This window comes from Brevundimonas sp. KH_025 (assembly GCF_057839885.1).
This window is the reverse complement of the sequence record NZ_CM174501.1, coordinates 1,943,059-2,057,188: the sequence shown is the minus strand read 5'-3', so window position 1 is coordinate 2,057,188 and position 114,130 is coordinate 1,943,059. Positions and strand designations below refer to the sequence as shown.

The window sequence follows — 114,130 nt, the reverse complement described above, 5'->3', positions numbered from 1 at the left end:
GAGGTCAAGATCGAGCTGGGCTACGCCCTGCTGTCGCTGATCAATGATCTGGAGGGCCGTCGCCTGACCGATCAGATCCGCGCCCTGCGCCGCTCGCTGGCCCAGGAATACGGCTTCGTCATGCCCAGCGTGCGCATCCTCGACAACATGCGCCTGCCTAACCAGGGCTACGCCATCCGCATCAAGGAGATGGAGGCCGGAGCCGGCGAGGTGCGTCTGGCCCAACTGATGGCCATGGACCCGGCGGGCCGTCAGGTCGAACTGCCCGGCGAACATACGCGCGAGCCGGCCTTTGGCCTGCCCGCCACCTGGATCGACGAAGCCTTGCGCGAAGAAGCCACCTTCCGCGGCTATACTCTGGTCGACCCGTCGACGGTGCTGACGACGCACCTGACCGAGATCCTCAAGGAGAACATGGCGGATCTGCTGTCCTACGCCGAGGTGCAGAAGCTGCTGAAGGAGCTGCAGGGCGAAGAGAAGAAGCTGGTCGACGAACTGATCCCTACAGTCGTCACCGTCACCACCCTGCAGCGCGTGCTGCAGACGCTGTTGCGGGAAAAGGTCTCGATCCGCGACCTGCCGGCCATCCTCGAAGGTCTGGCCGAGGCGGCACCCCACACCACCAGCGTCACAACCCTGGTCGAGCACGTCCGTACCCGCCTGGCGCGTCAGCTGTGCTGGGCGAACCGGGGCGACGACGGCGCCCTGCCGATCGTCAGCCTGTCGCCGGACTGGGAACAGGCCTTCGCCGAGGCCCTGATCGGTCCGGGCGAGGACAAGCAGTTGGCCATGGCGCCCAGCCGGCTTCAGGACTTCATCCGCGCGGTTCGCGACGTGTTCGAGCGCGCCGCCATGTCGGGCGAGAATCCCGTCCTGCTGACCGGCCCGCAGGTCCGCCCCTATGTCCGTTCGATCATCGAGCGTTTCCGCGGGCAGACCGTGGTGATGAGCCAGAACGAGGTCCACCCCAAGGCCCGTCTGCGGACCATCGGCACCGTCTGAGCTGCAGCGAGGTAACGACTGGACTCAAGGGGTGCGGTCGCGGATGCTCGAATCATGAATCGCATCCGGCCGGCCCTTCGGACCTTTGGCGCCTTCCTGCGCACGCCGACGCTCAGCCGTTCCATCATCGCCTTGCTGGCGCTGGCCATTCTGCTGCTGCTGGCGGTGAACGCCGCCACCTTCGTCATGATCCAGCGGACCTCGGCCTATAACGATACGGTCGATCACAGCCAGCAGGTGCGGCTGGCGGCCAAGGACGTGCTGACCCTGCTGGCCGACGCCGAGACGGGGCAGCGCGGTTTCATGCTGACGGCGCGGCCGGAATATCTGGCGGTGCATGACCGGGCGATCGCCGCGCTTCCTGCCGTGTTCAATCGCCTCGACAGCCTGATCGGAAGCGATGACGAACTGAAACCGCGCCTGGCCCGCGTCCGCTCGCTCTATCAGGAACGCCTGAGCCTGCTCGAGCGGACGATCGAGATGACCCGAACGGGCCGCATCGGCGAGGCCGTGTCCGTCATCCGCAGCGGCCAGGGCAAGGTGCTGATGGATCAGATGCGGGTGGAACTGACCGCCATCGACGCGGTCGAGGCCCGGCGCCTGGCCGAGCGCACCCGTCAGTCCGAGCGCGCCTCGGCGGTGACGGTCTCGGTCAACGCCCTGGCGGCGCTGCTGATCCTGATCCTGGCCGGGATCAGCACCTGGCTGGTGCGGCGCTATGTCGAGGAGATCGAGGAGGCGCATCTGGAACTGGACCGCGTCAACGCCGGGCTGGAGAACCAGGTCCGCGACCGCACCGCCGAGCTGACCCGCGCCAACGAGGAGATCCAGCGGTTCGCCTATATCGTCAGCCACGACCTGCGCGCCCCTCTGGTCAATGTCATGGGCTACACCTCCGAACTGGAGCAGGTCGGCAAGGTTTTCGACCACCAGCTGAGCACCCTGGCCCTGACCCATCCCGAGGCGATCGAGCCCGAGGCGATCCGCGCCGTGCGCGAAGACGTGCCCGAGGCGGTCGGCTTCATCCGCGCCTCGACGGCCAAGATGGACCGGCTGATCAACGCCATCCTGAAGCTGTCGCGCGACGGTCGCCGCGCCCTGGTCCCCGAGACCCTGGACATGACCGCGGTGGTCCAGGCCATCGCCGACAGCGTCCACCATCAGGCCATCGAGTCAGGCGGCGAGATCATCGTGCGCGACCTGCCGGTGCTGGAAAGCGACCGGCTGTCGATCGAGCAGATCTTCGGCAACCTGCTCGACAACGCCGTCAAGTATCAGCAGCCCGGCCGCCCCATCCGCATCGTCGTCGAGGGTGAGGCGGACGACGACGGGCGCGCCCACTACCGCATCATCGACAATGGACGCGGCGTGTCAGAGCGCGACCACGAACGCATCTTCGAACTGTTCCGTCGCGCCGGGAAACAGGACCTGCCGGGCGAGGGCCTGGGCCTGGCCTTCGTGCGCAACAGCGTGCGCCGCCTGGGCGGGACCATCGCCCTGGAGTCCGAGCCGGGGCAAGGCTCGACATTCCATCTGAAATTCCCCACACGATTGATCGTGCCGGGTGACGCAGGAGACCGCCTATGAGCCACTCCGTGAAGATCGTCATGGTCGAGGACGACTACGGTCACGCCAAGCTCATCGAAAAGAACATCCGCCGCGCCAATATCGCCAACGACATCGTCCACTTCGCCGAGGGCGGGGCGGCGCTGGACTATCTGTTCAGCGACGAGGTGCGCGCCCACGGGCCGCTGCTGATCCTGCTGGACCTGAACCTGCCTGACATGTCGGGCACCGACATCCTGGAGAAGGTCAAGTCGGACGAGCGCCTGCGCCGCGCCCCTGTGGTGATCCTGACCACCACCGACGACAAGGTCGAGATCCAGCGCTGCTACGACCTGGGCTGCAACGTCTACATCACCAAGCCGGTGGACTATGAAGCCTTCGCCGGAGCGATCCAGCAGCTGGGTCTGTTCCTGTCCGTCATGCAGGCGCCCGAGATTTGAGCGACATGGGGGCCGCTATCCGCCTGCTCTACATCGACGACGACCGCGCCTTGTCGCGGTTGGTCCAGAAGGAACTGTCGCGTCACGGCTACGACGTGACCTGCGCGCCCGAAGGCGAGGCGGGGCTGGAGGCCCTGCGCGCCGGGACGTTTGATGTCTGTGCGCTCGATCACCATATGCCGGGCCGCGAGGGGCTGGACGTCCTGCCCGACATCCTGGCTCTGCCGGCCCCTCCGCCGGTGGTCTATGTCACCGGGGCTCAGGACGGGCGGATCGCCGTGGCCGCCCTGCGCGCCGGGGCCGCCGACTACGTCATCAAGGACGTGTCCGAGGACTTCACCGCCCTGCTGCGCTCGGCCATCGAGGACGCCCTGCTGCGCCGCCGTCTGGAGCGCGAGAACGAAGCGGCCCAGGAAGAGGTCCGCCTGGCGAGAGACCGCGCCGAGGCCATGCTGCGCGAGGTCAATCATCGCGTCGGCAACTCGCTGCAACTGGTGTCCAGCTTCATCTCCCTGCAACTGCGCCAGCTGGCCGACGAGGGCGCGCGCTCGGCTCTGCGCGAGGCCCAGGTGCGGATCGAGGCCGTGGCTCACGTTCACCGGCGCCTCTACACCTCGTCGGACCTGGCCACAGTGGCGATGGACGAATACCTGGCGGGTCTGGTCGAGGAACTGGGCAAGTCGGTCGGCCCTGACGTGGGGGGTGGCGACGGCTCGCCCCGCCTGACCCTGCGCGCCGAACCGATGCGCGTGTCCACGGACCAAGCGGTGTCGTTGGGCGTCATCGTCACTGAACTGGTCACTAACGCCGTCAAATACGCCTATGCGCCGGGCGAGGGCGGCGAGATCCGCGTGGTGCTGGAGGCCGCGGCCGAAGGGCGCGCGATCCTGACCGTCGAGGACGATGGCCCGGGTCTGGGCGACGGGACCGCCAAGGGCACAGGCCTGGGCGCCAAGATCGTCTCGGCCATGGCCAGCGGTCTGCGTTCGGCGGTCGAGTTCGACGCCGATCACCCTGGGGTGCGGGCGCAACTGATCTTTGATCTTTAGGCCCTTTCGCATCGGCTTCGGCGCGCGTTAGTCTGCCGTCATGAAGCTTCAGTTTGGAACGGCCCGTCCGGGTCTCGACTACATCCACCGCCCCGCCGCCTTCGGTCTGGTCGAGCAGGACGGCAAGCTGGCCTGCGTGCGGGTGGACCGGGGCGAGGGCAGCTATTTCGACCTGCCCGGCGGCGCCGTCGACGGTGAGGAAAGCGAACAGCAGGCGATCATCCGCGAGTTCGCCGAGGAAACCGGCCTGATCGTTCAGCCCGAGGACCGCCTTGTCGAGGCCGCCCAGTACTTCCGTCGCACTGACGGCTCGCCGGTCAATAACGCGGGCGGTTTCTGGACCGTGCGCGTCACCGGCTTCGACGCCTCGACCCAGTGCGAGGCCGACCATGAACTGGTCTGGCTGGAGCCGCTGGAGGCGATCTCCCGCCTGCGCCACGAGGCTCACGCCTGGGCCGTTGCCAAATGGCTGCGGTCGCGCGGCTGAAACCGGCGCGAGGCTGGCTCAGTCGCCGCCGAGGCGGATGCGCAGCCCCTCCGGTTCGCGCGCCTCGCCCGCCGCCGGGCGGCACTCGCTGTTGAAGGCCAGGGCGCCGCTGGACGTGCGCTGGGGACGGTTGTCGCAGACCTTTTCCAGCGGCGTCGGTGCGCTCAGGGCCGCGACCGGACGGGGGCCGCACTGCATGGCGTAGCCGTTCGCCGCCGTGCCGGGGGTGCAGTTCTCCAGCGCTTTCGACGGGCGCAGACCCTCGGGCAGGCGGTCGCCCATCACGGCGGCCAGCGTCACCCGCACCCGCGCCTGACAATGCTCCAGCGGTTCGTCCTTGCGGATGAAGGGGCTGCACTGCGAGCGCTCCCAGCCATAGGGATCGGCCAGGGCGTGGGCGGGCAAGTCGGGAATGGGCGTCGCGACGGCGACCTCCTCGACGGTGGCGGGCGGATCGTCGGACCAGACGACGCCGGGCGCGGCCTGTTGCAGCATCAGGGCGAAAAGCAGAGCCGTCGTCGTCATCGCGTCCCTCCTCGATCAGACCTCTACCGTGTCAGCGCCCGCATGGCCTTGTCCAGTCCGTCCAGCGTCAGGGAGTACATCCGCTGGTCCATGACTTCGCGGATCAGGCCGACCGACTGGGTGTAGCTCCAGTAGCGTTCGGTCACGGGGTTCAGCCAGACCGACTTGTCCCACTGCTGGCGCGCGCGTTTCAGCCAGACGGCGCCGGCCTCCTCGTTCCAGTGCTCAACCGAGCCGCCGGGCATGGTGATCTCATAGGGGGACATGGTGGCGTCGCCGACGAAGATGGCGCGCCAGTCGCCGAGGTATTTGTTCAGCACGTCCCAGGTCGGAATCTTCTCGTTGTGACGACGCCGGTTGTCCTTCCACACGCCCTCGTAAAGGCAGTTGTGGAAGTAGAAGAACTCCAGGTTCTTGAACTCGGTCTTGGCCGCCGAGAACAGCTCCTCGCACAGCTTGATATGGCCATCCATCGAGCCGCCGATGTCGAGGAACAGCAGGACCTTGATCGTGTTGCGCCGCTCGGGCCTCATGCGGATGTCCAGCCAGCCCTGACGCGCCGTGCCGTCGATGGTGCCGTCCATGTCCAGTTCTTCGGCCGCGCCTTCACGCGCGAAGCGACGCAGGCGGCGCAGGGCCACCTTGATGTTGCGGGTGCCCAGTTCGACGCTGTCGTCCAGATTCCTGTATTCGCGCTTTTCCCAGACCTTGACCGCGCGGCCCTGCTTGCCCGGCCCGCCGATGCGCACGCCCTCGGGGTTGTAGCCGCCGTGACCGAAGGGGCTGGTTCCACCCGTGCCGATCCACTTGGAGCCGCCTTGATGCCGCTCCTTCTGCTCCTCCAGACGCTGCTTCAGCGTCTCCATCAGCTTGTCGAACCCGCCCAGGGCCTCGATCTGGGCCTTTTCCTCGTCGGTCAGGAACTTCTCGGTCAGCAGCCGCAGCCAGTCCTCGGGGATGTCGGTGGTCAGGTCCTCGCCCGCGCCGACCGTCTCCAGCCCCTTGAACACCTTGCCGAACACCTGATCGAAGCGGTCATAGTGTTTCTCGTCCTTGACCAGCACCGCCCGCGACAGGTGATAGAAGGCCTCGACCTCCCGCCCCGCCACGTCCTTGTCCATGGCCTCCATCAAATGAAGCCATTCCTTCAGCGAAACCGGAACACGGGCTTCGCGCAGGGCGGTGAAGAAGGGCAGGAGCATTTCGCGACTATAGCCGCGAAGGGAGGGACCCGAAACGGCTGAGAGGGGCGATCAGTCGCGCGGAGGAAGGCTGGCGACAGAGAAAAGGCTGGCGGCGGTGGCTATGAGTTCAGCCTGCTCCAGCGGACCGGACGTTTCAGTCTTGAACGACCATCCATCAACATGGGTGATGATGACGAAGACGGCGGCCTCGGTCCCGTTGGGGGACCGTCCCTGAAGGGCTGTGAACAGCGGTTCGGGGCGTCCTGCCCCGGTCGCGACGCCGAACTCGCCATCAAGCGGCTCGATGTCGCTCCAGGTATTGCGGATTTCGGCGACAGATGACGCCATATCCTGCGCTTCGCTGGGCATCGGTTGGTAGCGGGTCGCCTGGTACGTGATCAAGCCGCTGCAACTGACGTTGTCGCCCCGATTGGGCGTCAGGGCGGCGGGCGGATAGATACGCACATTGTTGCCTGCCGCGACGGGATCGAAGCTGCAGGTCATTCCACTCGCCTTGTGGCGAATGCGTGTGCCACTGTTGTTCCCGGTGATGTTCTCGAACAGGTCGCCGGCGTGGGCGGCGGCGATGATGCGGTCGCCTTCGGCCTTGGCCGCGGCCGGACTCACTTGGGCTTGCTCGGCATCCTGCGCCAACGTCGGATAGGCGGTCGCCAGGGCGGTCAGGCCTGTTAAGGTCAGAAGCCACACGCGTATCATCAGCCATCCCCCGAGATCATTCTGATAGTAGCGTTATTCGAGCGTTACGCTCGCCGCAAGATGAACTCGTGGTCGTTCCAGGCGCCGACCGGGTAGTCGTATTCGCCGGCCTTCTCGAAGCCGTAGGCGGCGTAGAGCTTTTGCGCCTTCTCGTTGCCGCTCCAGACGCCGACCCACAGGGGGCCGTCGGTGTTGGCCTCCATCCAGTCCAGGGCGAGCTTCAGCAACTGGGTGCCGAGACCGAGGCCCTGAGCGTCGCGGCTGATGTAGAGGCGGCGCAGTTCGGCGTGGCTGGAACGGGCGTCGGGATGGGGCAGGGTGTTCGGCCCCGTGTTGGCGAAGCCCAGGATGTCGCCGTCGCGGTCGGCCACCCACCAGGCGGCGCCGGGCTCGGCCAGCTTGGTCAGGATGGTCTCGACGCTGAAGCTCTTGTCGAGGAAGGCGGCCAGGTCGTCGGCCGGATAGGGGATGCCGAATCCGTCGACAAAGGTGTCCACGAAGGTCTGGCGACCCAGGACGGCCAGAGCGGCGGCGTCGTCGGGGCGGGCGGGGCGGATCACGGGCGCGGTCATGACTTCGGCCATAGCGCCGCAAGGGGCGGCGGTCGAGGGCGCAAGGGGCGCTCGCGAGGCTGTCATCGCTTGGTGGTTGCAGGGGCGCGCCCCTAGGGCTACCACCATCTTCCAAGGGGTGGCGATGCGCCTGCCCCGTCAACCGCATTCGGGGGGATTGAGGGACGCCAAAGCCTTGATTTCACAGGCTGCTCCCCGTGCTATGACGTCTCCCGCACTCATGACCCACACCGAATCCGCCGCATCGACGCCTTCAGAGGCGCCCCGCGCCGCCCAGGCGACGTCAGCTGTCGGCGCGATCATTCTGGCTCGACACGGCGAACCGGCCCTGTCGCGCAAATGTCTGATCACCTCGGACGAATACCGCGACTGGTGGGGCCGATACGAGGTCGGCGGTCTGCGCGCCGGCCAGACGCCGCCGCAGGCCCTGCTGACCGCCGCCGAGGGGGCAGGCGCCATCTACGCCTCGACCCGGCCGCGCGCCCAGGAAACGGCCCGCGCCGTGGCCCGCGACCGCGAGGTCCTGGTCGACGCCCTGTTCATCGAGGCGCCCCTGCCGCCGCCGCGTTTCCCGTCGTGGATCAAGCTGTCGCCGCGCTACTGGGGCGTGATCTCGCGCTTCTGGTGGCACGTCTTCAACCACCACGAAGGCCAGGAAACCCGCGCCGAGGCCGAGGTCCGCGCCGACCAGGCCGCCCGCATCCTGATCGCCCGCGCCGGCGAAGGCCGCGACGTTCTGGTCCTGGCCCACGGCTATTTCAACCACATGGTCGGCCAGAAGCTGAAGGTGCACGGCTGGCGTCTGGCCGAGAACCAGGGCTTCAAATACTGGTCGCAGCGTCGTTACGAAAAACGCTGAGCGGTCCTCCTGCGCTCATCCCAGCGAAGGCCGGGATCCAGATCGCATGACGACGTTGTTGGCTACAAATGGCGCTATTGCGCTGCTTCTGGATAGAAGCGCGCCTTTCAATCTGGATCCCGGCCTTCGCCGGGATGAGCGAACGGGGTTGATCGCGGAGACTACAAGCGCCGGGTGACGGATATGACGCCTTTCGTCGTTGATGCGTCGCGCGGGCGTCTCTAGGTTGCCCGCATCATGACCGACGCCCCTGTTTCCCCCGCCGTTTCCGCCGATCTCAGCTTCGAGGACGCCCTGTCGCGTCTGGAGGGCATCGTCTCGCGCCTGGAGTCCGGTCAGGCCCCGCTGGAAGAGTCCATCGCCCTGTATGAGGAAGGCGCGCGCCTGAAGGCCCACTGCGAGGCCCGGCTGAAAGCCGCCCAGCTGCGGGTCGAGAAGATCGTCGTCGGCGCCGACGGCCAGGCCAAGGGCGTCGAACCGGCCGAGTTCGGCTGACGGGCTGTGACCATGCTCGCCGCCAACTCTCCGGAACAGGCCGTTATCGACCGGGTGGCCGAGATCGCCGATCTGGTCACCGTCGCCCTGGACGAACTGCTGCCCCGCGCTGACGGTCCCGAATCGCGTCTGACCGAGGCCATGCGTTATGCCGCGCTCGGCCCGGGCAAGCGGCTGCGGCCCTTCTTCGCCATCGAGGCGGGGCGGATGCTGGAGGTCGAGGAATGCGCCGTGCTGCGCGCCGCCTGCGCCCTGGAATGCGTCCACGCCTATTCGCTGGTGCATGACGACCTGCCGGCGATGGACGACGACGACGTGCGGCGCGGTCGGCCGACCCTGCACATCGCCTATGACGAAGCGACCGCCATCCTGGCCGGCGACGCGCTTCAGACCGCCGCCTTCGACATCATCCTGGACGAAGACACCCACGACGACGCGGCTGTGCGCTGCGAACTGGCGCGGCGGCTGTCCTATGCGTCGGGCGCGCGCGGCATGGCGGGCGGCCAGATGATCGACCTCTTGGGGGTGCGCGACGACCTGGGCGGCGTCGCTCGGATGCAGCGTCTGAAGACCGGCGCCCTGTTCGCCTACGCCTTCGAGATTCCGCTGATCATCTCGCGGGCCGACGACGCCGCATGGCACGCCCTGACCAGCTTCGCCCACGACGTGGGTCTGGCCTATCAGATCATCGACGATGTTCTGGACGCGGAAGGCTCCGCCGAGGAGATGGGCAAGGCCGCCGGCGGCAAGGACGCAGCGCTCGGCAAGACCAATTTCGTCACCCTGCTGGGCGTCGACGCGGCGCGACAGAGGGTCGCGCACCTGGCTGATCAGGCCCGTTCGCACCTTGACCTGTTCGGCCACGAGGCCGAAATCCTCAAGGCCAGCGTGGACTTTGTGCTCAAACGCCGGTCCTGATAGGAAACGCGCCCGCCTCCCGCGGGTTACTGAATGACGTCCTGCGTCAAAGGCCCCCGATCTCCATGCCCGACACCCCCGTTCTCGACACCGTCACTGTTCCCGCCGACATGCGCGGGTTCGACATCGCGCGGCTGAAGCAGTTGGCCGACGACGTGCGGACCGAGACCATCGACGCGGTTTCCGTCACCGGCGGCCATCTGGGCTCGGCGCTGGGCGTGGTCGAGCTGACCGTGGCCCTGCACCATGTGTTCGAGACGCCCAAGGACATCCTGATCTGGGACGTCGGCCATCAGTGCTATCCGCACAAGATCCTGACCGGGCGGCGCAACCGCATTCGCACCCTGCGTCAGGGCGGCGGCCTGTCGGGCTTCACCAAGCGCAGCGAGAGCGAATACGACCCCTTCGGCGCGGCCCACGCCTCGACCTCGATCAGCGCCGCGCTCGGCTTCGCCGCCGCCCGCGACGCCAAGGGCGAGAAGAACCGCGTCGTGGCCGTGATCGGCGACGGCTCCATGTCGGCGGGCATGGCCTATGAGGCGATGAACAACGCCGCCGAGGCCACCCACGGCCAGCTGATGGTGGTGCTGAACGACAACGACATGTCGATCGCCCCGCCCGTCGGCGGCATGAGCGCCTATCTGGCCAAGCAGGTCTCGGGCGGCGCCTATCAGAACATTCGCAAGGTCGGGAAGAAGTTCGTCGACCACATGCCGCGCCCCTTCCGCGACGCGGCGCGCAAGGCCGAGGAATACGCCCGCGGCATGATCGTGGGCGGCACCTTCTTCGAGGAGCTGGGCTTCTACTACATCGGGCCGATCGACGGTCACGACATGGAGAACCTGGTCCCCATCCTGAAGAACGCCGCCGCCATCACCGACCGACCGGTGCTGGTCCACGTCGTGACGCAGAAGGGCAAGGGCTACGCCCCCGCAGAGAACAGCGCCGACAAGTATCACGGCGTGGTCAAGTTCGACGTGGTCTCGGGCAAGCAGGCCAAGGCCGTCTCCAACGCCCCCAGCTACACCAAGGTCTTCGGCACCGAACTGATCAAGCACGCCCGGATCGACCCCTCGATCGTGGCCATCACCGCCGCCATGCCGACCGGCACGGGGCTGGACCTGTTCGGTCAGGCCTTCCCCGACCGCACCTTCGACGTCGGCATCGCCGAGCAGCACGCCGTGACCTTCGCCGCCGGTCTGGCCGCCGACGGGATCAAGCCGGTCTGCGCCATCTATTCGACCTTCCTCCAGCGCGGCTATGACCAGGTCGTCCACGACGTGGCCATCCAGTCCCTGCCGGTGCGCTTCGCCATGGACCGCGCCGGTCTGGTCGGCGCTGACGGCGCCACCCACGCCGGATCGTTCGACATCGGCTTCATGGGCGCTCTGCCCGGCATGGTGCTGATGGCCGCCGCCGACGAGGCGGAACTGGCCGCCATGATCTCGACCTCCCTGGCCATCGACGACCGCCCCAGCGCCTTCCGCTATCCGCGCGGCGACGGCGTCGGCGTCGAGATTCCCGAACTGGCCGCCCCGCTGGAGATCGGCAAGGGCCGCATCGTCCGCGAAGGCACCTCCGTCGCCATCCTGTCGCTGGGCACCCGTCTGCAGGAATCGCTCAAGGCCGCTGATATGCTGGCCGCGCGCGGCGTCTCGGCCACCGTCGCCGACGCCCGTTTCGCCAAGCCGCTGGACGCCGACATGATCCTGCGTCTGGCGCGCGAGCATGAATGCCTGATCACGGTGGAGGAGGGCGCCATGGGCGGCTTCGGCGCCTTCGTCCTGCAACTGCTGGCCGAGAAGGGCGCGCTGGACGGCGGCCTCAAGATCCGCACCCTGACCCTGCCCGACGTCTTCCAGGATCAGGACAAGCCCGAGGTCATGTACGCCCAGGCCGGCCTCGACGCCGACCATATCGCGGCGACTGCCCTGACCGCTCTGGGCGTCGACGCCAGCCGGGCCGTGCGGGCCTAGGCTTGCCTTCTCCCGCTACCTTTTCTCACTCATCCCGGCGAAGGCCGGGATCCAGATGACATGACGAAGCGGCTGGCGACAAAGGGCTCGATCACGCCATCTGACCTAAGCGTCGCATCTTACGATCTGGATCCCGGCCTTCGCCGGGATGAGCGGTTCTAAGGCTTTCGTTCCGCGACCCGTCGTCGCGCACGCAACTTTGACTGTTTCCAATCGGTTTCATCCCGGTAAAATGGGGGTGAAAGCCTTGCCGTGGCGGCCTAGCGTCCCCAAATTGAGGCTTCCAGCCCCAAGGAAACCTTCACCGACGCAGGAGCGCCGATGCCGCATGCCGACAGCCTGATCATCACCCTGGTTGGAGGCTTCGTCCTCGCCTTCGTGTTCGGCATGTTGGCCAATCGGCTGAAGCTGTCGCCTCTGGTCGGCTATCTGGTGGCGGGGATCGCGGTCGGGCCCTACACGGGCGGCTTCGTCGCGGACACGGAACTGGCGCCCCAGTTGGCCGAGATCGGCGTCATCCTGCTGATGTTCGGGGTCGGGCTTCACTTCTCGCTGGCGGACCTGATGAAGGTGCGCAAGGTCGCCATCCCCGGCGCCCTGGTCCAGATCGCCGCCGCCACCGTGCTCGGCTGGGTTCTCGGACGTTTCCTGCTGGGTCTCGGCGACGTTGAGGCCCTGCTGCTGGGCTTCTCGCTGTCGGTGGCCTCGACCGTAGTGCTGCTGCGGGCGCTGGAAGAGCGCAAGCAGCTCAAGAGCGACGCCGGCCGCATCGCCATGGGCTGGCTGATCGTCGAAGACCTGGTGATCGTCATCGCCCTGGTCATGCTGCCCCTGCTGATCATCCAACCCGGCGAGACGCTGAGCGGCGCCGCCTTGGCCAAGTCCATCGGCTGGACCCTGATCAAGGTCGCGGGCTTCGTCAGCGTCATGCTGGTGGTGGGCGCCAAGGTCCTGCCCTGGGTTCTGGTGCGGATCGCCCACACCAAGTCGCGGGAGCTGTTCACCTTGGGGGTGCTGGCCATCGCCCTGGGGATCGCCTGGGTAGCCTATTATCTGTTCCACTCCTTCGCCCTGGGCGCCTTCCTGGCGGGGCTGGTGCTGAACAGCTCGCCGCTGGGGCACAATGCGGCCGAGCGGTCGCTGCCGCTGCGCGACGCCTTCGCCGTGCTGTTCTTCGTCTCGGTCGGGATGCTGTTCGATCCGACCATCCTGGTGCGCGAGCCGCTGGCGGTGCTGGGTGTGCTGGGCATCGTCATCATCGGCAAGTCGCTGGCGGCCCTGGCCATCACCACGGCCTTCAAGCTGGACCGGGCGACCAGCCTGACCGTCGCCGCCAGCCTGGCCCAGATCGGCGAGTTCTCCTTCATCCTGGCCGCCACCTCGGTAGCGCTGGGCGCCATGAGCCGCGAGACCCACGACCTGATCCTGGCCGCGGCCCTGCTGTCGATCTCGCTGAACCCCTTCGTCTTCGCCCTGATCGACCGGATCGGCGGGCGCGTCGCGGCGCCGCCCAGGAAGGACGAGCCCAAGGCGAGCCTGGCCGACGTCATGTAATGAAAAAAGAGGCCCGAAGATCGCTCTTCGGGCCTCTTCCGCATCCGCGTCCTGACAGGGGGGCTTACAGGACGCCGATCATGCTCGCGACCAGGGGGTGGCGCACGATGTCGCGTTCGGCCAGACGCACCACGGCGATGTCCGGCACCGCGGTCAGCCGTTCAGCAATGTCGGCCAGGCCCGAGATGCCGGGCAAAAGATCCGACTGCTGCGGGTCGCCCGTCACCACCATGGTCGAGTGCCAGCCCAACCGGGTCAGCAGCATCTTCAACTGGACGTAGGTGCAGTTCTGCGCCTCGTCGACGACGATGAAGGCGTTGTTCAGGGTGCGGCCGCGCATGTAGCCGATGGGGGCGATCTCGATCAGGCCCTCGGCCATCAGGGCCTTGACCCGCTTCATGCTGAGGCGGTCCGACAGGGCGTCGTAGAGCGGGCGCAGATAGGGGGCCAGCTTGTCCTCCATGTCGCCGGGCAGGAAGCCGATGGATTCCCCGGCCTCCACCGCCGGGCGCGACAGGACGATGCGGCCGACCTTGCCCGCCTCCAGCGCCTCGACCGCCTTGGCGACCGCGAGGTAGGTCTTGCCTGTGCCTGCCGGGCCGAGGGCCAGGACCAGATTGTGGGCGTCGACGGCCTCCATCAACTCGGCCTGACCGTCAGACTTGGGCTTCAGCGTCTTGAGATAGGCCTGATCGCGTTCGTCATTCGAAGGATAGGGCGACCAGCCGTTGCGCGGCGGCAATCGCCGAACCTTGGCGTCCTGCAGGAACTCCCGCGAATCCAGCACGCCTTCACGGACTTGATGCTTGATGGCCGAACGCTTCGTCATGAACGCCTCCAGGGCATGAAAAAAGGCGAGCCCGGCAGGGTCTCGCCTTGGTCGTCGGTGGGGGAGGAGGGGGCCGGAACAATGCAGCGGCCGCCCGGATCAGTCGCGGGGTCGTCGCCGCAGCAGAGGCGTCGTCCCGGAACCGGTCGCGAACACGCCACGCGCATTCTCCAGTTTCTGACCGGACCGGGCTTGATCCGGCTTCGGATCCGGGGCCGAAATGGCGACCTCGAATCGCATCAACAGGATGATGCTAGCGTAGTTTATGAAGGCTTAAAGCCTTCATTTTCTGAAACATAGGCGGTGTTCGGATGAGTGTTTACAGTCTTGGCGACAGCAAGCCTCAGCTTCCGCCGGAGGGCGAATACTGGATCGCGCCGAGTGCAACGGTTCTAGGGAATGTGATTCTGCATCCCGGCGCCAGCATCTGGTTCAACACGGTTTTGCGAGGCGACAATGATCCCATCGTGATCGGCCGCGACAGCAATATTCAGGACGGCAGCATTCTGCATACGGATGTCGGATCGCCGCTGACGATCGGCGAAGGCGTGACCGTGGGGCACAAGGCCATGCTGCATGGCTGCACCATCGGCGACAACAGCCTGGTCGGGATCGGAGCGGTGATCCTGAACGGCGCGCGGATCGGGAAGAACTGTCTGATCGGCGCCAACGCCCTGATCACCGAGGGCAAGGTCATTCCCGACAACGCCCTGGTCATGGGCCAGCCGGGCAAGGTGGTGCGGGAACTGGACGAGGGGCAGGTCGAGGCCCTGCGGATTTCGGCCCAGCACTATGTGCAGAACTGGCGGCGCTACGTGCGGGACCTGCATCCGCTGGCCTGAAGCCCCGAATTGAGGCGCGGCGCGTCAGGATGGCACAGTTTATGGGCCGTCCGGCCTGTTCGGCGCAACGGAAACGCAAGGCTTTTGCGCTTTGATCCAGCATTGGACCGGCCCGCGACTTGCAAGGCGCGGCGCGAAGAACAATGCAGGAGCCCAGCCCATGCGGGTGCGGATCAAGACTTTGCTGGCGGCGTCGGGGGCCTTCATCGGCCTGATGGCGATCGCCGACACGGCCGCGGCCCAATGCGGGGGGACGTGCCAACCGCCGCCCCCGCCGCCGCCGCCGCCGATTCCGGGCGGGCCCTGCGGCGGCGGATGCCTGCCGCCTCCGCCTCCGCCCTGCTGCGGCTCGGGCGGCAACGTCAATGTGAACGTCAATGTGAACGCCAACGCCAATGCGACGGCGCGCGCCTTCGCCGGATCGCGCGGCGGCGCGACGGTGATCGTCGGCGGGGGCGGCGGCGCCTATTTCAATGTTGATCAGCCCTATCCGACCACGATCCAGGGCCTGACGGTCGAGGGTTCGACCATGCAGATGGTCCGCGTCCCCTTTACGGCCTCGCGCCGGATGGAGAAGCGCGTGGTCATCCAGGCCGTCTGCATCGACGACCGCGCCGTGCCGCATCCGGCCTCGCAGGTCCGTCCGGGCAAGGATGTCGGCATGGACTATGAAGGCGAACTGTATCGCTGCATCGCCGGGACCAAGCTGCAATGGACCATCGCCGACGAGGCCGGCGGTCCGGGCGAGACCGTCAACTGCAACAAGCGCGAGGCCCTGTGGTACGGCCGCGGCGGGATGCTGGAATGCCGTCCCGAGAAGCAGGAGCGTGACTGCAACGAGCGTTCGCTGCTGCGCCGCTATGGCGCGGGCGTGAAGGTGCTGACCATGATCCGCGAGGAATCCTACACCGAATACCGTGAGGAGATGGTCGAGACCGCCGGAGCCGTGGCCTCGGGCGCGGTGATCATGCTGGACGGCGGCGTCGGCGGCCGTGTCTTCTGAATAGGCCGTTCAGCCTGGCGTCAGGCGGGCTGAACTAGAGTTCCGCCATCGACTCTCCGTCGATAGGCCAAAAGACTTGGGGCCCCGATCCGCTGGATCGGGGCCCCTTTTTCTTCTCTTACTGGGCCGGAGCCTTGTCCGAGACGACCTCGGCCTTCCACGCCGTGTCCGGCTTCAGGTATTGCCGGGCGGCGGCCTGAATGTCGGCGACGGTGAAGGATTCCAGATCGCTGATATGCGTCTGGATCTGTTCGACCGCGGCCGGCTTGGCCGCGAGGTCTTCCAGCTGGCCGAGCCAGTACTCGTTTCCGGCCTGGCTGCGGCGCAGGGTCTCGATCACCGGCAGGCGAGCGCGGTTCAGCTCGTCCTCGGTGATCGGCGTGTCGCGCAGGGAGGCGGTGATGGCGTCCACGGCGGCGTAGAAGGCAGGGATCTTGTCCGCCGCCGTCTCGGCCATCACGAAGATGGAGCCGTAGCCCTTGAACACGTCCGAGGACGAGGCAGCGACGCGCGGCGAATAGGCCAGGGCCTGCTTCTCGCGGATCTCGTCCAGCACGCGCAGCTTGAACACCTCAGCCAGGATGCCGACCTTGCGCGCCTCAGTGCGGTCGTCGACGGAGTCGGTCGTCGGCCAGGCGATGTAGCCCAGGGCCTGTTCGGCCGGACCCGTGTGGGCCAGGCGCACCGGCTGGGCGTTCGGCGCCGGGAAGCGTCGCTGATCCGAACCGGGCAGGGGCTGGGCGGCCGGCGCGCGGTTCGGCATGGCCGCGAACGTGGACGCGACAGCTGCGATGGCGTCGTCGATCTTGACGTCGCCGACCATGACGATGTCGATGGGGCCGGACGCCAGGCCCTGGGTCACGCCCTGCTTCAGTTCGTCCAGGGTGAAGGCGGCGATGTCCGAGGCGGCGGGCACCGTCTCGCGCTTGTCGCCGCTGGCCAGGAGGCCGGCGGCCTGGATGCCGAAGGCGCCGCCCGGCGTGGCGAGCTGCTGCGTCAGGATCTGCGGGAAGAAGGCCTTGATCTGCTGGAACGGCGCCGGACGCAGGCCCGGATCGGTCAGATAGGCGGCCAGCACCTGCATCTGCAGTTGCAGATCGGCGGGACGGGTCGTGCCCGACAACTGATAGGCGTCGCCGTCGATGGAGAAGCCGGCGCTGTAGATCTTGCCGGTGAGGACGCGGCTCAGTTCGTCGGCCGTCAGCTTGCCCAGGCCGCCTTGGGTGAAGACCATCGGGGCCAGCATCTGGGAGGTGAAGCGGTCAGTCGGCAGGCCTTCCTCGCCGATGCCGGTGCGCACGGACACCAGGATTTGCTCGTCCTTGAATTCGGTCGGCTTGACCGTCAGGCGAACGCCGTTGGGGAAGGCGACGACCGTGGCGCCGACGGCGGCGACCTCGGTCCGGCTGCTCGGAACGGCGGCGGCGCCGAAGTCGGCGTAGGGCCATTGCAGTTGGGCCTGTTCGGCGCGGGCCGTGACGGCGACGGCGCGGCTGGCTTGCAGCGCGGCCGTGACGCCGGCCTCGCCGCCTTCGATCGCCTCGGGCGTGACGACGAGCGCCAGCGGGCCGTAGCCTTCGAACACCGCCTTGACGGCGCCGCCCACCTGTTCGGCCTTCAGATCCTTCACGCCCGCCTCGAAGAGGGCGAGGTTGGCGGCCGGCGACGAGAAGACCTTGTCGTCATTCGTCGCGCCCAGCAGGGCGTTGGCCAGACCGGGCGTGCTGCGGGTCGCAGCGGCCTGGACGGCGTTTTCCAGCGCGGTGCGGGTGTTGGCGATTTCGCGGTCCAGTTCGACCTGGGTCACGCCGAACTGCACCAGGCGGCGCTGTTCTTGCTCGATCGTTTCCAACGCACGCTTCAGCCCGCCGGGATTGAAGTTGGCCGAGACGCTGCCGAGATCGACGGTCTTGAACAGGCTGCCTTGGCTGGCGCTGGCGGTGATGAAGGGCGGGTTGTCGGCGCGGGCGATTTCGCCCAGGCGACGGTTCAGAACCGCCAGGCCGAGGTTCTGGACCAGGGCTTCGCGACGTTCGCCGGCCGTGTCGGGATCCAGATCGGGGTTGCTGATCCAGTTCAACTGGACCGAGGACTGGATGCCCGGCTCGACCAGGATGCGGGTCTCGGGCGCGCGCGCTGCGACGGTTCCCAGATCGGGATTCGGGCCGTCGGCGGCCTTGGGCTGCCAGTCGGAGAAGGTGGCGCGGATCTTGGCTTCCATCTGGTCGACGTCGAAGTCGCCGACGGCGATCATGGTCGCGCGCGAGGGGCGGTAATAGGCGTTGTAGAATTCAACAAAGCGGTCGCGCGGAGCCGAACGAATGATGCTGAGGTCGCCGATCGGCAGGCGGTTCGACAGACGCTGGCCGGGGGCCAGAAGCGCGATCTGAGCCTTGATCGAGCGCAGGCCGGGGGTGTTGCGCAGGCGCTCTTCACCCTCGATCACGCCGCGTTCGGCGTCGATGTCTTCAGCCTTCATCAGGGCTTCGGAGACCTGCTCGCGCATGATGCGCAGCGAGGTGTCGACGGTCTCGTCGTTGGTGCGCGGCAGCTCCAGCGTATAGGCGGTCTGGTCGAAGCTGGTGAAGGCGTTGGTGTCGGCGCCGAAGGCCAGGCCCAGGCGTTCCAGAATGCGCAGCAGTTCGTTCTCAGGCACGTTGGTCGTGCCGTTGAAGGCCATGTGCTCCATGAAGTGAGCCAGACCCAGCTGGTCGTCGTTCTCCATCAGCGAGCCGGCGTCGATCCGCAGGCGAAGCGAAGCCTGGCCCGGAGGCGTGGCGTTCTTCATGATGGCGTAGCGCATCCCGTTCGGCAGGGTGCCGAAGCGGACGGCGGAATCGACGGGGATGTCGCTGGCGCCCTGGGCCCAGGGCTTGGACGGCTGGGCGTCCTGCGCCGCAGCGGCGGCGGGCGCGGTCAAGGCGACGGCGGGCAGGGCGGCGCCGCCTAGAAGGGCGAGGCTGGAGGCGGCAAGCAGCAACAGGTGGCGAGGCGATCGCATTCAGTGAGACTCCGGACCCCGTGCGATCAGGCTGCCCCCGGGACTGACTGCGGCCCTGCACGGTGATGGTCGCGTGCAACGGCGTATGCACGTTCGATCAGAGTGACAAAGGTGCTTGACTGCCTCAAGTTACCGAATGTTAATTTCCACCCGTCCGGGTGACGTAGAAGGTCGCGGCATTGCCCACGGCGTTGGCGCCGGCGATGACATTTCGGCCCGACCCGTTGATCGTCGTATTGGCGACGGCGCTGACATTGCCGCTGTTGGTCTGGACATTGCGCGCGTTCAGGTCGCCGCCGCATTCCGCGCAGGCGTAGCCGGTGACGACGTTGCCCGCGGCGTTGGCGCCGACATAGGCGTCATAGCCGGCCTGTCCGGCAAAGGAGGCGGTCGCTTCAACGCCGCCCGAGTTCACCTGGGTGTTGTCGATGTCGACATAGATGTCGTTGTTGCCGACGGTCACTTCGTTGGCGACGGCGCTGGCGGCGGCCGTGGCCTTGCCGAAGTCATAGGAACTGAGTTGGGCCGCGCTGCGGATCTGGGCGCTGTTGGCCTGATCCGTCGTTGGGATCAGGGATCCGCCCTGATTGTAGAAGGTCGCCTGGTTGCCGCCTGCATGGGCGCGCGCCGCCAGGTTCCAGCCGTTGCCGGCCCAGACGCCGGTGCCGGCCTCGACCATGGCGCCGGACGAACGCTGCCGCACTTCCAGTTCCTGATTGGCGGAGGGGCCGGTCGTGGCCTGAACCGCGTTGGCGACGGCCTGGCTGGAGAACTCGGCCGGATCACGGACGAAGCGAGGCGAGGCCTGATTGGTCGCGCGGACCTCGCCGGTGGCGGTCTGGTCGATGGCGCCGATCAGGGCGGCGCGGCCGCCGCCCGAGCCGCCGCCCGCAAGGGCCACCGTGTTGCCGAAGGCGGCGGCGCCGATCTGGCCGCCGCCGACCAGGCGGGCGTCTGTTCCGGTGATGACAGTCGTCGCCGTGACGTCGCCGCTGACTGTCTGGGTCGCGTCGATGGCCATCTGGGCGTTCGTCGCCGTGCCAGCCAGATAGTTGCCGCGCGCCTGGGTGGTGCTGGTGACTAGGCCGTTGGTGTCGCCGCCAAGCGTCAGCGTCGTCGTCGCCGACACGTCGCCGCGCGCATCCTGAGACGAGCGAACCTCGAGGTCCTGGCCGTCCGCGCCGCCGGTCAGGCTGTTGCCCTGGGCGGCGTTGGACACAGTGACCTGATCGCTGGCGTCGACGACGTTCAACGTTTGGCCCGCGACGACGTCGCCGAGCTGAAGCTGTTCGTTCAGGACCAGACCGCGGTCCTGGGCGGCGACCTCAGTAGCGGCCGCGGCGCACATCGCCGTCGCGGCGATCGTGCCAGCGAGACGGATCCGCGCGAGTCTGACCATTGTTCGTGTCCGTGTTTGCATAGGCGGGGTAGTAGCCGCCGGTCGGGCCGACCGGGGAGTCGCCCAAGGGGTCGTTGGCCGGGCTGAGGCAGACCTCGGGGCCGGGCGCGCCGTAAAGATTGGCCATGAACTCGACAGTGGCGCGTTCGACCAGGGCGCGGACGGCCAACTGGACCGGCTCCAGCCCGCTGGTTCCCGCCGAGATGTCGAAGACATTGCCGTTCATGAAGTCGAACACGCCCGCCGAGATCTCACGGCCGACGATCTGCTTCTGATAGGAGACGACATCGACGACTTCGAGCGTGGTGGTCTGCACCAGCCGCAGGTCGATGGCGATGTTCATGACGAAGACCTTGCCGGTCAGCATCCCAGAACCGCCGTTCCGCTCCACCTCGCCGCCGGCGATGTCGAAGCCGCCGGAGCGGATGTTGTAGTTCACCTCGGTGATGCCGCCGACGACATAGAAGTCCGAGCCGGGCACCTGGCCCGCCAGAATGCGGCGATAGGCGGCGTCCTGAGGTCCGCCGTTGGGCTGGTCGTCGCTGATCAGCTTGTTGTTGGCGTAGCGCAGTTCCAGCTCCGACACCGAGGTGTCGTAGCGCTCGACGATGCGGGCGCCGGCCTTGGCCAGGGCGGTGTTCGCCATCAGCGAGGCGCCCTGGGTGATCTGGCGGCCGCCATCCGAGGAGACGGAGCCGGTGTAGTCGCTGATCCGGCCGACCGCCATGCGCGGCGAAGGCAGGTTGTAGCGACGCGCATAGTCCGCCAGGCAGTAGAGCGCGGTCGAATAGGGCGTCGGGTTGGACGTCACCGGGGCGTTGCCGATCGGCTTGGCGTATTGGCCCGAAGGACCCGCGCTGGTGCTGGCGCAGCTCGCCAGGACGCTGGCGGCGGCGGCAGCGACGGCGGCGACCCGCAGCGGGCGATTGAAGCGAAGTGCGGTCATCAGAAGTTCAAGGTCCCGTTCAGGGCGGTCCCGGCGGTGATGTTGCCGGTATTGGTCTGGGTGGAGTTGATGATCACCGTGTTCCGATTGCCCTGGACCACGACGTTCAGGCTGTTGCCGATGGCGGTCGCGCCGCCGATGGCTGTGCCGCCGTTGGACAATCCCGCTCCGGCGAAACCGCTCGAAACCCCGGCCGACGAGCTGGAAAAGCTGCTGGCGCCGGACTGGATGATGCCGTTGACGATCAGCCGATTGCCGTTGGCGTCGCGCGTCGATCCGCTGGAGGCCTGGGCCGTGGTGTAGCGCGAGGCGCCATAGCCGGCCTGGAACTGCGCGGCGCCGGCCGAGCCCGTCGACTGCGCGGACGCAGCGCCGGCCGCCACGACGGGCAGGGCCAGGACGGCGACGGTCAGGATCAGTCTTTGAAACGGCATGAAGCACTCCGCGGGACGATGCGGGTCGCCAAGCAACCCGCGTGCCAGTTTGGAACGCGGGTCTTAAGATCGGCTTGAGATTGCGTCGGTCTTTGTCCATCAAGGGCTGATGCAGACTTCAGCCGACGGCCCGACCGATCCCAGCCGCGAGCGGATCTTCAACGCCCCCTTCCTGCCTGTGCTGATCGCCGTCTCCATGCCGGTGCTCTACTGGTTTCAGGAGCGGATGGCTGACCAGGGCATGTCCATGGCGTTTCGGGCTGTTGATCTGTGGCAGGGGCGGTGGACGGGTCTGTTCACCTCCATGCTGTTGCACGGCGGCTGGGGACATGTGGCCATGAATGCGGTCGGCGCCCTGGCGTTTGGCGCGCCGGTGGCGCGGCTGCTGTCGCGAGGACCGGGGCCTCTGGCCTTCTTGGCCCTCTATATCGTGAGCGGCGTCGTCGCGGCGCTGGGCTTCGGCCTGTGCCATCCTGGGAGCGAGAGCAATCTGGTCGGCGCCTCGGGGGCGGTGTTCGGCCTGATCGGCGCGGCGACCCGTCTCATGGGCGGACACGGGCGGGTGCTGCCGCTGTTTCATTCTGGCGTCTTGAAACAGGCGGGGGCGTGGATGGCCGCCAATCTGGTGGTGGGCCTCATCGGTCTGGCTCCGGGAGCCGGCGGCGCCAGCATCGCCTGGGAAGCCCACGCCTTCGGTTTCCTGGTCGGCATTCTGGCGATCGGACCGTTGGGCCGTTGGTTCGGCCCGCGATCGGATTTGCTTCCCGCGGGGGTCTGAGCGATCCTGCGGTCATAGCGGCCGGTCCGCGGTCGCCTCCCATATCTGACGGGAAGGAGCCGCCATGCTGGTCGCCGAAATTCTCAAGGGCAAGGGGGAGGCCGTCTTCACCCTGTCGCCCGATACGCCGTTGATCGAGGCGTGCGCCGAACTGGATCGCAAGCGGGTAGGGGCTCTGATCGTCCTTGAAGGAGACGCGGTCCTCGGCGTCCTCTCGGAACGGGACATCGTCCAGGCGGTTTCACGAGACGGAGCGGAGGCGCTGAACCGTCCCGCTTCCCACTATATGACGACCGAAGTGATCTTCGCCGAGCCTACGGAAACCGTAACCGTCCTGATGGCGCGCATGACGGACCGCCGCGTCCGCCATCTGCCGGTTCTGCGCGATCGCCGCCTGGCCGGGGTCATCTCCATCGGCGACGTCGTCAAGTGCCAGATCGCTGAAGCCACCCAGGAGGCCGAGAGTCTGCGCACCTATATAGCGGCGGGTTAGTTGGGCGCGCGCCGTCGTGCGGTCCCGTGGATTCGTGTTCGTCCGGTTTTTCACGGAAGCGTCGTTTACGGGGTTGTGGAGTCGGGGGCGGGTCCGTATATCCCCGCCTCGCTCGGAGACGGGCCGGCCCACAGGGCTTCGGGGACTGGTTCTTCGGGGTTCTGGCGAGGGAAGGGGTTGAAAAACTTCTTGCTTCCGCCGGGTGGTTCGATTAGTCTCCGCGCTTCGATCAAATCGCTGATTTGCCGGTGCGAGAAGCTTTTTCGCTTCTCCTGTCGGTCTTCTGCGGCTCTAAAAGCTTCGGCATTTGGAACTTCAGAAAGCTTGGTTGGTTCGGTTGACATGGAGATCGGCTTTCCCTAGATAGCCGCCTCCGCCGCTTCTCCGGGAGCGGCTTTTGTGAAAAGAAAGTTCTTTAAAAAGAACTGCTTGACACGGAAAACTGAGGCGTCTAGAACGCCGCCTCCGCCGCGGACCGGCGCAAAACAGTCCGGCCGGTTGATCCGGTCGTGGTCTTTGAAATCGTTGATCTGGAAAGAGAAACGCAGGCGGCGGTGTCCTAGCGAAGTTCTTCGGAACTTTAGTCGACACTGACAATCTGCGGTCTTTTTGAAAAGACATACCATGTAACTGATCTTCGGATCGGTGACGTGGGATCTCGTCAATAATACGTAGAACTAATGCCAAGCGATCTTAGGATCGCGATGCTTAGGTCAGATAAGTCAACTCAACCTGAGAGTTTGATCCTGGCTCAGAGCGAACGCTGGCGGCAGGCCTAACACATGCAAGTCGAACGGACCCTTCGGGGTTAGTGGCGGACGGGTGAGTAACACGTGGGAACGTGCCTTTAGGTTCGGAATAGCTCCTGGAAACGGGTGGTAATGCCGAATGTGCCCTTCGGGGGAAAGATTTATCGCCTTTAGAGCGGCCCGCGTCTGATTAGCTAGTTGGTGAGGTAATGGCTCACCAAGGCGACGATCAGTAGCTGGTCTGAGAGGATGACCAGCCACATTGGGACTGAGACACGGCCCAAACTCCTACGGGAGGCAGCAGTGGGGAATCTTGCGCAATGGGCGAAAGCCTGACGCAGCCATGCCGCGTGAATGATGAAGGTCTTAGGATTGTAAAATTCTTTCACCGGGGACGATAATGACGGTACCCGGAGAAGAAGCCCCGGCTAACTTCGTGCCAGCAGCCGCGGTAATACGAAGGGGGCTAGCGTTGCTCGGAATTACTGGGCGTAAAGGGCGCGTAGGCGGATCGTTAAGTCAGAGGTGAAATCCCGGAGCTCAACTTCGGAACTGCCTTTGATACTGGCGATCTTGAGTGTGAGAGAGGTATGTGGAACTCCGAGTGTAGAGGTGAAATTCGTAGATATTCGGAAGAACACCAGTGGCGAAGGCGACATACTGGCTCATTACTGACGCTGAGGCGCGAAAGCGTGGGGAGCAAACAGGATTAGATACCCTGGTAGTCCACGCCGTAAACGATGATTGCTAGTTGTCGGGCTGCATGCAGTTCGGTGACGCAGCTAACGCATTAAGCAATCCGCCTGGGGAGTACGGTCGCAAGATTAAAACTCAAAGGAATTGACGGGGGCCCGCACAAGCGGTGGAGCATGTGGTTTAATTCGAAGCAACGCGCAGAACCTTACCACCTTTTGACATGCCTGGACCGCCAGAGAGATCTGGCTTTCCCTTCGGGGACTAGGACACAGGTGCTGCATGGCTGTCGTCAGCTCGTGTCGTGAGATGTTGGGTTAAGTCCCGCAACGAGCGCAACCCTCGCCATTAGTTGCCATCATTTAGTTGGGAACTCTAATGGGACTGCCGGTGCTAAGCCGGAGGAAGGTGGGGATGACGTCAAGTCCTCATGGCCCTTACAGGGTGGGCTACACACGTGCTACAATGGCAACTACAGAGGGTTAATCCTTAAAAGTTGTCTCAGTTCGGATTGTCCTCTGCAACTCGAGGGCATGAAGTTGGAATCGCTAGTAATCGCGGATCAGCATGCCGCGGTGAATACGTTCCCGGGCCTTGTACACACCGCCCGTCACACCATGGGAGTTGGTTCTACCCGAAGGCGATGCGCTAACCGCAAGGAGGCAGTCGACCACGGTAGGGTCAGCGACTGGGGTGAAGTCGTAACAAGGTAGCCGTAGGGGAACCTGCGGCTGGATCACCTCCTTTCTAAGGATGCTTCTCCAGTGTCTCTCACGAGACATTATTGAGGCTCCGATTTAGCTTCCAGTGCTTGCACTGAGAGGCATTATGCGGGACGCCGCCGTCTCCGTTTCTCTTTCCTCATTCCGTCATCGACGCCAGGACCATTCGGGTTCCGGTATTGATGACGCGATCGCGAGCCTGGGCTCTTCAGCCTGGCTGTCGTGCCGCCATAGGCCCGTAGCTCAGGTGGTTAGAGCGTACGCCTGATAAGCGTAAGGTCGGCAGTTCGAGTCTGCCCGGGCCTACCAGCTTCTGAGCTGGTCCGTGGCATCGTCGACGGCTCACCCGGCTTGTTCCCTGATTGGGGCCATAGCTCAGTTGGTAGAGCGCCTGCTTTGCAAGCAGGATGTCGTCGGTTCGACTCCGTCTGGCTCCACCATTTCTCTTGGTGCTAGCGCCGTAACGGCTGCTTGAGCACCAGGTGATAGGCACATCGCGATCTGACAGGTTTGCATCCAATCGCAAGATTGGCTGCATTGACATTGTGAAGGAAGAATTTGTCCGGCCCCTCATAGGCTTTCAGGACAGGTTCGAGAAGACATCGTCTGGCAAGTAAAATCAGGCATTGGATCCGGCGGATACCTCTTTCCATCCCCCGGGCAGTCCATGCATGAGTTTTGCTGAGAAACGATCAAGCGTTGAAGGGCTTCTGACGGATGCCTTGGCGTAGAGAGGCGATGAAGGACGTGGCAAGCTGCGATAAGAGCCGGGGAGGCGCTAGCACCCTTTGATCCGGCTATTTCCGAATGGGGAAACCCACCTTTACAGTCTTCCAACTTTGCTTTCCCTCGGGAGGGTAAGGATTGGTAGGTTGTTTAAAGGTATAATGAGCTGAATACATAGGCTTCATTAAGCGAACCCGGTGAACTGAAACATCTCAGTAACCGGAGGAAAGGACATCAACCGAGACTCCCGTAGTAGTGGCGAGCGAACCGGGACCAGGCCAGTGCTCTTGTGAAATAAAGGCGAACAAGCTGGAAAGCTTGGCCATAGCGGGTGACAGCCCCGTAGCCGTCAAACAGCAAGAGACTCGAGTAGGGCGGGACACGTGAAATCCTGTCTGAACATGGGGGGACCACCCTCCAAGCCTAAGTACTCCTCTACGACCGATAGTGAACAAGTACCGTGAGGGAAAGGTGAAAAGCACCCCGACAAGGGGAGTGAAACAGATCCTGAAATCGGAAGCCTACAAGCAGTCGGAGCCCCCAAGCGGGGTGACGGCGTACCTTTTGTATAATGGGTCAGCGACTTCATGTGTCGAGCAAGCTTAAGCCGTTAGGTGTAGGCGTAGCGAAAGCGAGTCTGAATAGGGCGCTAAGTTCGACGTATGACGACCCGAAACTAGGTGATCTATCCATGAGCAGGTTGAAGGTTAGGTAACACTAACTGGAGGACCGAACCCGTGAATGTTGAAAAATTCTGGGATGACTTGTGGATAGGGGTGAAAGGCCAATCAAACCTAGACATAGCTGGTTCTCCGCGAAATCTATTTAGGTAGAGCGTCCGACGAATTCCTTGGGGGGTAGAGCACTGGATGGTTGCGGGCTGCGCGAGCGGTACCAATACTAACCAAACTCCGAATACCCAAGAGAACTATCGGGCAGACACACGGCGGGTGCTAACGTCCGTCGTGAAAAGGGAAACAACCCTAACCATCATCTAAGGCCCCCAAGTCATGGCTAAGTGGGAAACGATGTGGGATTGCTTTGACAATCAGGAGGTTGGCTTAGAAGCAGCCATCCTTTAAAGAAAGCGTAACAGCTCACTGATCAAGCGATCCTGCGCGGAAAATGTAACGGGGCTAAAGCCATGCGCCGAAGATATGGGTTTGCAGTTTACTGCAAGCGGTAGCGGAGCGTTCCGTAAGCCTGTGAAGGTCAACCGTGAGGTTGGCTGGAGGTATCGGAAGTGAGAATGCTGACATGAGTAACGATAAACAGTGTGAGAAACACTGTCGCCGAAAGACCAAGGGTTCCTGCGTAAAGCTAATCTGCGCAGGGTTAGTCGGCCCCTAAGGCGAGGCTGAAAAGCGTAGTCGATGGGAAGCAGGTAAATATTCCTGCACCAGCTGGAAGTGACGGATGGCATAACTTGTAAGGGCTTATTGGATTGTCCTTGCAGGGGCGTTGTCCCTGGAAATAACTCCAGCAGAGACCGTACCCGAAACCGACACAGGTGGTCAGGTAGAGCATACCAAGGCGCTTGAGAGAACTGTGCTGAAGGAACTCGGCAAATTGCACGCGTAACTTCGGAATAAGCGTGACTCACCCTGCGCAAGCAGGAATGAGTGGCACAAGCCAGGGGGTAGCGACTGTTTAGCAAAAACACAGGGCTCTGCGAAGCAGCAATGCGACGTATAGGGTCTGACGCCTGCCCGGTGCCTGAAGGTTAAAGGGAGGAGTGAAAGCTCCGAACTGAAGCCCAGGTAAACGGCGGCCGTAACTATAACGGTCCTAAGGTAGCGAAATTCCTTGTCGGGTAAGTTCCGACCTGCACGAATGGCGTAACGACTTCCCCACTGTCTCCAGCACAGGCTCAGTGAAATTGAATTCCCCGTGAAGATGCGGGGTTCCCGCGGTCAGACGGAAAGACCCTATGAACCTTTACTATAGCTTCGCCTTGGCGTTAGCGACCGTATGTGTAGGATAGGTGGGAGGCTATGAAACCGGGGCGCCAGCTCTGGTGGAGCCATCCTTGAAATACCACCCTTACTGTCGTTGACGTCTAACCGAGGACCGTTATCCGGTCCCGGGACATGGCGTGGTGGGTAGTTTGACTGGGGCGGTCGCCTCCCAAAGTGTAACGGAGGCGCGCGATGGTGAGCTCAGAGCGGTCGGAAATCGCTCGTCGAGTGCAATGGCATAAGCTCGCCTGACTGCGAGACTGACAAGTCGAGCAGAGACGAAAGTCGGCCATAGTGATCCGGTGGTCCCGAGTGGAAGGGCCATCGCTCAACGGATAAAAGGTACTCTAGGGATAACAGGCTGATTTTGCCCAAGAGTCCATATCGACGGCAAAGTTTGGCACCTCGATGTCGGCTCATCACATCCTGGGGCTGGAGCAGGTCCCAAGGGTATGGCTGTTCGCCATTTAAAGTGGTACGTGAGCTGGGTTCAGAACGTCGTGAGACAGTTTGGTCCCTATCTGCCGTGGGTGTTCGAAGCTTGAGAGGATCTGTCCCTAGTACGAGAGGACCGGGATGGACATACCTCTGGTGGACCTGTCATGGCGCCAGCCGTGCAGCAGGGTAGCTAAGTATGGAATAGATAACCGCTGAAAGCATCTAAGCGGGAAACTAACCTCAAAACAAGGCTTCGCTGAGGATCGTGGAAGACTACCACGTTGATAGGCCAGGTGTGGAAGTGCGGCGACGCATGAAGCTTACTGGTACTAATAATCCGATCGGCTTGATCGTTTCTCAGCAAAACTCATTCGGTTCTACTTGCCGATAACAAAACGCGACGATGTCTTCTCATTATATTCGGGCTAACGCGCATTCGCGCTGCTTCAGCCCGGATGCTTTTTTATGTGTCTGGTTGACCCCGTGGCTATGTCGGAGGTTCCACACCCGATCCCATTCCGAACTCGGTCGTTAAGCCCTCCAGAGCCAATGGTACTTCGTCTCAAGGCGCGGGAGAGTAGGTCGCCGCGGGGTCTACCAGATACATAAAGAAGTCTTCTCATATTTCTTGTCCTACCGCCCTTTGGGTTACTTGAGGACGAGGATCGAACCACATTCTTCCTTCGCACACCGCCTTGCCGCGGGATGGAGCAGCCCGGTAGCTCGTCAGGCTCATAACCTGAAGGTCGCAGGTTCAAATCCTGCTCCCGCACCCAAGATCCAAAACCCCCGCAGCCCCAAGCTGCGGGGGTTTTTGCGTTCTGGACTCCGCCCAGCGCCCAGGAGGGCCATGAGTGCGCCGTGCACGCGAAGCTTGAACCTGCCCAGGCCCTCGACCGGAATGAAGTTGGATCACTGATGGCGCGCCATCGGACGCCAGGCGGTCCTGGATCTCTGTCTGGCGTGCTTTCAGCGGCGCGCTGATCGTCTTCATCCCCGCTGTCTCGATCGCGCCGTCCAGGCCCATGGCTGCGCCTGCTTCAAGCGGCGTTCGGTCTCGGCCAGTTCGTGTTCCAGCGGCGCTCGCTACGCCGGTCGGCGCCAGGTTCGACGCTCATGGCGACCGGGCGCGCCTTAGCCCAACTGATCGGCGGTGATATCTGGCACCTTGGGGCCAAGCTTGTTGAGGCAACGCACGAAGCTGAAAGGCTTGGCTATTCGCATGGCGTTGGCGGCCTGATGGCAAACTATCTCGCATTCCGTATCGCTAAGGTCATCGAGGCGCCCAGGTAGCGTTGAGCAGCGTCAAAGCCGTTAGGGTGGATTGCCTACAAGCTTGATAGCGCTATCCGAGGGGCTCCATTGCGCGTCATTGCCTCCATGCGTTGGAAGGCGCGCTGCGTGCCCGGCTGACCATCATAGATCGTCACGTTGGTGCCGAAGATGATGAGCTGCTGGGCTCCGCCATAATCGCGGGCGCCCGCGTCAGTCTGCCAAGTCATGATCTTGGAGTGATGATCCACGCGATGCTGGCGGTCGAACCGGAGAGATCGGTCCTGGTGGCTCGCTACTGCCGCCGAAGCTTCTGCGCTGCTGGGCCGGGTACGCACGCAGGCGACAGCGAAGGTTGTGAAGATCAGGTAGCCCGGGAGGGCGGTCTCATATTCCAGAAACGCATATGCGGATAATTTCTTTAAACGTGTGTGGATTTGCGAAGCTGGCTGTCGGATAAGGTTCGCACAGCCTGGTTTTGGGCATGCGGAGGGACGTGTAGCGTGTCGGATTCTCTTTCAACGCCCTCGACAAAGCCGTCAGTCACGCCGTCGCAGGCCAATTTTGCTTTAGGCGTCTTCCTTCTCGCCTACATCCTCTCCTTCGTGGATCGTCAGATCCTCAGCCTTCTCGTCGATCCCATCAAAAGGGATCTGGGGGTGAGCGATCTTCAGATGGGCTTGCTTCAGGGCTTTGCCTTCGCGCTTCTGTACGCATTCCTTGGCGTGCCCGTGGGGCTGCTGGCGGATCGAGCGGTGCGCAAGCGCATCATCGCCTACGGCGTGGTCTTCTGGAGCGCGGCGACCGCCCTTTGCGGTTTCGCCGGCAACTACGCCTTGCTCTTCGCGGCGCGGATGGGGGTCGGGGTGGGCGAGGCGACGCTGTCGCCGTCGGCCCACTCGTTTCTCAGCGACGCCTTCGAGCCCGCCAAGCTGGCCCGGGCCATGGCGATCTACACCATGGGCATCACGCTGGGCGGGGGTATGGCCTATCTGATCGGCGGGACGGTGGTCGCCGCCGTCGCCAGCGCGGATACGGCCCATCTGCCGCTCATCGGCGCGCTCAGGCCGTGGCAGATGGCCTTCCTGATCGTGGCCGCCCCGGGCGTTCTGGTCGCGGCTTTGGTGGCCATGGTCAAGGAGCCGGCGAGGCACAGCCTCGTCAATGGGGCCGGCGCCGCGGCGCGCCCGAACCTATCGGCCGTGGCGGCCTACGTCGCGTCTCATTGGCGTGCTTTTCTTCCCATCTATCTGACCTCGTCCATTCTGGGCATTCTCGGCTACAGCCTTTCCAGCTGGTTCCCGACTCTTCTGATCCGGAACTATGATCTCAGCCCCGGGGCGGCGGGCCTCTACATGGGGTTCATCTATCTGGTGCTCGGGAGCGCCGGCTCCATCTGTGGGGGCTTGTTGTCGGAGCGGCTGGCCCGCCGGGGAAGGCCTGACGCCAATCTGCTCACGGTCGGGGTGATCTCGGCGATGCTGCTGGTCCCGGCCGTTCTCGCTGCGCTTTCAGGCGTCTTCTGGATCACCATTGCCCTGCTGGGTCTGCTTACCTTCCTGGCGAACGGCTTCTTCGGATCTTCGATTGCTGCCTTGCAGCTGGCCACGCCCAACCAGATGAGGGCGACCAATTCGGCGCTCTTTCTGCTCGTGAACAATCTCATCGGTCTGTCGCTCGGGGCGGCTGCGGTGCCGGTTATCAATGCGGTGCTGTTTTCGGGCAGCGAGAACGTCGGTCCTGCCATTGCATTGATAGCTGCCGTCTGCTGTCCGATCAGCGCTGCATTGGCCTTCTGGGGGCTCAAGCCCTATCGCCGTCTCCTTCTGCGCAAGCCTTGAAGCTAAATTTTACGCATACCTTGGCTTGGTGACGATTTAACTTGCTCTCCGCGTTTTTGAGGGATTAGAAAAGCTCCAACGATGAAAGTCCGCAAATGACGGGCTGTTGAGGGGAGTGATTGCGATATGCGTAATTTGCGTATGAGTCTTCTGTGCACTTCTGCTGCCCTGGCTGTGGCCGGGGGGGCTGCGGCCCAGACCGCTCCCGTTTCGACGGAGCCTGGTCAGGAGGCTGCGGCGCAGGTCGATGACATCGTGGTCACCGGTTCGCTGATACGGCAGGCCAGTCAGCCGTCGCCTACTGATGTCGTCAACCTGGATCAGGTCGAGCAGCGCGGCATCTCCAACGCCAGCGAACTGGTCAAGCTTCTGCCGTCCAACTCCGGCTCGGAAGCCCAGGTCGACGGCCTGAACCAGCCGCTGACCTCGGGCACGGCCCAGTTCAATCTGCGCAATCTCGGCCTGGGGTCGACCCTGGTCTTGCTGAACGGACGCAGACAGACGCTGAGCGCCGCTGCGGCTGGCGACGGCAGCACCTTCGTGGACATCAACTCGCTCGCACCCCTGATCGCCATTCGGCGGATCGAAGTCGTCAAGGACGGCGGCGCCGCGACCTACGGATCGGATGCGGTCGCCGGGGTCGTGAACTTCATCACGCGGACCTCGGTGGATCGTCCGGAGATGAGCGCCAAATATCTGACCATGGACGGCTCCAACGAAGTCGATATCCAGGGCATCATCGGTCACAAGGTCGCCGGCGGCGATCTGGTGTTGGCGGCGAGCTATTTCAGCCGCAGCGCGCTCGGCACCGACGAACGCAGCTTCTCTCGCGCCTCGACCTTCGGTCGGCCGTCGTGGCATTCGGTGTCCAGCTACGGCCAGCCCGGGTCCTACTTCCGCCCGAGCACCAGAACTTTCACGCCGGATCCCGGCTGCACCAACGCCGCTTTTCCCTTCAGCTATCGCAACTCGCCGACCGACGCTTTCTGCCGGCTTGATTTCTCGGAATTCTTCGACCTGATGCCGAAGGAAGGCCGCGAACAGGTTTTCGGCGCCTGGAACGGGGACGTCGCCCCCGGCGTTCGCCTCAACCTTGAAGCAGCGTATTCTCATGCGCTTGCTGAAGGGCGCGCCTCGCCGTCGTTCCCGATTCTGGCGGTCTCGCCGCTGGTTCCGAGAACCCACCCCGACAATCCCTTTGGCGAGGATGTCCGCTTCCGCGGGCGACTGCTGGGTGCGTCCTACGGGGCTTCCGTCGCGGAATACGAGTACGACACCTATCGTCTGGCAGGCGGTCTGGACGGCGCCTTCAGCTCCGGCTGGACCTGGGCGCTCAACGCCGCCTACAGTCGTCAGGACTTTCGCTATGACAAGCCCGACACCCTGGCGACCAATCTTCAGAACGCCTTGCGCGGACTGGGTGGAACGGGGTGCAACCCCGCGACCGGAACGCCGGGGGTCGGGCCGTGCGTCTACTACAATCCCTTCTCCAGCGCTGAACTCGGCACGGGAACGGCCAATAGCGACGCGTTCATTCAAAGCCTGATCGGTTACAGCGGCCTGGCCGGTGAGTCCGATCTGTTCACCATCGATGCGGTGACCAGCGGCGATATCCTGGAATGGAAAGGCGGAGTCATCGCCGGCGCGCTGGGCGTCCAGTATCGCCGCAGCACCTTCGCGCACGACTGGAGCGATCTGGTCAACGCCGGGGAGCTGATCACCCTGGGCCAGGCGCCCGATTTCGAGGGTTCCCAGGAAACCTCGTCGGTCTTCGGCGAACTCCAGGTGCCGTTCGGCGAAGACCTGCAGCTCCAGATGTCGGCGCGATACGAGAACTACGCCGAGGGCTTCGATAACGTGAGCCCGAAGGTGGCGGTGCTTTATCGCCCGCTGGAGCAACTGTCTCTGCGCGCCTCCTACGGCAAAGCCTTCCGGGCACCGTCGATCTACCAGCAAGTCGCGGTCCAGGCGCTTCAGCCTTCCGTGAACGACAATGGCGTGTTCAACTTCGTCAACACCCAGACGTTCGGCAGCAAGAATCTGGAGCCCGAGGAATCGTCGAACTACAACCTGGGGGCGACCTTCCGGCCGTTCGGCGGACTTGAGCTCGGCATCGACTTCTACGGCTTCAAATATGACAACCTGATCGTCAAGGAAAACCCCCAGACGATCGTCAATCAGGCGCGTGCCGATACGCTGGCGGGTCTGACGGGCACTGTCGCTCAGAACGCGCTTACTCGGGACATCACCGGCGCGCTCGTGCTGATCAAGACGAAGTTCATCAATGCGTCCTCGGTCGAGACCGATGGCGTGGATGTCACGGCGCGCTACACCTTCGACACGGACTGGGGGACCTTCGCGGCCAATGCGGCCTGGACGCATGTGAACCGTTACGAAATGCAGTTCACGCCGGGCGCTCCCGTCGTCGACGGGGCCGGCAGCGTGAACTTCAACAACCTCGGCCGCTCTCTGCCCCAGGATCGGGTCGAGGCCGGTCTGACCTGGGCGACGGGCCCTCATCAGGTCGTCGCGCTCGCACACTACGTGAGCAGCTACACCAACGACCGCACCGGCATCACTGACGCCAGTATCGACAGCCAGACCACCTTCGACCTGCAATACAATGTCGAGTTGGACGGCCTGACGGGCGTTGGGCCCACCAAGCTCTCGTTCGGCGTCATCAACGTCGCTGACGAGGCGCCGCCGTTGGCGCAGTTGAATCTCGGGTTCGATCCGATGGTCCACGATCCGCGCGGCCGGGTCTTCTATCTGGGTATCAACCAGAGCTTCTGATCTTCCTCCCTGAAGCGTCTCGAGGCCGGCGGACATGTCCCGCCGGCCTCCTTTTTTGGAGCGTCCTCATGGCTGAAACGACCTGTCTTGCGTCGGTGCGCGTGACATGAGCCGCCTTCTCGAACCTGTCGTCCTGGGCGAGCTTCGGCTGGCTAACCGCATCGTCATGGCGCCGGTCACGCGCGGCCGGACGGGCGCCGATGGACGGGCGGCGGACTTCTACGCGCGATGCGCGGGCGCGGGCCTGATTGTCACCGAGGGCGTTTTCCCCGGGCCGAACGGCCAGAGCCAGGTCGATGCGTCAGGCATCCAGGCGGCCGGTCAGGTCGATGGATGGCGATCGGTCGCCGACGCCGTTCACGATGCCGGAGGCCGCATTGTGATGCAGCTGACGCATCATGGACGGGTCGCTTTGAGCACACATCAGGGCGACGCCGCCGAGGTGGTCGCGCCTTCGTCTGTCCGCTGCGGAACCCGTCTCGCTGCGCCCCGGGCGCTCGAGGCCTGGGAGGTCGGAGATGTCGTTCAGGACTATCGGCGCGCGGCGCTGAACGCTGTCGCGGCAGGCATGGACGGGGTCGAGCTTGATGCGGCGGGCGGCCACCTCCCGATGCAGTTCCTGTCGACGAACACCAACCTGCGGGAAGACGCCTACGGCGGATCCAGCCTGGCGCGCTGCCGGTTCGTCCTGGAGGTGATGCAGGCCATGGGCGAGGCGATCGGCTATGGTCGCGTCGGCATCCGGATCAGTCCCGGCGACCGCTGCAACGACATGGCGGACGCGGTTCCCGCAGCCACCTATTCAACGCTCCTCAGGGAGTTGTCGGGCAAGGGGTTCGCCTACGTCCACCTGATTCATCGACCGGAGCGCTCGCTGGACGTCCTGATGATGACGCGAGGCTACTGGTCCGGGGCGGTGGTGCTGAGCAAGGAATACGACATCGCCAGCGCTGCGGCCGATGTGGCCGAGCGGAGGGCTGAGGCTGTCTCGTTCGGACAGCCCTTCATCGTCGGTCCGGAGCTTGTCGCTCGTCTTCGCGATCCAGGCGCGTAGAAAGCGGTCGGCCGCCCTATTCCGTTTCGGGAGCGGGGCGGTCGCCGGGCCGCGACGTGATCCGCGCCATCCTGACGTCGTACTTGAGGTTGTGGATCGAAACCGAGGCGGCCACACGGCGCACGCCGGGCAGGGGTTTGATCTGACTTCGGATCAGTTCGTAAACATCCTCAATGCTGGTGAAGAGGCCCATGGCCATGAGGTTGTAGCGCCCCAGCAGGATCATCACTGATCCGATCTGCTCGATCTCGGCCAGTTGCTCCGCCAGCACGCTGACCTTGGCGGGCTCGGCGTGAATTCCCATGAACACCAGATTGGGCGACCCGGCGAGACGGAAATCGGTGACGACCGTGAACTGGAGCAGGCCGGCGGTCTGAAGTTGCTTTAGCCGGGTACGGATGGTGCCTTCCGTTACGCCCAGTGTCGTCGCGATCTGTCGGTTGGAGACCCGTGCATCCATGCCGAGGGTGGCGATGATGCGGCGGTCGAGCTCGTCGAGCTTCGGGGCGCTCATAGCGGCGCCACGTTGAATTCGAACTTGACGATATCGGCGGCGATGCCGGGTTCGAGCTGGCTGACGCCGGGGATGGGCGCCACATGCTCGACGAGAAACCGCGAGATTTCCTCGAATTGGCTGAGCGTCACCAGCATTTCGAGGTCGTTGACCCCGTTCATGACGTTGATGCTGAAGACTTCGGGCAGTTTGGCCAAGTCCATGCCCACGTCCTTGGCGTCCCGACCATAGACCTTGATGCCGACGGCGATGACGATGTTGAGGTCGTGAGCGGCGAAATCCGTCACGGCCACGACACGCAGGGCCTTGCTCTCTTCCAGTCGCTTCAGTCGGACCGAGATTGTCGCCGGGGTGACCGACAGCTTCTCGGCGATCTCCTGGTTTGTCGCGCGGCCGTTATCACGCAGAATCTCGACGATCCCGCGATCAATGGCGTCGAGTTCCGCGACGGCGATTGGCTTGCCGGCTCTTAGCCGCATTCATGTCCCCAAGGTCATCAAAACTTACCGATTTCATCGATATGACCACAAAATACTACGCAAGCCAACAGAGTCTGTCTTGAAACGCCCGTTGACCGAGGCTGCGCATCGCGGCTTGGCCAGCCGCCCGCGCCCGTTCGACGGTGCCGGCGCCGGCCGCGCGGGCGGCGGCGTCTGGGACCTCGATGCTGGCCGGCAGGTGCCGGAGCATGTCGTAGAGTTCGGCCAGGGCGAAATCGCCCTGGCCAGGAAGGCTTCGCTGCAGGGAGGCTTCGCTCCGGCGGCTTTCCGGGGGCGCGTCGCGCGGGCCGTCGCATATCTGCAGATAGACGATTTCGTTGAGGTGCTGGGCCGCTTTCGCGGGCGTGTCGCCCGAGCGATAGAGGTGCAGGACGTCCAGGTTCACGCCGACGTCCGCGGGCGATCCCAGGGCGTCTACGAGCGCCGCGGCCTGGGGCAGCGTCTTGATCGTCGACGCAGGCACCATCTCTATGGCGACGCCCAGGCCGTGCTGCCGAGCGCGCTCGCAGAAACGGGCGGTCTCATCAAGCGTGCGGGTTTCGTTGCGTGTGAAGACCAGCAGGTTGGCGAAGCGTGCGCCGAGTTCGGCGGCGCAGGCCAGATCGACTTCGAAGTCGCCCGGGCGCGTCCTGTCCGAGATCGTGAAAGGGTAGGCGACATCGATGGTGACGCCTGATGTCCTCAACGTCGATCGCAAGCCTTGCAGGGCGGGCCGGTCGGACGTCAGGTCGAAGGTCGGGCCTCCCAGTCCGTCTATGGAACGGACGAAGGTGCAGATGCGATCGAACCCTGCTGCTGCGGCGGTCTCCGCCAGGGCCTGCGGCGTCGCCTCGATCACGGTCAGGTGGTCGAGCGCGAACGTCGAAAAGGGGCGGTCGTCTCTTGTGCGGCCGGCTTCTAGATTACGCATTGTGATGGCCTTTGACGCAAGAAGTATAAAGATGCATAGCATCTATAGTTCTTAACCGACGATAGATGAAAGTTGTGACCTGGATGCAGTGTGCTAGTTTGCCGACTCCGGGGTCTGTGGCGATCGTGACGGGCGGCACAAAAGGTATCGGCAAGGCCACGGCCGAGGCCTTGCTGGCGGCGGAATGCCGAGTGTTCGTGTTTGGCCGCTCGGCGCCTGATGAGCCTGTCTCCTTTGGCGGGCGTGAGGCTGAGTTCATAGCCTGCGACGTGCGGGATCCCGATCAGGTCGCGCGGGCGGTTGCTCAGGTGGGGGGGGCGTGCGGGCGCATCGATATCCTGGTCAACAACGCCGGCGGCGCGCCTGCTGCTGACGCGGCGACCGCGTCTCCTCGGTTTTCCCAGGCGATCGTCGGGTTGAATCTTCTCGGCCCGATCTACGTCAGTCAGGCGGTTCATGGCTGGATGGGGGGCGGCGGCGCGATCGTGAACATCGCCAGTGTTTCGGCCGTCCGTCCGTCTCCCGGCACGGCGGCCTATGGAGCGGCAAAGGCGGGTTTGATCAGTCTGACTCAGAGTCTCGCTCAGGAGTGGGGGCCGGGAATCCGTGTGAACGCCATCGTCGTGGGCCTGGTGGCGACGGAAGCCGCCGACGAGACCTATGGGGGCGCGCAGGGGCGGGCCGAGATTTCGGCGAGCTTGCCGCTCGGGCGCATGGCCACGGGCGAAGACATTGCTGGCGCGGTCCTTTTCCTCGCTTCTCCCCAGGCGGCCTACATCAGCGGAGCTCGGCTCAACGTGGACGGCGGCGGCGAGCGTCCGCTGTTCCTCGATATCGTTGAACGACAGCGATCCGCGAAAGGCGCGTAGTTCTTGGGTGAAAATATAACGCAAAATGCGGATATAAACTCGATATAAGATTGATACGCGCATTGTCTTCCGTTAGGTGTCGAGGGGTGGCCCGGTTGGGTCGTTGAGGCGCGAACGCGCCGCGGCGGTCGCGCCGCCGCCCTGGGAGGCTCGTAGGCTGATGGACAAGCAACAGACGATTGAGGATGCGCTCGACAGATTGTCGGACGGAATGGCGATCGGCATCGGCGGCTGGGCGACCCGGCGCAAACCGATGGCGCTGGTGCGCGCGATCGCTCAATCCGATCTCAAGGATCTGACCGTCGTTTCGTTCGGCGGGCCGGACGTCGGCCTTCTGGCGGCGGCGGGCAAGCTGAAAAAGCTCGTATTCGCCTTCGTCTCGCTGGATCAGTATCCGCTCGACCCGCATTTCCGGGCGGCGCGCGAAGCGGGCCTTTCGGTGTTCGAACTGGACGAGGGGCTGCTGCACTGGGGTTTGCGCGCTGCGGCCATGAAGTTGCCGTTTCTCCCTTCACGCGTGGGGGCGGGCACCGACGTGATCCGGCAGGAAGGCTTCGCGACCGTGAAGAGTCCCTTCGCGGACGGCGAGACCCTGATCGCCATGCCGGCGGTCAAGCTGGATGCGGCGCTGCTGCACGTTCATCGCGCGGATAAAAAGGGCAACACCGTCACTCTGAGCGCGGACCCCTTCTTCGACGAGCTGATGGCGCGGGCCGCTGACACGGTCATCGTTTCCAGCGAGCGGATCGTGAAGACCAGCGAGCTGGATATTGCGGCTAACGGGCCGCGCAACCTGTTCGAGCGGGCTCTGGTGACCTCGGTGGTGGAGGCTCCGTTCGGGGCGCACCCGACGAGCGCGTCGCCGGACTATCCGCTCGATCTGGAACATCTGAAAACCTACATCGACGCGGCCGGTTCGCCGGACGCCTGGGCGGGCTACCGGGCCGGCTACGTCGATCTTGATCCCGAAGCCTATCTCGCCGCCGTCGGCGGAGCCGCACGCGTGTCGGCCTTGCCGACCGTCGTCTATTGACCGGAGGCGGACATGCACGCCCAGACCCAGACCTATTCCCTGGCCGAGTTGCTGATCGTCGCCTGTGCTGAAGCCTGGCGCGACGCCGGAGAGGTGCAGGCCACGAGCATCGGCCCGATCCCGCGCATCGCAGCGGGCCTGGCCAAGACCGTCTTCAATCCGGAGATGCAGGTGACCGACGGCGAGGCGTGGTACGTCACCGACCCGGTGCCGCCGGGACCGAGGAGCGGCCTGACGCCGGAGTTTGAAAACTGGTGCCCCTATGATCGGGTGTTCCATATCCTCTGGAGCGGGCGCCGCCACGCCATGCTGGCGCCGGTGCAGATCGACCGTTTCGGCCAGACCAACATCAGCGTCATCGGCGATCATGCGCGTCCCAAGACGGCCATGCTCGGCGTGCGTGGCTTTCCCGGCAACACCATCAGCCATCCCAACAGCTTCTTCGTGCCGCAGCATTCGAAGCGCTGCTTCGTCGAGGGCGAAGTCGATTTCGTGTGCGGTGCCGGCTATAATCCAGAGCGCTATCTGGATGGTCGCCCGCCTGTCGGCCTGGATTTGCGCCTGATCGTCACCAACCTGGCGGTCATGGACTTCACCGGCCCGGATCGCGCCATTCGGGTGCGGTCGCTGCACCCCGGCGTGGGCTTCGACGAGGTTCAGGACAATACGGGCTTCGCGCTTGATCGCCCTGAAATCATCCCGGAGACGCGTGCGCCGACCGCTGAAGAACGGGCCTTGATTGCGCGCCTTGACCCGAACGGCGTCCGTCACAAGGTGCTCAAGGGCGATCCCGTCGGTGATCGGCGTCTGGCCGGAGTCGCCTGATGGACGACCTCGTGGAGCCGCGGGACGTTCCGGTGACGTATGAGACGGACGAACCTGTTCTTTACGCCGTCGAGGGCGCGGTCGCCTGGATCAGGCTGAATCGTCCGGCGTTCAACAACGCTCAGAACGGGCAGATGACCTATGCCCTCGACGACGCATTTCGGCGCGCGGTCGATGACGACGAGGTCCGCTGCATCGTGCTGGGGGGGCAGGGCAAGCACTTTTCCGCCGGGCATGACATCGGCACGCCGGGCCGCGATCTGCACACGGACTTCGACCGCCGCCTGATGTTCGGCCGTCATGTGAACCGTCCCGCCGCCGAGCTGCTCTACACGCGTGAGCAGGAACAGTATCTCGGGATGTGCCGGCGCTGGCGCGACATTCCCAAGCCCACCATCGCCATGGTGCAGGGCGGCTGCGTCGCCGGTGGTCTCATGCTGGCCTGGGTCTGCGATCTGATCATCGCGTCCGACGACGCCTTCTTCCAGGATCCGGTCGGGCGGATGGGCATCCCGGGTGTCGAGTATTTCGCCCACGGGTTCGAGTTGCCGCCGCGCATCGCCAAGGAGTTCATCCTGTTGGGCGAGCGCATGCCGGCGCAGCGGGCCTACGACCTGGGGATGGTCAATCGACTGGCTTCTCGGGAAGGGCTGGAGGCCGAGGTGCGCGCCGTGGCGGTCGAGCTGGCCAGCCGGCCTCGTCTCGGCAACTGGCTGACCAAGCAGGCGCTCAACCACGTCGAAGACCTGCGCGGCAAGCGCACTGCCATGGATGCGGTCTTCCACATGCATCACTTCGCCCACGCCCAGAATGATTTGACCTCGTCGAACAGCCTGGGTGGACTGGACGCGAAATCCATGGCTTCGGCCAACAAGGCTCAAGCGGCCTCCAACGCGACGGACAAGGCGTAATGGCTGACCCCCTGCATACGGTTCTGGTGGATCGTCTGGGTTGTCGATACCCGATCATCCAGACGGCGATGGGCTGGGTCGCGGAGCCGTCGCTGGTCATCGCTTCGAGCGAGGCCGGGGCTTTCGGGTTTCTCGGCGCAGCCGTGATGACGCCGGACGAAGTCCGGGCGAAATTGCTTGAGGTGAGGCGCGGCACGGACAAGCCGTTCGGCGTCAACTTCCATATGTTCCAGCCCGGCGCCGATCAGATCGTCGACCTGGTCATCGCCAACCGCGATCAGGTCCGCGCCGTCAGCTTCGGGCGCGGTCCCGACAAGGCCATGATCGCGCGCTTCCGCGACGCCGGCATCCTGTGCATCCCGACGGTGGGGGCCGTGAAGCACGCCCGCAAGATGGTCGAGCTGGGCGTCGACATGATCACCGTCCAGGGCGGGGAGGGGGGCGGTCACACCGGATCGGTGGCGACGACCGTCCTGCTTCCCCAGGTCCTGGATGCCGTGGATGTCCCGGTCGTGGCGGCGGGCGGGTTCGCCGACGGTCGCGGCCTGGCGGCGTCGCTCGCCTACGGCGCGGTGGGGATCGCGATGGGCACGCGCTTCCTTCTGACACGCGAAAGCCCCGTGCCGGGCATCTCCAAGGACCGCTATCTCAAGGCGGCCACGGACGACATCGTCCTGACGACAAAGCTGGACGGCATTCCCCAGCGGATGGTCCGCACCCCCCTGCTGGACAGGATCGAACGATCCGGTCCTCTCGGGATGTGGCTGCGTGCTTTTGAGAGCGGACTGGCGATGAAGCGCCAAACGGGCGCGACCTGGCCCGAACTGCTCAGGGCCGCCCAGGGCATGCGGGCGCATGGCGGTCTGACGTTCGCGCAGGCCGTGATGGCGGCCTCGGCCCCGATGATGATCCAGAAGGCGGTGGTGGACGGCGACCCTGATCGGGGCGTGATGGCCACGGGCGTGGTCGGGGGCCGCATCACCGACCTGCCCAGCTGCGCCGAACTCGTCGACCGCATCATGTTCGAGGCCCGCGCGCGCCTCGACGCCCTGGGGGCGTCAGCCCCGCCCGCCGTCTCGAACTGAGAGAACCGACATGCCGATCCTCGTGGAAATCCGCGACCGCGTCGCCGAGATCATCATCGATCATCCGCCCGTCAACGCGCTGGATTCGGCCGGCTGGGAAGCCTTGCCGAACCATATCGCCGCAGCCGGCGCCGATCCTGAAGTCCGTTGCGTCCTCATCAGGGCGGTCGGACGCGGCTTCTGCGGCGGCGTGGACATCAAGGAGATGCAGGCGCACCCCGAGCGGATCACCCGGCTGAACCAGGGGAATTATCTGACCCTGAAGGCTATTCGCGAGTGCCCGGTTCCGGTCGTCACCGCCATTCACGGCTTCGCCATCGGCGGCGGCGTGAACATCGCCGGAGCGTCCGACGTTGTCATCGCGGCGGAGGGCGCCTTCCTTTCGCTGCCGGAAATCGACCGTGGCGCGATGGGCGGAGCGGCCTTCCTGTCGCGCATGGCGCCCGCGCAGAAGGTGCGCGCAGCCTTCTTCACGGGCGGGAAGATCACCGTCGAGGATTTGCACGGATACGGCTCCGTCCAGGCTGTGGTGCCGCCGGAGCGGCTGTTGGATGAGGCCCGCGCCTTCTGTGCGACGATCGCCGCCAAAAGCCGCGCCGCTCTGGTCATCGCCAGGGAGGCTCTCAACGGTCTGGAGCCGGTCGACGCGCTCAAGGGCTATCGCTGGGAGCAGGGCTTCACGCTCGAAATGTATATGCATGAGGACAGCCAGACCGCCCGGGACGCCTTCGTCGCGGACAAGGGCCAGGCGGCGAAATTCTGATGGACCTTTCCTATTCACCGGAGCAATCGGCCTTCAGGGCTGAAGTGCGAGCCTGGCTCGCGGCAAACGTGCCGGCCGCGCCGCTGGAGCATTTCGACGCCACCCGCGCGGGTTTTGAAGCGCACAGGGCCTGGGAGCGGACGCTGAACCAGGGCCGTTGGGGCATGGTGACGTGGCCGGAGGATCACGGCGGACGAGGCCTTGATCTCATCCAGTGGCTGATCTTCGAGGAAGAATACTATCGGGCCGAGGCGCCCGGTCGGGTCAACCAGAACGGCATCTTCCTCCTGGGGCCGACCCTGATGGAGTTCGGCACCGTCGAGCAGAAGGCGCGTTTTCTGCCGCCCATGGCGGCGGGAGAGGAAATCTGGGCTCAGGCCTGGTCTGAACCCCAGGCCGGCAGCGACCTGGCCGGTGTGCGGGCGACGGCGGTTCGGGACGGCGACGACTATATTCTGAGCGGCCACAAGATCTGGTCTTCCCGGGCCGTGTTCGCGGACTGGGCTTTCGGCCTGTTCCGCACGCCGGGAAGCGAGCGCCACAAGGGGCTGTCGCTGATCCTGTTCCCGCTGTCGGCGGAAGGCGTGGCGGTGAATCCGATCGCCAAGATCAACGGCCACCTCGGCTTTGCCGAGATTTTTCTCGAGAACGTCAGGGTTCCGGCCTTCAACCGGCTCGGCGAAGAAGGTCAGGGCTGGTCGGTGTGCATGGCGACGGCCGGGTTCGAGCGCGGCCTGATGCTGCGCAGCCCCGCCCGATACCAGGAGGCGGCCCGTCGGCTGGTCGAACTCTACAAGACCCAGGGGGACCCGACCGACACCGGCCTGAAGACGCGGGTCGTCCGGGCCTGGATGGACGCCGAGGCCTATGCCCTGTCCATCTACGCCACCGCCAGCCGCCTCATCGCCGGGGGCGAAATCGGTCCGGAGTCGTCGACGAACAAGATTTTCTGGTCCGAGATGGACATCCGGCTGCATCAGACCGCGCTCGACATCCTGGGGCCGCGGGCGGAGTTGTTGCCCGAGGCACCGCACGCCGGCGCCGTCGGCGACTGGCTCGACGACTACATCTTCGCGCTCGCCGGACCGGTTTACGCCGGTTCCAACGAGATCCAGCGCAACATCATCGCCGAGCGGATGCTCGGCCTGCCCCGCTGAGCGCCGTCATGAATTTCACTTTCAACGCCGAGCAGATGATGATGGCGGAGGTCGCTCGCCAGCTGCTCACTGACACCTGCGATCCCGCTGCGCTTCGCAGCCAGATGGCCGACGGCTCGCCGCGCGACGCGACGCGGTGGGCGGCGATCGCTGAAAACGGCCTGACCGCCGTTCTGGCGCCTGAAGCTTCGGGCGGACTGGGTCTGGTGGAAACGGACTTCATCCTGATCGCGGAAGCTGCGGGATGGGTGGCCCTGCCGGAGCCTCTGATCGAGCATGCCGGAGTCGCTGTGCCGCTGCTGGCGGAGGCCGCTCCCGACCATGATCTGCTGGCGGCTGCGGTGTCCGGCGAAACCTCCCTGGCTGTGGCGCATCCTCTCAATCCCTTCGTGCTCGACGCCGATCTGGCGGGCGGCCTCTTGTTGCCGCACGAGGGCGAGGTGCACCTTGTCGCTCCGGACGCCGTAAGCCTGGTCCGCGAGGCCGGCATCGATCCCTTCCGCCGTCTGTTTCAGGTGGAGTGGACGCCGTCGGCGCAAGCCCGGATCGCCGATGCGGCGACCGGCAGGCGGCTGTGGGAACGGGCTCTTGATCGCGGGGCCCTCTTCGCCGCCGCCCAGTGCCTGGGTCTGGCCCAGAGATCGGTCGATCTCGCGGTCGCCTACGCCAAGGAGCGTGAGCAGTTCGGCAAGCCGATCGGCAGCTACCAGGCCGTCAAACACATGATCGCCACGGCCCAGGTCGCGATCGAGTTCGCCCGGCCGGTCGTCCATGCCGCCGCTGCGGACCTTCATCGCGGCTCGCCCCAGTCCCGGGCGCGTGTCTCACACGCCAAGATCGTCGCCGCCGAGGCCGCCGACCTGGCCGCCCGCACCTCGATCCAGGTTCACGGCGCCATGGGTTACAGCTGGGAGGTCGACGTCCATCTCTTCCTCAAGCGGGCCCTGGCTCTGAACTACGCCTGGGGCGACCCGTCGATCCATCGCGCCCGCATCGCGGCGCGCGTCTTTGATCATTCCACCGGGGCTGATCACACCTTTTCCCATGAGGCGGTCTGATGGCCCAAGCCTATCTCGTCGACGCCGTTCGCAGCCCTACGGGACGCAAGAAGGGCGCCTTGTCGGCGCTGCACCCCGCCGACCTCGGCGCCCATCCGATCAAGGCGCTCATGACCCGCACGGGGATCGATCCCAGCGCGGTCGATGACGTCGTCTGGGGGTGCACCGACACGATCGGCGGCCAAGCCGGCGATATCGGGCGGACGGCCTGGCTCGTCGCGGGCCTGCCGGAAGAAGTCCCCGGCGTGACCATCGACCGGCAGTGCGGCAGCTCCCAGCAAGCGGTGCATTTCGCCGCCCAGGGCGTGATGAGCGGCACCCAGGATCTGGTCGTCGCGGGCGGCAGCCAGGCCATGAACCGGATTCCGATCTCGGCCGCCATGACCGCCGGTGCGGCCTACGGCTTCGACAGCCCCTTCCTCGGCTCGCCCGGCTGGGACACCCGCTATGGCGACCAGGAGGTCAATCAGATTCGCTCGGCCGAGATGATCGCCGAGAAGTGGGGCCTCAGCCGCGAGGCGATGGAAGCTTTCGCCGTCGTCTCCCATCAACGGGCGCAGCAGGCCACGCAGCAAGGATGGTTCGCCCGCGAGATCGCTCCGCTCGAGGGGCTGGATCATGACGAGACGATCCGCCCGAATACGTCTCTTGAGGGCCTCGCCGCCCTCAACCCTGTCCGCGAAGGGGGCGTGATCACCGCCGGCGTCGCGAGCCAGAACTGCGACGCCGCCGCCGCTCTTCTGGTGGCCTCCGAGGCCGCCTTGAAGACCCACGGCCTGACGCCTCGCGCGCGGATCCATCACCTCTCGGTGCGCGCGGCGAACCCTGTCTGGATGCTGACCGGGCCCATCCCGGCGACGCGCTACGCCCTGGAGAAGGCGGGAATGTCGATCGACGACATCGATCTGTTCGAGTGCAACGAGGCCTTCGCCAGCGTGCCCATGGCCTGGATGAAGGAGCTCGGCGTCCCCCATGAGAAGGTCAATGTGCAGGGCGGCGGCATCGCCCTGGGCCATCCCATCGGCGCGACCGGCGCGAGACTGATGACGACGCTTCTGAACGCCCTTGAGCGGACCGGGGGGCGCTACGGCCTTCAAACCATGTGCGAAGGCGGCGGCCAGGCCAACGTCACCATCATCGAGCGGCTCTAGGTCATGCCTGCCTATGCGTTCGAGGGCCTGACGCCGGTGGTGCATCCCACCAGCTATGTGCACCCCCTGGCCTCATTGATCGGCGACGTCATCGTCGGACCGGGATGCTACATAGCGCCGGGCGCGTCCCTGCGAGGCGACTTCGGCCGCATCGTGGTGGAAGGCGACACAAGCATCCAGGACAGCTGCACGGTCCACGCCTCGGCGGATCGCGACACCGTCATCGGTCGAGGGGCGACCATCGGCCACGGCGCGATCGTCCATGGTTGCCAGATCGGCCGCAACAGCCTGCTGGGGATGAACGCGGTCGTGCTGGACAATGCGGTGGTCGGCGATGAATGCCTGATCGCCGCCCTGTCTCTGGTGCGGTCGGACATGCGGATACCGGACCGCAGCCTCGTCGCCGGCAATCCGGCCAGGATCATCCGCGCTTTCGGCGCTCACGAGATCACCTGGAAGAACGACGGCGCCGGCGAATACCAGCGGCTCGCTCGCGAAAGCCTCACCGGCCTCGTGGCGTGCGAACCGCTGGCCGAAGCTGAAGTTGACCGGCCTCGAGTGACGTCCACAGCGATCGGCGTGCGCCTCGTGGGGCCGATGGCCGCCGAGCGCCAGCGGCGCGCGGCGGAAGGCGCTCAATTCAAACCCGAAGGAATGCTCCCATGACCGGACTGTGCAAGGACCGCGTCGTCATCGTCACCGGCGCCGGAAACGGCCTCGGCCGCGCCTACGCGCTCGAACTGGCGGCCCAGGGGGCCAAGGTCGTGGTCAATGATCTCGGCGTCGGAACCCACGGAGAAAGCGGCCTCACCCAGGGCGCTGCCGACAAGGTCGTGGAAGAGATCAGGGCGGCCGGCGGCCAGGCGGTCGCCAATACGGACGACGTCGCCGACTGGGAGGCCGGGGCGCGCATCGTCCAGACCGCGATCGACGCGTTTGGAGACCTGCATGCGGTGGTCAACAACGCAGGCTTCGTGCGTGACCGGATGTTCGTGTCATGCACGCCCGAGGAATGGGACGCCGTGCTGCGCGTCCACCTGCGCGGCCATTTCTGCACCAGCCGTCACGCCGTGGATTATTGGCGCGCCCAGCAGAAGGCGGGTGGGAGGATTGACGCCCGCATCATCAACACCACCTCGGGCGCGGGCCTGCAGGGAAGCGTGGGCCAGAGCGCCTATTCGGCGGCCAAGGGCGGCATCGCCTCTTTGACCCTGGTGCAGGCGGCGGAGCTTGCGCGCTACGGCGTCACCGCGAACGCCCTGGCCCCGAACGCCCGCACCCGCATGACCGCGACCGCCTTCGACATGACGGCCGGGGAATCCGGCTTCGACGTCTTCGCTCCGGAGAACATGGCGCCGCTGGTCGCCTGGCTTTGCAGTGCTGAATCGGCGGACGTGACCGGGCAGGTGTTCGAGTTGAAGGGGGGCAGGATCTTCTTGTCCGAGGGTTGGACTGACAGTCCGGCCGAGGACAAGGGCGCTCGCTGGGATGCGCGCGAACTCGGCGACGTGGTTCGGCGACTGACGGCGTCGCGCGCACCGGCCAAGTCCGTGTACGGCGCGGGCTGAGGAGCGACCGGTGCATTTCGCCCTTACGGAAGATCAGCGCGCGATCCAGGACGCGGCCCAGACGTTCCTGTCGTCCGCGACGAATGCTGAAGCGCGGAGCGCCGCTCTAGAGAGCGCTGCGGGCTGGGACGAACCCCTGTGGCGGGCGCTCGGCGCCGAGCTGGGATTCGCCGGGCTGATGGTTCCTGAAGCCTATGGCGGCTCTGGCCTGGGCGCGGTCGAGATGGCCGTCGTGCTGGAGCTGGTCGGCATGGCCCTGCCGGCGGTCCCGCTGTTTGAATCGGCGGTCGTCTCGGTCACGGCGATCCTGGCCGCGGGCGATGAGGCCCAGAAGACGGCCCTGCTTCCCGGTCTGGCCTCGGGCGAGACGATCACCACGCCGGTATGGGCGCGCGAGGGCGAAGCCGCTCCGGTTCTGACGCTCGCCCCGGCGCCGACGCTTTCCGGTCTGGTCCGTTATGCGCCCTTCGCCCAGGCCGCGGATCTTCTGCTTGTGGCGTGCGAAGGCGCCGAGGGCGTGAGCCTGGTCGCGCTGCCCGCCGATACGCCGGGCGTGCGTGTCGAACGTCACGCCAGTCTTGATCCCACGCGTCCGCTGGCGACCGTCCATCTTGATCATGTCGCGCTCCGCCCGGAATGGATTTTGGGCGTCGCGGGCGGAGCGGCCGCGGCCTTGGAACACAGCTGGACCGTCGCCGCCGGTCTCCTGGCCGCCGAGCTGACCGGGGGCGCTGCCTACAGCCTGGCCTCCACGGTCGATTATGCGCAGCAGCGTGTGCAGTTCGGTCGCCCGATCGGTTCCTTCCAAGCCGTCAAGCACACCCTGGCCGACATGATGGTGCAGGTGGAGGCGGCGCGCTCAGCCAGCCTGTACGCTGCGGCCGCGCTCGACCTTGGCGGCGACGAAGCGATCGAGGCGGCCTCTGTCGCCAAGGCCTGGTGCGGCGACGCCGCCATGCATTGCGCGGGCGAGGCGATCCAGTTGCACGGGGGCATCGGCTTCACCTGGGAACACCCCGCCCACCTCTATTTCAAACGCGCGCGCTCGAGCTCGAACTGGCTCGGAAGCTCCGTCCGCCATCGCATGATCGTCGCAGCCCGAATGGGCCTGGATGCGCCAACCCTGGATCCCGCATGACCATTTCCGCCCCTGCCTATCCTCCCGCCCGCGGCCTGCTGAAGGGCAAGACCGTCGTGGTGACCGCCGCGGCGGGCACCGGCATCGGCTATTCGGCCGCGCTTCGCGCCGCCGAGGAGGGCGCGCGTGTCCTGATCAGCGACTTCCACGAACGCCGCCTCGGAGAGGCGGCGGACCGGATCGCCGAGGCCGTGGGCGAGCGCCCGGAGACGGTGACGTGCGACGTAACGCTTCAGGCGGATGTCGACGGGCTGCTCGGCGCGGCGCAGACCCGTCTGGGGACGATCGACGTCCTCATCAACAACGCCGGTCTCGGGGGCGAAGTCCCCGTGGTCGACATGACCGACGAGCAATGGTCGCGCGTGCTCGACGTGACCCTGACGAGCGTGATGCGGATGACCCGCGCCTTCCTTCCTGTGATGTACGCCCAGGGCTCCGGGGCCATCGTCAACAACGCCTCCGTCCTCGGCTGGCGGGCCCAGAAGGGACAGGCGCATTACGCCGCCGCCAAGGCAGGCGTGATGGCCTTCACGCGTTGCTCTGCCCTGGAGGCCGCCGAACATGGCGTGCGGATCAATGCGGTCGCGCCCTCGATCGCCATGCACCCCTTCCTGGCCAAGGTGACGACGCAGGAGCAGCTTGATCGTCTGGCCGCCCAGGAAGCTTTTGGACGGCCCGCCGAGGTCTGGGAAGTCGCCAACGTAATGATGTTCCTGGCCTCGGACCTGGCCTCCTACATGACCGGCGAAGTGCTGTCGGTCTCCAGCCAGAGGGCCTGACCATGCCCGTCGTTTTCGACACGCCCCGCGACATGCTGGGTCAGGAAGGCAGCCAACTGGGGGTCAGCGAGTGGCTGCTGATCGACCAGGCCATGATCGACGCCTTCGCCGCCTTGACCGGCGACGACCAATGGATCCACGTCGATCCGGTACGGGCCGCGACCGGCCCGTTCGGCAAGACGATCGCGCACGGCTATTTCACCCTGTCGCTGGTCAACGGCTTCCTGCCGCACCTGATCGAGGTTCGGGGCTTTTCGGCCGGGGTGAACGTCGGCGCGGACTATCTTCGCTTCGTCGCGCCCGTGCCGGTCGATTCACGGGTGCGGGCGACCGGCGAAATCCGCCGGGTCGAGGTGGTCAAGGGCGACGCCGTCCAGGCGACCTACAGGATCACGGTCGAGATCGAAGGCGACAGCCGCCCGGCTTGCGTCGTCGATGCGGTCGCCCGGTATTTCCCCTGATATGGCTCTGTCGCACACCGTCATGACCGCTGTGGTGGAGGCCTATGTCGCGGCCTTCGAGGCGGAAGATTCCGCCGCCGCCGCCGCGCTCTACGCCGACGACGCCACGATCGAGGATCCCGTAGGCGCGCCGATCATCAGCGGCGAGGCGATCCCGGCGCTCTTTCGCAACGCCATGGCGCGGGGACTGAAGCTGGAACTGACGGGCCCGATCCGCACCGCCGGCGACAGCGCCGCCTTTCCTTTCCGAATTCACTATCCCGAGACGGCGGAGCGCCGCTGCATCGACGTGATCGACACCTTCCGGTTCGACGACCAGGGCCGCATCACGCAGATGCGGGCCTTCTGGGGGGCGACCAACATCCAAATGCGAGAAAGCCCAAGCCATGCGTGAAGCCGTTATCGTCTCGACCGCCCGCACGGGCATCGGGAAAGCCTATCGCGGCGCCTTCAACGATACCGAGGCTCCGGTTCTGGCGGCTCATGTCGTCGATGCCGCCCTGTCGCGCGCCGGGATCGATCCCGCACGGGTCGACGACCTCTATCTGGGTTGCGGCAATCATTGGGGCACCCAGAGCTACAACCTCGGCCGGTTGGCGGTTCATGCTTCCGTGCTGCCGGACTCCACGGCCGGCTTCACCCTGGACCGCAAATGCAGTTCGGGCCTCAACGCCATCGCTCTGGCGGCGCGAGGGATCATGTGCGGCGAAATCGACGTGGCGGTGGCCGGAGGGGCGGAGAGCATTTCCCTCACCCTCAACAAGCATATCCCGGCCTACCGCAATCGCTCCCAGGCCGTCCTGGCCAGCGATCCGCGCGCCTATATGCAGATGATCGAAACCGCCGAGATCGTCGCCGAAAGATACGGCGTCTCGCGCGAGGCGCAGGACGAGTTCTCGGTTCTGAGCCAACAAAGGGCCGCGGCTGCCCAGGCAGCCGGTCGGTTCTCGGACGAGATCGTGCCCATCACCGTCGAAAAGGCGCTCTTCGAAAAGGACGGCAGCGAGGCGGGACGCGAGACCGTGACCCTGGACCGGGATGAAGGGGTGCGGGCCGACACCACCCTTGAAAGCCTGAGCAAGCTCAAGCCGGTCTGGAAGGACGGCCTGGAGATCAAGGAGGGACGTCACGTGACGGCGGGCAACGCGAGCCAGTTGTCCGACGGCGCCTCGGCCTGTGTTCTGATGGAGCGGGCGACCGCCGAACGTGAAGGCCTGCCGATCCTCGGCGTCTATCGGGGCTTCCAGGTGTCGGGCTGCGGGGCCGACGAGATGGGGGTCGGTCCAAACTACGCCGTTCCCAAGCTGCTGCAGCGCCTGGGCCTGTCGGTGAACGACATCGACCTGTGGGAACTGAACGAAGCCTTCGCCTCGCAGGCCCTCTATTGCCGTGACGTGATCGGCATTGATCCCGACAAGCTGAACGTGAACGGCGGCGGCATCGCCCTGGGACATCCTTTCGGCATGACGGGCGCGCGCCAGGTCGGCCACGCCCTGATCGAGGGCAGGCGTCGGGGCGCCAAGCGGGTGGTGGTGTCGATGTGCGTGGCGGGCGGCATGGGCGCCGCCGGCCTCTTCGAGATCGCCTGACCCATGGACCTGCGTTTTGCACCTGAACTGCAGGCCTTCCGCGCCGAGGCTGCGGCCTGGCTGGAGAGCCAGCTCGCCGGCCCCTTCCGCCACCTCAGGGGCTTGAACAACCATGTCGATCTGATTGCGGAGCGCCGCGAATGGGAGGCCGCCCTGGGGGCGGCGGGGTGGAGCGCGATCGGGTGGCCGCAGGCCCATGGCGGTCGCGGCGCGAGCGTCGCCGAACAGGTCGTGTTCGCCGAGGAATATGCGCGGGCACACGCGCCGTCGCGGATCGGCCATCTGGGCGTCGAACTGCTCGGTCCCACGCTGCTGGCGCTGGGATCGGAAGATCAGAAGCGACGCTTTCTTCCCGATATTCTGTCCGGGCGGGCGATCTGGTGCCAGGGCTATTCCGAGCCGGGCGCCGGTTCCGATCTGGCGAATATCCGGACCCGGGCGACGCTGGACGGCGAGGTTTACCGGATCGAGGGCCAGAAGATCTGGACGTCGATGGGGGCGATTGCGGACTGGTGTTTCGTCGTGGCGCGCAGCGAAGAGGGCTCTCGCGGCCCCAAGGGGCTGGTCTTTCTCCTGGTCCCGATGGACCAGCCGGGCGTGACGGTTCGACCCATTCGCCAGATGACCGGGGAGAGCGAGTTCTGCGAAGTCTTCTTCGACGGGGCGGTCGCTCGCGTCGAAGACCGGATCGGGAACGAAGGCGACGGCTGGTCCGTGGCCATGGCCCTGCTGGGATACGAGCGGGGCGTCTCGACGCTCGCTCAGCAGATGCATTTCCGCAATGAACTGGACGAGCTTGTCGCGATCGCTCGCGCCAACGGCAAGGCGTCCGATCCGCTGATCCGGCAGAGGCTCGCCCAGGCGCAGATCGGCCTCAAGATCATGCGGTACAACGCCCTGCGCATGCTGGCCAACGCCGAAGGCGGCGCTCTGTCGCCCGAGGCCTATACCTACAAGCTCTATTGGTCGATGTGGCACCGGGACCTGGGCGAACTGGCGATGGATGTCATCGGCCCGGAGGCGGAGATCGCCGACGCCGAGGGCCGGTTCGCGCCCCTGCCGAACATGTTCCTGATGTCGCGCGCCGACACCATCTACGCCGGCGCCAACCAGATCCAGAGAAACATCATCGCCGAGCGGGCTCTGGGCCTGCCGCGCGAACCCCGAGGCCAGTGATGTCCAGTCTGCCTGCCGACCCCTATCCCTTGCCGGCGACGGCGCCGCACGCCGCCCAGGCCGCAGCGCTGCGATGGGGCGACGCCCCCGGACTGATCGAGAACGGGCGAACCTGGACGTTCGCCGAGCTTTGGGCCGATGTCCGGGCGGCGGCTTCGGCCTTCCTGGCCCGCGGGATCGGTCCCGGCGACATTGTGGCGATCTGGGCGCCCAACCAGAGGGAGTGGATTCTCGCGACTCTGGGTCTCCAGATCGCCGGCGCGGCTCTTGTCCCGCTGAACACCCGGCTCAAGGGCAAGGAGGCGGGGGACATCCTGCGACGCTCCCATGCGCGCATGGTCCTCACCGTGTCGAGCTTCCTCGGCGTGGATTATCGCGACCTGCTCGCGGGAGAGACGCTTCCCGATCTTGAATTTGTGGAACTGCTCGACCCCGCTGCCTGGGAGGCTTTTGTCGCTTCGGGCCGGGGCAGCGACGACCCGGCGGTCGACCAGGCCCTGGCCGCCATTGGCCCGGAAACCATCAGCGACGTGCTTTTCACGTCCGGCACGACCGGATCACCCAAGGGGGTGGTGAGCACCCAATACCAGGTCGTGCGTCTGATCCGGGACTGGGGGCGGGTGGTGGATTGTCGGGAAGGCGACCGGTTCATCATCGCCAACCCCTTCTTCCATGTGTTCGGCTACAAGGCCGGTTGGGTCGCGGCCCTTCTGTGCGGGGCGACCATCGTGCCCATGCCGGTCTTCGACGTCGTCCGGATGGCGGAGATCATCGAGCGCGAACGGATCAGCTTCATTCCCGGTCCGCCGACGATCTATCAGATGCTGCTCGCCGAACAGGCGAAGGCCCCGCGGGACCTTTCGTCCTTGCGCGTCGCCGTCACAGGGTCGGCTCCGGTGCCGCCGTCGCTGATCCTGCGGATGCGGGATGAACTGGGCATACAGCGGGTCGTCAACGGCTACGGGATGACGGAGTTCGGCGTGATCAGCATGACGCCGGCCGACGCGACCATTGATCAGATATCGCACACGATCGGCAAACCCCTTCCCGACGTCGAGGTCCAGTGCGTCGACGCCGAAGGGGCGGTGGTGGCGGTCGGCGAGACGGGGGAGTTCTGGGTTCGCGGCTACGGCCTCATGAAGGGCTATCTGAACGATCCGGCCTCCACTGCCGAGGCCGTGAACGCCGAAGGGTGGCTTCGCACCGGCGACGTCGGCTCCATCGACGCAGACGGCTACCTCCGGATCACCGACCGCAAGAAGGACATGTTCATCTCCGGCGGGTTCAACTGCTACCCGGCGGAAATCGAGAAACTCCTGGCGGACCACCCGCAGATCGAGGCGGCGGCCGTCATCGGCGTCCCGGACGAGAGGATGGGGGAGGTCGGTCGAGCCTTCGTCGTTCTGCGTCCAGGCGCGAGCGTGACGCCTGAGGAGATCGTCGTCTGGGCGCGCACCCATATGGCGAACTACAAGGCCCCCCGATCGGTGGCGATCCTGGACGCCTTTCCCAGGAACGCTGCGGGCAAGGTGCTGCGTTCCGAACTGAAGGGCCTGTGACCGTGACGTCGATCTGGACCTCGCGCGGCGCGGACCTGTCCGGCAGCGTCGCCGGGGGGGTGGCTGTCATCACCGGCGCCGGCAGCGGCATAGGCCGGGCTCTGGCCAGCGAGGCTGCGGCGCACGGCATGCGTCTTGTCCTGATTGACGCCGGACAGGCGGGGCTGAACGAAACCGTTGCGCAACTGCCGTCCGCCGCGGTGCTGGACGTCAGGACGGCGGATGTCCGCGACGCCCATGCATTGCAGGCGGCGGCGGACGATCTGCCTGAGGCTGCGCGGCTGGTTTTCGCCAATGCCGGCGTTCTCGATCGTCATGAACTGAGCACACAGCCCGTCGACGACATCCGGCGCATTCTGGACGTCAACGTCATGGGCGTCGTGCATACGATCCAGGCGTTTGCTCCGGCCATGTTGCAGGCCGTCGCGCCCTCTCGGATGGTGCTGACCGGGTCGCAGAGCTCATTCGTGAGTTTTCCGGGGCTGGGCGCCTATGGCGCCAGCAAGCACGCCGTTCTGGCCATCGCCCAGAGCCTGGCGGAAGAGTGGAAGGGCAAGCCCGTTTCGGTGGCGGTTCTGGCCCCCGGCGGCGTGGCGACGCCGATCCTCGGCCCCTCCGGCGGGCTTAACCCGCAGGCGATGATGCGGCCCGAGCAGGCGGCGGCCCTTGCCTTCGAGGGGGCCTTGGACGGGCGCTTCCTGATTTCCACGCATGACGACCTGCGGGCGAAGATCATGGATCAGGCCCGGAACATGACCGCCGCGCTCGACTGACCGATTCATCATGGACCTCAGCCAGATGAACCGTGGTGAAGGGCGCTATCCGGAGGCGCTTCGATCAAGCGCGTTGACGATTACGGATCTTGCGGCTCTGGCGGGCACGACCGTTCGCGCGGTCAGGTACTACGAAGAGATCGGCCTTCTTGCACCCCTGCGCAGCGTCAGGAACGCCCGAGTCTATCCGCCGGCCGTCGCCGCCCTCGCATGCCGGATCGTGGAGATGCGCCGGCTGGGCATCTCGCTCGGCGACATATCGAACGCCCGCAAGGGATTGGAGGGCGCGTGCGTCGAGGGCCTGGAACAGGTTCTCGTCCGCCGGCTCGCGGTTCTGGACGATCAGCGGGCGGAGGTGAGGTCGCTTCTCGAACACGTCCGCCGTGGGGGCGTCGGGCCGGGCTGAAGGGCGCCGGAGGCGGCCCTGGCCCGAGATCCCGAAGACCTTGCTGGCGGTGAGCGTGGGCTGCCCCGGATCAGCCGATGGCGGCGGGGTAGTCGATGAAGCCTTGCGGGCCGGGCGTGTAGAGCCTGGCGGGATCGTAGTCCGACAGGGCGAGGTCACGCCGTACGCGTTCGACGAAATCGGGGTTCCCGATGAAATGACGACCGAAGGAAACGGCCTGCGCTTCGCCGCTTTTCAGCGCCTCACGGGCTGAGGCGGGCGTGAGTTCATTGTTCAGGATCAGGGCGCCGCGCCAACGCGCCTTGACCAGGGCGAAGTTGTCGATCTTGGGGAAGGCGCGGCGCACGAGGTGGAGATAGGCCAGGCCGAGGCCCGACGCCTGATCCAGAAGCAGGCCGTAGGTTTCGACCGGATCGGCGTCGTCGATGTCGTTGTAGTCGAAGCCGGGACATATCCGCAGGCCCACCCGGTCGAAGCCGATCTCCTCGCCCATGGCGGTCAGGACCTCCATCACGAACCGGACGCGGTTCTGCACGGATCCGCCGTAGTCGTCGGTTCGGGTGTTGGTGTTCGACGAGAGGAACTGCATGGGCAGGTAGCCGCTGGAACAGTGAAGCTCCACGCCGTCCAGTCCGGCCTGCCGCGCGTTGGCGGCGGCGAGGCGGTAGTCGTTGATCGTTTGCAACACCTCGTCCGTCTCGAGCGCGCGCGGCATGTCGAGATCGACCAGGCCATGCTGGTCGGTGAAAATCTGCGCCTGCCCCTGGATTGCGGAAGGCGCGACGATCTCGGACCCGTCGTCCTTATTGAGGTGCGCGGCCACCCGCCCGCAATGCATCAGTTGCGCCACCACCAGGCCGCCTTCGGCGTGGACGGCGTCGGCCACCCGTCGCCAGCCTTCGATCTGGGCCGGGGTGTAGATCCCGGGGGTCCGGCAATAGCCCTTTCCGGCCGGACTCGGCTGGATGCCTTCCGTGACGATCAGACCGGCGCTCGCGCGTTGCCGGTAATAGGTTTCATGCAGGTCGGTCGGTGTATCGCCTGCACCTGCCCGGCTGCGCGTCATCGCGGACATGACCACACGGTTGCGGAGGTTCAGCGCGCCCAGGGTCACGGGTTCGAATAGGTCGGTCATGATCGCCTCGTGGGGTGGATTAGGCCGCCGTCGGACCCGACGCCGCGACGCTCAGAAATCCGGGCTCCGCGCCCTTGGACATGTCGACGCGCAGGCGGGTCAGCCGGCGATAGACGAACCGCCAGCCGTCCGCGTCCCGGCGGTAGCGCTCATGGTAGTGGCCGTAGCCGTGCAGCCAGTGGCCGTCTTCGCCCTGCTTCCAGAACAACATGTCCTCCATCGCCCAAACGCCGGTGGCGGTGGTTTCGGAGGTGATCGCGATTTCGGGCATGTGGGCGTGATGAACGGAGGTGATGCCGTTCAGCACCTGGGCGAGCTTGTCCGTATTGGCCTTGGCGCCCACGGCGGGCGCGTTGCCATAGGTGTCGGAGACGTGGTCCGGCGCGTGCAGGGCTTCGTAGTCCGCCCAGCGTTTCTCATCCATGGCGCGGATACGTCCCGCCGTCAGGCTCTTGATCTCTTCGATCGCGAGGAGGCGCTCAAGATCGGTCATCGCCATCGATGGTGTCCTTCGGGTTTCCTGTTGTGCGCACAATACTGACATGTAAGCTGCGCATATCAACATTATTGTTTGTTTTTTTCCGTGTTATGCGTCCATGTCGGCGGCAAGTAATGAGGGTGGCACCAATGAGTGGTTTGGGGTGGGGTGTGAGCGGCCGCGTCTTCGCGGTTCTGGGCGTAGGCCCGGGTCTCGGGCTCGAGGCGGCGCGAATCCTGCGTCAGGCGGGAGCGATCGTCGCTTGCGTCGACATCGACCGGCAACGGGCTCTTGAAGCTGCGCAAATGGTCGGCGGCGTCGCGATCACAGGCGACATTCTGGATGAGGCGGGGTTTGACGCGGTCATCGACGCCGTGCGCGATGCGGGCGTCGGCCCCCTGCGCGGGATCATCGATATCGTGGGCGGGTCGATCGGAGGACTGCTGCGGGAGGCGGACGAGGAGCTGATCGCGCGCAACTATGATCTCAACCTCAGGCACGCCTTCCGCGTGCTTCGGCGAGGCGGGGAGGTCATAGGGGCTTCCGGCGGCGGAACCATCACCTTCGTCGGATCTCTGGCCGGTATTGTGTCGTCCCCCAATCAGGCCGTTTACGGTTCGGCGAAAGCGGCGCTGCACCACCTCGTGAGATCGGCGGGCGTCGAACTGGGCGCAAAGGGGGTGAGGGTGAACGCCGTGGCCCCGGGGCTGGTCGCGACCCCTCGCATGCTGCAGCGGTTCTCGGATGACGAGTTTGAGCAGGTCAGGTCCGCCTCTCCACTGGGGCGTATCCTCGAGCCCGTCGATATCGCTCGCATCATCCTCTTCCTGGCGTCGGACATGTCGGGCGCGATCACGTCCCAGACCGTCGTCGCGGACGCCGGATTCTCGGCCCAACCCCGGATGTTTTCATGAGCGACATCGATGAGCGGGTCTCCAGGCTGGAAGCCGAGCTGGCGGCGCTGCGTGATCGGCTGGAAATCTACCAACTGACCGCCGCCTACGGGCCGGCGGTGGACAGCGGCGACAGCGTCGCCGCCGCGATGCTATGGGCGCCCGACGGCGGTTACGACTGGGGCGGGGGGCTGACGGCGGATTCACCCCGGGCCGCGACGGGCCGCGAGGCCTTGATGGCCATGGTTGACGGTCCCGAGCATCGTTCCATCATCGAAGCCGGCGCCGCCCATTGGCTGGGCTTTCCTCATGTGACCGTGCGCGGGGATGTCGCCATCAGCATCGGCTACTCCTGCCTGTTCGTTCGAGCTCACGAAGGGTTTCGCGCGGCGCGGGTTTCAGCCTGTCACTTCGAGTGGGCGCGGTCGCCGGAGGGGTGGAAGATCGTCAAGCGCTGCAACCGCCTGCTGGATGGCTCGGCGTCAGCGCGCGATCTGCTCGCCGCAGGTCTCGCCGGTCGCGCCTTCTCCAATGCCTAGATGCTGAATCTTGGGGGGAGTCCATGTCGCTGATTCAGGTTGAGAATGAAGGCGGCGTGGCGGTCGTGACGCTGAACCGGCCGGACAAGCACAATGCGTTGAACGCCGAGATGATGGTCCAGCTGGCCGACGCCTGGGACCTCATCGCGCAGGATGCGAGCATCCGGGTCGCCCTGCTGACCGGGGCGGGTGAGCGGGCTTTCTGCGCCGGGGTGGACCTGGGTTCGCTGGCGCCCCTGGCGACGGGCGCGCGGTTGCCGGAAACGGACTTCGAGCAACGCTGGGTCGATGAGCATCAGTCGCTGGTTGATCGCGCGCTTCTTCGCAACACCGACTTCGTCAAGCCGGTCGTGGCGGCGGTCAACGGACTGGCGGTGGCGGCGGGGTTCGAGCTGATGCTGGGCACGGACATTCGCGTCGCTTCGTCCGCCGCCGTCTTTCAGTTGAGCGAGGTGCGGCATGGGCTCATTCCCAGCGGCGGCTCGCTGGCGCGCCTGCCACGTCAGATCGGTTGGGCCAACGCCATGGAGATCATTCTGGCGGCGACCTCGATCGAGGCCGAGCGCGCCCTGTCCATGGGCCTGATCAATCGCGTGGTCGCTCCCGGGGAGGTGCGGACGGCGGCGAAAGAGCTTTGCGACCGGATCGCCGAGGGGGCGCCCCTGGCCTTGGCAAAGGCCAAGGAGGCGGTGCTGCGCTCCAGCGGTTGCGATTTGCCGCAGGCCTTTCAGATCGAGCAGGACTGTCAGGCCGCGGTCATGGCCAGCGAGGATGCGCGCGAGGGACCGCTGGCCTTCATGGAGCGTCGCCCGCCGCGCTTCTTGGGGCGCTAGGCCTGGGGACGGGAGATGGTCTCGAGGCGGTGAGGGCAATCTTCCTGACTGGTAGTCAGTGCTGCCGTTAGGCTTCGAACACTAAGGGCCGTGTGTGGCATCGTCCAAATCCTGCTCCCGCACCCAAGATCCAAAACCCCCGCAGCCCCAAGCTGCGGGGGTTTTTGTGTTCTGGACTCCGCCCAGCGCCAGCAGCGCCGACAGGCTGCCGCCCAGTCGACAAGCTCAACCAACTTGCGCTGGGGGCTGATGGACCCACTCAAAGCGGCGTGGAAAGTCCGCTTGAGAGATCAGGGAGCCTGCAGGATTTCAGCCAGTTCGAGCGCGCGCCGGATGGCGGGGTGGCGACGACGCTCCGTTCGACAGGCGATGTAGCCTGAGACGGAGATCAGCGAAGGCTCGATGTCCAGCTCCATGACCTTGATCCGGGCGTCGGACGGACATTCCCGGGCGAACATGAAGCTGACGCCCAGGTCGCGGGCGACGGTTTCGCGAATCATCTCGCGGGTGTGCATCTCCATGACGCGGAAGGGGCTGACGTCGCGCGCCTCCAGCAGGCGCTCCATGGCCAGCCGGGTGCGTGAGCCGGGTTCGCGCGTGAGGAGGACGCGTCGCGAGAGCGCCGAGAGGTCGAACGTGGCGCTCTGCGCCTCTGGTGCGTCGATCGCCGTGATCGCGACCAGACGGTCCTCGTAGTAGGGGCGGTAGGTGTAGTCGTTGTGGCCGATCGGCTCGCAGACGATGGCGATGTCGACCGAGGCGTTCATCAGCAGCTGGTTGGTGTCTCGCGCATTGCCGATCGTGATCTTGAAGTCGAGGTTGGGGGCCTCCCGCGCATAGGCCGCGACCAGGTCGGCGGCGTAGGGCGGCGAGTCGGTGCCGATGCGGAGCAGACCGCCTTCCTCGGGCGGGGTGTCGCCGAGCAGGGCCTCGATGTCGGCTGAGGTCTGGAACAGATCGCGCGTCCGTTCGAACAGGGCTTCGCCGGCTGAGGTCAGGGTCAGCGGCGGCCGGCTGCCGGTGAAAAGCTGGACCTGATAGCGGGCCTCGAGGTCCTTGATCTGCTTGGACAAGGTGGGCTGGGTCATGGCCAGGCGGTTGGCTGCGCGTGTGACGCTGCGGTCGCTGGCGACGGCGTGAAATGAACGCAGCTGCTGGAAGTTGACGGCCATGGAGGGCTCCCCGTTGACCGCGATCTAGCGAGGAAATGCGACGGTTTGGCCAAGACGGGCGTCTATAGCGACCATTGCTGAAATCACATGGCTGCGGTCGTGCGGGCGTGGGAGGGCGGATCATTCTCCCTTCCGAAAAGGTCGCTGCATGATCCCCCACTATGATGTCGCCGTCGTCGGCATGGGCATCCTCGGCCTGGCCCACGCCCATGCAGCGGCGCGGGCAGGCCTGAAGGTCGTCGTGATCGACCGCGAACCGGCGGCGCGCGGCGCCAGCATCCGCAACTTCGGCTTTGTCACTGTCTCGGGACAGGCGCGCGGCGAGATGTGGGGCCTGGCGCGCCGCACTCGCGACGTCTGGGCCGAGGTCGCGCCCCAGGCCGGCATCGCCGTGGATCAGGCGGGACTGACCGTCCTGGCCCATCGCCCCGAGGCGGAGGCCGTCCTGAACGCCTTCATGGAGACCGAGATGGGGGAGGGGTGCGAAATCCTGACCCCCGGGGCCCTGGCGAGCCGGATGGATTGCGAAGGTCTGGCGCCGTTCCGCGTCGCTCTGCGCAGCGACCACGAGCTGCGGGTGGAGCCCCGCCTGGCCCTGCCGGCCCTGGCCGCCTGGCTGCAGCGGGAATGCGGCGTCGCCTTCATGCCAGCGACGGCGGTGACCGGGTGCGAGACCGGCGTCCTGTCGACCAGCCGGGGCGAGGTGCGCGCCGGCTGCATCTTCATCTGTTCGGGCGATGACCTGAGCAGCCTGTTCCCCGACGTCCTGGCGCGTCACGAGGTGCAGCGCTGCAAGCTGCAGATGCTTCGCCTCGCGTCTGGCGGACGCCGCCTAGCGACCCCGATCATGGCTGACCTCAGCCTGGCCCGGTACGAAGGCTATGCCGCCCTTCCGGAGGCCGAGGCCCTGAAGCAGCGGTTGCGCCAGGAATGCGGCGAACGCCTGGACGCGGGGGTGCATCTGATCGCCGTGCAGTCGGCCGACGGCAGTCTGGTGGTGGGCGACAGCCACGAATACGGCGCCTCGCCCGATCCCTTCCAGCGGCTCGAGATGGATGAGCTGATCCTGGACGCCCTGCGCGAGTCCATGCCGGGCTATGCGGCGCCGGTCGTCGAGCGCTGGATCGGCTTCTACGCCTGGTCCCCGCGAGAGCCCTGGTTCTCCGAGGAGGTGCTCCCGGGCGTGCACATGACGCTCGTGACCTGCGGCGCGGGCATGTCGAGCGGCTTCGCCATCGGCGAACGCGTGGTGGCGGCCGCGACCAATATTTCATTGAAGGGAGCCGCGTAAATGGGCGCGATCAGGGCGGTGGTGTTCGACTGGGCGGGCACGATGGTGGACTTCGGATCCTGCGCGCCGGTGCGGGCGCTCAAGGCGGTGTTCGCCGAGGCTGGAACGCCGGTCGAGGACGATCAGGTGCGTCGCTACATGGGCATGGCCAAGCGCGCCCACGTCGAGGCCATGCTGTCCGAGCTCGAGATAGGCGAGGCCTGGCGCGCGGCCCGGGGACGCGGCTGGAACGAGGCGGATGTCGACGGCCTGATGGCGGAACTCGAGCCGGCCATGCGGCGCGAAGCCGAGGCCACGGCGACCCTGATCCCCGGCGCGCTGGAAGCTCTGGAGATGCTGCGGGCGCGCGACATCCATGTCGGATCGACCACGGGATACACCCGCTCGATGATGGGCGGCATCCTGCCGCTGGCGGCGGCCCAGGGCTATGCGCCCGAGGTGGTGGTCTGCGCCGGAGAAACGCGGGCGGGACGCCCTGCGCCCCTGATGATCTGGAAGGCCCTGGTGGAACTGGGCGCCTGGCCGACGGACGCAGCGGTCGTGGTCGACGACGCCGCTGTCGGGGTCGCCGCCGGCCGCAACGCGGGGTGCTGGTCGATCGGTCTGGCGGGGTCAGGCAACGGCGTCGGCCTGCCGCTGGACGACTACCGCGCCCTGGCGCCGGATGAGCGCGCCGCGCGCCTGGCCTCGGCCGCCGAGGCGCATGAGGCCGCCGGCGCGGACATTGTTCTCGAAAGCGTCGCCGACCTGTCGCACGCCCTCGCGATAATCGAGGCAAGGATCGCCCAGGGGGGCAAGCCTGGCGGCTCGGAATGCGTCTGCATCCCGCCCGTTCGGGCCTGAGGCGCAGGACCCTCATTCACATGACCGCTGTTCTGCCTGCTCTCCGACCGTCACGCGCCGTCGGCCCCGTCCTGCTGGGCGGCGTCGCCGCCTTTTGCGTCTATCTGTCGATGTACGCCTTTCGAAAGCCGTTCGCGGCCGCGGCCTATGTCGACGTCGCCGGATGGACCGGGGTCATCGACTTCAAGGTGGCGCTGGTCGTCGCCCAGGTGGTCGGCTACGCCCTGTCGAAACTGGTCGGCGTCAAGCTGATCTCCGAACTGACGGGGGCCCGTCGCGGTGCGGCCATCCTCGGTCTGATCGGGGCGTCGTGGCTGGCCCTGGTTCTCTTCGCCGTGGTTCCCGCGCCCTGGAAGATCTTCGCCCTCTTCCTCAACGGCCTGCCGCTGGGGCTGATCTGGGGGCTGGTGTTCAGCTATCTGGAGGGACGACGCACGTCCGAGGTGCTGGGCGCCATCCTGTGCGCCAGTTTCATCGTCGCCTCCGGCGTGGTGAAGTCGACGGCGGTCTGGCTGATGACCGCCCACGCCGTCACCGAATGGTGGATGCCGGCGGCGACCGGGGCGATGTTCATGCCCTTGCTGGCGATATCGGTCGTGGGCCTGTCGCGGATGCCGCAGCCCGATGCGGAGGACATCGCCGAACGGGTCGAGCGCCGCCCCATGTACGCCGCCCAGCGCCGCGCCTTCCTGAAGCAATACGGCTTCGGCGTGCTGATGCTGGTCCTGGCCTATGTGATGCTGACGGCCTTCCGCGATTTTCGCGACAACTTCGCCGCGGAGATCTGGATCGACCTGGGCTATGCTGGCGCCTCCAGCGTCTTCACCGCCAGTGAACTGCCGATCGCCGCTATCACCCTGGCCGCGCTCGGCGCCCTCATGCTGGTCAAGGACAATCGGCGGGCCTTGATGGCGGTCCACGCCATCACCGGCTTCGGACTGGCGCTGATCGGCCTGTCGACCCTGGCCTTCCAGCATGGATTGCTGGCGCCCCTGCCGTGGATGATCGCTTCGGGCGCGGGTCTGTATCTGGCCTATACGCCCTTCAACGCCATGCTGTTCGACCGGCTGATCGCGGCGACGCGCCAGGTCGGGACGGCGGGCTTCCTCATCTACCTGGCCGACGCCTCCGGTTATCTGGGCAGCGTGGCCCTGACGCTGGGCCGCAACCTGGGGAGCGTCAGCATGCCCTGGCTGTCCTTCTTCATGGCGAGCGCCGGATGGGTGTCGGTCATAGGCTGTGTGCTGACTATATTCAGCGCGCTCTATTTCTCCAGAAAGCTTCGTTGATCTATCTCATTCAGTATTTTTGACAGATTTGTAGCAACGCGCTCTGCGAAATCTATGTTCGGCATTGAGGCAATCAAATGGTCTGCGCCTGGCGAACATGGTGTGACCGTTCGGCCAGACGCCGTCTGCGCCTGAAACCTTTCAAGAGATACCCGATGAAGCGCGCGATCCTTCTCGCGGCGGTCAGCTGGACCGCCCTGGCTCACACCGCCCTGGCCCTTTCCCCGGAAGGGATCCCGGCCCCCGAGGCTGGCCTGGCGACCCAGGTCGACGACATCGTCGTGACCGGGGCCATCGTCGGCGGCGAGCGCCGGGCGCTGAACATCCAGAAGTCTGCCGACAACATCCTGAACGTCGTCTCGTCCGACGGCATCGGCCGCCTGCCGGACCGCAACGCCGCCGAGGCCGTGCAGCGCGCCCCGGGCGTCGCCATCGAACGCGATCAGGGCGAGGGCCGCTTCGTCGCCGTGCGCGGCCTGCCCTCGCAGTGGAACTCGACCCTCATCAACGGCGGCCGCCTGCCGACCGCGGAGGAAGAGACCACCAGCCGCGCGACCGCCTTCGACTTCTTCCCGTCCGAGCTGATCGACCGGGTCGAGGTCTCCAAGGCCGTGACGCCGGACATGGAAGGCGACGCCATCGGCGGCAGCGTCAACTTCATCACGCGCACGGCGCCGAGCGAGCGCACCATCCAGGCCACGGCCGGTCTTAACTATTCCGACAAGGCCGGCGAGTACGGCGACCTGCTCAGCCTGACGGTCGGCGACCGCCTGATGGACGGCAAGTTCGGCTTCCTGCTGAGCGGGACCCGCTATGTCCGCGACTGGGCCACTGACAACTACGAACCGCGCCGCGGCGGCGACGGGATCGGCATTTCGCGCCTGGAGTTGCGTGACTACACCGGCACGCGCGAGACCCTGGGTCTGAACGCCGCCGCGGAATACAATTTCGACAACGGCGGCCAGGTGTTCGGTCGCGCCATCTACGGCACGCTGGAAGACGACGAGACCCACTACAAGCACCGGCTGAACTTCGCCTCAAACCGGGTCGAGGTGCAGCACATCTTCAACACCCTGATCACGGAACTGAGCGGCGGCGAGTTCGGCGGGCGTCACCCGCTGGCCGGCGGCGAGGTGGACTGGAAGATCGGCTCCTACCAGAACGAGTTCCGCTACGGCGACACGCCGGACGGTCAGGACAATTCCTACTTCGTCGTCCGCTTCGACCAGCGTAACGTGGGCTATCAGGGCCTGCAGAACCGCGGCGCGGGCAATCTGGCCTACAACACCATCGACGGCGGGACCGATCCGGCCAACGCCATCAGCAACCACCTGCCGGCCGGCTTCCAGATGAATCCGGCGCTGACGCGCCTGGCCAACGTCGAGCTTTACAAGGTCGCCGTGACCGAGCGCGACCGCGTCGTCGCCGAGGTCAACTACACCCGTGAGATCAGCCCCAGCCTGGAGCTGAAGTTCGGCGCCAAGCATCGCGACAAGGTGCGGGACGCCGCCTTCGAGGACCTGTTCTACACCTGGAACCCGGCGGCCGGTCCGGTCCCGACCCTGGCCGACTTCGCGCTGATGGATCAGCCGGGGCGGGGCGACTTCCTTGATGCACTGAACATCGGCGCCCAGTACCGCAACCAGTTCTCCCAGGTGGTGTCAGAGAACGACATCACCGCCTGGTACAAGGCCAACCGTCACAACCTGATCCTCGACGCCGCGGGGTCGGCGACGGCGGCGAACGGCGGCGCCCTGGGGCGGACCTTCACGCTGAACGAGAAGCAGTCGGCGGCCTACGCCATGGCCACCTGGCGTCCCGACGCGCGCTGGACCGTGCTGGGCGGTCTGCGGCTGGAGAACACCGAGACGACCGTGAATGGTCAGGTCCTGGTGGACGGCGCCCTGACGCCCGAGAACCGGTCCAACGACTACCTCGCCGTCCTGCCGTCGCTGCACCTGACCTATCGTCTGGACCAGGACACCAACCTGCGCGCCGCCGTGACGCGCACCTTCGCGCGCCCCGACTTCGGCGACATCGCCCCGGGCGGGGCCTTCAGCGAGGCCGACCTCGAATTCTCGGGCGGAAACCCTGACCTGAAGCCGACCTATTCCACCAATCTGGATCTGCTGTTCGAGCGCTTCTACAGCAACGTCGGCGTGGTTTCGGCGGGGGCCTTCTACAAGCGGATCGAGGATCCGGTCTTCGATACGCGGACGGTGGGGACCTTCCGCGGCACCGACGGCGTGGCCTTCCTGGCGCCCGCCAACGGCGAGGGCGGCTGGCTCTACGGACTGGAGCTGAACCTGCAGCGCCGGCTGACCTTCCTGCCAAGCGTCCTGGCGCATCTCGGCGTCAACGCCAACTACACCTACACCCGGTCCGAGTTCGAACTGCCGGACGGCCGCAAGGCGCCGATCCCGCGCCAGGCCGACAATCTGGGCAATCTCGCCGTCTACTACGACGACGGCCGCCTCTCGGGGCGTCTGGCCATGAACTACAAGGGCGCCTTCATCGAGGAGTATGGCGCGACCGCCGCCTCGGACAGCTACTACGGCGAATACACCAGCCTAGACTTCAACGTCGCCTATGACGTCACCGACCGCGTCACCGTCTTCGGAGAGGCGACGAACCTGACCGACGAGAAGCTGTTCTACTACCTCGGCGACGAGGATCGTCCGCTGCAGGTCGAGTACTACGGCCCGCGCTTCCTGCTGGGCGTCAAGGCCAGCTTCTGACCAAGGAGGCGGGAGGCGTCGAGCCTCCCGCCTCTTCGCGGCTCGCCAACTGAGGTCCAGCCGTTGACGCCTCGGGCCTACTGGCCGAGCGAACGGGCCAGTTCGACGGCCCTGTCAGACGTCATCCGCCTGCTGCGTCCAGGTCTTCGATCTCCATGGCGCCTTCCATGCACATGACCTGGGCGCGCTCCAGCCGCGCGTCAGGATGCGTGCGATGGAGCGGTCGCCATGTTCTAGCGGCGCGTCAGCCGAAAGGCCCGCAGGTCCGCCTCGTCGCGAACCACCCTGGCGGCGACGATGTCTTGGGTCGGGGATACGGCCAGGCTGTGCTTCTGGCCGAACCTTCCCAGCGACTGCACGTCGCGGCTCGCACCGGACCAGGTCGTCAGGCGCAGGACGGTCTCGCCGCTGGGGCTTGCCACCAAGTGATAGGCGCCGTCCCTTGTCGGCGCCCAGGCCTCCTCGTGGCTGACGCGGATCAGAGGGGCCGTGAGAACAGCGCCGGTTGGTTCAAGGCGCCAGAGTCGATCGTCATCCTGTTTCACCGCATAGAGGCCCCTGCCGGCCGCGCTTTTGATAGTCCAAACTCCGGCGCTGTTCGGAACAACGGTCACGCGCCCGCGCGGATCGATCCGTTCGACGCGCCAGCCGGTCTCCCTCAGGGTCGGAACGACGAGGTCGCCATTGCTGTCCCATGCCAGTTCGTCGCGCGCCGCCCCATCCGAGGTGACCTTGCGAAGGCCGGATCCATCGGCGTTGATCAGATACACGTCGGTTGGGCGGTCGCGCGCCGCGATGAAGGCGATGCTGCGGCCGTCAGGCGACCAGCGAGGCGAGAAGACGGTATTGGCCTTCAGGTCGGTCAGTCGTGTCGGCGCGCCTTCGCCGCGTTTGACCCAGATATCCGATCCGCCGTTTTGATTTGAGATGAAGGTCAGTTGGCCTGTCGAGGAAAGGTCCGGATCCCAGTCGTTGGTGTTGCCGTTGGTGAGCGCGACGGGGGCGGCGCCGGTGCGCCAGGCGAACAGGTTTGATCCATAGTCGCTGGCCTCGGCCACCAGCAGGCCATGCTGATCGGAGGACAGGCGGCCGAACGCGAGCAGGCCCAGGCTCAGGCGAACGGGCTTGGCCGGGCGCTCGACGTCCACCGACCACAGGCCGGAATCGCCGTTGCGATTGCTGGAGAAGACCAGGCTCCGGTCGTCCGCGGTGAAGGCGTAGCCTAAGGCTTTCCAGCCGTTGCGGGTGAGGGCCCGTTGTCCGGCGCCGGAAACCTCGGCTGTGTAGAGGTCGCCCACGCCGTAGGAGAAGAAGCGTCGGAAGACCAGGTGATCGCCGCGGTGGGTGACGATCGGGTCGCTGTCGCCCAGGCTGTTGGGCGGCGGCGAGGTCACATCCCGCATCCGGCCAGTGTCGGGGTTCAGGGCGCGGATGCGGCGCACGGCGTTGCGCTTCGGCCGGTCGGACAGCAGCAGTTCGCCCTCACGGGTCCAGGCCAGACGCGTCGCGGCGTCCACGGAGCAGCGCCCGACCACGCGGGGCTCGCCCTGGGGAACAGGGGCGACCAGAATCTCGCAAGGCGCGTTCGTGACGCTGCGGACGAAGGCGATGCTCTGACCGTCGGGCGACCAGGCGGGTGCCATCTCGTCCTCAGGCGTGTTGGTCAGTCGGATCGGCGTGCCGTCAGCGACGCCCCGCAGGAAGATGTCTCTCTGTGCGCCGTATCCGGCGCCGCCGGCGTAGGCGATCAGGCGCCCGTCGGACGAAAGGGCAGGGTGGGTCTCGACGCCGAGTTCCGAGGTCAGGGGACGCACAGCCTCGATCGCGAGCGCGCTGGGCGGCTGCATCACGACGAAGGCTCCGACGCCCAGCGCGGCGATCGTGACGACTGCGCCGCCCGCCAGAAGCCATCGCGGCGATCGCCAGTCTGGTCCAGGCGTGGGCGCAATCGACGACGTCTCGCCCGTCCCGGCCGTCTCCGGCGTGACGGCGAGAAGGCGCAGGCGGTAGCCGACCTTGGGAATGCTGGCGATCTCCACGGCCGGATCGCGCTGGAAGATCTTTCGCAATTTGACGATGCATCGCACCAGGGCGTCGTCGCCAACGACTCGTCCATCCCAGCAGAGACGGGACAGTTCCTCCCGACCAAGCGGATCGCCGCGCCTGCGGTTCAGCGCGACCAGAACCTGCATCACGCGGGGTTCGAGTTTGCAACTTCCATCGGGCCAGACCACCTCGAGAGAGGCGGGATGAACCACGCTCGTCCCCAGTGGGAACGGCGGTTCGGACACCAGTTCGATCGGCCTGCGAAGCAGAGCTGACAGGTCGTTCATCGGAAAATCATCGGCTCAAGATCGGGCCCCCGCCCTCGCTCCCATAACGCCAGTCTCGTCTATCGCCGTGGAGATTACCAGCCACCCCGATTGGACCCGCCGATGCGCATCTTCGACGCCCGCCTGCTTGTACTGACCCCTCTGTCCCTGGCGCTTTCGGTCCCAGCGCTCGCGCAAACTGCGCCGTTTACGGCTGCCTCGACGCCCAACCCGGCCGCGCCACAGGCCGAAGCCGGTCAGGGCGTGCTGGTCTTTCCGCCGGACTTCTTCGCCGGCCAGCAGCCGGTCACGGCGCTGGATATGGTCAGCCGGGTTCCGGGCTTCAGCGTCATCGACGGTGACGGCGGTCGCGGTTTTCAGGGCTCGGTCGGCAACATCCTGATCAACGGCTCGCGCCCGGCGTCCAAGAACGATACGGGCTCCAGCGTGCTGTCGCGCATCCTGGTCGGTCAGGTCGAGCGCATCGAGCTGGTTCGCGGGGGCGCCCCTGGCATCGATATGCAGGGCTTCTCGGTCGTCGCCAACGTCATCACCCGCGATCAGTCCAGCCGCCAGTCGATCTTCACCGGCAATGCGGTCCTGCACGATGGGGGGAACGACGCCTTTGGCGGCGTCTGGCAGTTCACGGCCCAGGACGGCGACCGCACCTGGGGCTTTACCCTCACCGAGGGCTTCTCGGTCAACGACTCGCGCGGTGTCGGCCCCGTGGTGCGTCGGGACGGCTTGGGGAACATCCTGCGTAGCGAGGACTATTTCAGCGACCAGAAGAACGGCGACACCTCGCTGCGGGTCAACTATGCGAACCCGTTCCTGGGCGGTCAGATCGACCTGACGGCCCGTTATGGACTCAACGACTTTGAGGCTCTGGACCTGCAGACGTCGCCCACCGTGCGGCGTGAGGCTATGTACCAGGAGGACGGCTCCAGCGGCGAGTTCGGCGCGGTATTCACCCGCGCGCTCGACAACCGTCTGACCTCCGAGACCCGCTTCATCCATGAGTTCAGCTCAACCGACTCCGACTCCTTCTCGCGGACCCGACTGAGCGGTGTGGACGGCCCCGAACAACGCTTCACCACCGAGAGCGAAGCCGCCGAGACCATCCTGCGAAGTCTGATGCGCTATGAGCACGCCCCAAGCCTGGGTTTCGAGGCCGGCGCTGAAGTCGCCTACAATATGCTGGAGACCGAGCAGGCCTTCAGCAACGGCGGCGTGCCTGTTCCTCTGCCGTCGGCCTCGGTCAAGGTCGAGGAGACCCGCGGCGAAGTGTTCGGCAAGGGGACCTGGCGGGTGCGTGACAACCTTTCCGTCGAAAGCGGCCTGCGCCTGGAGCGCTCGACCATCAGCCAGTCCGGCGACGCCAACCAGGAGAAGACCTTCTCCTTCATCAAACCGCGCCTGCTGGCGACCTGGACGCCCATGCCGAACAATGAGTTCCGGGTGAGGTTCGAGCGCGAGGTCCGGCAGCTGAACTTCAGCGACTTCGCGGCCTCGGCCGATCTGGAGGATGAGAACGTCACCGGCGGCAACAGGGATCTGGTGCCCGAACAGCGCTGGATCAGCGAAATGGCCTACGAGCGCCGTTTCTGGGGCGACGGCATTATCAGCGTCACGCTGCGCCATGACGAGATTCGCAACGCCATCGACGTCATCCCGCTGGAGGACGGTCTGTCAGCGGTCGGCAATATCGGCGACGGCACGCTGGACCGACTGGCGGTGAGCATCCAGGCTCCGTTGGACCGGTTCGGTTTCAGCGGCGGCCGGATCCATGCGCGCAACACCTGGAATCACTCCGAGGTCACTGATCCGACGAGCGGCGAGGTCCGGCGGATATCCTCCGGGCGGCCGTCCCATCCGCTCATCACGATCGCCCAGGACATTAAATCGTGGAATTTGCAGTGGAGCGGAACCTGGGTCCCGCTGCTGGGCCAGACCCGCTATGATCCTGACTTCCGCTATTCGTGGAGAGGCCACGACTACATCGAGGGCTGGGTCGAGTACAAACCGACCCCTACGCTGGCGCTCCGGGCGCAGATCAACCTCTGGGACGATTTTCACCAGACGCGCATCGCCTACGCCGACCGTAAGACCCGGCCCATCAGCTATATCGAAACCCGCAACGTCGACCCGCGGACCTTCTACTCGCTGCGTCTTCGAAAGACGTTCTGACGATGGCCGCGGCGCTGACGCTAGGCGCCGAAGCCGACGGTGACAGACATCAAGCTGGAACCCTCGATAAGCGGTATCCATGGTCAGCCATTGAGAGGCCGCGGTTTCGGTTGCGGCGGTTGTTTTTCTTCAATGATTTCGTGCGCAGAGCTAGCCCCAGGAAAACGACCCTTGGGGATGATTTATGAAGTTGGTGTCTGCCTGCGTTTCGGCGCTGGCTGTGTTTATTGCGGGCTCGGCCCAGGCCAAGCCTGATGTGGCGTTCAATGTGGGCGTGGTCAGCGACTATGTGTTTCGTGGTGCGAGCCAGACGGACGGGGAGGCGGCCCTGCAGGGCGGCGTTGATGTCGATCTGGATGGTTTCTACCTAGGCAGTTGGGCGTCCAATGTGGATTTCGGCGATGATACGGACGCCGAGATCGACCTTTACGGAGGCTACCGGACGGAAGCGGCCGGCTACGCGCTGGATCTGGGCGCTGGCGGCTACTTCTACGTCAATGAGCCGGACGGGGCGGACTACAATTACGTAGAGTTCAAGGCGCTGGCCTCGCGTGCCGTGGGGCCGGCGACCTTGGGGGCGGCGGTCTATTATTCGTTCGACTATTTCGGCGTGGACGAAAAGGCGACCTATGTCGAAGCCAACGCCGCCTTTGTTCCGATGGACCGGCTAACCCTCTCGGGGGCGGTCGGGCGTCAGTGGCTGGACGTGAGCGGCGACTACGCCGCCTGGAACCTGGGTGCAGCCTATGCCCTGACCGAGCAACTGACTGTGGATGTGCGCTACCACGACATGGACAGCCCGCTGGCGGACGCCCGTTTCGTGGCTGGGCTGAAGGCCAGCTTCTAAGGACCTGAAAGGGCCGGCGCGGCGGTTTCCGCCGACGCCGGCCTCCTCAGGAAAAAGCTCAGAACTCTTCCCAGTCCGCTTCCGCCGCCGCGGCCACGCCTCGACCGCCGACCGTTTTGAGCACGGCGACGGGGCGCGCCGGCCTGGAGCGGATCGGCAAGCTCGCAGCCGCTTCCGCGCGCGGGGCTTGGGCGCCCTGGCGAATGCGGAAGCGACCCATCATGTCCGCCAGGCTGCCGGTTTCCTGGGCCAGGGAATGGCTGGCGGCCGTCGACTGCTCGACCATGGCGGCGTTCTGCTGGGTCATCTGGTCCATCTGGTTCACCGCCGTGTTGATCTCGGCCAAACCAGTCGCCTGTTCGCGGGCGGAGGCGGCGATGTCGGACACCAGGCCATTGATTTCGGCCACCTCGGCGATGATGCGGGTCAGGGCTTGGCCTGTCCCGTCCACCAACCTGACCCCCTGGCTGACGCGTTCGGTGCTGGCGGCGATCAGGGTCTTGATCTCCTTGGCGGCTTCGGCCGAACGCTGGGCCAGGGCACGAACTTCCGAGGCCACGACCGCGAAGCCGCGGCCGGCGTCGCCCGCGCGCGCTGCTTCGACGCCGGCGTTCAGGGCCAGCAGGTTGGTCTGGAAGGCGATCTCGTCGATCACCCCGGTGATCTGGGCGATCTGCTGAGCCGAAGTCTCGATATCGCGCATGGCGGCGACCGCTTCATTGACCACTTCGCCGCTGCGGGCGGCGTTGTTTCGGGTGGCGTCGACGATGCCGCGCGCGCGATCCGCGCCGGCCGAGGCGTGACGGATGGTGGTGGTGACCTCCTCAAGGGCGGCGGCGGTCTCTTCCAGGCTGGCGGCCTGCTGTTCGGTGCGGCGCGACAGGTCGTCCGCCGCCTGACTGATCTCGGAGGTGGTCGAGCGAATGCCGCCAGCGCTGCCGATGATGGCCGACATGGTGTCTTCCAGGCGGCTCATGGCGGTGTTGAAGTCGTCCTGCAGCTTGCGATAGTCCTGCGGGAAGGCGGCTTCCAGACGATAGGTCAGATCCCCGTTCGACAGGCTCGACAAGCCTTCGCCGACCGAAGCGACCACGAACTTCTGCTCTTCTTCGGCGGCTCGACGGGCGACGTCGTTGCGCTGGCGCTCGGCTTCGGCGGCTGCGCGATCTCGCTCCTGCTCGGCGCGCAGGCGACCGGTTTCGGCCAGGTCGTGACGGAAGCCTTCCAGCGCGCGGGCGATGCCGCCCACCTCGTCGGTGCTGGCGGTTCCCTTGACCGGCTCGTCATAGCGGCCGGCGTTCAGCGCGCCGACCGAAGCGGTCAACTGGGCCAGAGGGCGGCGAACGACGCGCTCGGTCACGAAGAAGAGGGCCCCCATGACCAGGCCGAGGATCATCAGGCCGCCGATCATCATGGCGATGGCGAGACGATCAGCAGGGCCGTTGATCGCGGCCGAGGGGATGTCGGTCACCAGAGCCCAGGTCGTGTTCAGGTCTCCGAAGGGCACGGGGCTGACCAGGCGTTCGATCGGCTCCTTCCTCAGGTCGCGCAGACCATCGAGGCGCGTCGCCTCGCCGCCGGTCATGACGGCGCGCACGTCGTCGGGCCGCGCCTCGGCATAGGGTTTGGTGCGCAGGGCGGCGTCGGGGTGAGAGACCCAGTTTCCGGCGCTCGACAGCAGCATGACGCGGCCGGTGTCGAAGGGCTTCATCTCGCCCAGCATGGCAGACAGGCCGTCCAGGGTCACATCGACGCCGGCGACGCCGATCACCTTGCCGCCGGAAACGACGGGGTAGGCGATCGAGGTCATCAGCACCATCTTGCCGCTCACCTCATAGGCGTAGGGCTCGTTGAGGATCGGCTTTCCGGTGGTGAAGGGCTGAACATAATAGGGCTGTTCGTAGTCGTTGACCGAGTTCAGCGGCTGCATGACGATATTGCTGCCGTCGTTGACCCAGTAGGGCGTGAAATAGCCGTTGCCGTTCGAGCCCAGGTCAGTGCGGCCGGCCATGGCGCCGTCCATGCCGTCGAAGGCCCCCGGCGCCGCCATGAACCAGCTGCCCGTGACCAGGGCCGTGCCGCTGGCCGCCGGCTTCAGCATGTTCATGATCGTGCGCCGATCGCGGACGCCGGATTCATGCGCCGTGCCGATCATCTCCGCGATGGAGCGCGCCGCGGTGTCGGCCGCGCTGATCTTGCCGCTGACGCTGGAGACCGCGCTCTCGCTCAAGGCTTCGGCGTAGTCGTGCGACAGGCCACGCGCGACCGACCGGGTGTTCTGCGACACCGCCACGGCGGCGCAGAGGAGAAGCACGCCCGTAACAGCGCCGCCCGCCAGAAGCAGTTTTCCGGCTACTGATAAGTTCTTGAAATCACGCATACTAAACCCCGTTTCGACGAAGTTCTAGCGGGACTTTCTTAATGATGAGCTAGGAGGGGTGCTGATCACAGTGTGGCGGCTGGGCTCTCGAGGCCTGCTCAGAGCATCGTCGCGCAGCCGCAACAGATAGGGGGACGAGGACGGCGCGGCGGATGGCCTGGACAGTCGGTGGATGGTTCCGGGATTCAGTTGACGCTCAGTGCGCCGCCGGCGCGGGGGGAAACCGGACGAGAGCGGTTGCTTCGTTAACCATATTGCAAAGCATAGGAGCCTACCCGTCAGATAAGCCTCTGGCTGGAGTAAGACTATGAAGGGCGTCATCTTCAATCTGTTGCAGGACGTGGTCAGTCAGAGCCATGGCGACGATGTCTGGGATGACCTGATAGACGCCGCAGGAGTCGATGGGGTCTATACTTCGGCCGGCAGCTATCCCGACGAGGACATGACCGCTCTGGTGGAGGCCGCCGGGGCCAAGCTCGGCCTGACGCCGGCCGAGGTGCTGCGCTGGTTCGGCCAGCAGGCCATGCCGCATCTGGCCAGGCTGTTTCCCAGCTTCTTCGACGAGCACGTGTCGGCTCGCACCTTTGTTTTGGGCGTCAACGACATCATCCACTTCGAGGTCCGCAAGATCTACGTCGGCGCCGAATGCCCCCATTTCCACATCCGCGAGGAGGCGAACGGCAGTCTGAGCCTGGACTATCGTTCGACCCGTCGGCTGTGCGCCCTGGGGCAGGGGTTCCTTGAAGGCGCCGGCGCTCATTATGGCGAGCGCCTGGATGTTCAGCACCCGCAGTGTATCGACCGCGGCGACTCGGTCTGCATTTTTCATGTCCACTGGCCGCAACTCGCGGCCTGACGAGGTCACAGCGTGGAAGTAGATCGCGACGACTACACGACGCGCCTCGAACGCCGCCTCCAGCGCGAACGCGCCGCGCGCCGCGCCGCTGAAGCTATCGTCGAAGGGAGCACTCGCGAGCTGTTCCTGCGCGCCGAGCGGCTGCGGTTGCTGGAGACGATCGCGGTAGCCTGCAACCTGGGCCAAGACCCCGACGTCGCGCTGAAGACGGCCATCGAGCAGGTCTGCAGCTTCACCGGCTGGCCGGTCGGCCACGCCTATATGCGAAAGCGCGGACGGCGCGTCGTCATGGCCTCCAGCAAGCTGTGGTGGGCGAAGGACAACGTGGACGCCGCAGAGTTCTGCGTGGTGTCCGAGAACATCACCTTCGCCGCGGGCGTGGGCCTGCCCGGTCGGGTCATGGTGCAGAAGACCCCCATCTGGATCTCCGACGTCACCGTCGCCGACAACTTCCTGCGGACCGAAGTCGCCGAGCGGAGCGGATTGCGTGCAGCCTTCGCCTTTCCGGTCATGGTGGGCCAGGAGGTCGCGGCCGTGCTGGAGTTCTTCTCCTACAAGGTCGCGGAACCGGACGAAGGCATCCTCAGGACCATGGCTCAGATCGGCGTCCAGTTGGGGCGGGTGATCGAACGGAGCCGCGCCGAAGCCGACGCCAAGGCTCGCAACGCCAAGCTGGAGCGCATGGTCAAGGAGGCCGAGGCCCAGCGCGTGGCAGCCGAGGCCGCCAACCGCGCCAAGTCGGCTTTCCTGGCCGTGACCAGCCACGAGGTCCGCACGCCCTTGAATGCGGTTCTGGGGCTGACCGAGGGGCTGGCGCGCACGCCGCTTTCCTCGCAGCAACAGGCTCTGGTGGACGGGGTGCGGGAGTCCGGCGGAATGCTGCTGCGATTGCTCAACGCCGTCCTGGACCTGGCCCAGATCGAGGCCGGCAAGATGTCGGCTCACCTGGGGACGTTTGACCTGCGCGGGGCGATGGAGGCTGTCAGCCGGGTCTGGACGCCGCGCGCCAAGGAAATGGACGTGAAACTGGTCGTCGATCTCGACGGCTTGCCCGACGATTGTGCGCTGGTTTCGGACAAGGGCAAGGTCGAACAGACCCTGGTCAACCTGCTGTCCAACGCCCTGAAATTCTCTCCGACCGGCAGTGAGCTCGTTCTGGCGGTCAGCGCGCAGCGAACACGCAACCGCTATCAGGCCCGCGTTGAGATCATTGATCAGGGGCCCGGCGTCTCGCCCGAAGACCGTGCGCGGATATTCGAGGCGTTCGAGCAGACGGACTCCGGTCGCCAGGTCGGCGGCACGGGGCTGGGTCTCGCCATCTGCGCCGGCAACATGGCCAGCCTGGGGGGAACCATAGGTCAGGACGTGGCTCCCGACGGCCGTTGCCGCTTCTGGTTCGAGTTCCCGGCCGACGTCGGGGCTGCGGTCAATGATGCTTATCCGGTCGATGTCCTGGAGGCGTCGATGGATCGGCCCTTGCGTGTCCTGGCGGCCGAGGACAATGCCGCCAATCGGCAGGTGTTGCAGGTCCTGCTGGAGCCGCTGGGCGTCGAGTTGACCCTGGTGGAGGACGGCCTGGCGGCGGTCGAGGCCGTACAGGTGGGCGCCTTCGACCTGATCCTGATGGACGCCAACATGCCGCGCATGGATGGCGCGGACGCGGTCCGGGCCATCCGCGCGCTGGGCGGCCCGTCCAGAGAGATGCCGATCTTCATGCTGACCGCGAACGTCTTCGCCGAGGATGTCGGTCGCTATCGCGCCGCCGGCGTCGACGGCGTGCTGAAGAAGCCGATTGAAGTGGGCGAACTGTTCGCTGCGCTCGCCGGTGCGGCGGCGCGGATCGAGCCTCTCGCACTGGCCGGTTAGGCGGTCGTCGGTCTGAGAAACCGCGTCAGGCCTCGAAAAGCTCCAGGCCGTCCGCCAGCAGGGCAGTCAGACGGGCTTTGAGCGGAGTGCGGGGCCAGCGCCAGGAGCAGCGCCGTCTCCGGGTGATCGACCGGCAAGGCGCTCACCGGACGAAATCGTATTTGAGGCTGGCCTGCAGCCGGGTCACGTCGGCGTCCTGGCCGTTCTGCAGCTCATGGCGTCCGTACAGGGCCTCGATCCCGACCGAGAAGCTGGGACTGACCGCCCAGATCAGGTTGAGCGCGCCATAGCCGCTGGACCGGAACGCGGTCGGCGCCAGCAGGTCGTCGCGTTCCAGAACCAGGATTCCGCCGGCCAGGTTCGAGCGCCAGCGCGGGTTCCAATGCCGGGTATAGCCGAGATAGCCGCCATAGACGGCCAGAGTCCGCACATCGCCGTCCGGCTGGATCAGCCCATCGTATCCCAATCCTCCCAGGTCGTTGAAATACCGCGCCACCCCGTCGCCATAGGTGAAGCCGGCCATGGCGAAGTCGTCGCCCAGCTTGAACAGGCCCGACAGGCTGAGGCCGTGACCGAAGGCGCTTTCATCGCGATCGCCTTCGCGATAGCCCAGCCGGCGCGCAATCGCCGACGCCTGGACATGCCCCCATGGGCGCTCCAGCCGCAGGGCGCCGACCATGTCCGGCGCCGGCTGGGTCGCTGTCTGATCTGTCGTCAACGCCAGTTCCGACGAAGGATGCTCGACCGACAGGGTCGCCGTCGCCCCGCCGCCCAGTTTCCAGATATGCCGGATCCCCGCCAAACGCAGTAGGGGCCCGCTACCCGGCCCTTCATCATCGAGGGTGTCGGGAAAGGCGTCGGCGTCGGCAAAGGCGCTGTAGCCAAAGCCTGCATAGGTGTTGCCGACCTGACCGTGCGCCTGTCTCAGGCGAAAGGCGGTCCTGCCCCCGCCGCCGTAGAAGTCGTTCTCCAGATAGACTCGCATCGGTCCCAGCGCGCTGGGACGGCGCGCCTCGAAGCTGAACCGGGTGTTGTTGGCGTCCAGACTGGTGTTGCCGCCATCGCCCGCACCGATGGGAATGACGGATGTGATCAGCCGGTCCGGGCTGCCCGCCGGGGCGAAGTCATAGATGGCGTTGACCTTGGCGAAGCCGCCGAACCGCACCATCGTCTGGGTGCCGGGAATGGGAATGAAGCCGCGCAGTTCCGGGTCATTCGGCGGCGCCGCCGTGTCGGCCCGCGCCACGCCGGTCAGTTCGTCGCCGAACGTGCTTCTGGTCGGCAGAGGCGATACGGCCGTCGCCATTCGCGCCGCTGCCGAAGCCGAGGTCGGCGACGCTGCAACAGTGATCGAGACCGGCGTCGCCTCCATCTGGCTCGCCCGTTCCACGGCGTCGAGCCGCGCCTGAAGCGCGGCGATGGCCTGACGCAGTTCAATGACTTCCAGGGCCAGAGCCTCGGCGTCCGGCGGGCTCTGCGCCAGAACAGGCGTCGCCGCCGCCAGAGCGGTCGCGGCTATCCATGCGACAGTCCGTGGATGCGTCATGCTTGCCCGTCCCGAACACCTCGGACTAGCGAACGCTGGTAACAAATCAGGGTTCCGCGAGTCGCCCACGTTTGCGCCCGGCTTTCGCCCGTCCTTGGCAACCGGAAGCCGCCTGGCGCGCCGCCCACCTCAATAAACCGTCCTCGGAAAGCTCGTCGCTGAAAGGAAGTCCCAGCTTCACCGTGGATTTGCATGTCCGTCGCCGGTCCGACATCGACGCCCACTACGCCTCCTCCAGATCTTCAAGGGGAATGCGATGATGAAATCCGTGGGAAACAAGGCTGGCCTGCTGACGGGCGCGGCGGCATTGAGCCTGATGGCGGCAGGGGCGGCCCAGGCGCAGAGCGCGGCTCAGGTTTCGACGGTGGACGACGTGATCGTCACCGCCCAACTTAGGGCCCAGGACCCCATCGAGGTGCCCTTCGCCCTGACCGCCTATAGCGGCCAGTTCCTCGAGAACCTGGGCGTTCAGGAGTTTGAGCAACTGTCGGCCTTCGTGCCGGGCTTCCTGGTGCAGAACCAGTCGCCGAATAATCCGGGCTTCGTGATGCGCGGCATCACCTCGGACTCGGGCGCAGCGACGGCCGAGCCGCGCGTTTCTGTGTTCCAGGACGGGGTGTCGATCTCCAAGTCGCGCGGCTCCTATGTCGAGCTGTTCGATCTGGAACGGGTCGAGATCGCCAAGGGGCCGCAGTCGACCCTCTATGGTCGCGGCGCGCTGATCGGGGCGGTCAATCTGGTGCAGAACCGCGCCCGTCCGGGCCAGTTCGACGCCGAGATGCGCGCCGAGGCCGGCGACTACAACTATCGTTCGGTCGAGGGCTTTGTGAATGCGCCGGTGGGCGAGAACGCGGCCCTGCGCCTGGCGACGCGGATGAAGACCCGCGACGGCTCGGTCGAGAACCTGCTGGGCGGCGAGGACTACAACGGCATCGAGACCAAGGCCTTCCGCCTGTCGGGCGCCTGGACGCCGAGCGACACGCTGCGCGCCGACCTGATCGCCAACTATCAGACCGACGCCGCCACCGGCACCTCGTTCAAGTCCATCGCTTATGACCCGGCCGACCCGACGACGGGCGCGGTGCTGGGCGGCCGTGCGCCGTGGGAAGGCGCGGCCCTGACGCCGGGCGCGGCCTTCGACGGCGGCAAGAGCCTGGGTCTGGATCGCAAGGTCTGGGGCGTGACGGGGCTGGTGAAGTGGACGCTGACGCCGTCGCTGTCGCTGAACTCGACCACGGCCTATCGCCAGTTCGACTCCTACGAGACCTTCGACGCCGACGGTCTGTCGCTGCCGCTGCTGACGGCGGCGGAGGACGCTTACGGCGAACAGTGGAGCCAGGAGTTCCGCCTGAACTGGGACAATGGCGGACGTCTGTCCGGCTTCGCCGGCGCGGGCTGGTTCCGCGAGGAAGGCTATCAGCGCATCCCGACCCAGTTCGACGAGCGCATCGCCCTGGCGCAACTGGCGGGCCTTCTGGACGGCTCACCGACGGCGACCGGCCGCAACACCCTGCCGATCTCGGCCTATCCGACGGTGGCGCGCCAGTTTCTGCAGGCGACGCTGACGCCGCTGGGCGCGGGCGCGCTGGCCGCCCCGATTGCTGCGAACCTGAAGTCGGCCCACATCGAGATCCCGATCAACAGCGCCGAACTGACCTCCTACGACCTGTTCGCCGACCTGACCTTCAAGGCCACTGACCGGCTCGAGTTCGCGGGCGGGGTCCGCTACACCCGCGATGACAAGACCACGGGCTACGCCAGTTCGGTCGCCAACGGCCGCTCCATCGCCGGCGGTCTGCTGGCGGTGCTGCAGGGCGCGGTGCCGCCGGCCCAGGTTCCGGCCCTGCTGGGCGGTCTGGCCAACCCGAATGCGGTCAACCTGCCGGCCTCGGTCCTGCCGCTGTTCGGTCTGACGGCGCAGCCGACCGCCAACAACGGCGACTTCGTCTATGGGGATCACGAGGACGACGGCTTCACCTGGCGCCTGACCGCGCGCTACGCCCTGTCGGACGACGCCAGCCTCTACGCCAACTATGCGCGGGGCCGTCGTCCCGAGGTGCTGAGCGTCAGCGGACCGTCCGCGCCTCTGGGAGCGCCGACCTTCAAGGTCATCGAGGCCGAGACGGTCGACAGCTTCGAGGTCGGGGCCAAGGCGGCGCTGATGGACGGTCGCCTGCGTCTGGACGGCGCGGTCTTCCACTACGCCTACGCGAACTTCCAGACGACGGTTCAGGAAGGCACCCGCTTCATCACGACGAACGCGGGCGAGGCCAGCGCCTACGGCTTCGAGGGGCAGATCTTCTGGGCCGCCGCCGAAAACTTCGATCTGTTCGGCACCTACGGCTACAACCACTCGCGCTTTGAGGCGGGCCTCTATGACGGCAATCGCTTCCGCCTGTCGCCCGACAATATGGCCTCGATCGGCGCGATCTGGCGCCTGCCGATCACGGGCGGCACGGTCGAGGTCCAGCCGACCTACACCTGGCAGTCCAAGGTCTTCTTCGACGACAACAACGACATCCCGGCGCTGCAGGTCCAGAACTTCGTCGCCGACACGGTCCAGGACGAATACCAGGACGCCTACGGTCTGCTGAACCTGCGCGTCCGCTATGCGCCGGCCTCGGGGAACTGGGGCGTCGAGGCCTTCGGCGACAACCTGCTGGACGAGGAATACATCAAGGACGCCGGCAATACGGGCGACGCGCTCGGCCTGCCGACCTTCATCGCCGGACGCCCCGCCAGCTACGGCGTGGCCTTCACCGTCCGCTACTGAGGGCCGACGACATGACCATGAACCGTCGCGGCCTTCTCGGCCTGTTCGGGGCCGGGGCGACTGTCGGCGCCGCGCCGGCGACGGCGGAGGCGGCCTCGGTCGCCTTCGTCCACGGCGTCGCGTCCGGCGATCCGGGCGCGGACCGGGTGATCCTGTGGACGCGCGTCACGCCGAACGAGCGCTTCAACGGCCCCGTGTCCGCGACGTGGCGGGTGCTGGAAGGCGAGGGCGACCGCATCGTCGCCTCGGGCCGGTTCGAGACGGGGCCGGAACGCGACTACACGGTCAAGATCGACGCGACGGGCCTGCGTCCCGGCTGCGACTATCGCTACGACTTCGCGGTCGGCGAGACCCGCTCGCCGGCCGGGCGCACCCGCACCCTGGCGGCCGAGGGCGTGGCGCCGGTCAACCTGGCGGTGGTGTCGTGCCAGCTCTATCCCGGCGGCCTGTTCAACGCCTATGAGGCCATCGCGGCCCTGTCGTCGCTGGACGCCGTGGTGCACCTGGGCGACTACATCTATGAATACGGGGCCGAGGCGGACGCCTATGGCATGGTCACGGGTGCGGCGCTGAACCGCGTGCCAGAGCCGCGCCATGAGATCGTGACCCTGGCCGACTACCGGACCCGTCATGCCCAATACAAGACCGACGCCGACCTTCAGGCCGCCCACGCCCGCGCGCCCTTCATCTGCGTCTGGGACGACCACGAGACCGCCAACGACGCCTGGCTGCACGGGGCCGAAAACCACCAGCCCGAGAGCGAGGGCGACCTCGCCGTGCGCAAGGCGGCGGCGCTGAAGGCCTATTACGAATGGATGCCGATCCGCGAGGCGCTGCCTGGCGCCCTGAAGGAGGCGATCAACCGCAGCTTCCACTTCGGCGACCTGGCCAGCCTGATTATGGTCGAGACGCGGCTGACCGGACGCACCGAGCCGCTGGACTACGCCAAGGACCTGACCGCCAAGGACGGCCCTGACGGCGAGCCGGTGCTGGACCTCGACGCCTTCCGCGCCAAGCTGAACGACCCGTCGCGCGACCTGATGGGGCCGGAGCAACGCGCCTGGCTGACGCGGGAACTGTCGGCGTCAAAGACGGCCGGTCGTCCCTGGCAGGTGCTAGGAAATCAGGTCGTCACCGCCCGCGTGGCCGGACCCGACGTGTCGCGCACCATGACGCCCGAGCAGATCGAGGGCCTGATGGCCCGCGTGCCTGAGGCTTTCCGCGAACAGTTCGAACAGGCCCTGTTCCTGTTCAAGATGGGGCTGCCGTTCAATCTCGACGCCTGGGACGGCTATCCGGCGGGCCGCGAGCGCCTCTATGCCGCCTTCGCCGAGGCGGATGTTCAGCCCATCGTCCTGGCTGGCGACAGCCACGCCTTCTGGGCCAATGAGCTGAAGGACGCGAACGGCGCGCGCAGGGCCGTCGAGTTCGGAACCGGCGCCGTGTCCAGCCCCTCCATCGGCGACGCCATCGGCGGCTTCCCGCTAGGCGCGGCTCTGATACAGGCCAATGACGAGGTGGTCTTCTGCGACCAGTCGGCCAAGGGCTTCATCGTCCTGACCCTGACGGCCGACAAGGCTGAGGCGGCGTTGATGCAGGTCTCGACCATCCTGGCCAAGCCGTTCGAGGTCTCGACCTTGAGGCGCTTTAGCGTCGCGACGAACGGCGGACTGCTCGATGAAAGCGGTATCGCAGCGGACTAGGCTATCTAGCGCTCATGCCTGACGTGATCGCCGCCAGGCCTTCCTGGCCCTTCTGCCAGGCGTCGGCTTGACGGCGCCCTGAACCGCCTCCGGGCCGCACGGAAGAGGCGCGGCCCGGAGATCGATCATTGTCAGGCCGCCAGAAGTTCGTCGGCAGGGCCGAAGAACTCATAGTGGATGCGGTCAGACGGCACGCCCGCCTGCGTCAGGTCGGAGACCAGGGCGCGCAGGAAGGGGCGGGGACCGCAGAGGTAGTAGTCGGCCTCCTGGATCGGGGTCTTGTCGGCCAGCCAGGCGCCGTCGATCAGTCCGGCGTGGTCATAGTGGAAGCCCTGGGTCTCGCCCGCCGCCGGGGCTTCATAGAAGGTGCTGCTGCTCACGCCCGAGTGGGCCGCGGCCAGTTGGCGGACATGCTCGCCCATGGCGTGAACCCGACCGTCCTGGGCGCCGTGGACATAGTGGACCTGAACCTGCGGGTGATGGGCGACGAGGGTTTCCAGCATGGACACCATCGGGGTCAGGCCCACGCCGCCCGACAGCAGGACGACCGGACGCTGGGGCTGTTCAGGCAGGAAGAACTCGCCGGCCGGCGGCGAGACCTTCAGCACCATGCCGGGGCGGGCGTTGTCGTGCAGCCAGCTAGATGCCAGGCCGTGCGGTTCGCGCTTCACCGTGATGCGATAGGTCTCGTCGTTCGGCGCGCAGGAGATGGAGTAGTTGCGCTTGACCGGCGGGTGGCCGGGAATGTCGAACCAGAAGGTCAGATACTGGCCCGGCTGGTGGCGCAGCACCGGGCCGCCGTCGACCGGCTTCAGCACGAAGGAGGTGATGACCGCGCTCTCGGGGCGAACCTCGGCGATCTCGAAGGCGCGCCAGCCCTTCCAGCCGCCATTTGCGGCGGCCAGATCGTCATAGATGGCGGCTTCGCGCGTGATCAGGATGTTGGCCAGGAACCAGTAGGCCTCGCCCCAGGCGTTCATGATCTCTTCGGTCGCCGCATCGCCCAGGACGTGGGCGATGGCGCCCAGCAGGGCGTTTCCGACGTGGGGATAGTGTTCCGGCAGGATCTGCAGGCCGACATGCTTTTGGGCGATGCGCTCGACCGCGGCGGCCAGGGCGCCCAGATTATCGATGTTGTTGGCGTAGGCCAGGATGGCGCCGGTCAGGGCGCGGGGCTGGGAGCCTCCGGCGTCATGGTGCGACTGGTTGAACAGGTCGCGGATCTCGGGGTTCTGGAACATCCGCGAATACATCTCGCGGACGATGTCGAGGCCGTGGGCTTCGAGGGCGGGGACGGTGGCTTTGACAAGCGCGATCGTGCGCTCGCTGAGGGCTTGCGACATCAGGGTCTCCTTAGAAGATAGCGATGCGAGAGAGAGGTAAGCGGTCGCGCGGCCTCAGCCGGTGGGCGGTGCGCTATTGGGGGCGGCGGCGGGTCCGTTGATCTGCGACGGGCCGGTCATCGGCTTCGCTCCATTGATGCATTGAAAATACATCTATAGCTCGCGTTTGAAAGATGCAAACAGAATGCATATAATTCCGTGCAGCGGGATGACGCGCTGACCGGAGATCCGAATGCGCCTCACGCGATACACCGACTACGCCATGCGGGTGCTGCTCTACCTGGGCGCGCGGCAGGATCGGCTGTGTTCCATCGCAGAGATCGCGGGCGCCTACGGCATCTCCCAGAACCATCTGATGAAGGTGGTCAGCGACCTGGTGAACGCGGGCTATCTGGTCAGCGTGCGCGGGCGTGCAGGCGGGATTCGACTGGCGCGGCCCCCGGCCGAGATCAACATCGGCGCGGTGGTGCGCCACACCGAGGACGGGTTCGACCTGGTGGACTGCGGCAGTTGCGTCATCGCGCCCGCCTGCGGTCTGACCGGCGCCCTGGCCCAGGCCTTGAGGGCCTTCATGACGGTGCTGGACGGCTACACGCTTGAGAGCCTGCTGAACAAGCGCCTGGACATGGCGGGTCTGTTCGAAGGTTCGGCGGTCCGCCGCCGAGGCGTCAGCGCGCCTTAAGGCCTGGCGAGGTCCAGCTTCATCCCCGCGACGATCAGGCAGGCTGCGTCGGCGACGGCGGCGATCCGCTGGTTCAGCCGTCCCGCCTCGTCGCGGAAGCGGCGGCCCAGGGCGTTGTCGGGCACCAGCGACCAACCGACTTCGTTGCTGACGATCCAAACCGTCGCGGGGCAGGCGGCGAAGGCGGCGGCCAGATCGTCGATGGCGGCGGGCACGTCATGATCCCCCAGCATCTGGTTGCTGAGCCACAGGGTCAGGCAGTCGACGACCACGACATCCTCTGTGTTCAATGCGCGCACGGCGGCGGCCAGATCCAGCGGCGCTTCAAGGGTGCGCCAGCCGTCGCCGCGTTCGTCCCGGTGCCGGTCGATTCGGTCGCGCATCTCGTCGTCGAAGGCCTCGGCGGTGGCGATCATCAGGGGAGGGCGGCTCGTCGGCGTCGCCGCCTGTTCGGCCTGCTTCTGGGCGTAGGCGCTCTTGCCCGAGCGGGCGCCGCCGAGGATCAGGGTCAGGGTCATTGATCGTCTCCGGTTGACCTCGGGGGCGCGCGGTCCTACTGCCACGGTCGCGTCAGGTTCCCCGAAAGGGGATCAAAAGGGAACGGAGTGTGAAACTCCGGCTGTTCCCGCAACTGTAAGCGGCTAGCCCGCGCGTCATACGCCACTGGCGGTCAGGAAGGCCACGGCCTGAACGACTTCTGGGAAGGCGACGCGCACCGGCCTTGATCCGCGAGCCAGGAGACCTGCCTGTCGCCGTCGTTCTCCGCGCGGTCGGGATGTGCCGAGCGGTCGAGGCAACTCGTGTGACGACAGTCGTAAACCAGCCGCGTCAGCGGCCGCTTTCGCTCATCCGGGCGAAGGCCGGTCCGGCGCGTCGTCGTCATATGGAGAACCGGAATGAACCGGACCGCATTCGCTACCCTGGCCGCCGCCAGCCTTCTGAGCGCCGCCCCTGCCTTCGCGGCTGAAGTCACTGACCAACAGGCGGCCGCCCCTGACGTGGCGGGCCGCGCCGGCGCCACCGCCGTGGCCGACGTCATCGTCACCGCCAACCGTTCGGCCCAGCCGATCGAGCGCGTCGGCGCTTCGGTCACTGTCCTGACCCAGGCCGCCATCGAGGCGCGCCAGACCCCCGCCGTGGCCGAGCTTCTGGCCCGGACGCCGGGCGTCAGCTTCACCCGCAACGGCGGCGTCGGCGCGACCACCGGCCTCAACATTCGCGGCGCCGAGAGCCAGCACACCGTCGTCCTGATCGACGGGGTCAAGCTGAACGACCCGTCCTCGACGCAAGGCGGCTTCAACTTCGGCAACCTGCTGGTCGGCGACACGGCGCGCATCGAGGTGCTGCGCGGCGCCCAGTCGACCCTGTGGGGCAGCCAGGCCATCGGCGGCGTGGTCAACATCGTCACCGCTGAACCGACGGAGGCCCTACAAGGCTCGCTCGACGCCGAGGCCGGCGCGCGCGGCACGACCTATTTCCGCGGCGGGATCGGCGGCGCCAACGACCGACTGAGCTGGCGTCTGGCGGCCAGCCGCTATGACACCGACGGCTTCTCGGCCCTCGCCAAGGGAACGGAAGACGACGGCTACACCAACACCGGCCTGTCGGGCCGCCTGAACTTCAAGATCACCGACGCGGTCTCGCTGGACCTGCGCTCGGTCTGGTCCAGCGGCCAGAACGACTTCGACGCCTGGAACGGCGACAGCCGCGAGTACGGCAAGACCAAGGAGCTGGTCGGCTACGCCGGGCTCAACTTTGACCTGCTGGACGGTCGTTTCCGTAACCGCGTCGGCTATGCCGTGACCGACACCAACCGCCGCAACTTCAACCCGGCGACCCTGGTCCAGCCGCTGACCTTCGACGCGGCGGGCGAGAACCGTCGCTGGGAATACCAGGGCACGTTCGCCGTCACCGAGGCGCTGAACACCACCTTCGGCATCGAGAGCGAGCGGTCGGAAATGCGCACCCGCTCGCCCTCAAGCTTCAACCTGAACCCGGCCTTCTCGCGCGGTGAAGCCGACCTCGACAGCGCCTATGCCCAGGTGCAGTGGACGGTGCTGGACGGTCTGACCCTGACGGGCGGCCTGCGCTACGACGACCATGCGCAGTATGGCGACAACCTGCTGGGTCAGGTCGCGGCCGCCTGGGCGCTGAACGACGGCGACACCGTCGTGCGCGCCAGCTGGGGCCAGGGCTTCCGGGCGCCGGGCCTGTACGAGCTCTACAGCGAATACGGCAACCTGACGCTGCAGCCGGAAGAGTTCGACAGCTGGGAAGTCGGCGTCGAGCAGCGCCTGTTCGACCGCGCCGTCGTCTCGGCGACCTACTTCAACCGTCAGGCCGACAACGAGATCCGCTACAACAGCTGCAGCTTCGGCACGACCGATCCGCTGTGCACGGTCAACGGCGTCGGCCGTTGGGGCTACTACCGCAACGTCCTGAAGACCGAGGCCCAAGGCGTCGAACTGATCGGCCGCATCGACGTGACCGAGCGCCTGAACCTCAGCGCCAACTACACCTGGACCGACGCCAAGAGCGCCTCGGGCGCCACGGACGGCAAGCGCCTGACGCGTCGCCCCGAGCACATGGCCAACTTCGCCGCCGACTACGCCTTCGCCTTCGGCCTGAAGACGGGCGTGGCCGTGCGCTATGTCGGCGAGACCTTCAACAACGACGCCAATACCGTCGTCGTCGACGAATACACCCTGGTCGACATCCGGGCCTCCTATCCGATCAACGACAACCTCGAAGTCTATGGCCGGATCGAGAACGCCTTTGACGAGGAGTATCAGACGGTCCTGAACTACGGCACGGCCGGCCAGGGCGTGTTCGCCGGCGTTCGCGTCCGGTTCTGATCCGATGAGCCAAGCCGCGCTTCTGACAGCGGCGACCCGGCACGGCGGCGGTCTGATGAAGGCCGCCGCCGCCTATCCCGACGCGCCGCGACCGTGGCTGGACCTGTCCACAGGGATCAACCCCGAGCCGTGGCGCGGGCCGCGCGCGGCGGAGGCGGAGTTGAACCGCCTGCCCGATCCCGGCGCGCTGGTCGCGCTGGAGACGGCGGCGGCCGCGGCCTTCGCCGCCGCGCCGGAGCGGACGGCGGCCGTGGCGGGGGCTGAGGCGGCGATCCGTCTTCTGCCCCTGCTGCTGGGCGTGCGTTCGGTCGAGATCGTCGGCCCGACCTACGGCGCCCATGCCGAGGCCTGGCGAGCGGCGGGCGTGGCGACGCGCCTGATCGCGGCCGATCAGGCGGCGGCGTCGCAGGCGGGGGTGCTGGTGATCGTTAATCCGAACAACCCCGACGGACGCCTGACCCGGCGGGCCGACCTGATCGCCATGGCCCGTGAACGCTCAGTTGCGGGGCGCTGGCTGGTGGTGGACGAGTCCTTCATCGAGTGCGCGCCCGGCGACAGCGTCGCGGACGTGGTCGAGCCGGGCCTGATTGTCCTGCGCTCGTTCGGCAAGTTCTATGGTCTGGCCGGGGTGAGGCTGGGCTTCATGCTCGCGGCGCCTGATCTGGTGCTGCGTCTGCGCGCCCTGCTGGGCGACTGGCCGGTCGGCGCCGATGCGCTGGCCATGGGGCGAGGAGCCTATGCCGATCCGGAATGGCGCAAGCGGACGGAGGCCGCCCTGGCCGAGCGCGCTGATCGGCTTGACGACCTGCTGGCGCGGGCGGGGTTCGAGATCGTCGGCGGGACCAGCTTGTTTCGCATTACGCGCACGCCGCACGCCGCGCGCTGGTTCCAGCATCTGTGTCGAGCGGGCATCCTAACCCGGCCGTTCGATCACACGCCGGATGCGCTTCGCTTCGGTGTGCCGAGCGAGCGCGACTTCCCGCGCCTGAAGCGCGCTCTAGGGGCCTTCTCGTGAGCGCGACGCGGCGACAGGCGTTGGCGGGGGCAGGAGCGGCCCTGATCGCCGCGCCCGCCGTCGCGAAGGCCGCGCCGCGCCGCATCGTGTCGCTGAACGCCTGCCTTGACGCCGTCCTGGTCCACGTCGCCGACCGGGGTCAGATCGCGGCCCTCAGCCACTATGCGCGCGAGCAGGCCGGTTCGACCATTTCCGAGGTGGCCAAGACCCTGCCCTTCACCTGGGAGACGGCCGAGGAGGTCATCGCCCTGCGCCCCGATCTGGTCCTGACCAGCCGCCACAGCGCGCTGGCGACCCGCAATGCGCTGGGCCGCATGAACATCCCGACCGAGCTGTTCGCCGTGCCCGACAGCGTGGCGGCCAGTCTGGATCAGGTGCGCGAGGTCGCCCGTCTGGTCGGTCGTCCAGCGCGGGGCGAGGCCCTGATCGCCCGCATCGAGGCCGCCATCGCCGCCTCGGCCCCGCCGCCCGGCGCGCGACCGCTGAAGGCCCTGATCTATCAGCCCAATGGTTTCGCCGCCGGGCGCGGCACCCTGATGGACGAGATGATGACCCGCGCCGGGTTCGAGAACGTCGCCGGGCGCTACGGACTCGGCAAATGGGGCAATGTGCCGGTCGAGCGGTTGCTGGCTGACCCGCCGCAGGTCCTGCTCAGCGGCGTGCCGGTTCAAGGCTCGCGCACCTGGGCCGACCGGGTGATGCGCCACCCGGCGCTGGCGTCGTTGTCGGGTCGGATGGTGCAGGCGCGATTGGAAGAGAAGCTGCTCTATTGCGGCGGGCCGGTGCTGATCCAGACCGCCGCCGCCCTCGCCGAGGCGCGCCGCACGGCGCTGGAGGCCCTGTAATGACCTTGCCGCGTCCGCTGATCCTGATCGGTCTTCTGGCCCTGATCGCCCTCCTGTGCGTCGCCAGCATGAGCGCGGGCCGCGTCTGGATTCCGTGGAGCGACTGGGCCGCCCGGCAAGGCGACCCGGCCTGGGCCATCCTGTTCGAGCTGCGTCTGCCGCGCACCGTGCTGGCCCTGATGGTCGGGGCGGTGCTGGGCCTGACGGGCGCGGCGCTGCAGGGTTATACGCGCAATCCGCTGGCCGACCCGGGGATGCTGGGTGTCTCGACCATGGCGGCGCTGGGCGCGGTCATGACCCTCTATCTGGGCGTGGCGGCCAGCGCGCCCTGGGTGCTGCCGGTCGCGGCCATGATCGGCGCCGGGCTGGGCGTGGTCCTGCTGCTGGCCCTGGCGGGGGCGACCAGCAGCGTCATCACCTTCATTCTGTCGGGCGTGGTGATCCAGACCATGGCCGCCGCCGGGGTGGCGTTGGCGCTGAACCTGGCCCCCAACCCCTGGGCCGTGAACGAAATCGTCAACTGGCTGATGGGCTCGCTGGCCGACCGCAGCCTGATCGAGTTGAAGCTGGCGGCGCCGGGCATGATCCTGGGCTGCCTGCTGCTGATGACGCAGGGGCGGACGCTGGACGCCCTGACGCTGGGCGAGGCCGGGGCGCGGTCGCTGGGGGTGCGGCTGGACCTTGGCCGCATGATGCTGGCGCTGGGCGCGGCCCTGGCGGTCGGGTCGGCGGTGGCGGTGACGGGGTCTATCGGCTTCGTCGGCCTGATCGTGCCGCACCTGCTGCGGCCCCTGATCGGGGCGCGGCCCGGCGGCCTGCTGCTGCCCTCGGCCCTGGGCGGCGCGGCCTTGGTGCTGGCGGCGGATATTCTGGTGCGGCTGACCCCCTCGGCGGCCGAGATCAAGCTGGGCGTGGCTATGGCGGCTCTGGGCGGCCCCTTCTTCCTGGCCCTGTTGATCGGCATGAGGAGGAAGCTGGCATGAGCCTTCTGAGCGCGGAAAACCTGTCCGTCCGGTTGGGCGACAAGGCGGTGCTGAACGGCGTCGGCGCGGCCTTCGCGCCGGGGTTGGTCACGGCGGTGGTCGGGCCAAACGGCGCCGGCAAGTCGACCTTGCTGGACTGTCTGGCGGCCCTGCGTCGGCCCGACGCCGGGAGGGTGACGCTGGACGGACGCGCCCTGCGCGATCTGCCGTCGCGCGAGCGGGCGCGGCGCATCGCCTACCTGCCTCAGAACGCCGAGATCGCCTGGGCGGTGGACGGCCGCACCTTCGTCGGTCTGGGCCGCACGCCCTATGTCGGCGCCTGGGGGCTGACGGCCGAGGACCGGGCGGCCGTGGATCGGGCCATGACCGTGACGGGGGTGGAGCGCTTCGCCGACCGTGTGGTCTCGACCCTGTCGGGCGGCGAGCGGGCGCGCGTCCTGATCGCTCGCGCCCTGGCTGGCGATCCGCAGTGGCTGCTGGCCGACGAGCCGTTGGCGGGTCTTGATCCGGGTCACGTTCTGGACGCCTGCGACCTGTTCCGGCGGCTGGCGGAGGAGGAAGGGCGCGGGGTGGTCGTCACCCTGCACGACCTGGACGCCGCCCTGCGCGTGGCCGACCGGGTGATCGTTCTGGCCGAGGGGCGGGTGCTGGCCGACGGCGCGCCGGTCGAGGCGCTGTCGCCCGACGTGCTGAAGGCGGCCTACGGCGTCGAGGCGCGCACCCTGGAAGGGGCGCGGGGGCCGGTGCTGGAGATGGTCGGCCGTGCCCGCTAGCCTGCCCACCCCCTGGATCGTCGCCGGCGCCCTGCTGGTCGAGGGCGCGGTCGGCTGGCCGCGTCGCCTGCCGCATCCGGTCGTCTGGATCGGCCGCCTGATCGCGGGGCTGGAGCGGCGCTGGAACCGGGTCGAACGGCCAGAAGGGGGGCGTCGCCTCCTGGGCGTCGTCGTGGTGATGATCTTGCTGGCTGTCGCTGGCGGCGTCGGCTGGGGCCTTGAGCGGCTGGCCGCCATGGCGCCCTTCTGGCCGGGCCTGATGCTGGTTGTCGTCTGCGGTGCGGCGGGCCTGGCGGCGCGCAGCCTGTTTGATCATGTCCGGGCCGTCGCCCGGCCTCTGACGGCGAGCGATTTGCCAGCGGCGCGTCTCGCCGTCGGCATGATCGTCGGGCGCGACGTGGAGGCGATGGACGAGGGCGAGGTCGCCGCCGCCGCGCTGGAGAGCCTGGCCGAGAGCTTCTGCGACGGGGTGGTGGCGCCGGTTTTCTGGTTCGTGATTGGCGGCCTGCCGGGGCTGTTCGCCTACAAGGCGATCAACACCGCCGACAGCATGATCGGCCACATGGAGCCGCGCTGGCGGGCTTTCGGCTGGGCGGCGGCGCGGACCGACGATGTGATGAACTGGATCCCGGCGCGGATCGCGGGGGGGCTGATCGCGCTCGGCGGCTGGCAGGGCTGGCGCATCATGTGGCGCGATGCGGGCAAGCACGCCTCGCCCAACGCCGGCTGGCCCGAGGCCGCCGTGGCCGGCGCATTGCGGGTTCGGTTGGGCGGGCCGGTTCGCTATGACGGCGTCATGACCTATCGACCCGACTTCGGCGACTGGGCGCGGCCGCGCGCTCATGATCTTCATCGCGGCCTTCGCGTCTATGGCGTGGCCTGCGCCGCGCTGATGCTGCTTCTGATCGCTGGAGGTTTCGCATGGCCGCGCTGATGATCCAGGGCTGCGGCTCGGACGTGGGCAAGTCGGTGCTGGTCGCCGGTCTGTGCCGCCTGTTCGCCAATCGCGGCCTGACGGTGCGGCCGTTCAAGCCGCAGAACATGTCCAACAACGCCGCCGTCACCGCCCCGGACGCCGAGGGGCGTGTGGGCGAGATCGGCCGCGCTCAGGCGCTGCAAGCCCTGGCCTGCCGCGTCCCGCCGACGGTGGACATGAATCCCGTCCTGCTGAAGCCGCAGAGCGATACCGGCGCCCAGTTGGTCGTGCGCGGACAGGTCGAGGGCGTGTGGCAGGCGGCGGGCTATCAGGACCGCAAGACGGCGCTGCTGGACGTGGTGCTGGACAGCTTTCGTCGCCTTCAGGCTGAGGCCGATCTGGTGATCGTCGAGGGGGCGGGCAGTCCGGCCGAGACCAATCTGCGGGCCGGGGACATCGCCAACATGGGCTTCGCGCGCGCCGCCGACGTGCCTGTGGTTCTGGTCGGCGACATCGACCGGGGCCACGTGATCGCCGCCCTGGTCGGCGCCCGCGCCGTTCTGGACGAGGCGGACTGCGCCATGATCAAAGGCTTCTTGATCAATAAGTTCCGGGGCGATCCTGCGCTATTTGATCAAGGACGCGCCGAGATCGCGCGGCGCACGGGATGGACGGATCTGGGCATGGCCCCCTGGCTGGCTGACGCCCGGTCCTTGCCGGCCGAGGATGCGGTGGTTCTGGAACGTTCGAGCGTCGCGCGCGGCGGGCGGGTGCGGATCGCCGTGCCCATGCTGTCACGCATCGCCAATTTCGACGACTTCGACCCTCTGCGGCACGAGCCAGGCGTGGATTTTGGTTTCGTGCCGCCGGGACAGGCCCTGCCGGGCGACGCCGACCTGATCATCCTGCCGGGGACCAAGGCGACGCTGGCCGATCTGGCCTTCCTGCGGGCGCAGGGCTGGGACGTGGATATCGCCGCCCACGTTCGACGTAGCGGGCGCGTGCTGGGCGTTTGCGGCGGGTATCAGATGCTGGGCAGGACGATCAGCGATCCGGACGGGATCGAGGGCGTGGCCGGATCGGCGCCGGGGCTGGGTCTGCTGAACGTCGAGACGGTGCTGGCGGGCGACAAGACCTTGCGCCGGGTGGAGGGGCGCCTGGCGGGGGCCGACGCTCCCTTTGACGGCTATGAAATCCACATCGGCCGCACCGACGGTCCGGACGCCGCGCGCCCTGTCGCCCGCATCGACGGCCAGCCACACGGCGCGGTTTCGCCGGACGGGCGGATCGCGGGCCTCTATGTCCACGGCCTGTTCGACCGGGCCGAGGCGCGGGCGGCCTTGCTGGCGGAACTGGGCGCGGCGTCTGACGGCGTTGATCAGACGGTGCGCGTCGATCAGGCGCTGGACCGCATCGCCGCGGTGCTGGAGGCGCATTTCGACATCCCGGCGCTGAGCCGGATCGCGGGCCTGACATGAGCGAACTGAATGAACTTCTGACCGTTCCGTCGCTGGACTGGACGCTGGAGCCTGTCTTGCAACAGGCGCTGGACGGCAAGGCCAAGCCGCCGGGCGCCCTCGGGCGGATCGAGGAACTGGCGCTGAGGCTGGGTCTGATCCAGGAGCGGACGCGGCCCGTCGTGAGGCAGCCCGTTCTGTTGGTGTTCGCGGGCGATCACGGCCTGACGCGCTCGGGCGTGGCGGCCTTTCCGTCGGGCGTGACCGTGGCCATGGTCGACACGCTTCTGGCGGGCCGGGCCAGCGCCAACGCCTTCGCCCGCGTGGTCGGGGCCGAGGTTCGGATCATCGACGCGGGCGTGGCCGCCGATCTGTCGGATCGGGCGGGGCTGGTCCAGGCCAAGATCGCGCAGGGGACCGAGGACGCCTCGGTAGAGCCGGCCATGACGCCGCAGCAGGCCGAGGCGGCCCTGATGGCCGGGTCGCGCATCGTCCAACAGGCTGTCGCCGACGGCGCCGATCTGATCGCGCTCGGCGAAATGGGCATCGGCAACAGCGCCTCGGCCGCCCTGCTGATGCACCGGCTGGCGCCCGCGCCGCTGGACGATTGCGTGGGGCAGGGGGCGGGCCATTCGCCCGAGGGCATGGCGAGGAAGCGCGCCGTTCTGGCCCGCGCGGCGGCGCGGTCGGATGCGACCGTGCCGTTTGAAGTTCTGACCCAGTTCGGCGGCTATGAGATCGCCATGATGGCCGGCGCCCTGCTGGCGGCGGCCAAGGCGGGGGTTCCGGTTCTGGTCGACGGCTTCATCGGCACGGCGGCGGCCTTGCTGGCTGTTCGTCTGGCGCCCGCTGCGCGCGACTATTGCCTGTTCGCTCACGCCTCGGCCGAGGCGGGGCATCGGTTGATGCTGCAGCGGCTGAACGCCCGGCCCCTGCTCGAACTGGACATGCGGCTGGGCGAGGGGACCGGCGCCCTTCTGGCCGTGCCTCTGGTCAAGGCCGCCTGCGCCCTGCTGTCCGAGGTCGCCGAGCTGGCTGAGGTGCTGGAGGCGGCGAGTTGATCCGGCATGAGGCGCGCCTGGTCGTCTGCGCGCTGCAGTTTCTGACGCGCATTCCGACGCCGCAGCTAGCCGGTTTCCAGCCGGAATGGATCCAGCAGAGCGCCCGCTACTATCCGCTAGTCGGTCAGATCGTCGGGGGCGTGTCGGCGCTGATCCTCTATGGCGCGGCGCAGGTCTGGAGCCCGTGGATCGCGGCGCTGCTGGCCGTGGGCGCCGGGATCGCCCTGACCGGGGGCTTCCATGAGGACGGACTGGCCGACACGGCCGACGGCCTGGGCGGCGGTCTGACCCGCGACCGCCGGCTGGAGATCATGAAGGACAGCCGGCTGGGCTCTTACGGCGCGCTGGCGCTGGGCCTGACCCTGGCGCTGCGGGCGGCGGCTCTGGCCATGCTGGCGCAGGCCTCGCCCCTGTTGGCGGCGCTCGCGCTTCTGGCCGCGCACGGACTGGGGCGGGCGGCGGCGGTCGCGGCCATGACGGTCATGCCCTATGGCGGCGATCCGGGCATGGCCAAGGAGGGCAAGCCCGACCGCGCCTCGTGGGGCGGGCTGACGGTCGCGGTTCTGATCGCCCTGTGGCCGCTGGTCTTCCTGCCGCCGGTCGTCGGGGCAGGCGGCGTCGTGCTGGGCCTGCTGGTCGGCGCGGTCCCGGCCTGGCTGGCGTGGCGGCTGATCGGCGGGCGCACCGGCGACGTTCTGGGCGCGGTGGAACAGGCGTTCGAGGTCGGCTTCCTGCTGGCCGTCGCGGGGCTGGCGATCGGATGAAGCTGATCGTCGCGCCCTTGCACGAAGTCCCCGGTCTGATGGCCAGCCGCCGACCGTCCCATCTGATCAGCCTGGCCTCGCCGGGCCATGTCGATGCGTCGCTGGCCGAGCCGCCGCCGCACCGGCTGGACCTGAGATTCAATGACATCGTCGAACCGCGCGAAGGCCTGACCCCGCCGAGCGAAGCGGACATCGCCGCCCTGCTGACCTTCGCTGAGACCTGGGACGGGACGCGGCCCCTGCTGATCCATTGCTGGGCAGGGGTCAGCCGTTCGACGGCGGCGGCCTATGTGGTCGCCTGCGCCCGATCAGAGCCGGGCAGGGAGCAAGACTGGGCCGAGCGCCTGCGTCATGCCGCGCCGACCGCCACGCCCAATCGGCTAGTCGTCGCCCTGGCCGATCGTTGTTTGAACCGCGACGGCGCCATGAGCCGCGCGATCGCCGCTATCGGGCGCGGGGCCGAGACGGCCTGGGGCGAAGCCTTCGAACTTGACCTGTCTTCCCAAGGAGCCTCGCGCCGATGACCGACGCTGATCTGAACGCCCGTCACGCCGAGAAGATGAAGAAGGTTCAGGCCGCCCGCGCCCGGATGATGGCGGCCAAGACGGTCGAGCGGGGCCTGGTCATCGTTCACACCGGGACCGGCAAGGGCAAGACGACGGCGGCGCTGGGCATGGTCTGCCGCATGATCGGCCATGGCATGAAGACGTCGATCATCCAGTTCATCAAGGGGGCGATGGAGACAGGCGAGCAGAACCTGTTCGACGCCTTTCCCGATCTGGTCGAGATGCGGCCGATGGGCGAGGGCTTCACCTGGGACACCCAGGATCGGGCCGCCGACATCGCCAATGTCCGCAAGGCCTGGGAGGCGGCCAAGGCGCGCATCATGGACCCTGAGTGGAAGATGGTCGTCTGCGACGAGTTGAACATCGCCCTGCGCTACGACTACCTGCCGGTCGAAGAAGTGCTGGCGGTCCTGGCCGCCCGGCCCGCCGACACCCACGTCGTCATCACCGGCCGCAACGCTCCGCCCGAACTGATCGAGGCGGCGGATCTGGTCACCGACATGCAGATGGTGAAGCATCCGTTCCGATCCGGTGTGAAGGCCCAGGCCGGGGTCGAGTTCTGATGACGGCGGCGCGTCTGATCGTCTGTTCGACCTGCCGGTTCTCGAGCGAGGAGCCGACGGACGCCGAGGGGCGGTCCGGGGGAGGTCGACTGCTGGACGCCGTGTCCGCCGTGGTGGAGGCGAGCGGCGCCGAGACCTTGCGGGTGGAGGGGCAGGCCTGCCTGTGGGCCTGTTCCAGCCATTGCGCCGTTCATCTGGCCCAGGCGGGCAAGCCGGCCTATCTGGCCGGGCGGTTCGCCCCCACGCCGGAAAGCGCCCAGGCGATCGTCGCCTTCGCCCGTCTCTATGCCGCCAGTCCTGACGGGGCCGTCGCCTATCGTGACTGGCCGGAAGGCGTGAAGGGCCGTTTCATCGCTCGCCTGCCCGCCCTGTGAGGTCCGTCGCCGTGGGCTGCGACGATCCGGCGATTGCCCCGGCGAAACGGCGTGCTACAGGTGCCGAATGGGCTTTTCTTCGATCAGGCAAGGACTGATGGCGGCGCTTCTGGCGTCGTTCCTGGCCCTGTTCGTCCTGGTTCCGGCGGTCGACGCCATGAGCTGCAGCCCCGAGGCCGAGCTGTCTGAAACCGCCATCCTGCTGATCGACGACCATTCCGGCGAGACGGGCGTGGGCGGCGATGCGGATCACGCGGTCTGCTCGCATGGCCATTGCCACCACGGCGGGGTCTCGACGCCCGCGCGTTCGGCCCTGTCCTTCGAGGTCGCAGCCGTGCGTGCGCCGGTCTATGCGCGCCCGCAAAGCCGACTGATCTCGCATCCGCCCGCCGGTCCCGAGCGCCCGCCCCGAGCCTGACGTGATCGCGCCCTTGCGCGCGCTTCTTCACGTCAATTTCTCGGGAAACAGGATATGCCATCCCCTTATCGTCGTTCGCCGCGTTTCGCGGCGGGCTGCGCCATGGTCGCTTTAGCGACCGCTATCGCCGGCCCCGCCTGGGCCGACCCCGCCCCTGGGTTCGACAGTCTGCTGCAACAGATCGGTGCCGCGCCGACCGCCGTGGAGGCCGAGGCGCTTCTGGATGCGGCCGAGGCTCGCGTTCGACAGGCGCGTGTTCGTCCCAATCCGACGCTCGCCGTGGATGTTGAAAACGCCTTCGGCAGCGGGCCGTTTCAGGGCTTCGGCAACGCCGAGACGACCTTGGGCCTGAGCCAGGATCTTGAGCTTTGGGGCCGTCGCGGCGCTCGGGTCGATGTGGCGCGGGCTGAGGCGGGGACGGCGGCGTTGCGCCGCGATCTGGCCGTTATCGACGCCGCCGGTCGCCTGGCCCTGATCTACGCCGAGGCCGAGGCGGCGGGTCGTCGCTTCGACCTGGCTGAGGAGGCGCTGAGCGTCACCCTGGCCGATGCGCGCGCGGCGCTGACCCTGGTCGAGGAAGGCCGCGAGCCCATGGTGCGCGCCCTTCAGGGCGAAAGCGAAGCCGCCACCGCTCGCGCGGCTCTGGACGAGGCGATGGCTGAACGCGACGCGGCCTTCGCCCGGTTGACGGCGGAGGCCATGCTGCCGACCCCGGTGACGGCGATCGAGGTCAGCTTGATCGATCGGCTTCCATCGGCGTCGATGACCGCCAACGCCGGGACGCCCGTCGTGCGTGTCGCCGAGGCTGAACGCGACGCGGCGGAGCGGCGGATCGCGGTCGAGCGAGTTCAGTCGCGCCCTGATGTCAACGCTTCAGTCGGCCTGCGCCGCTACGAGGCCGAGGATGCGACAGCCCTGACCTTTGGGCTCAGCATGGCCTTGCCTTTGTTCGACCGGAACCGGGGCGCTATCGACGCCGCTCAGGCTGAATTCCGCGCCGCCGAGGCCCGCCTGACAGGGGCGCGCCACCAGGCGCAGGCCGATCGGAACGCGGCGGTCGCGCGGCTGAACGCCTCGGCCAGTCGGGTCGCGGCCGCGGACGCCGGGGTGACGGCGGCGCAGGAGGCCTATCGCCTGTCGCGCATCGGTTTTGACGCCGGGCGCATCTCGCAACTGGAGCTGCGGTCTTCGCGCGCGGCCCTGATCTCTTCCCGAAACGCGGCCGTCGACGCCCGCCTGGCGCGGGTTCGCGCGGAAATCGACCTAGCGCGCCTGCAAGGCCGCGCCCCGTTTGGAGCTGTTCAATGAAACGCGCCGCTGAGCTGAACAAGACCTGGCTGATGGCCGGAGCCGCCGCTGTCGTCCTTCTGGGCGGAGCGGGTCTTTATGCGCTGAACAGCCGACCGACGACCAAGACGCCTGAGGCTGCTCAATCGGAGGAACAGGCCTCAGGCGAGGCTGCTTCCGAAGAGGGCGTCGTCGAGCTGAGCCCGGCTCAAATCGAGGCGGTCGGCATCTCGGTCGTGGCGGCGGGCGGCGGCGGGGGCGGCGAGGTGCGTCTGTCTGGCCGGGTGGAGCCGATGGTGGATGCACGCGCGGCTGTGGCCGCCGCCGTCGCGGGTCGCGTCGAGCGCGTGTTGGTGGCGTCGGGGCAGTCCGTGCGCGCCGGTCAGCCCTTGGCCGTTCTGGTCAGCGGCGACGCCGCCGCCCTGCGGGCCGACGCCGATGCGGCCCAGGCCACGGCGGTCGCCGCCCAGCAGGCTCACCGCCGCGAGGAAGACCTGGCCAACCAGGGCGTAGTGGCGCGTCGCGACGCCGAAGTGGCCCATGCCCAGGCCCTGGGCGCCGAGGCCGCCGCGCGGGCCGCGCGGGCGCGCTCGGCCGCCGCCGGATCGCCTGACGCCATGGGACGCCTGCGTATCGTCAGCCCTATCTCGGGCGTGGTCACGAGCGTGCAGGTCGGTCCCGGCGGCTTTGCGGCCCAGGGGGCGGTGGTGGCCGAAATCACCAATCCCGCCCACGTCGAAATGGTGTTCAGCGCCCCGCCTGCGGTCGCCGCTCATGTCCGCGCCGGGGGACGGATTCGCGTCACGACCGCCGCGGGCGACGTCGAGGGCGTCGTGACCGGCGTGGCGGCGGGCGGAGGGCTGGACAGCGGCGCCGTCGTCATCCGCGCGCGCCCAGGCGGCGGCGCCTTGCCGCCCGTGGGATCGGCGATCACCGGAACAGTGACGACGGGCGAGACGGAAGGCGGCGTCGCCGTGCCCTCCGAGGCGGTGCAGACTCTCGAAGGGACGAACGTGGTCTTCGTCCGCACCGCGACCGGCTTCCGCGCCGCGCCGGTCCTGGTCGGGCGGCAAGCCTCTGGACGAACCGAGATCCTGCGGGGTCTGACAGGATCTGAACGTATCGCCGCCGTCAACGCCTTCCTGCTGAAAGCCGAGCTCGCCAAGGGCGAAGCCGAGCACGGCCACTAGGAGCGATGGATCATGTTCAAGACTCTCATTGAGGCGTCCGTTCGCTTTCGCGGGTTTGTCGTCCTGGCCGTGGCCATGGTGGCCGCGTTTGGCCTGTTCGAACTGACCAAGCTGCCGATCGACGCTGTTCCCGACATCACCAACCGACAGGTCCAGATCACGACCGTCGCCCCGGCGCTGGCGCCCGAGCAGATTGAAAGACAAGTCACCTATCCGCTGGAAACGGCCATGTCGGGCATCCCCGGTCTGGTCAGCACCCGGTCGCTGTCGCGCAACGGCTTCAGCCAGATCACCGTCGTCTTCACCGACCAGACCGACATCTATTTCGCCCGCCAGCAGGTGGCTGAGCGGATGCGGCAGGCGTCGGACAGTCTGCCTGAAGGCGTCGAACCCAATCTGTCGGCCATCACGACGGGGCTGGGCGAAGTGTTGATGTGGACCGTCGACTATGTCCCCTTCGGCCCCAGAACGACAGTGGCGACGGGCAAGCCCGGCTGGCAGGCGGACGGCGCCTATCTGACGCCGGAAGGCGAGCGGCTGACCACGCCGCAGCAGCGCGCCGCCTATCTGCGAACGGTCCAGGACTGGATCATCGCCCCGCAGATGCGGACCAGTCCCGGTCTGGCGGGCGTCGACGTCAACGGCGGCTATGTGAAGGAATACGCGGTGCGGCCCGACGCCGCCGCCCTGACCCGCTATGGTCTGAGCCTGAGCGATCTGGTGCAGGCGCTGGATCGAGCCAATACGCAAGGCGGCGCCGGCTATGTCCAGCGGGCGGGCGAGGCCCTGGTGGTTCGCACCGACGCCCTGGCCGCGACGGTCGAGGATCTGGCTCAGGCGCCGGTGGTCAATCGCGGCGGGCTGGTGGTCCGCGTCGCTGATGTGGCGATGGTCGAGATCGGCCAGGCGCCGCGCCTGGGCGGGGCCAGCCGCGACGGGCACGAGGCCGTCCTCGGCACCGCCCTTATGCTGGCCGGCGAGAACAGCCGGACGGTGGCGCAGGCGGCGGCGAAACGGCTGGAACAGGTGGCGGCCAGCCTGCCGCCCAGCGTGGTCGCCACGCCGGTTCTGAACCGCAGCGATCTGGTCAACTCGACCATTTCGACGGTGGCGCGCAACCTGATCGAAGGCGCGCTGTTCGTCATCGTCGTGCTGTTCCTGCTGCTCGGAAACTTCCGGGCGGCGGCGATCACCGCCCTGATGATCCCGCTGTCCTTCCTGTTCGCCGTCATCGGCATGAACCGCTTCGGCATCAGCGGAAACCTGATGAGTCTGGGCGCGCTCGACTTCGGCCTGATGGTCGACGGCGGGGTGGTGGTGATCGAGAACACCCTGCTGATGCTGACCCAGAAGCGCGGCGAACTGGGGCGGATGCTGACCCGCAGCGAACGCCTGGGCGTCGCGGTCCAGGCGGCGCGTCGAATGGTCAAACCGGCCGCCTTCGGCCAACTGATCATCCTGCTGGTCTTCACGCCGCTGCTGATGCTGGAGGGGGTGGAGGGCAAGACCTTCGTGCCGATGGGCGCGACGGTGATGCTGGCCCTGGTCGGCGCCTTCATCTTCTCCTTCACCTTTGTGCCCGCGATGACGGCCCTGTTCGTGCGCGAGCCGAAGACGGTTCACCTGGGGCCGGACGGTCAGGCCGAGGAGCATGAGACGCGCGTCCTGCGCTTCGCCCGACGCTGGATCCAGCCGGCTATCGGCGCGGCCGTGGTGCGTCCCAAGGTGGTCCTGATCGCCGCCGTGGCGATGCTAGGCGTGGGGACGATCGCCTTTATGAGCCTGGGCCGGGAGTTCATCCCGACCCTGGACGAGGGCGACATCGCCATGCAGGCCTTGCGCGTGCCGTCCGCCTCGCTGGAGCAGTCCCTGGCCATGCAGATGGCGCTGGAACGCGCCATCAAGGCCCAGCCGGAAGTCGAGACCGTCTTCTCGCGCACCGGCACCGCCGAGGCCGCCGTCGATCCGATGCCCGCCAACATTTCGGACGCGGTCATCATCCTGAAGGATCGCAAGGCCTGGCCCGATCCCAAGCTGTCGAAGGAAGACCTGATCGCCCGCATCGAAACTGTCGCCAGCCAGCAGATAGGCAACAGCTTCGAGTTCAGCCAGCCGATCGAACTGCGCTTCAACGAACTGATCTCGGGTGTTCGCACCGACCTGGCCGTCATGGTCTATGGCGACGACTTCGGCACCCTGCAGAAGACGGCGGAGCAGGTGGCCGCCAAACTTCGGGCGACGCCCGGCGCGGCCGATGTGCGGGTGGAGCAGGCGTCCGGCCTGCCGACCCTGACCATCAGCGTCGATCGCTTCGCGGCGGCCAACTACGGCCTGTCCGCAGCCGATGTGTCGGAAGCGGTGTCCACCGCCATCGGCGGCGCCGAGGCCGGCCGCATCTTCGAGGGCGACCGGCGCTTCGACGTGGTCGTGCGTCTGCCCGACGACGCCCGCAACGATCCCGCCACCCTGGCCGCCTTGCCGATCGTTTCAAGCACGGGCGTTGTCGTGCCCCTGTCCTCGGTCGCGCGTATCCACACCGCCGAAGGCCCGAACCAGATCAGTCGCGAGAACGGCAGCCGACGCATGGTGGTCCAGGCCAATGTGCGCGGCCGCGATCTGGGCGGCTTCGTCGCCGAGGCTCAACGGTCGGTGGCCGAGGTCGCTCTGCCGGTCGGCTATCGGCTGGATTGGGGCGGGCAGTTCGAGAACCTGAAACGGGCCGAACAACGCCTGGGACTGGTCATTCCCATTGTCTTCGTCCTGATCGGCGTCCTGCTGTTCATGGCGCTGGGGTCCTTCATGGAGGCGGGACTGGTGTTCGCCTGCGTGCCTCTGGCCCTGGTCGGCGGGGCGCTGGCGCTGCTGCTCAGGGGGATGCCGTTCTCGGTCTCGGCGGCGGTCGGCTTCATCGCCGTGTCGGGCGTGGCGACCCTGAACGGCCTGGTGCTGATGCAGGCGATCCGCGAGCGGCTTCAGGCCGGTCTGGCGCCGGCGGTTGCGGCCATCGAAGGGGCGTCCAGCCGCCTGCGGGCCGTGCTGACCACCGCCCTGGTCGCCATCGTCGGCTTCATTCCGATGGCGCTGGCGCACGGGGCGGGGGCCGAGGTGCAGAAGCCGCTGGCCACCGTGGTCATCGGCGGGCTGCTGACCGCCACGGCCCTGACCTTGCTGGTTCTGCCGACCTTCGCCGCCCGGGCGGCGAGGCGTCGGGCGCCGGAAGGACGGGACGAATAGGGGCGGGGCGGCTCGTCGCGAAGGCGGGCCGCCCCAACTCGGCGTTCGACGAGATGCCAAACCTGTCCAATCTGTAACTTGTCGAGGGGGCGACGAAGCCGTCAGTGTGAAGTCTCTTTTACATCGCGGGGGCGCTTCATGCTGACGATCAACAATCTGGTCCATGTCTACGGCAACGGGACGCGGGCTCTGGACGACGTCAGTCTGACGATCCCGACCGGGATGTTCGGCCTGCTGGGCCCGAACGGGGCGGGCAAGTCGACGCTGATGCGGACCATCGCCACCCTGCAGACCCCGACCTCGGGCGAGATCCGCTTCGGCGACATCGACGTGATCCGTCAGCCGGAACAGTTGCGCCGCACGCTGGGCTATCTGCCTCAGGACTTCGGCGTCTATCCGCGCGTCTCGGCCTACGACATGCTGGACCACATGGCGGTGCTGAAGGGCATAGCCGACGGCAAGGAACGCAAGCAGACGGTCGAGGCCCTGCTGAACCAGGTCAATCTGTGGAGCGTCCGGCGCAAGGCCCTGGCCGGTTTCTCGGGCGGGATGCGTCAGCGTTTCGGCATTGCCCAGGCCCTGATCGGCAATCCCCGCCTGATCATCGTCGATGAACCGACGGCGGGTCTGGACCCGGAGGAGCGCAACCGCTTCCTCAACCTGCTGGCCGAGATCGGCGAGAACGTGGTGGTCATCCTGTCGACCCACATCGTCGAGGACGTGGCCGACCTGTGCCCGCGCATGGCGGTGCTGGCGGGCGGCAGGATCCAGTTGGAAGGCGCGCCGCTGGAGCTGATGAAGCAACTGTCCGGTCGCGTGTGGAAGAAGGCCATCGCCAAGGAGGCTCTGCCCGAGCATCGCGCCCGCTACGAGGTCATCTCGACGCGCCTGTTCGCCGGTCAGACCGTGATCCACGTCCTGGCCGACGTCAGGCCGGGCGAGGGCTTCGAGCCGGCCGCGGGCGGTCTGGAGGACGTCTATTTCTCGACCCTGGCCGCTTCGCGCCGCCCCGTCGTCGCTCAAGCCGCCTGAGGCCCGGATCATGTTCGGGAAAGTCGCGGCCTTCGAGTTCCGCTATCAGCTTCGCCAGCCCGCCTTCTGGGTCATCTCCATCCTCTTCTTCCTGCTGAGCTTCGGCCTGATCGCCCAGCCGAACGTCAGCTTCAACGCAGGCGGAAACGTCTTCAAGAACGCGCCCTATGCGATCGCGCAGGCGCATCTGGCCTTCAATCTGTTCTTCATGCTGGCGACGACGGCCATTGTCGCCAACGTCGTGGTGCGTGACGCCTCGACAGGCTTTGGACCCATGATCCAGGCCAGCCGGTTGTCGAAGTTCGACTACCTCTATGGCCGCTTCCTCGGCGCCTTCGCCGTGGTGGCCCTGGCCTTCCTGTCGGTCGCGCTGGGCATCCTGATCGGCACGCTGATGCCGTGGGTGGACAAGGAGACGGTCGGGCCGTTCCGTCCGCTGGACTACCTCTACAGCTTCGTGGTCATGGGCCTGCCGGGCCTGCTGTTCACTTCGGCGGTCTTCTTCACCCTGGCGACGGTGACGCGCTCGATGATGGCCACCTATGTCGGCGTCGTCGGGGTCTTCATCCTCTACATGACGACGACCACGGTGTTCGGCTCCAAGCCGGAGCTGGAGTCATTGGTGGCCTGGCTGGAGCCCTTCGGCGCCGGCGCCTATGGTCTGGCGACCCGATACTGGACCTCGGCCGAGAGGAACACGATCAACGCGCCGCTGACCGGCATCCTGCTGGGCAACAAGCTGCTGTGGCTGGGCGTCAGCCTGGCCTTCCTGGCCGCTGCCTTCCCGCTGTATCGTCCGTCGCCGCGTGGGGCCAAGCTGCGCACGCAGGAGAAGCTGCGGGCTCTGGCCGACGTCGAGCCCGAACCCTTGGCGCCGGTCGGGCCTCTTGCGTCGCCGTCCTATGGCTTCAAGGCCGGCTGGACGCAGCTGATCTCGCGGACGGCCTTCGAGATGAAGACGGTGTTCAAGAGCCCCGCCTATATCATCATGCTGAAGCTCGGCTTCGCCTTCGGCATCGCCGTCCTGCTGTTCGCGGGCGAGATGTACGGCGCGCCGGTCCTGCCGGTGACGCGGGTGGTGATCGAGACCCTGGGCGGCTCGTTCACCCTGATCGTCCTGATCATCGCCATCTACTATTCCGGCGAACTGGTCTGGCGCGACCGCGAGCGGCGCATGCATGAAATCATTGATTCCACCGCGACGCCCGACTGGACCTTCCTGCTGCCCAAGACGCTGGCCCTGATCCTGGTGCTGGTCTCGACCTTGGTGGCGGCCTCGGTGGCCGGGATGATCGTGCAGACGATCAAGGGTTACACCAACTACGAGATCGGCAAATACCTGTTCTGGTATATCGCGCCCCAGTCCATCAGCTTCGCGTTGACGGCGGTGCTGGCCATCTTCGTGCAGTCGCTGTCGCCGAACAAGTTCGTCGGCTGGGCCGTCATGGTGGTCTATCTGATCTCGACCATCGTCCTGTCCAGCATAGGCTTCGACCACGTCCTCTACCGCTATGGTTCGGGCACGGGGATGCCGTTGTCGGACATGAACGGTCTGGGCAAGTTCGCCGGCTACGCCGCCTGGATGCAGGCCTATTGGTCGGCCTTCGCCGTGGTGCTGCTGGTCATCGCCTATGGTCTGTGGCGCCGGGGAGCGGAGACGCGCTTCATGCCGCGTCTGAAGCGTCTGCCGCGTCGCCTGATGGGGCCGGCGGGCGTGATCGGCGGCGTCGCCCTGACCGCCTTCGTGGCCCTGGGCGTCTTCACCTACATCAACACCAACGTCTGGAACGAGTACCGCAGCCGCGACCAGCGTGAACAGTTGATGGCGGACTACGAGAAGACCCTGCTGAAATACGAAAAGCAGGCCCAGCCCGAGATCACCGACGTCAAGCTGGCGCTGGATATCTATCCGCACCAGCCGCGCCTGACGACCAAGGGAAGCTACGTCATCGAGAACCGCACGGCGGCTCCGCTGAGCGAGGTCCACCTGCGCTGGAACGGCGACCTGAAGATCGAAAAGCTGGACGTTCAGGGCGCAACGGTGGCCAGGGAGTGGCCCGAGTTCGAGTACCGCATCTATCGCTTCGCTGCGCCGATGCAGCCGGGCGAGAAGCGGACCATCGCCTTTGAAACCGTGCTGGAGCAGCGCGGCTTCAAGAACAGCGGCGACACGACGCGGATCGTCGACAACGGCACCTTCGTCAACAACGGCGAGTTCGGCCTGACCATCGGCATGGGTCGCGACGGTCTGTTGTCGGACCGCGCCAAGCGCCGCAAGCACGGCCTGCCCGCCGAGCTGCGCATGGCCAAGCTGGAGGACGAAAGCGCGCGGAACCACAACTACATCGGTTCCGGCTGGGTCAACGCCGACATCACCGTGACCACGGTCGCCGATCAGACGCCGATCGCGCCGGGCTACAAGGTGTCGGACGTGACCAAGGACGGCCGCCGCACGGCCCGTTTCGTCACCGAGGCGCCGGTGCTGAACTTCTTCTCGGTGCAGTCGGCTGATTATCAGGTGGCCAAGGAGCAGCACGGTTCGATCGAACTGGCCGTCTACTACCACAAGGGTCACGAGCGGAACGTGGCGCGGATGCTGACGGGGATGAAGTCGGCGCTGGACTACTACGGCACGGCCTTCAGCCCGTATCAGTTCCGTCAGGCCCGGATCATCGAGTTCCCCGCCTACGCCACCTTCGCCCAGGCCTTCGCCAACACCATGCCCTACTCGGAAGGGATCGGCTTCATCGCCGACCTGACCGACGAGGAGAAGATCGACTACGTCACCTACATCACCGCCCACGAGGTCGGGCACCAGTGGTGGGCGCACCAGGTGATCGGGTCGGACCAGCAGGGCTCGACCCTGCTGTCGGAATCCCTGGCGCAATACTCGGCGCTGATGGTGATGGAGAAGCTGTACGGACCCGACAAGATCCGCCGCTTCCTCAAGTATGAGCTGGACCGCTACCTGCGCTCGCGCGGCATGGAGCGGCTGGAGGAGATGCCGCTGCTGCGCATCGAGAACCAGCAGTACATCCACTATCAGAAGGGCGGCCTGGTCATGTACCTGCTGCGCGACCAGATCGGCGAGGAGGCGGTCAACCGCGCCCTGCGTCGGGTGCTGGCGCAGTACGCCTTCAAGCCCGCGCCCTATCCGCGCTCGCTGGACCTGGTCGCGGCCCTTCGCGCCGAGGCCCCGGCGGACAAGCAGGCCCTGATCACCGACCTGTTCGAGAAGATCACCCTGTATGACGTGAAGACCAAGTCGGTCACGGCGACCAAACGCGCCGACGGCAAGTGGGACGTCGCCCTGACGGTCGAGGCCCGCAAGCTGTACGCCGACGGGAAGGGCGAGGAGACCGAGTCCCCGCTGAACGAGACGTTCGACGTCGGCCTGTTCTCGGCCGAGCCGGGCAAGGGGGCGTTCGACCGCGGGGCCGTCATGCTGATGGAGCGCCGTCCCCTGCGCAGCGGAACCCAGACCTTCCGCTTCGTCGCCGACAAGAAGCCGGCCTTTGCGGGGATCGACCCCTACAACCGCTGGATCGACCGCAACTCCGACGACAATGTCAAGCCGGTCGAGTGACGTCTGAAGCCTCTCCTCTCGCTGTCCGGCGGGAGGAGAGGCGCCCTACGCCGAGTTAATCCTGCCGCCTCAATTTAGACTCGATCCGCTACGCATGTAGCGCTACAAATGTAGCGTCAGCCGATGCGGAGAGTTGGTCGTGATCGAGTCCTTGCCCCGTCGCGAACGCGAAGTGTTCGAGACCCTTTGTCGACTGGAGGCCGGGACCGCCGCCGGGGTGCGCAACGCCCTGACCGACGCGCTCAGCGATTCCGCCATCCGCACCCTGCTGGCCCGCCTGGAGACCAAGGGGCTGGTCGAGCGGACGGCGGGCGCCGACGGCTTCGTCTATCGTCCGGTCCCGCGCACCGAGGCCGTCGCGGCCGGCGCCCTGCAGCGGATGATCGACACCTTCTTCGCCGGGTCCGCCGCCAGCGCCGCCACCGCCCTGCTGGGGCTGGGCCAGCGCCTGACGGCCGACGAGGCGGCCGCCCTGGAGCGCGCCATCGACGAAGCGGTGGAGCGTCAGCCATGACCCTGGCCCTGTTTCTATCGCTGCTGGTCAAGTCCAGTCTGATCGTCGCTGCTGGCCTGATCGTCGCGCGTTTCGTGGCGCATCGGGCCGCCGACCGCGTGGACATTCTGCGGGCGACCGTCTGTCTGTTGCTGGCCCTGCCGGTGTTGGTGGCGGTGCTGCCAGCCGTTGAGTTGGCCCTTTTGCCCGCAGCGGCCGCCGTAGCCGAGGCGCCGACGCCGTTGTGGTCGGGCGAGGTCGGGCCGGTCGCAGGCGTGGCTGTTTCGGGCAGCCTGTTGTCGCCGTCGCTGGCGACGTTCGCCGCTGGGTTCTGGGTTCTGGGCGCAGCGGCGGTCGTGGTGCGGCTGTTGCTGGGCCTGCGCACCCTGAGCCGCTGGACGGAGCAGGGGCGGGCCGTCAAGTGCCCGGCCTGGCGTTCGCCGCTGGAGCCGCTGGCGCCCGCCGCTCGCCCGCGTCTGGTCAGCAGCGACCGAGTAGCCAGCCCTCTGAGCTGGGGCGTGGCGCCGGGCGTCATCGTGGCCCACCTGCGGCGCAAGGACTGGGTCTTCCTGATCCTGTCGCGGCTGGCGCTGGCGCTGTTCTGGTTCAATCCCCTGGTCTGGCGGCTGTCCGTCGTCCTGGCCGAGACCTCCGAAGAAGCCGCCGACGCCGAGGCCGTGCGGACCGTCGATCGTCGGGACTACGCCCGCGTCCTGGTCCGATTGGCCGCCCATCCCGCCTCCTGTCCCGCGACCGCCATGGCCGCCGACGCCCACACGCTTGAAAAAAGGATCGCCTGCATCATGACGAACACGTCTGCTCGCCGCCGCCCGCTGGCGGTCGCCCTGACCGTCGCCGCGCTCGCCGTCGTCGCCACGCCCCTGGCGGCCCTGGAGCTGAGGGAACAGGCGTCCGCCTATGCGCCGCCTCCGCCTCCGCCGCCGCCGCCGGCTCCGCCGGCACCTCCCGCGCCTCCGGCGCCGCCTGCATGGCGCGCGCTCCAAGCCCCGCCTGCGCCGCCGGCCCCGCCCGCGCCGCCAGCCCCGCCTGCCTCTCCCCGCGGCGTCAGCTACTATTATTACGAGAACGCCACGCCCGAGCAGCGCGCCGCGGCAGACGCCGCCCGTGAAAGCGCCCGCCACGCCCGCGCTCAGGCCGCCGTCGCCCGTCGACAGGGCGACGACGCCCGCAAGCAAGCCGTGGAAGCCCGTGCTCAGGCCGCTGTCGCCCGCCAGCAGGGCGAAGACGCCCGCCAGCAGGCCGTGCAGGCTCGCGCCCAGGCCGTCGTCGCTCGTGAGCAAGCGGTCGAGGCCCGCGCCCACGCCGTGGTCGCCCGCCAGCAAGGCGAGCGCGCCCGCGAACGCGCCGCGCGCAGCCTAGTCTCGGCCCGCGTGCAGATGAGCAAGGGCGCCGAGGAGATGCATCGGGGAGCCGACGAGATGCGCCAAGAGGCCGCCCGTCTGCGCAATCCCGCCTATCGCGCCGAGCAGATCGCTCGCAATCGCGACCAGGGCCGCACCGTCACCGACGCCGAACTGATCGCCCTGAGCCCCCGTCTGGTGGAGCGCGCCAAAGATCTGGACTGTCGCGCAGAAGAACTGGCGGCGCGCGCCAAGAGCGTCGCCTGAGCCGGGATCAGGACGCAGCCATCACCATTCTGAAAGGCAATCCATGAAGTTCGCCTATGCACTAGCCGCTCTGCTGCTGACGTCGGCCTTTTCGCCAGTTGCTTTGGCGGCGCCGATGCCAGGGCAAGTCGCGGAACGACCTGCAGACGATGCGGAGATGAAGGCCGCTTCCGTGCCGGTGGAGAACTACATCAAGGCGCTGCAAACGGGTAACGCCGACTATGCCCGGCTGGCCTTTCACAAAGACGCCCGGATGATCGGAAACAACCGTGCGGGTTATCTTTCGATGCCCATTGAAGAATGGATGGCAGGCTTTCAAGGCCAGCCGAGCGATGATGAAGCGCAGCGCAGGCGCAGCTTTCAGATCATTGACCTGACCCCCACCACGGGCGTCGCACGAGTGGACCTTTCCTACCCCGGCGTGACCATGATCGACTATATGACGCTGCTGAAAGTCGACGGAGAGTGGAGGATAATCAATAAGTTATTCCACGTCATTCGTCCGTCGGCGCCGGCGGAGTAGCTGAAAATCAGAGCCGGAGGCTCCGTCGTGCGGTCCGCGCCGCGCGGCGGAGCTTTCGTCTATGGCCCGTTGGCGGTGGGGGCGATAGGCTGGGGCATGGCTCGCCTTTTCCTGATCTTGTCCGCCGTCGCCGCCGTTTCCTTGTCGGCCTGTGCGTCTGGTCCCAAAGTCGTCACCACGCCGCCCGCAGTTTTGCCGAGCACAGCCCCGACCTATCGACTGATCGAGCCTGAACCGGCCTCAGCGGCGGACCAGGCGGTTCTGGCGGCGGTTCGCGGTCAGTTGGCCGCGCAGGGCTGGCGTGAGACGCGCGAGGCGCCGGTCTGGCGAATTGAAGCCGCCTATGCCGTTCGTCCGCAGACGACGGGCGCCTATTCCGACGTTTCGGCGCGTGAGGGCGACTGGCTGGACGCGCCGGTTCTGCCGCAATGGTGGGGGCGTAAGCGCCTCACCCACAGCCTGACCTTGACGCTGCACGGACCCGAGGCCGCGCCCGGCGCCTATCACGCCGGCGCCGTCACGACGGTGGGCGCCCGGCGGGCCAACGAGGCGCTGGCCGCTCTGGCCGCCGCCGCGGTCGCGGAACTGAAGCCCGCGCCCTAGTCGGCCTCGATGACGCGGGGCAGGGTCAGGACGAAGGTGGCGCCGACTTCTCCGGCTTCGTAGCGGACATGGCCGCCATGCCGTTCGGCGACGGTGCGGACGAAGGCCAGGCCCAGGCCCGCGCCCCGGTGATCGGCGTCGCCGTGACCGAAAGGCTGGAACAGCCGCCGCGCCGCCTCGGTCGAGAGGCCCGGACCCTGGTCGCTGATGCGGAGGATGCAGACGGCGCCGTCGTCGGATGCGCCGACGTCCAAGGTGCACCTGATGACGCCCTTTGGCGGGCCGTACTTCAGCGCGTTGTCCAGCAGGTTGGTCAGCAGGCGGCGCAACAGGGCGGGGTCGCCCTCGACCAGATACTCGTCGTCGCCTATCGGCGTCTGAATGGTCACGCCCTTGGCCGAGGCCTGGGGCCACAAGGTGTCGGCGGCGTCCATCAGCACCTGCCCCAGGTCGATGACGACGGCGCGATAGGGCTGGGACTCCGCCCGCGCCAGCTGGACATAGCCTTCGGCCAGATCCAGCGTTTGTCGCGCATAGTCGCCGATACGGCGTTCGAAGGCGGGATCGGCCCGGCTCTGGGCGCCTTCCAGCAGGGTCAGGATCGACACCTGCGGCGCTCTCATGTCGTGGCTGAGCAGTTGCAGCGCCTGTTCGCGCTGGCGCTCGGCGGCGCGGAACAGGGTCATGTCGGCGAAGCGGACGATGTGGCCGACAGGTTGTCCCGCGGCGTCGGTCAGGGCGGCGGCGGCGGCTTTCAGGACGTGTCCGTTCGGCGTGCGGATATCGCCCGGGTCGGTTTCGTCGGACACGAGGAAGCGCCGCCACGACGGCTCGCCCAGCGATTGGAACAAGGCCGCCAGATCGACCTCGTGATCCAGGGCAGGGCCGAACAGGTCGCGCGCCCGGTCGTTGGACAGCAGGACGCGGCCGTCCGGATCGGCCACCACCGTGGCGTCGGGCAGGCTGCGCAGGGCGTCCGAGATGAAGCGGTCCAGGTCGCGAAGCTGCTTCAGGGCCGTGCGCAGAGCGTCCACCTGTTTCGCGACCACGTCCCCCTGCGGGCGGGCGGAGGTCAGGGGCGCGGTCGGCAGCGCCGGACCTTCGCGCTCGAAGGCCTCGACCTCGCTCTGCATATAGGCGGAGGCGGCGGCCAGGCGTCGCCAGCTCCAGAAGGGGTAGGCCAGGGCCAGACCCGCAATGGCCGCGGCGGGCGGGAACCACAGGCCGGCGAACCTAAAGGCGATCAGGCTGCCCGCCAGGGTCAGAAGGATCAGGCCGGCGCCCAGCACCATGTTGACGACGGGGCGCAGAAACAGGAAGCCGCAGACCAGCAGGCTCAGGGGCAGCAACGACAGCGCCAGCAGCCAGGCCGGGGGCAGGGGGCGCGGACCGCCGCCCTCCAGCAGGGTTTGCAACAGGGCGGCCTGAATCTCGACGCCTGGACTCAGTTCGCCGTGCGGCGCTGCCGGGGTGGCGTAGCGGTCGCCCAGACCGGGGGCGGTCGCGCCGACCAGCACCAGTTTGTCCTTCAGGAAGGCGGCGGGAACCTCGCCGTTCAGCACGTCTGCGAAGGACAGGGTGCGGAACCGTCCCGGCGAGCCGCGATAGGCGATCGCTTCGGGGCAGGCGGCGATCAGGGCGTCGGGCGTCGCGGCGTCGGGATCGGGCGGCGGCACGGCGACGCGGGTCTTCGCCAGCGGCAGGATCAGTTGCGGCCAGACCTCGTCGCCGCCCTGCATATAGAGGGGCAGGCGGCGGATCACGCCGTCGGCGTCCACCGTCAGGTTGACGTGGCCCAAGCCGGCTGCGGCCTGGGCCAGAGGCGCGTCGGGCGGGCTGACCCGCCAGGGGGCGCCGTTCTCGCCGGGAGCGTCGATCAGCAGGGGCAGATGGACGTTTGTCGCACGCGCCAGCGCTGCGGCCAGGGCGGGATCGTCGGCGGCGGGTTCCGTGAACAGGACGTCGTAGGCGACCGCGCGAGGCCGGGCTTGGCTCAGCCGGTCGATCAGGTCGGCGTGCACCGCGCGCGGCCACGGCCAGCGGCCCAGCGCCTGCACGCTGCGGTCGTCGATGGCCACGATGACGATGGCGTCGTCGACCGGACCGTCATCAAGCCGGATCAGGGCGTCATAGACAATGTTGTCGACACGGTCGGCGGTCGGACTGAGCGCCAGCCAGCCGACCACCAGGGCCGTCGCCACGGCGACCAGCGCCCACTCGATCAGCGCGCGTCGCCCCGTCAGCCTGGCGCCCAGCCAACGGCCTCGGACCACGGGTCAGCGCCCGATGCGGAGTTGCTGCGGCTCCGACCAGACCTGCAGCAGGCGGCCGAAGCGATGGCGCGACCCCTGAACCCGCCACGTGTAAACGCCGGGCGGCAGATCGCTCAGGGTGAAGGCCTGATCGGTCAGGCCGGGGTGATCGGCGAGCGGCGGTCCCTCCGGCGCGCCGTCGGCGCCCTCTCGCGACAGCTGAAAGCGGAAGGCGGCCTCGCCTTCGCCCTCGGCCTCCCAGCGGAAGCGGTAGAAGCGGCGTCCGTCCTGGCTCGATTGACTGGCCGCCAGGCTGCCGACGCCGTTGCGGGCGCGGATGAAGCTATAGGTCGTGCTGCGGCCCTCGACGCCGTCCGGCGACAGGCCGCTGAGGCGCAGGAAATAGGCGCCGTCCGCCAGTTCGGCGAAGCTCAGGCGGGTGTCGCCGGAAGCCGAGTCCGCTTCG

At 66.9% G+C, this 114,130-nt stretch carries 95 protein-coding genes, 3 tRNA genes, 3 rRNA genes and 1 riboswitch (2 of these 102 running past the window's edge); of the genes, 79 read left to right on the top strand and 22 right to left on the bottom strand.

The genetic code is table 11. The features are described 5' to 3' along the window. The 5 genes in view from flhA to AC3IS2_RS10155 are tightly spaced (at most 54 nt apart) and all read left to right on the top strand, a layout consistent with a single transcriptional unit that may run on beyond the window. A protein-coding gene (flhA, locus tag AC3IS2_RS10175) for a flagellar biosynthesis protein FlhA (RefSeq protein WP_489200141.1) crosses the window boundary here: on the top strand, positions 1-1,002 show its end. 1,077 nt of this gene lie to the left of the window's left edge; the window shows 1,002 of its 2,079 coding nt (coding positions 1,078-2,079); its start codon lies beyond the left edge, outside the window; it ends in the stop codon at positions 1,000-1,002. A gap of 54 nt (positions 1,003-1,056) precedes the next feature. After that, positions 1,057-2,589, top strand: coding sequence for a sensor histidine kinase (locus tag AC3IS2_RS10170; RefSeq protein WP_489197604.1), 1,533 nt, complete (start codon positions 1,057-1,059; stop codon positions 2,587-2,589). Beyond that, the gene (locus AC3IS2_RS10165; RefSeq protein WP_489197603.1) at positions 2,586-3,008 is read left to right on the top strand and encodes a response regulator; all 423 of its coding nucleotides are present in this window, start codon (positions 2,586-2,588) and stop codon (positions 3,006-3,008) included. Before AC3IS2_RS10170 ends, AC3IS2_RS10165 begins: the two co-directional genes overlap by 4 nt. Before the next feature lie 5 nt (positions 3,009-3,013). Then, positions 3,014-4,057, top strand: a complete 1,044-nt coding sequence (locus tag AC3IS2_RS10160; protein WP_489200140.1) for a sensor histidine kinase — start codon at positions 3,014-3,016, stop codon at positions 4,055-4,057. Between the two features lie 40 nt (positions 4,058-4,097). Beyond that, the gene (locus tag AC3IS2_RS10155; RefSeq protein ID WP_489197602.1) at positions 4,098-4,544 is read left to right on the top strand and encodes an NUDIX domain-containing protein; all 447 of its coding nucleotides are present in this window, start codon (positions 4,098-4,100) and stop codon (positions 4,542-4,544) included. Positions 4,545-4,562: 18 nt separating this feature from the next. Here AC3IS2_RS10155 and AC3IS2_RS10150 read toward each other — a convergent pair whose 3' ends face one another. The 4 genes from AC3IS2_RS10150 to AC3IS2_RS10135 are packed head-to-tail and all read right to left on the bottom strand — an operon-like array spanning position 4,563 to position 7,542. Beyond that, the gene (locus AC3IS2_RS10150) at positions 4,563-5,069 is read right to left on the bottom strand and encodes a hypothetical protein (RefSeq protein WP_489197601.1); all 507 of its coding nucleotides are present in this window, start codon (positions 5,067-5,069) and stop codon (positions 4,563-4,565) included. Between the two features lie 23 nt (positions 5,070-5,092). Continuing rightward, positions 5,093-6,271, bottom strand: a complete 1,179-nt coding sequence (locus AC3IS2_RS10145; protein WP_489197599.1) for a vWA domain-containing protein — start codon at positions 6,269-6,271, stop codon at positions 5,093-5,095. A 51-nt stretch (positions 6,272-6,322) separates the two neighbouring features. Beyond that, the gene (locus AC3IS2_RS10140) at positions 6,323-6,961 is read right to left on the bottom strand and encodes a hypothetical protein (RefSeq protein WP_489197598.1); all 639 of its coding nucleotides are present in this window, start codon (positions 6,959-6,961) and stop codon (positions 6,323-6,325) included. Between the two features lie 53 nt (positions 6,962-7,014). Continuing rightward, a complete protein-coding gene (locus AC3IS2_RS10135; RefSeq protein WP_489197597.1) occupies positions 7,015-7,542 on the bottom strand; it encodes a GNAT family N-acetyltransferase in 528 nt (175 codons plus the stop codon). Positions 7,543-7,762: 220 nt separating this feature from the next. On the opposite strand from AC3IS2_RS10135, the gene AC3IS2_RS10130 reads away from it, so the two are divergent. The 5 genes from AC3IS2_RS10130 (at position 7,763) to AC3IS2_RS10110 (ending at position 13,344) form a co-directional block, all read left to right on the top strand. Beyond that, complete coding sequence (locus tag AC3IS2_RS10130; RefSeq protein ID WP_489197596.1) at positions 7,763-8,401, top strand: histidine phosphatase family protein; 639 nt, start codon at positions 7,763-7,765, stop codon at positions 8,399-8,401. A gap of 237 nt (positions 8,402-8,638) precedes the next feature. Then, the gene (locus AC3IS2_RS10125; RefSeq protein WP_489197595.1) at positions 8,639-8,896 is read left to right on the top strand and encodes an exodeoxyribonuclease VII small subunit; all 258 of its coding nucleotides are present in this window, start codon (positions 8,639-8,641) and stop codon (positions 8,894-8,896) included. A 12-nt stretch (positions 8,897-8,908) separates the two neighbouring features. Then, entirely contained in the window at positions 8,909-9,814 is a 906-nt protein-coding gene (locus AC3IS2_RS10120; protein WP_489197593.1) for a polyprenyl synthetase family protein, read from the top strand. A gap of 65 nt (positions 9,815-9,879) precedes the next feature. Then, positions 9,880-11,790 (top strand): 1-deoxy-D-xylulose-5-phosphate synthase, encoded by a 1,911-nt coding sequence (dxs, locus tag AC3IS2_RS10115; RefSeq protein ID WP_489197591.1) that lies wholly within the window; start codon positions 9,880-9,882, stop codon positions 11,788-11,790. 321 nt (positions 11,791-12,111) lie between these two features. Next, the gene (locus tag AC3IS2_RS10110) at positions 12,112-13,344 is read left to right on the top strand and encodes a cation:proton antiporter domain-containing protein (protein WP_489197590.1); all 1,233 of its coding nucleotides are present in this window, start codon (positions 12,112-12,114) and stop codon (positions 13,342-13,344) included. A gap of 64 nt (positions 13,345-13,408) precedes the next feature. Here the strand turns inward: AC3IS2_RS10110 and AC3IS2_RS10105 are convergent, their stop codons facing one another. Further along, positions 13,409-14,185 (bottom strand): PhoH family protein, encoded by a 777-nt coding sequence (locus AC3IS2_RS10105; protein WP_489200139.1) that lies wholly within the window; start codon positions 14,183-14,185, stop codon positions 13,409-13,411. Positions 14,186-14,484: 299 nt separating this feature from the next. Between AC3IS2_RS10105 and AC3IS2_RS10100 the strand changes: the two genes are divergently transcribed. Continuing rightward, on the top strand, positions 14,485-15,015 hold the full coding sequence (locus AC3IS2_RS10100; protein WP_489197589.1) for a gamma carbonic anhydrase family protein: 531 nt from the start codon (positions 14,485-14,487) through the stop codon (positions 15,013-15,015). Between the two features lie 160 nt (positions 15,016-15,175). Next, complete coding sequence (locus tag AC3IS2_RS10095) at positions 15,176-16,018, top strand: hypothetical protein (protein ID WP_489197588.1); 843 nt, start codon at positions 15,176-15,178, stop codon at positions 16,016-16,018. 118 nt (positions 16,019-16,136) lie between these two features. Here the strand turns inward: AC3IS2_RS10095 and AC3IS2_RS10090 are convergent, their stop codons facing one another. From AC3IS2_RS10090 to hfaA, 4 genes are all read right to left on the bottom strand, one after another. Further along, entirely contained in the window at positions 16,137-19,019 is a 2,883-nt protein-coding gene (locus tag AC3IS2_RS10090) for a M16 family metallopeptidase (protein ID WP_489197586.1), read from the bottom strand. 139 nt (positions 19,020-19,158) lie between these two features. Next, positions 19,159-20,418, bottom strand: coding sequence for a holdfast anchor protein HfaD (gene hfaD / locus AC3IS2_RS10085; protein WP_489197585.1), 1,260 nt, complete (start codon positions 20,416-20,418; stop codon positions 19,159-19,161). Next, positions 20,345-21,364 carry a holdfast anchoring protein HfaB gene (hfaB, locus tag AC3IS2_RS10080; protein WP_489197583.1) on the bottom strand — a complete coding sequence of 340 codons (1,020 nt, stop codon included), beginning with the start codon at positions 21,362-21,364 and terminating at the stop codon, positions 20,345-20,347. Before hfaB ends, hfaD begins: the two co-directional genes overlap by 74 nt. Further along, a complete protein-coding gene (hfaA, locus tag AC3IS2_RS10075) occupies positions 21,364-21,798 on the bottom strand; it encodes a holdfast anchoring protein HfaA (RefSeq protein WP_489197582.1) in 435 nt (144 codons plus the stop codon). Before hfaA ends, hfaB begins: the two co-directional genes overlap by 1 nt. A gap of 109 nt (positions 21,799-21,907) precedes the next feature. Here hfaA and AC3IS2_RS10070 point away from each other — a divergent pair, with 109 nt between their 5' ends. From AC3IS2_RS10070 to AC3IS2_RS10020, 11 genes are all read left to right on the top strand, one after another. Next, the gene (locus AC3IS2_RS10070; RefSeq protein ID WP_489197580.1) at positions 21,908-22,576 is read left to right on the top strand and encodes a rhomboid family intramembrane serine protease; all 669 of its coding nucleotides are present in this window, start codon (positions 21,908-21,910) and stop codon (positions 22,574-22,576) included. A gap of 64 nt (positions 22,577-22,640) precedes the next feature. Continuing rightward, positions 22,641-23,069 carry a CBS domain-containing protein gene (locus tag AC3IS2_RS10065; protein ID WP_489197579.1) on the top strand — a complete coding sequence of 143 codons (429 nt, stop codon included), beginning with the start codon at positions 22,641-22,643 and terminating at the stop codon, positions 23,067-23,069. 728 nt (positions 23,070-23,797) lie between these two features. Then, positions 23,798-25,258: ribosomal RNA gene (locus AC3IS2_RS10060) — 16S ribosomal RNA — on the top strand. Between the two features lie 207 nt (positions 25,259-25,465). Then, a tRNA-Ile gene (locus tag AC3IS2_RS10055) sits at positions 25,466-25,542 on the top strand. Positions 25,543-25,597: 55 nt separating this feature from the next. Further along, positions 25,598-25,673 (top strand) — tRNA-Ala (locus AC3IS2_RS10050). 250 nt (positions 25,674-25,923) lie between these two features. Next, positions 25,924-28,709, top strand: a 23S ribosomal RNA gene (locus AC3IS2_RS10045). A 125-nt stretch (positions 28,710-28,834) separates the two neighbouring features. Next, a 5S ribosomal RNA gene (rrf, locus tag AC3IS2_RS10040) occupies positions 28,835-28,949 on the top strand. The 16S, 23S and 5S rRNA genes sit together here with 3 tRNA genes alongside, the layout of an rRNA operon. Positions 28,950-29,054: 105 nt before the next feature. Beyond that, positions 29,055-29,131, top strand: a tRNA-Met gene (locus tag AC3IS2_RS10035). A gap of 999 nt (positions 29,132-30,130) precedes the next feature. After that, complete coding sequence (locus AC3IS2_RS10030; RefSeq protein WP_489197578.1) at positions 30,131-31,468, top strand: spinster family MFS transporter; 1,338 nt, start codon at positions 30,131-30,133, stop codon at positions 31,466-31,468. A gap of 126 nt (positions 31,469-31,594) precedes the next feature. Next, positions 31,595-34,261, top strand: a complete 2,667-nt coding sequence (locus AC3IS2_RS10025) for a TonB-dependent receptor (protein ID WP_489197576.1) — start codon at positions 31,595-31,597, stop codon at positions 34,259-34,261. Positions 34,262-34,367: 106 nt separating this feature from the next. Beyond that, the gene (locus AC3IS2_RS10020; RefSeq protein WP_489197575.1) at positions 34,368-35,315 is read left to right on the top strand and encodes an oxidoreductase; all 948 of its coding nucleotides are present in this window, start codon (positions 34,368-34,370) and stop codon (positions 35,313-35,315) included. 16 nt (positions 35,316-35,331) lie between these two features. On the opposite strand, the gene AC3IS2_RS10015 is transcribed toward AC3IS2_RS10020, so the two are convergent. Genes AC3IS2_RS10015 through AC3IS2_RS10005 form a run of 3 tightly spaced genes read right to left on the bottom strand, consistent with a single transcriptional unit; the run spans position 35,332 to position 37,239 of the window. Then, entirely contained in the window at positions 35,332-35,829 is a 498-nt protein-coding gene (locus AC3IS2_RS10015) for an Lrp/AsnC family transcriptional regulator (RefSeq protein WP_489197574.1), read from the bottom strand. Next, positions 35,826-36,308, bottom strand: a complete 483-nt coding sequence (locus tag AC3IS2_RS10010; protein WP_489197573.1) for an Lrp/AsnC family transcriptional regulator — start codon at positions 36,306-36,308, stop codon at positions 35,826-35,828. Before AC3IS2_RS10010 ends, AC3IS2_RS10015 begins: the two co-directional genes overlap by 4 nt. 55 nt (positions 36,309-36,363) lie before the next feature. After that, positions 36,364-37,239, bottom strand: a complete 876-nt coding sequence (locus AC3IS2_RS10005) for a sugar phosphate isomerase/epimerase family protein (RefSeq protein WP_489197572.1) — start codon at positions 37,237-37,239, stop codon at positions 36,364-36,366. 116 nt (positions 37,240-37,355) lie between these two features. On the opposite strand from AC3IS2_RS10005, the gene AC3IS2_RS10000 reads away from it, so the two are divergent. From AC3IS2_RS10000 to AC3IS2_RS09905, 20 genes are all read left to right on the top strand, one after another. Beyond that, the gene (locus AC3IS2_RS10000) at positions 37,356-38,108 is read left to right on the top strand and encodes an SDR family oxidoreductase (protein WP_489197571.1); all 753 of its coding nucleotides are present in this window, start codon (positions 37,356-37,358) and stop codon (positions 38,106-38,108) included. Between the two features lie 160 nt (positions 38,109-38,268). Next, positions 38,269-39,141, top strand: a complete 873-nt coding sequence (locus AC3IS2_RS09995; protein ID WP_489197569.1) for a CoA transferase subunit A — start codon at positions 38,269-38,271, stop codon at positions 39,139-39,141. 12 nt (positions 39,142-39,153) lie between these two features. Beyond that, on the top strand, positions 39,154-39,966 hold the full coding sequence (locus tag AC3IS2_RS09990; protein ID WP_489197568.1) for a CoA-transferase subunit beta: 813 nt from the start codon (positions 39,154-39,156) through the stop codon (positions 39,964-39,966). Further along, complete coding sequence (locus AC3IS2_RS09985) at positions 39,966-40,877, top strand: enoyl-CoA hydratase (protein ID WP_489197567.1); 912 nt, start codon at positions 39,966-39,968, stop codon at positions 40,875-40,877. Before AC3IS2_RS09990 ends, AC3IS2_RS09985 begins: the two co-directional genes overlap by 1 nt. Further along, positions 40,877-41,962, top strand: a complete 1,086-nt coding sequence (locus AC3IS2_RS09980) for an NAD(P)H-dependent flavin oxidoreductase (protein WP_489197565.1) — start codon at positions 40,877-40,879, stop codon at positions 41,960-41,962. Before AC3IS2_RS09985 ends, AC3IS2_RS09980 begins: the two co-directional genes overlap by 1 nt. Positions 41,963-41,972: 10 nt before the next feature. Further along, positions 41,973-42,725 (top strand): enoyl-CoA hydratase family protein, encoded by a 753-nt coding sequence (locus AC3IS2_RS09975; protein WP_489197563.1) that lies wholly within the window; start codon positions 41,973-41,975, stop codon positions 42,723-42,725. Next, positions 42,725-43,882 carry an acyl-CoA dehydrogenase gene (locus AC3IS2_RS09970; RefSeq protein WP_489197562.1) on the top strand — a complete coding sequence of 386 codons (1,158 nt, stop codon included), beginning with the start codon at positions 42,725-42,727 and terminating at the stop codon, positions 43,880-43,882. The genes AC3IS2_RS09975 and AC3IS2_RS09970 overlap by 1 nt, the downstream gene beginning before the upstream one ends. Positions 43,883-43,890: 8 nt before the next feature. Next, a complete protein-coding gene (locus AC3IS2_RS09965; protein WP_489197561.1) occupies positions 43,891-44,940 on the top strand; it encodes an acyl-CoA dehydrogenase family protein in 1,050 nt (349 codons plus the stop codon). Next, on the top strand, positions 44,940-46,091 hold the full coding sequence (locus AC3IS2_RS09960) for an acetyl-CoA C-acetyltransferase (protein WP_489197560.1): 1,152 nt from the start codon (positions 44,940-44,942) through the stop codon (positions 46,089-46,091). The genes AC3IS2_RS09965 and AC3IS2_RS09960 overlap by 1 nt, the downstream gene beginning before the upstream one ends. 3 nt (positions 46,092-46,094) lie before the next feature. Continuing rightward, positions 46,095-46,757: a gamma carbonic anhydrase family protein gene (locus AC3IS2_RS09955; RefSeq protein ID WP_489197558.1), complete on the top strand. Its 663-nt coding sequence runs from the start codon at positions 46,095-46,097 to the stop codon at positions 46,755-46,757. Then, positions 46,754-47,659: an SDR family oxidoreductase gene (locus tag AC3IS2_RS09950; protein ID WP_489197557.1), complete on the top strand. Its 906-nt coding sequence runs from the start codon at positions 46,754-46,756 to the stop codon at positions 47,657-47,659. The genes AC3IS2_RS09955 and AC3IS2_RS09950 overlap by 4 nt, the downstream gene beginning before the upstream one ends. A 10-nt stretch (positions 47,660-47,669) precedes the next feature. Continuing rightward, on the top strand, positions 47,670-48,797 hold the full coding sequence (locus AC3IS2_RS09945; protein WP_489197556.1) for an acyl-CoA dehydrogenase family protein: 1,128 nt from the start codon (positions 47,670-47,672) through the stop codon (positions 48,795-48,797). Beyond that, positions 48,794-49,576: an SDR family oxidoreductase gene (locus tag AC3IS2_RS09940; RefSeq protein WP_489197555.1), complete on the top strand. Its 783-nt coding sequence runs from the start codon at positions 48,794-48,796 to the stop codon at positions 49,574-49,576. Before AC3IS2_RS09945 ends, AC3IS2_RS09940 begins: the two co-directional genes overlap by 4 nt. A gap of 2 nt (positions 49,577-49,578) precedes the next feature. Continuing rightward, positions 49,579-50,037, top strand: a complete 459-nt coding sequence (locus tag AC3IS2_RS09935; RefSeq protein WP_489197554.1) for a MaoC family dehydratase — start codon at positions 49,579-49,581, stop codon at positions 50,035-50,037. Between the two features lie 22 nt (positions 50,038-50,059). After that, on the top strand, positions 50,060-50,431 hold the full coding sequence (locus tag AC3IS2_RS09930; RefSeq protein ID WP_489197552.1) for a nuclear transport factor 2 family protein: 372 nt from the start codon (positions 50,060-50,062) through the stop codon (positions 50,429-50,431). After that, positions 50,424-51,626 carry an acetyl-CoA C-acyltransferase gene (locus tag AC3IS2_RS09925; protein WP_489197551.1) on the top strand — a complete coding sequence of 401 codons (1,203 nt, stop codon included), beginning with the start codon at positions 50,424-50,426 and terminating at the stop codon, positions 51,624-51,626. Before AC3IS2_RS09930 ends, AC3IS2_RS09925 begins: the two co-directional genes overlap by 8 nt. A 3-nt stretch (positions 51,627-51,629) precedes the next feature. Next, positions 51,630-52,802: an acyl-CoA dehydrogenase family protein gene (locus tag AC3IS2_RS09920; RefSeq protein WP_489197550.1), complete on the top strand. Its 1,173-nt coding sequence runs from the start codon at positions 51,630-51,632 to the stop codon at positions 52,800-52,802. A 29-nt stretch (positions 52,803-52,831) separates the two neighbouring features. Further along, positions 52,832-54,361 (top strand): FadD3 family acyl-CoA ligase, encoded by a 1,530-nt coding sequence (locus AC3IS2_RS09915; protein WP_489197549.1) that lies wholly within the window; start codon positions 52,832-52,834, stop codon positions 54,359-54,361. Then, positions 54,358-55,134 carry an SDR family NAD(P)-dependent oxidoreductase gene (locus AC3IS2_RS09910; protein WP_489197548.1) on the top strand — a complete coding sequence of 259 codons (777 nt, stop codon included), beginning with the start codon at positions 54,358-54,360 and terminating at the stop codon, positions 55,132-55,134. Before AC3IS2_RS09915 ends, AC3IS2_RS09910 begins: the two co-directional genes overlap by 4 nt. Before the next feature lie 10 nt (positions 55,135-55,144). After that, positions 55,145-55,540, top strand: coding sequence for a MerR family transcriptional regulator (locus AC3IS2_RS09905; RefSeq protein ID WP_489197547.1), 396 nt, complete (start codon positions 55,145-55,147; stop codon positions 55,538-55,540). A gap of 70 nt (positions 55,541-55,610) precedes the next feature. Here the strand turns inward: AC3IS2_RS09905 and AC3IS2_RS09900 are convergent, their stop codons facing one another. Beyond that, entirely contained in the window at positions 55,611-56,675 is a 1,065-nt protein-coding gene (locus tag AC3IS2_RS09900) for an alkene reductase (RefSeq protein WP_489197545.1), read from the bottom strand. Between the two features lie 19 nt (positions 56,676-56,694). Further along, positions 56,695-57,174 (bottom strand): nuclear transport factor 2 family protein, encoded by a 480-nt coding sequence (locus AC3IS2_RS09895; RefSeq protein WP_489197544.1) that lies wholly within the window; start codon positions 57,172-57,174, stop codon positions 56,695-56,697. A 149-nt stretch (positions 57,175-57,323) separates the two neighbouring features. Between AC3IS2_RS09895 and AC3IS2_RS09890 the strand changes: the two genes are divergently transcribed. Genes AC3IS2_RS09890 through AC3IS2_RS09880 form a run of 3 tightly spaced genes read left to right on the top strand, consistent with a single transcriptional unit; the run spans position 57,324 to position 59,418 of the window. Beyond that, positions 57,324-58,067 carry an SDR family NAD(P)-dependent oxidoreductase gene (locus AC3IS2_RS09890; protein WP_489197543.1) on the top strand — a complete coding sequence of 248 codons (744 nt, stop codon included), beginning with the start codon at positions 57,324-57,326 and terminating at the stop codon, positions 58,065-58,067. After that, positions 58,064-58,585 (top strand): nuclear transport factor 2 family protein, encoded by a 522-nt coding sequence (locus AC3IS2_RS09885; protein WP_489197542.1) that lies wholly within the window; start codon positions 58,064-58,066, stop codon positions 58,583-58,585. The genes AC3IS2_RS09890 and AC3IS2_RS09885 overlap by 4 nt, the downstream gene beginning before the upstream one ends. Before the next feature lie 23 nt (positions 58,586-58,608). Next, positions 58,609-59,418: an enoyl-CoA hydratase/isomerase family protein gene (locus AC3IS2_RS09880; RefSeq protein WP_489197541.1), complete on the top strand. Its 810-nt coding sequence runs from the start codon at positions 58,609-58,611 to the stop codon at positions 59,416-59,418. Between the two features lie 290 nt (positions 59,419-59,708). Here the strand turns inward: AC3IS2_RS09880 and AC3IS2_RS09875 are convergent, their stop codons facing one another. Beyond that, entirely contained in the window at positions 59,709-60,590 is an 882-nt protein-coding gene (locus AC3IS2_RS09875; RefSeq protein WP_489197540.1) for a LysR substrate-binding domain-containing protein, read from the bottom strand. Positions 60,591-60,738: 148 nt separating this feature from the next. Here AC3IS2_RS09875 and AC3IS2_RS09870 point away from each other — a divergent pair, with 148 nt between their 5' ends. The 4 genes from AC3IS2_RS09870 to AC3IS2_RS09855 all read left to right on the top strand — a co-directional run bounded on the left by AC3IS2_RS09870 (position 60,739) and on the right by AC3IS2_RS09855 (position 66,751). Further along, positions 60,739-61,881, top strand: a complete 1,143-nt coding sequence (locus AC3IS2_RS09870; protein ID WP_489197538.1) for a TIGR03364 family FAD-dependent oxidoreductase — start codon at positions 60,739-60,741, stop codon at positions 61,879-61,881. Continuing rightward, entirely contained in the window at positions 61,882-62,724 is an 843-nt protein-coding gene (gene phnX / locus AC3IS2_RS09865; protein ID WP_489197537.1) for a phosphonoacetaldehyde hydrolase, read from the top strand. It begins immediately after the preceding gene. A 20-nt stretch (positions 62,725-62,744) separates the two neighbouring features. After that, positions 62,745-64,013 carry a DUF5690 family protein gene (locus AC3IS2_RS09860; RefSeq protein WP_489197535.1) on the top strand — a complete coding sequence of 423 codons (1,269 nt, stop codon included), beginning with the start codon at positions 62,745-62,747 and terminating at the stop codon, positions 64,011-64,013. Between the two features lie 155 nt (positions 64,014-64,168). Then, positions 64,169-66,751, top strand: coding sequence for a TonB-dependent receptor (locus tag AC3IS2_RS09855; protein ID WP_489197534.1), 2,583 nt, complete (start codon positions 64,169-64,171; stop codon positions 66,749-66,751). 233 nt (positions 66,752-66,984) lie between these two features. On the opposite strand, the gene AC3IS2_RS09850 is transcribed toward AC3IS2_RS09855, so the two are convergent. Next, positions 66,985-69,084, bottom strand: a complete 2,100-nt coding sequence (locus tag AC3IS2_RS09850) for a winged helix-turn-helix domain-containing protein (RefSeq protein ID WP_489197533.1) — start codon at positions 69,082-69,084, stop codon at positions 66,985-66,987. 102 nt (positions 69,085-69,186) lie between these two features. Here AC3IS2_RS09850 and AC3IS2_RS09845 point away from each other — a divergent pair, with 102 nt between their 5' ends. Beyond that, on the top strand, positions 69,187-71,250 hold the full coding sequence (locus AC3IS2_RS09845) for a TonB-dependent receptor plug domain-containing protein (RefSeq protein ID WP_489197531.1): 2,064 nt from the start codon (positions 69,187-69,189) through the stop codon (positions 71,248-71,250). A gap of 184 nt (positions 71,251-71,434) precedes the next feature. Beyond that, positions 71,435-72,097, top strand: a complete 663-nt coding sequence (locus tag AC3IS2_RS09840) for a TorF family putative porin (protein WP_489197530.1) — start codon at positions 71,435-71,437, stop codon at positions 72,095-72,097. 58 nt (positions 72,098-72,155) lie between these two features. On the opposite strand, the gene AC3IS2_RS09835 is transcribed toward AC3IS2_RS09840, so the two are convergent. Further along, complete coding sequence (locus tag AC3IS2_RS09835; RefSeq protein ID WP_489197529.1) at positions 72,156-74,477, bottom strand: methyl-accepting chemotaxis protein; 2,322 nt, start codon at positions 74,475-74,477, stop codon at positions 72,156-72,158. A 307-nt stretch (positions 74,478-74,784) separates the two neighbouring features. Here AC3IS2_RS09835 and AC3IS2_RS09830 point away from each other — a divergent pair, with 307 nt between their 5' ends. Both AC3IS2_RS09830 and AC3IS2_RS09825 read left to right on the top strand, forming a co-directional pair. Continuing rightward, entirely contained in the window at positions 74,785-75,333 is a 549-nt protein-coding gene (locus AC3IS2_RS09830; protein ID WP_489197528.1) for a heme NO-binding domain-containing protein, read from the top strand. Positions 75,334-75,345: 12 nt separating this feature from the next. Then, positions 75,346-77,199: a response regulator gene (locus AC3IS2_RS09825; protein WP_489197527.1), complete on the top strand. Its 1,854-nt coding sequence runs from the start codon at positions 75,346-75,348 to the stop codon at positions 77,197-77,199. A 142-nt stretch (positions 77,200-77,341) separates the two neighbouring features. On the opposite strand, the gene AC3IS2_RS09820 is transcribed toward AC3IS2_RS09825, so the two are convergent. Next, a complete protein-coding gene (locus AC3IS2_RS09820; protein WP_489197526.1) occupies positions 77,342-78,745 on the bottom strand; it encodes a DcaP family trimeric outer membrane transporter in 1,404 nt (467 codons plus the stop codon). 256 nt (positions 78,746-79,001) lie between these two features. On the opposite strand from AC3IS2_RS09820, the gene AC3IS2_RS09815 reads away from it, so the two are divergent. Together AC3IS2_RS09815 and AC3IS2_RS09810 are read left to right on the top strand one after the other, a co-directional pair. Then, a complete protein-coding gene (locus tag AC3IS2_RS09815; RefSeq protein ID WP_489197524.1) occupies positions 79,002-81,518 on the top strand; it encodes a TonB-dependent receptor in 2,517 nt (838 codons plus the stop codon). Between the two features lie 11 nt (positions 81,519-81,529). Beyond that, a complete protein-coding gene (locus tag AC3IS2_RS09810) occupies positions 81,530-83,221 on the top strand; it encodes an alkaline phosphatase D family protein (RefSeq protein ID WP_489197523.1) in 1,692 nt (563 codons plus the stop codon). Positions 83,222-83,352: 131 nt separating this feature from the next. Here AC3IS2_RS09810 and hmpA read toward each other — a convergent pair whose 3' ends face one another. Further along, a complete protein-coding gene (gene hmpA, locus AC3IS2_RS09805; RefSeq protein ID WP_489197521.1) occupies positions 83,353-84,564 on the bottom strand; it encodes an NO-inducible flavohemoprotein in 1,212 nt (403 codons plus the stop codon). 232 nt (positions 84,565-84,796) lie between these two features. Between hmpA and AC3IS2_RS09800 the strand changes: the two genes are divergently transcribed. Further along, positions 84,797-85,246, top strand: a complete 450-nt coding sequence (locus AC3IS2_RS09800; RefSeq protein WP_489197519.1) for an RrF2 family transcriptional regulator — start codon at positions 84,797-84,799, stop codon at positions 85,244-85,246. Here AC3IS2_RS09800 and cobU read toward each other — a convergent pair. Then, positions 85,243-85,764 carry a bifunctional adenosylcobinamide kinase/adenosylcobinamide-phosphate guanylyltransferase gene (gene cobU / locus AC3IS2_RS09795; protein ID WP_489197518.1) on the bottom strand — a complete coding sequence of 174 codons (522 nt, stop codon included), beginning with the start codon at positions 85,762-85,764 and terminating at the stop codon, positions 85,243-85,245. The genes AC3IS2_RS09800 and cobU overlap by 4 nt on opposite strands. 37 nt (positions 85,765-85,801) lie before the next feature. After that, positions 85,802-86,010: riboswitch (cobalamin riboswitch) on the top strand. A gap of 132 nt (positions 86,011-86,142) precedes the next feature. On the opposite strand from cobU, the gene AC3IS2_RS09790 reads away from it, so the two are divergent. The 22 genes from AC3IS2_RS09790 to AC3IS2_RS09685 all read left to right on the top strand — a co-directional run bounded on the left by AC3IS2_RS09790 (position 86,143) and on the right by AC3IS2_RS09685 (position 111,412). Continuing rightward, positions 86,143-88,101 carry a TonB-dependent receptor plug domain-containing protein gene (locus AC3IS2_RS09790; protein WP_489197516.1) on the top strand — a complete coding sequence of 653 codons (1,959 nt, stop codon included), beginning with the start codon at positions 86,143-86,145 and terminating at the stop codon, positions 88,099-88,101. 4 nt (positions 88,102-88,105) lie between these two features. Continuing rightward, positions 88,106-89,116 carry a threonine-phosphate decarboxylase CobD gene (cobD, locus tag AC3IS2_RS09785; protein WP_489197515.1) on the top strand — a complete coding sequence of 337 codons (1,011 nt, stop codon included), beginning with the start codon at positions 88,106-88,108 and terminating at the stop codon, positions 89,114-89,116. Continuing rightward, the gene (locus tag AC3IS2_RS09780; RefSeq protein WP_489197513.1) at positions 89,113-89,961 is read left to right on the top strand and encodes an ABC transporter substrate-binding protein; all 849 of its coding nucleotides are present in this window, start codon (positions 89,113-89,115) and stop codon (positions 89,959-89,961) included. Before cobD ends, AC3IS2_RS09780 begins: the two co-directional genes overlap by 4 nt. Next, positions 89,961-90,944, top strand: coding sequence for a FecCD family ABC transporter permease (locus AC3IS2_RS09775; protein WP_489197511.1), 984 nt, complete (start codon positions 89,961-89,963; stop codon positions 90,942-90,944). The genes AC3IS2_RS09780 and AC3IS2_RS09775 overlap by 1 nt, the downstream gene beginning before the upstream one ends. Next, positions 90,941-91,717, top strand: coding sequence for an ABC transporter ATP-binding protein (locus AC3IS2_RS09770; RefSeq protein ID WP_489197510.1), 777 nt, complete (start codon positions 90,941-90,943; stop codon positions 91,715-91,717). Before AC3IS2_RS09775 ends, AC3IS2_RS09770 begins: the two co-directional genes overlap by 4 nt. Then, on the top strand, positions 91,707-92,651 hold the full coding sequence (gene cbiB / locus AC3IS2_RS09765) for an adenosylcobinamide-phosphate synthase CbiB (protein ID WP_489197508.1): 945 nt from the start codon (positions 91,707-91,709) through the stop codon (positions 92,649-92,651). The genes AC3IS2_RS09770 and cbiB overlap by 11 nt, the downstream gene beginning before the upstream one ends. Further along, complete coding sequence (locus tag AC3IS2_RS09760; protein WP_489197507.1) at positions 92,639-94,111, top strand: cobyric acid synthase; 1,473 nt, start codon at positions 92,639-92,641, stop codon at positions 94,109-94,111. The genes cbiB and AC3IS2_RS09760 overlap by 13 nt, the downstream gene beginning before the upstream one ends. Beyond that, on the top strand, positions 94,108-95,151 hold the full coding sequence (gene cobT, locus AC3IS2_RS09755; RefSeq protein ID WP_489197505.1) for a nicotinate-nucleotide--dimethylbenzimidazole phosphoribosyltransferase: 1,044 nt from the start codon (positions 94,108-94,110) through the stop codon (positions 95,149-95,151). The genes AC3IS2_RS09760 and cobT overlap by 4 nt, the downstream gene beginning before the upstream one ends. Next, positions 95,148-95,915: an adenosylcobinamide-GDP ribazoletransferase gene (gene cobS, locus AC3IS2_RS09750; protein ID WP_489197504.1), complete on the top strand. Its 768-nt coding sequence runs from the start codon at positions 95,148-95,150 to the stop codon at positions 95,913-95,915. The genes cobT and cobS overlap by 4 nt, the downstream gene beginning before the upstream one ends. Then, on the top strand, positions 95,912-96,439 hold the full coding sequence (locus AC3IS2_RS09745) for a tyrosine phosphatase family protein (protein WP_489197503.1): 528 nt from the start codon (positions 95,912-95,914) through the stop codon (positions 96,437-96,439). The genes cobS and AC3IS2_RS09745 overlap by 4 nt, the downstream gene beginning before the upstream one ends. Beyond that, complete coding sequence (cobO, locus tag AC3IS2_RS09740) at positions 96,436-97,044, top strand: cob(I)yrinic acid a,c-diamide adenosyltransferase (RefSeq protein ID WP_489197502.1); 609 nt, start codon at positions 96,436-96,438, stop codon at positions 97,042-97,044. Before AC3IS2_RS09745 ends, cobO begins: the two co-directional genes overlap by 4 nt. Then, entirely contained in the window at positions 97,044-97,418 is a 375-nt protein-coding gene (locus AC3IS2_RS09735; RefSeq protein WP_489197500.1) for a DUF1636 family protein, read from the top strand. Before cobO ends, AC3IS2_RS09735 begins: the two co-directional genes overlap by 1 nt. Positions 97,419-97,515: 97 nt before the next feature. Next, on the top strand, positions 97,516-97,836 hold the full coding sequence (locus AC3IS2_RS09730) for a hypothetical protein (RefSeq protein WP_489197499.1): 321 nt from the start codon (positions 97,516-97,518) through the stop codon (positions 97,834-97,836). A 102-nt stretch (positions 97,837-97,938) separates the two neighbouring features. Further along, positions 97,939-99,144, top strand: a complete 1,206-nt coding sequence (locus AC3IS2_RS09725) for a TolC family protein (protein ID WP_489197498.1) — start codon at positions 97,939-97,941, stop codon at positions 99,142-99,144. Beyond that, complete coding sequence (locus tag AC3IS2_RS09720; RefSeq protein WP_489197497.1) at positions 99,141-100,313, top strand: efflux RND transporter periplasmic adaptor subunit; 1,173 nt, start codon at positions 99,141-99,143, stop codon at positions 100,311-100,313. The genes AC3IS2_RS09725 and AC3IS2_RS09720 overlap by 4 nt, the downstream gene beginning before the upstream one ends. A 12-nt stretch (positions 100,314-100,325) precedes the next feature. Further along, complete coding sequence (locus AC3IS2_RS09715; protein ID WP_489197495.1) at positions 100,326-103,547, top strand: efflux RND transporter permease subunit; 3,222 nt, start codon at positions 100,326-100,328, stop codon at positions 103,545-103,547. Positions 103,548-103,685: 138 nt separating this feature from the next. After that, positions 103,686-104,579: an ABC transporter ATP-binding protein gene (locus AC3IS2_RS09710; RefSeq protein WP_489197493.1), complete on the top strand. Its 894-nt coding sequence runs from the start codon at positions 103,686-103,688 to the stop codon at positions 104,577-104,579. A 10-nt stretch (positions 104,580-104,589) separates the two neighbouring features. Next, entirely contained in the window at positions 104,590-108,165 is a 3,576-nt protein-coding gene (locus AC3IS2_RS09705) for an ABC transporter permease/M1 family aminopeptidase (RefSeq protein WP_489197492.1), read from the top strand. Between the two features lie 139 nt (positions 108,166-108,304). Beyond that, positions 108,305-108,679: a BlaI/MecI/CopY family transcriptional regulator gene (locus AC3IS2_RS09700; RefSeq protein ID WP_489197490.1), complete on the top strand. Its 375-nt coding sequence runs from the start codon at positions 108,305-108,307 to the stop codon at positions 108,677-108,679. Then, positions 108,676-110,286 (top strand): M56 family metallopeptidase, encoded by a 1,611-nt coding sequence (locus AC3IS2_RS09695; RefSeq protein ID WP_489197489.1) that lies wholly within the window; start codon positions 108,676-108,678, stop codon positions 110,284-110,286. Before AC3IS2_RS09700 ends, AC3IS2_RS09695 begins: the two co-directional genes overlap by 4 nt. Positions 110,287-110,329: 43 nt before the next feature. Continuing rightward, the gene (locus AC3IS2_RS09690; protein WP_489197488.1) at positions 110,330-110,809 is read left to right on the top strand and encodes a nuclear transport factor 2 family protein; all 480 of its coding nucleotides are present in this window, start codon (positions 110,330-110,332) and stop codon (positions 110,807-110,809) included. A 96-nt stretch (positions 110,810-110,905) separates the two neighbouring features. Then, positions 110,906-111,412, top strand: a complete 507-nt coding sequence (locus tag AC3IS2_RS09685) for a hypothetical protein (protein ID WP_489197486.1) — start codon at positions 110,906-110,908, stop codon at positions 111,410-111,412. Here the strand turns inward: AC3IS2_RS09685 and AC3IS2_RS09680 are convergent. Together AC3IS2_RS09680 and AC3IS2_RS09675 are read right to left on the bottom strand one after the other, a co-directional pair. Next, positions 111,409-113,685: a CHASE2 domain-containing protein gene (locus AC3IS2_RS09680; protein WP_489197485.1), complete on the bottom strand. Its 2,277-nt coding sequence runs from the start codon at positions 113,683-113,685 to the stop codon at positions 111,409-111,411. The two genes, AC3IS2_RS09685 and AC3IS2_RS09680, sit on opposite strands and share 4 nt — an antisense overlap. Before the next feature lie 3 nt (positions 113,686-113,688). Next, on the bottom strand, positions 113,689-114,130 hold the end of the coding sequence (locus tag AC3IS2_RS09675) for a FecR family protein (RefSeq protein ID WP_489197484.1). Its footprint extends 905 nt past the window's final position; 442 of the gene's 1,347 nt are visible here — the last part of the coding sequence; its start codon lies off the right edge, out of view — the gene reads right to left on this strand; its stop codon occupies positions 113,689-113,691.

What these genes read in the sequence shown, in the direction of transcription:
- AC3IS2_RS10170 (WP_489197604.1), top strand. Translation starts at nt 1,057, where the DNA reads ATGAATCGCATCCGGCCGGCCCTTCGGACCTTTGGCGCCTTCCTGCGC.
- AC3IS2_RS10165 (WP_489197603.1), top strand. Translation starts at nt 2,586, where the DNA reads ATGAGCCACTCCGTGAAGATCGTCATGGTCGAGGACGACTACGGTCAC.
- AC3IS2_RS10160 (WP_489200140.1), top strand. Translation starts at nt 3,014, where the DNA reads ATGGGGGCCGCTATCCGCCTGCTCTACATCGACGACGACCGCGCCTTG.
- AC3IS2_RS10155 (WP_489197602.1), top strand. Translation starts at nt 4,098, where the DNA reads ATGAAGCTTCAGTTTGGAACGGCCCGTCCGGGTCTCGACTACATCCAC.
- AC3IS2_RS10150 (WP_489197601.1), bottom strand. Translation starts at nt 5,069, where the DNA reads ATGACGACGACGGCTCTGCTTTTCGCCCTGATGCTGCAACAGGCCGCG.
- AC3IS2_RS10145 (WP_489197599.1), bottom strand. Translation starts at nt 6,271, where the DNA reads ATGCTCCTGCCCTTCTTCACCGCCCTGCGCGAAGCCCGTGTTCCGGTT.
- AC3IS2_RS10135 (WP_489197597.1), bottom strand. Translation starts at nt 7,542, where the DNA reads ATGACCGCGCCCGTGATCCGCCCCGCCCGCCCCGACGACGCCGCCGCT.
- AC3IS2_RS10130 (WP_489197596.1), top strand. Translation starts at nt 7,763, where the DNA reads ATGACCCACACCGAATCCGCCGCATCGACGCCTTCAGAGGCGCCCCGC.
- AC3IS2_RS10125 (WP_489197595.1), top strand. Translation starts at nt 8,639, where the DNA reads ATGACCGACGCCCCTGTTTCCCCCGCCGTTTCCGCCGATCTCAGCTTC.
- AC3IS2_RS10120 (WP_489197593.1), top strand. Translation starts at nt 8,909, where the DNA reads ATGCTCGCCGCCAACTCTCCGGAACAGGCCGTTATCGACCGGGTGGCC.
- dxs (WP_489197591.1), top strand. Translation starts at nt 9,880, where the DNA reads ATGCCCGACACCCCCGTTCTCGACACCGTCACTGTTCCCGCCGACATG.
- AC3IS2_RS10110 (WP_489197590.1), top strand. Translation starts at nt 12,112, where the DNA reads ATGCCGCATGCCGACAGCCTGATCATCACCCTGGTTGGAGGCTTCGTC.
- AC3IS2_RS10100 (WP_489197589.1), top strand. Translation starts at nt 14,485, where the DNA reads ATGAGTGTTTACAGTCTTGGCGACAGCAAGCCTCAGCTTCCGCCGGAG.
- AC3IS2_RS10095 (WP_489197588.1), top strand. Translation starts at nt 15,176, where the DNA reads ATGCGGGTGCGGATCAAGACTTTGCTGGCGGCGTCGGGGGCCTTCATC.
- AC3IS2_RS10090 (WP_489197586.1), bottom strand. Translation starts at nt 19,019, where the DNA reads ATGCGATCGCCTCGCCACCTGTTGCTGCTTGCCGCCTCCAGCCTCGCC.
- hfaD (WP_489197585.1), bottom strand. Translation starts at nt 20,418, where the DNA reads ATGGTCAGACTCGCGCGGATCCGTCTCGCTGGCACGATCGCCGCGACG.
- hfaB (WP_489197583.1), bottom strand. Translation starts at nt 21,364, where the DNA reads ATGACCGCACTTCGCTTCAATCGCCCGCTGCGGGTCGCCGCCGTCGCT.
- hfaA (WP_489197582.1), bottom strand. Translation starts at nt 21,798, where the DNA reads ATGCCGTTTCAAAGACTGATCCTGACCGTCGCCGTCCTGGCCCTGCCC.
- AC3IS2_RS10070 (WP_489197580.1), top strand. Translation starts at nt 21,908, where the DNA reads ATGCAGACTTCAGCCGACGGCCCGACCGATCCCAGCCGCGAGCGGATC.
- AC3IS2_RS10065 (WP_489197579.1), top strand. Translation starts at nt 22,641, where the DNA reads ATGCTGGTCGCCGAAATTCTCAAGGGCAAGGGGGAGGCCGTCTTCACC.
- AC3IS2_RS10025 (WP_489197576.1), top strand. Translation starts at nt 31,595, where the DNA reads ATGCGTAATTTGCGTATGAGTCTTCTGTGCACTTCTGCTGCCCTGGCT.
- AC3IS2_RS10020 (WP_489197575.1), top strand. Translation starts at nt 34,368, where the DNA reads ATGAGCCGCCTTCTCGAACCTGTCGTCCTGGGCGAGCTTCGGCTGGCT.
- AC3IS2_RS10015 (WP_489197574.1), bottom strand. Translation starts at nt 35,829, where the DNA reads ATGAGCGCCCCGAAGCTCGACGAGCTCGACCGCCGCATCATCGCCACC.
- AC3IS2_RS10010 (WP_489197573.1), bottom strand. Translation starts at nt 36,308, where the DNA reads ATGCGGCTAAGAGCCGGCAAGCCAATCGCCGTCGCGGAACTCGACGCC.
- AC3IS2_RS10005 (WP_489197572.1), bottom strand. Translation starts at nt 37,239, where the DNA reads ATGCGTAATCTAGAAGCCGGCCGCACAAGAGACGACCGCCCCTTTTCG.
- AC3IS2_RS09995 (WP_489197569.1), top strand. Translation starts at nt 38,269, where the DNA reads ATGGACAAGCAACAGACGATTGAGGATGCGCTCGACAGATTGTCGGAC.
- AC3IS2_RS09990 (WP_489197568.1), top strand. Translation starts at nt 39,154, where the DNA reads ATGCACGCCCAGACCCAGACCTATTCCCTGGCCGAGTTGCTGATCGTC.
- AC3IS2_RS09985 (WP_489197567.1), top strand. Translation starts at nt 39,966, where the DNA reads ATGGACGACCTCGTGGAGCCGCGGGACGTTCCGGTGACGTATGAGACG.
- AC3IS2_RS09980 (WP_489197565.1), top strand. Translation starts at nt 40,877, where the DNA reads ATGGCTGACCCCCTGCATACGGTTCTGGTGGATCGTCTGGGTTGTCGA.
- AC3IS2_RS09975 (WP_489197563.1), top strand. Translation starts at nt 41,973, where the DNA reads ATGCCGATCCTCGTGGAAATCCGCGACCGCGTCGCCGAGATCATCATC.
- AC3IS2_RS09970 (WP_489197562.1), top strand. Translation starts at nt 42,725, where the DNA reads ATGGACCTTTCCTATTCACCGGAGCAATCGGCCTTCAGGGCTGAAGTG.
- AC3IS2_RS09965 (WP_489197561.1), top strand. Translation starts at nt 43,891, where the DNA reads ATGAATTTCACTTTCAACGCCGAGCAGATGATGATGGCGGAGGTCGCT.
- AC3IS2_RS09960 (WP_489197560.1), top strand. Translation starts at nt 44,940, where the DNA reads ATGGCCCAAGCCTATCTCGTCGACGCCGTTCGCAGCCCTACGGGACGC.
- AC3IS2_RS09955 (WP_489197558.1), top strand. Translation starts at nt 46,095, where the DNA reads ATGCCTGCCTATGCGTTCGAGGGCCTGACGCCGGTGGTGCATCCCACC.
- AC3IS2_RS09950 (WP_489197557.1), top strand. Translation starts at nt 46,754, where the DNA reads ATGACCGGACTGTGCAAGGACCGCGTCGTCATCGTCACCGGCGCCGGA.
- AC3IS2_RS09940 (WP_489197555.1), top strand. Translation starts at nt 48,794, where the DNA reads ATGACCATTTCCGCCCCTGCCTATCCTCCCGCCCGCGGCCTGCTGAAG.
- AC3IS2_RS09935 (WP_489197554.1), top strand. Translation starts at nt 49,579, where the DNA reads ATGCCCGTCGTTTTCGACACGCCCCGCGACATGCTGGGTCAGGAAGGC.
- AC3IS2_RS09930 (WP_489197552.1), top strand. Translation starts at nt 50,060, where the DNA reads ATGACCGCTGTGGTGGAGGCCTATGTCGCGGCCTTCGAGGCGGAAGAT.
- AC3IS2_RS09925 (WP_489197551.1), top strand. Translation starts at nt 50,424, where the DNA reads ATGCGTGAAGCCGTTATCGTCTCGACCGCCCGCACGGGCATCGGGAAA.
- AC3IS2_RS09920 (WP_489197550.1), top strand. Translation starts at nt 51,630, where the DNA reads ATGGACCTGCGTTTTGCACCTGAACTGCAGGCCTTCCGCGCCGAGGCT.
- AC3IS2_RS09905 (WP_489197547.1), top strand. Translation starts at nt 55,145, where the DNA reads ATGGACCTCAGCCAGATGAACCGTGGTGAAGGGCGCTATCCGGAGGCG.
- AC3IS2_RS09900 (WP_489197545.1), bottom strand. Translation starts at nt 56,675, where the DNA reads ATGACCGACCTATTCGAACCCGTGACCCTGGGCGCGCTGAACCTCCGC.
- AC3IS2_RS09895 (WP_489197544.1), bottom strand. Translation starts at nt 57,174, where the DNA reads ATGGCGATGACCGATCTTGAGCGCCTCCTCGCGATCGAAGAGATCAAG.
- AC3IS2_RS09885 (WP_489197542.1), top strand. Translation starts at nt 58,064, where the DNA reads ATGAGCGACATCGATGAGCGGGTCTCCAGGCTGGAAGCCGAGCTGGCG.
- AC3IS2_RS09880 (WP_489197541.1), top strand. Translation starts at nt 58,609, where the DNA reads ATGTCGCTGATTCAGGTTGAGAATGAAGGCGGCGTGGCGGTCGTGACG.
- AC3IS2_RS09875 (WP_489197540.1), bottom strand. Translation starts at nt 60,590, where the DNA reads ATGGCCGTCAACTTCCAGCAGCTGCGTTCATTTCACGCCGTCGCCAGC.
- AC3IS2_RS09870 (WP_489197538.1), top strand. Translation starts at nt 60,739, where the DNA reads ATGATCCCCCACTATGATGTCGCCGTCGTCGGCATGGGCATCCTCGGC.
- phnX (WP_489197537.1), top strand. Translation starts at nt 61,882, where the DNA reads ATGGGCGCGATCAGGGCGGTGGTGTTCGACTGGGCGGGCACGATGGTG.
- AC3IS2_RS09860 (WP_489197535.1), top strand. Translation starts at nt 62,745, where the DNA reads ATGACCGCTGTTCTGCCTGCTCTCCGACCGTCACGCGCCGTCGGCCCC.
- AC3IS2_RS09855 (WP_489197534.1), top strand. Translation starts at nt 64,169, where the DNA reads ATGAAGCGCGCGATCCTTCTCGCGGCGGTCAGCTGGACCGCCCTGGCT.
- AC3IS2_RS09850 (WP_489197533.1), bottom strand. Translation starts at nt 69,084, where the DNA reads ATGAACGACCTGTCAGCTCTGCTTCGCAGGCCGATCGAACTGGTGTCC.
- AC3IS2_RS09845 (WP_489197531.1), top strand. Translation starts at nt 69,187, where the DNA reads ATGCGCATCTTCGACGCCCGCCTGCTTGTACTGACCCCTCTGTCCCTG.
- AC3IS2_RS09840 (WP_489197530.1), top strand. Translation starts at nt 71,435, where the DNA reads ATGAAGTTGGTGTCTGCCTGCGTTTCGGCGCTGGCTGTGTTTATTGCG.
- AC3IS2_RS09835 (WP_489197529.1), bottom strand. Translation starts at nt 74,477, where the DNA reads ATGCGTGATTTCAAGAACTTATCAGTAGCCGGAAAACTGCTTCTGGCG.
- AC3IS2_RS09830 (WP_489197528.1), top strand. Translation starts at nt 74,785, where the DNA reads ATGAAGGGCGTCATCTTCAATCTGTTGCAGGACGTGGTCAGTCAGAGC.
- AC3IS2_RS09820 (WP_489197526.1), bottom strand. Translation starts at nt 78,745, where the DNA reads ATGACGCATCCACGGACTGTCGCATGGATAGCCGCGACCGCTCTGGCG.
- AC3IS2_RS09815 (WP_489197524.1), top strand. Translation starts at nt 79,002, where the DNA reads ATGATGAAATCCGTGGGAAACAAGGCTGGCCTGCTGACGGGCGCGGCG.
- AC3IS2_RS09810 (WP_489197523.1), top strand. Translation starts at nt 81,530, where the DNA reads ATGACCATGAACCGTCGCGGCCTTCTCGGCCTGTTCGGGGCCGGGGCG.
- hmpA (WP_489197521.1), bottom strand. Translation starts at nt 84,564, where the DNA reads ATGTCGCAAGCCCTCAGCGAGCGCACGATCGCGCTTGTCAAAGCCACC.
- AC3IS2_RS09800 (WP_489197519.1), top strand. Translation starts at nt 84,797, where the DNA reads ATGCGCCTCACGCGATACACCGACTACGCCATGCGGGTGCTGCTCTAC.
- cobU (WP_489197518.1), bottom strand. Translation starts at nt 85,764, where the DNA reads ATGACCCTGACCCTGATCCTCGGCGGCGCCCGCTCGGGCAAGAGCGCC.
- AC3IS2_RS09790 (WP_489197516.1), top strand. Translation starts at nt 86,143, where the DNA reads ATGAACCGGACCGCATTCGCTACCCTGGCCGCCGCCAGCCTTCTGAGC.
- cobD (WP_489197515.1), top strand. Translation starts at nt 88,106, where the DNA reads ATGAGCCAAGCCGCGCTTCTGACAGCGGCGACCCGGCACGGCGGCGGT.
- AC3IS2_RS09775 (WP_489197511.1), top strand. Translation starts at nt 89,961, where the DNA reads ATGACCTTGCCGCGTCCGCTGATCCTGATCGGTCTTCTGGCCCTGATC.
- AC3IS2_RS09770 (WP_489197510.1), top strand. Translation starts at nt 90,941, where the DNA reads ATGAGCCTTCTGAGCGCGGAAAACCTGTCCGTCCGGTTGGGCGACAAG.
- AC3IS2_RS09760 (WP_489197507.1), top strand. Translation starts at nt 92,639, where the DNA reads ATGGCCGCGCTGATGATCCAGGGCTGCGGCTCGGACGTGGGCAAGTCG.
- cobT (WP_489197505.1), top strand. Translation starts at nt 94,108, where the DNA reads ATGAGCGAACTGAATGAACTTCTGACCGTTCCGTCGCTGGACTGGACG.
- AC3IS2_RS09745 (WP_489197503.1), top strand. Translation starts at nt 95,912, where the DNA reads ATGAAGCTGATCGTCGCGCCCTTGCACGAAGTCCCCGGTCTGATGGCC.
- cobO (WP_489197502.1), top strand. Translation starts at nt 96,436, where the DNA reads ATGACCGACGCTGATCTGAACGCCCGTCACGCCGAGAAGATGAAGAAG.
- AC3IS2_RS09735 (WP_489197500.1), top strand. Translation starts at nt 97,044, where the DNA reads ATGACGGCGGCGCGTCTGATCGTCTGTTCGACCTGCCGGTTCTCGAGC.
- AC3IS2_RS09730 (WP_489197499.1), top strand. Translation starts at nt 97,516, where the DNA reads ATGGCGGCGCTTCTGGCGTCGTTCCTGGCCCTGTTCGTCCTGGTTCCG.
- AC3IS2_RS09725 (WP_489197498.1), top strand. Translation starts at nt 97,939, where the DNA reads ATGGTCGCTTTAGCGACCGCTATCGCCGGCCCCGCCTGGGCCGACCCC.
- AC3IS2_RS09720 (WP_489197497.1), top strand. Translation starts at nt 99,141, where the DNA reads ATGAAACGCGCCGCTGAGCTGAACAAGACCTGGCTGATGGCCGGAGCC.
- AC3IS2_RS09715 (WP_489197495.1), top strand. Translation starts at nt 100,326, where the DNA reads ATGTTCAAGACTCTCATTGAGGCGTCCGTTCGCTTTCGCGGGTTTGTC.
- AC3IS2_RS09710 (WP_489197493.1), top strand. Translation starts at nt 103,686, where the DNA reads ATGCTGACGATCAACAATCTGGTCCATGTCTACGGCAACGGGACGCGG.
- AC3IS2_RS09705 (WP_489197492.1), top strand. Translation starts at nt 104,590, where the DNA reads ATGTTCGGGAAAGTCGCGGCCTTCGAGTTCCGCTATCAGCTTCGCCAG.
- AC3IS2_RS09695 (WP_489197489.1), top strand. Translation starts at nt 108,676, where the DNA reads ATGACCCTGGCCCTGTTTCTATCGCTGCTGGTCAAGTCCAGTCTGATC.
- AC3IS2_RS09690 (WP_489197488.1), top strand. Translation starts at nt 110,330, where the DNA reads ATGAAGTTCGCCTATGCACTAGCCGCTCTGCTGCTGACGTCGGCCTTT.
- AC3IS2_RS09685 (WP_489197486.1), top strand. Translation starts at nt 110,906, where the DNA reads ATGGCTCGCCTTTTCCTGATCTTGTCCGCCGTCGCCGCCGTTTCCTTG.